The organism is Rhizobium sp. EC-SD404, assembly GCF_902498825.1.
In the GTDB taxonomy this organism is placed as follows: domain Bacteria; phylum Pseudomonadota; class Alphaproteobacteria; order Rhizobiales; family Rhizobiaceae; genus Georhizobium.
Window position 1 is genome coordinate 3,472,349 of the sequence record NZ_LR701459.1, and the last position, 115,343, is coordinate 3,587,691.

A 115,343-nucleotide genomic window follows, 5' to 3' on the forward strand; every position below is an offset into this window, starting at 1 on the left:
GATGTCATCGTGGGTGGCGGGACGTATCCGCAGAGCGGACATGGGAACACTTCCAAAAGGTGCGCCGTGTGGGGCACGGCTGCTTTGCATGGCCGGACCATATCACCGCCTGACCGACCGGCGAAATGGCCAAAGGCAGCTGCCAGATCAAAGATTTGCCGAGGTCACCGCATCATCTTCGACACGAGCTGGGCGGTATAATCGACCATCGGGACGATCCGGGCATAGTTCAGCCGCGTGGGCCCGATCACGCCGACGGCGCCGACGACGCGCGCTTCGCTGTCGCGATAGGGCGCGACGATGAGCGACGAGCCCGACAGCGAGAAAAGCTTGTTTTCCGAGCCAATGAAGATGCGGACCCCGGAGCCTTCCTCGGCCAGCGTCATCAGCTGGACGAGGCTGTCCTTCTTCTCGAGCTCATCGAACAGAAGCCGCAACCGCTCGATGTCCTCGCTGCCCGAAACGCTGTCGAGCAGATTGGCGCGGCCGCGCACGATAAGCTGGGCGGGCTGGTCCTTGCCGCTGCCCGACCAGACGGCGAGCCCCCTGGAGACGAGATCCTGACTGAGCTCGTCCAGCTCGCGGGAAACTTCCAGTTTCAGTTTTTCCAGCTCGCGGCGCACTTCCGGGATCGTGCGGCCGGCGAGATGGGCGTTGAGGAAGTTCGAGGCCTCGGTCAGCTGCGATGCCGTCGTGCCGACCGGCAGGTCCAGGATGCGGTTTTCGATATGGTCGTGCTCGCCGACCAGGACGGCGAGCGCCCGCGTCGGGTCCAGCCGGATGAATTCGATGTGCTTCAGCACCGTGTCGGATTTAGCTGCGATTACGAGACCTGCGCCGCGCGACAGACCAGACAGCATCTGGCTCGCATCGGTCAGAAGGTTCTCGACCGTCTGGTCGCGATCGCGGTGGGTCTGGCGGATCTGCGTCTCGATCTGCACCCGCTCGTCGTCGGACAGGGCGCCCGCCTGCATGAAGGCATCGACGAAGAAGCGCAGCCCCTGCTGGGTTGGCAGCCGTCCGGCCGAGATATGCGGCGCATAGATGAGGCCGAGATGCTCGAGATCGCTCATCACGTTGCGCACGGATGCGGGCGAAAGCGCCATGGGCAGGATGCGCGACAGATTCCGCGACCCGACAGGCTCGCCGGATTCCAGGTACGACTCGACGATGCGTCGGAAAATCTCGCCGGTCCGGTCGTCAAGCGCTCCCGACAGGGACCCTGATCCGGGCAGGGATGCAGAGCCTTGGCTGAGCTTTGGCGTCTTGGAGAAGCTGTTCACGTTGGTGGTCGACTCCGTGCCATTCGTCTTCAGATATAGTGTCTCCGTGCACCGGACGGAAGAGAGGCGCATCCTGTGCCATCAGGCTTTTCCTTTGCAAGCAGGCTTTGCCGACGATAGAAGGCAGCCAACTTGATCAGCAGGAGCTCCCAATGCGACCTTCAGGGCGGAAGCCAGACCAGATGCGCGCCGTTTCCTTCGAGCGGAACTTCTCAAAGCATGCCGAAGGCTCGTGTCTCGTGAAATTCGGCGATACGCATGTGCTGTGCACCGCATCGCTTGAAGAGCGGGTTCCGCCGTGGTTGCGCAATGCCGGTCGCGGCTGGGTCACGGCCGAATACGGCATGCTGCCCCGCGCCACCGGCGAACGCATGCGACGCGAGGCCGCTTCCGGCAAGCAGGGCGGGCGCACCGTCGAAATCCAGCGCCTCATCGGCCGCTCGCTGCGCGCCGTCGTCAATTTGGAAGCTTTGGGCGAGCGCCAGATCTCGATCGATTGCGACGTGATCCAGGCCGATGGCGGCACGCGCACCGCTTCTATCACCGGTGCCTGGGTTGCCCTCCACGATTGCCTCAAATGGATGGAAGCACGCAGCATGGTGAAGACCGATCGCGTGCTGAAGGACCATGTGGCGGCCGTTTCCTGCGGCATCTTCGCCAGCCAGCCGGTCATCGACCTCGACTATCTGGAAGATTCCGCAGCCGACACCGACGCCAATTTCGTCATGACCGCCTCGGGCGGCATCGTCGAGATTCAGGGCACGGCGGAAAAGGACCCGTTCTCGCAGGACGAGTTCCAGACGCTGATGAGCCTCGCGCGCGCCGGCATCGACGATCTTGTCGGCATGCAGAAGGCTGCGATCGGCGCATGACGAACGGGCCCGCCGCACCTTCGGCAATCCTGGAATCGGCGCTCTATGCCGACGATCTGGAACGCGCGGAGGCATTTTACGGCGGGATCCTCGGGCTTGAGAAGATCGTGGATGTCGCAGGACGCCACGTCTTCTTCCGCTGTGGTGCCGGCGTTCTGCTGATCTTCAATCCGGAAGCGACGCAGAAACCCTCTGATAATCCGAGCATGCCGGTCCCGCCCCACGGCACGACCGGCCAGGGCCATCTCTGTTTTTCGGCCAGTGCCGACGAAATCGAGGGCTGGGTGATGCATCTGAGTGCGAACGGCGTCGCCATCGAGGTCGATTTTCACTGGCCGAATGGCGGCCGATCCATCTATTTCCGCGATCCTGCCGGCAACAGCCTGGAATTTGCGGAACCCAAGATCTGGGGAATTGCATGAGACGTTTGACAGAAAAGAAGCTCGTCGTCGCATCGCACAACGACGGCAAGATCCGTGAAATCGCGGAGCTCATCGAGCCATACGGCTTCGAGATCGTGACCGCGAAATCGCTGGGCCTGCCCGAGCCGAAGGAAACCGGCACGACGTTCGAAGAGAATGCGGCGCTGAAGGCGCTTTCGGCGACGAAGGCGACCGGACTGCCGGCACTCTCCGACGACAGCGGCATCATGGTCGATGCACTCAACGGGGAGCCGGGCGTCTACACGGCCGACTGGGCCGAGAGGCCCGATGGCAGCCGCGACTTCATGATGGCGATGGAAAAGGTCGAGGGACTGCTTTCCGAAAAGGGCGCAACGACACCCAAGGAACGCCGCGCACGCTTCGTTTCGACGCTGTGCCTCAGCTGGCCGGATGGCCACGTGGAATTCTTCCGCGGCGATGTCGAAGGAACCCTCGTCTGGCCGCCGCGCGGCAACGATGGCTTCGGCTACGATCCTGTTTTCCTGCCCGATGGGCATTCGCGCACATTCGGTGAGATGACGGCTACGGAAAAGCATGGCTGGGTTCCCGGTCAGGCCGAAGCGCTCTCCCACCGGGCGCGCGCCTTCAAGCTCTTCGCCGAAACGGGTCTTGCCGAACAATCCGAGGCGTGAGACGCGTTGACCATCGCGCGGGTGCGTCGCGATTCGACGCAGATGGCCGCTGAACCGAAATCTTTACGAAGACCCTGGCCATGACCATCACGACCCGATTTACCGGCGACTTCCGCGCCTATCCCGACGCGGGCGATCCGGGCTTCGGCGTCTATCTGCATTGGCCGTTCTGCGCAGCCAAATGCCCCTATTGCGATTTCAACAGTCACGTCCGCCACAAGCCCGTCGATCAGAGCCGCTTCGTCGACGCATTTCGGCAGGAGATCGCCTACACGGCGGGGATGACCGGGCCGAAGACGGTCACCAGCATCTTCATTGGGGGCGGTACACCGTCTCTCATGGACCCGTCGACCGTCGGCGCCATCCTCGAAACGGTGGCGCGCAACTGGCATGTGCCGGACGGGATCGAGATCACGCTCGAGGCCAATCCCTCATCGGTCGAGGCGACGCGCTTTCGCGGCTATCGCGATGCCGGGGTGAACCGCGTTTCCATGGGCGTTCAGGCGCTCAACAACGCCGATCTCAAGGTGCTCGGACGGCTGCACGACGTCGAGGATGCGCTGAAGGCCATCCGGCTCGCACGCGAGACCTTTCCGCGACTCTCCTTCGACCTGATTTATGCGCGCCCGAACCAGACCGTTGCAGCCTGGGAAGCCGAGCTGAAGCAGGCGATCGGCTACGCGGTCGACCATCTGTCGCTTTACCAGCTGACCATCGAAGAGGGCACGCCCTTCTATGCCCTGCACAAGGCTGGGAAGCTGATCGTGCCCGATGGCGATCTTTCGGCCGAGCTCTACGAGGCGACGCAGGCGATCACGGGGGAGGCCGGCATGCCGGCTTACGAGGTTTCCAATCACGCCCGGCCTGGCGCGGAAAGCCGGCACAACCTCACCTACTGGCGCTATGGGGACTATGCGGGCATCGGCGCCGGCGCCCATGGGCGGTTGACGCTCAATGGGACCCGTATCGCCACGGCGACGGAGCGCATGCCGGAACGCTGGCTGGAGATGGTGGAATCCCGCGGCGCCGCGCATGTCGAAATCGAGGAACTGGAGCCCGAGGAGCAGGCCGACGAATTGCTGCTCATGGGTCTGCGGCTGACCGAAGGCATCGAAGTCTCGCGCTGGCAGGCTCTTTCGGGGCGCCCTTTCGATTCCGCGCGCGAGCGGGACCTGATCGCAAACGGCTTCCTGGAGCGGCTCGGCAACGACCGCATTCGCTGCACGCCGGCCGGCATGCTCATTCTCGATGCGGTGGTCGCTGATCTCGCGATCTAGGAACAATCAACTGCGCTGACCGGCTGTCTCTTCGAGAAACCGATCGACGATCGCCGCCACGGGCTGATCGATATCGATCACCGTTGCGCCCTCCTCCGGTCCCGGCACTTCCAGCGTCCCCAACTGGCTGGCCAGCAGACCGGCTTTTATGAAATGGCCTTGGCGGGTTTCCAGGCGCTGGCGCAGCATCTCCATGCTTCCCACGAGGCAAAGGATACGCATATCCGGCGCCGTCGCCCGCAGGCGGTTGCGGTAGGCGCGTTTCAAAGCGGAACAGGCAACCACGATCGGGGCGTCCGAAACCGCCTGCAGCGTCGCGATTTCCGCCGCGATCCGATCCAGCCACGGCGCCCGCATCGCATCGTCGAGCGATTGGCCGGCGGCCATGCGGGCGATGTTTTCCGGCGGGTGAAACGCGTCGCCCTCGATCAACCGGCCACCAAGGCTGGAAACGAGTTCGGCGGCAACGCTCGACTTGCCACAGCCGCTGACGCCCATGACGAGGATGACCTTGGCCTGATCCGGCGTCACCACGGCGTCAAAGTTTCGCGAGAAGCGCCTGGCGCGTCGGCTCGTCGACGAAAGCCGCCTCGATCGCAGTGCGCGTCACGTCCCGCAACTGGTCATCAGACAAGCCGAACGCTTCCGAACCCAGCGCATATTCCCTAGCGAGTGACGTATCGAAGAACGGCGGATCATCCGAGGCCAGCGTAACCTTCACGCCTGCATCCATCAGACGACGGAAGGGGTGAGCCGCGAAATCGGGAAAGACGTTTAGCGCAATGTTGGAACCGGGGCAGACTTCCAGCACGGTACCTTCATCGGCAAGCCGCTTCACGAGAGCGGGATCTTCGACGGCACGCACGCCGTGGCCGATGCGGCTCGGTCGAACCACGTCGAGTGCGTCGCGAACACTGTCGGCCCCGACGAGTTCGCCGGCATGAATGGTGATGCCTAGCCCCGCATCACGTGCGATCTCGAACGCGCGCGCATAGTCGGCAACGCGGCCGAACCGCTCTTCGCCCGCCATGCCGAAGCCTGTGATCAATGGATGCGGCCTGGCTGCCGCAAAGCGTGCAGCACCTTCGACGGCGTCCGCGCCCAGATGGCGGACGCCGACCACGATCATCCGGCATTCGATGCCGGATTTCTCCCTGGCGCGCGCAATCCCTTCCGCCAAACCCCCGATATAGGCTTCGGAAGAGAGGCCGGCGGTGCGGGCGTGATCCGGTGAAACGAAAATTTCGCTGTAGACGGCGCCGGCCGTGTGCAGTTCGCCGAGATAGGTTTCCGCAAGAAGCGCGTAGTCCTCCGGCGTCCTGAAGAGCGCCGCCGCTCCGTCATAGGCCGCCATGAAGGTCGTGAAGTCGTGCCAGACATAGCGATCGCCGCTGATGAAGCTGGCGGTATCGACGCCGTAGCGTTGTGCCTGCGCCCGCGCGAGCACAGGCGGGATCGCGCCTTCGATGTGGCAATGGAGTTCCGCCTTGACCACCTGACCCGTCACAGGAAAGACCGCCCGTGCTTGCCGCGCGGCAGCTTCAGATGCGTGGCGATGCTTTCACCGATATCAGCAAACGTCGTGCGCACGCCGATCGACCGCGCAATGACATCCGGTCCGAAGGCCAGGATCGGCACCCGTTCGCGCGTGTGATCGCTGCCGCGCCAGGTGGGATCACAGCCATGATCCGCGGTGATGATCACCACGTCGCCCTTCTTCAGCTTGGCCTCGATTTCGGGTAGGCGTCGATCGAATGCTTCGAGAGCGGCCGCATAACCCGGAACGTCGCGGCGGTGGCCGAAGAGCATGTCGAAATCGACGAAGTTGGTGAAGACGAGATCGCCGTCTTCGGCATCGTCCATCGCTTCCAGTGTCCGCTGGAAGAGCGCCACGTTACCGTTGGCCTTGCGCAGGTCCGTCACGCCCTGGTGAGCGAAGATATCGCCGATCTTCCCAACCGCGATGACGTTGCGGCCGGCTTCCTTGGCACGATCCAACACGGTCGGCTCCGGCGGCGGCACGGAATAGTCGCGACGGTTTCCCGTACGCTCGAAGGTGGCGGCGCTTTCGCCGACGAAGGGCCGTGCGATGACACGCCCGATATTGAGCGGCGCGACCAGTTCGTGCACGCGTTCGCAAAGCTTCAGCAGCCGGTCGAGACCGAAATGCGTTTCGTGCGCTGCGATCTGGAAGACGCTGTCGGCGGAGGTGTAGCAGATCGGCTTGCCAGTACGGATGTGCTCCTCGCCGAGGCGCGCGATGATCTCCGTGCCCGATGCGTGGCAATTGCCGAGGATGCCGGGGATTTCGCCCTTCTCGACGATCTCCGCGACAAGCTCGGGCGAGAATGCGTCGCCTTCGGTCGGAAAATACCCCCAGTCGAATTCGACGGGAACGCCGGCGATTTCCCAGTGGCCGGAGGGCGTGTCCTTGCCGCGCGATGTTTCGCTTGCTGCGCCATAAATCGCGCGCGGGCGGTCATTGGTCGCGAGCGCAGCCGGCGTCGCGCCCGCGGCTAGGCGCATGGCGCGGCCGAGGCCGAGCGACGTCAGATTGGGGAGATCGAGCGGCCCTTCACGCAGACCCTGCCGGTCGCCAGCGCCCATTGCGCAGAACTCGGCGATGTGGCCGAGCGTGTCGGCGCCCTCATCGCCGAAAGCCTGGGCATCGGGAGCCCCGCCGATACCGACGGAATCGAGCACGAACAGAAATGCGCGCGACATGGGACACCCTCTTCACAACCAGGCTTCGAAGAGGTTCCATCGCCAGAATGGTGCAATCATGTCAAGCGCGGGTGCGCTCAACCATCAGCAGCTGCAGGTGACGCGTTCGCCGATGCGGGGGCGCAGATGGTAGGTCTTGCCCATGTCGATGTCGGTCATCGTCTGGCCGGTGATCGGGAACGACGTGATCATATCGTGCCGGTAGTCGATCTCGCTGCGCAGCAGAAACGTGTTCGCAATCTTCAGGTTCTCAGGGATATCGGCGACCGAGCCCACTTGATAGGCCGCCTCGCCATTGCCTGCGTTCGGCTTCCAGGACCATTCGACCTTCGGCACCAGATCCGCCCCAACCCAGATGCCCGTTACCTTCATCGCCACCGGCGTTGGGTCATAGGGCGACATGATGCTCTGAGCGACGGTGTTCATGCTCTTGAGATCGTCGCGCGTGACCGATTGCTTCTGGGTGATCAGGTCGGCGACGGTGCTCGACGCGCGCGCAAGCTTCTTGTTGACGGACATGGCGACGGAGACCTCGACCGCGCCGATATAGAGCACGATCATGACCGGCGCGATAAAGGCGAACTCGATGGCGCCAACGCCCGAGCGATCGCCACGCAAACGGCGCAGCAGGCCGCGAAATGTCTGTTTCGGCGCTGCGCTCATATCAGTACGCCTCGTTCTGGAATGCGGACGTTCCGACGATCAGATAGTCGGTCGGCATCGACCCGTCCGCGGGACGGATATTCGTGATGTGCGGGCGAATGAGGTCGGTGATGATCGGCCAGCGATAGAAGGCGCGCACCATGTTGACCGTGCCGGCGCCGCCCGGCGCATAACCGAAGTTCTCGGTGTCCAGATCGCCATAGGCGCGATTGTCCTGGCGCGGAATACCAACCGGGATGTTGGCGAAATTCGAAAAGGAACGGATGTCGAGATAGAGCTTGTCCGTCTCGCAGGAGAGCATGACCTCGATGCGCTCGCAAAAGGCATCGCGGAACTCTTCCTCGTCCATGTCCGTCGGCAGATTGGCGCCGGCAGTGATCTGTCCCGTGCGCAGCTGACGGCCGATATCGTCGACGGCATTGTCAAGCACTTGCTCCGCTGCGTAGGCAATGCAGGATTCGATGATCGCGAAGAGCAACATGAAAAACGGGATTGCGAGAATGGCGAACTCGATCGCGGCCGCCCCGTCTTCGGAACGGCGGAACGAGCGGCCTGCTCGGCCAAGACGTCTGAATACGCCTTTGCGACCTGTCGAAGCTGTCATCATGGTCCCCGCAACTGCCCTTTCAATGCTGAAAGGATTAGCGCAAAGGCCTTTACAATCCGTAATGCCAAACGCTCGAATCCGGTGCAACTGCCCCGGATGCAGGCGTTGGTAATCCTGGGGATCAGTTGACCGCAGCGGCCGTGTCGGACGGGGTCTCGCAGGTAGGCGAACAGATGAGGGTCGATGGTTCGGTGTTGCGGTAGACACGCAACTGGTCCGTGCCGTCGCGCGCGACGACGATCCGCTCGTCGACAAGGGTCGTGCCCTCGGTGTCGATGATGACGAGGTTCGTCACGCCAAACGATCTGCCCGTAACGACAATGGTCTGCGGATCGCTGACGGTGACGTCGGCGATGTTGGGATTTCCGATGATGACCTTGCTGACAGCGCGGTCGAGCTTCAGCACGCGAGCGTAGTCCATAAAGACGCGGATGTTTTCGGCTGCAGCCGGCAGGGTCGATACGGCGCTGAGCCCGACAAGGCTGCAGAGTGCAATGAGACCCGATCTGGCGGCACGCTTCGTCATCTTGGTCGACCCTTCAAGGCTGATCAGGAAAGCGTCATCGTTTCGCCTTCCCATGGAACGCGCGTCAGCGCCCACGTGACAGAGACTGAACGAGAATGGTGAATGAAGGCTTAAAGAGCTTCGCTCTACATCGTTGAACTTTAACGATCACCGTCCGTACTTGTTAACCATCGGGGCCGGATGATGGCCGCAAGCTTTCGGTAACCCTGTTTCTTAAGTGGATCGCAATGGGCCACACGTAGATTAGCGTCATCCGATCAACACGGCAGAACACGTTGACGGCAAATGCTGAATTTCACGGTGGAGCAAGGAGTAGCAAGATGAAAAACCTTATCGCACGTTTCATGAAAGACGAGTCGGGTGCAACGGCCATCGAATACGGTCTGATCGCAGCTCTGATCTCCGTCGGCATCATCGGCGCTGTTGGCCTGGTGGGCAATGAGTTGGAAGACACCTTCGGAGAAATTGAGAACGGCTTGGCAGGCCGGTAACAATCAGCCTCGCCGCCAGTTCTTTGAAGCCGCCCGCCCCAAAGGCGGGCGGCTTCTTAATTGGTTAACGCTATCGGTGCAAAAGTTTCGCTATTCAATTCACGCTCGGTTGGGGCATTGATGCTTACAGCAGCCATTCTCGTCATCTTTCCGCTTTGCATGGCCTATGCGGCCTTCTCAGATCTGTTGACGATGACGATCGCGAACCGCGTTTCGTTACTCTTGGTGGCTTCCTTTTTCCTTATCGCGCCATTTGCGGGCCTTCAGTTTTATGACGTCGGCAATCACGTCGCAGCAATGCTCATCGTCTTCGTCGTCTGCTTTGGCCTTTTCGCCGTAAACACTATGGGTGGCGGAGATGCCAAGCTTCTATCCGCCAGCGCACTTTGGTTCGGCCTCGGCACGGAGCTTCTGACTTTCCTTATTCTGGTTACCGCGATTGGTGGCCTTCTGTGCCTGTTCATCCTCAAGGCGCGTAGCCCAGCCGGCTTCTACATCATGTCGCGCATACCGCTGACCCATAATCTGACCACTGCGCAAGGCGTGCCTTATGGTATCGCCATCGGTGCTGCCGGTCTCATCACCTATCCGGACACCGCTATAATGCAGCAGGTCATGGCGCAGCTCGCGGCCGGCTGAGACCGGGTTAGCAAGGTTCGGTTAACTACGCTTGTAAGCATCGCGTTAACCTTAATTACACCAATAGCCAGCACTCTCCGACGAACAGACAGTCGTGTTCCGGGGAATCACCATGAAGCCTGCCCGCCTCGTCATACTTACCGTGGCCGTCGCCGCGGCCGGCCTGGCCGGCTATTTGGCGATGACGCTGAGCGCGCCGCAGCCCGTTACCGAGCCCTCCATCCAGCAGGTCACCGAACGCATCGACGTGACGGATGTCCTTGTCGCCAATACGAGCCTGCCGATCGGGACGCGTATCACGGCAGAAGTCATCGAGTGGCGTGAATGGCCGACGAGTGGTCTCACGGAAGGTTTCATCACCCGCAACGAACGGCCGGACGCATCGACCGAACTCGAGGGCGCCGTCGTCCGGCTGCCCGTTTTCGACGGCGAACCCATGCGCGCCGAAAAGATCGTCGATAGCTCATCGCGCATCATGTCGTCGCTGCTGCCTTCGGGCAAACGCGCGGTCGCAACCGATATCTCGGTTTCAACAAGCGCCGGCGGCTTCATTCTGCCGAACGACCGCGTCGATGTCGTCATGGTGCGGCGCGGGGAAACCGACAACTATCTGACCGAAGTCGTGCTCAGCAACATCCGCGTTCTGGCGATCGACCAGACGATCCAGGAAAACGATGACGGCAGCCGCACGGCAATCGGCTCGACCGCAACGCTCGAGCTGACGCCCGAGCAGACGCAGGTCATCGCGGTCGCCCAGCAGATGGCCGACCGGCTGACGCTCGCGCTGCGCAGCGTCGCCGACGTCCAGCAATCCGACACGACATTCGCAGAACATCTCTTGAGCGGTGAAAGCGGCGCGGATTCGATCCAGCTCATCCGCTCCGGCGCCATCACGAGCGTTGGCCAGTAAGACTTAAACGGGGGCAGACCACAGTGCTGACAACCAAGACATTCCGCCCGATCGCCCGCCCGACCCGTTTGTCGACGGCTCTCGCGCTGATCCTCCTCGCTGGTGCGGCAACGCTCAGTGATCCATTCTCCGGTTTCCAGATTGCCGCCGCACAGGCGCAGGAAGCCAACATCATTCGCATCGCGCAGGGCGGTTCAGGTGTTTCCAAGCGCGTTGGGCTCGGCCTCAACAAGGCGGTGGTGATCGATCTTCCGAGCCAGGCCGGCGACATCCTGGTTGCCGACCCATCGATCGCCGATGCCGTGACGCGCACTTCCACGCGGCTTTACCTCTTCGGCAAATCTGTCGGCCAGACCAACATCTTCGTGTTTGGACCGAACGGCGAAGAAGTCGTCACGCTGGAATTGCAGATCGAGCGCGACATCACCGGGCTGCAGCAGCAGCTGGCACGCTTCATTCCCGACAGCGACATCTCCGTCGAGATCATCAACGACAACATCGTGCTGAACGGCTCGGTGCAGACGCCGCAGGATGCCCAGCGCGCAAGTCAGCTCGCGCAGATATTCCTGACAGGCGGTGAAGCGACGACCCGCAACCTGACCGCTGTCGGCGACGGCGGCGATGCCGCGATCTTCGCCGAAGACCGCCAGACGTCGCAGATCGTCAACCTCCTGACGATCCAGGGCGAAGACCAGGTTACGCTGAAGGTCACGGTCGCCGAAGTCAGTCGCCAGGTGCTCAAGCAGCTCGGCTTCAACACGTCGAGCTCGATCAGCGGCTCGGCCGTGGCCGGCCGATTCCTCACCGACATGCCCGCCAATCTCGGCAAGCCGGCACTCGAAGCGACGAGCGGGAGCATATTCGGCAATTTCGGCGATTTCGATTTCGCCGGCTACATGAATGCCATGGAGCGCGCCGGCGTGATGCGCACGCTGGCCGAACCCTCGCTCACCGCGATCTCCGGCGAACCCGCATCCTTCTATGTGGGCGGTGAATTCCGCCTTGTCGATGGCCAGAGCGTCGGCGAAGACGACAATGGCAACCGCACGCTGACCTACGATATCGCGCAGGTCGAATACGGCATCCGCCTGAACTTCACGCCGGTCGTGCTTGCTCCGGGCCGGATCAGCATGCGTATCCGGACCGAAGTCTCAGAGCCCACCTTCGAGGACTCGGTCGCTCTGTCCGCCGGCACGAACGTGCAGGGCGCCAACCTGATGTCCATCCGGAGGCGCGAAGCTGAAACTTCGGTCGAGCTGCCGTCGGGCGGGTCGATCGTGATTGCCGGCCTCGTGCGCGATGACATCCGTCAGGCCATGTCCGGCTATCCAGGCCTTTCGAAGGTTCCGATCCTCGGCACGCTCTTCCGCAGCCGCGATTTCCAGCGCAACGAGACCGAGCTGGTCATCATCGCGACGCCTTATCTGGTGCGCCCGGTGGCTCGCAACGAACTCGCCCGTCCGGACGACAATTTCAACGCTGCAAGCGACGGCGCCGGCTTCTTCCTCGGCCGCGTGAACCGTGTCTATGGCCGCGCCGACACCAATCTGCCCGATGGCCGTTATCACGGCGCCGTCGGCTTCATCTACAAGTAAGCGCGGGGGCTTCCACCATGACCTTGAAGGCACGATCACCATTTAGCCGCCCCGCCGCACTGCGCAGCGTGCTTCTCGCAGGTATCGCGATGACGCTCGCGGCCTGCGCCAACGTGCATCACATCGAAGTCGGGGCAGTGCCGGACGATTACCGCACGAACCACCCGATCATCGTCGGCGAGCAGGAACGCACGATCGACATCCCTGTCGGCTCCGGCGACCAACGCATGACGCTCGGTGCACGGGGCGCCATTCGCGGCTACGCCAATCGCTATCGCGACACGGCTTCCGGCGCGATCACGATCCTGACGCCGCACGGTTCCGTCAATTCCAACGCCGCTTCGATCGTCGCCAACGACATTCGCTCGGAACTGGTTGCCCAGGGCATCCCCGGCGGCAACATCATCGTCACCGCCTATCAGGCGAACGCAACGGGCGATGCGGCACCGATCCGGCTTTCCTACTACGCGATCGCAGCCTCTACCGGGGAATGCGGACGCTGGCCCGAAGACATTCTCGCCAATGGCAACGAGAACAAGCATTACGCCAATTTCGGTTGCGCCTCGCAAAGCAACCTCGCCGCCCAGATCGCGGATCCGATGGATCTGATTGCGCCGCGCGGCTCATCGCCGATCGACGCGGAGCGCCGCGGCAACGCGATCGGCGACTATCAGGCGGACGGCGCTGCGCTTTAAGCGGCCACGCCGGACAACGGACTTTAGCCTCGGGGGCAGAACGACGATGAACGACAGCGACATTGAAGGGCGGGGCGAGATGAGCGAGAGCGACGTCGTGCGCGGGCAGATCGACCGGCTGAGGCCGCTTCCGCGGATCTCCATTCAGGCATTCTTCGAAACAGAGGGCCTGTTGCGGACGATCGAGCGCTGTGGCGAAGACCGCCGAATGGCCAAGGTCAATCTGAGGGTGAACAAGGGCGGTCTGCCGGCTGCGATCAACATGTTCGCCTCCCACCCAACGCCCAATCTGATCATCCTGGAATCGGACGGCGACCGGGCAACGCTGCTTGGCGAACTCGAACAACTTGCCGAAGTCTGCGACGCCTCGACCAAGGTCGTCATCGTCGGTCATCAGAACGATGTCGGCCTCTATCGCGAACTCATCCGTAACGGCATTTCAGAATATATCGTCGCTCCGGTGTCGCTTGCAGACCTGATCGGCGTCATCACCACGATCTTCGTGGATCCCGAGGCCGAACCGATCGGACGCACCATCGCCTTCGTCGGTGCCAAGGGTGGCGTGGGCTCGTCCACCATGGCCCACAACTGCGCCTTCGCGATTTCCAACCTCTTCTCCGAGGAAGTCATCCTCGCCGATCTCGACATGGCCTTCGGTACTGCCAACATCAATTTCGACCAGGACCCACCGCAGGGCATGTCCGAAGCAGTCTATTCGCCCGAACGGCTAGACGATGTGTTTCTCGATCGCCTGCTGGCCAAATGCTCTGAGCGGCTCTCGATGCTTGCCGCGCCGTCCATGCTCGACCGCACCTATGATTTCGAACAGTCGACCTTCACGCCGATGATCGAAGTGGTACAGCGCAGCGCACCGGTGGCCGTGCTCGACGTACCCCACGTCTGGACCGACTGGGCGCGCAACGTTCTCTCCACCGTCGACCAGGTCGTCATCACGGCGGTCCCGGATCTGGCGAACCTGCGCAACACCAAGAACATGCTCGACGTGCTGAAGAAGATGCGGCCGAACGACCAGCTTCCGCATCTGGTGCTGAACCAGGTCGGTCTGCCAAAACGCCCCGAGATCACACCTGCAGATTTCTGCGATCCGCTCGGCATCGAGCCCATCGCAATCCTGCAGTTCGAAGCGGCGCTCTTCGGATCGGCGGCGAACAGCGGCCGTATGATCAGCGAGATCGACGCCAAATCCTCAACCGCGGAAACGATCTCACAGATCGCCCATGTGGTCACGGGACGCGCGGAAGCGAAGAAGCGCAAGAAGTCCGGATTGCCGGACCTCATGTCCCTCATCGGCAGGAAGAAGGCAGCACGCTAGCCGGTCCTTTGACCGTCCAAACGTGCGGCATGCGAATTGAAGAACGGGAAGATCGATGTTCGGCAAAAGAGGCAAGGACGGATTTCAGCGCCCCCAGGTGCCTGCAGAGCAGATGCCGCCATTGGCTCCGGAAAGCCTGCGGCCCATCGCCGACGAGCTTGAGCTGACGGGAGCCGAGCCTGCGATCCAGGCTTCGGAAGCACTTCAGGCCAAGGCGCCCCCGCCCCCGCCGGTGCTCGAAACCCGTACCAAGTCCGCACCACCACCGCCGGCGCCGGAGCGTAAGCGCCCGCGCAAGACGGAAACCTATTACGACACCAAGAGTCAGGTCTTCGCGGCGCTGATCGACACGATCGATCTGTCGCAGCTTGCCAAGCTCGATGCCGAGAGCGCGCGCGAAGAAATCCGCGACATCGTCAACGACATCATCACGATCAAGAATTTCGCGATGTCGATCTCCGAGCAGGAAGAGCTGCTCGAGGATATCTGCAACGACGTTTTGGGCTACGGTCCGCTCGAGCCGCTGCTTGCCCGCGACGACATCGCCGACATCATGGTGAACGGCGCCGGACAGACCTTCATCGAAGTGGCGGGAAAGGTCGAGGAATCGGAGATCCGGTTCCGCGACAACTCGCAGCTTCTGTCGATCTGCCAGCGCATCGTCAGCCAGGTCGGCCGACGCGTCGACGAAAGCTCACCGATCTGCGATGCGCGTCTTCCCGACGGCAGCCGCGTCAACGTCATCGCACCGCCGCTTGCCATCGACGGCACCGCGCTTACCATCCGTAAGTTCAAGAAGGACAAGCTGACGCTCGATCAGCTGGTCAAATACGGGACGATCACGCCGGAAGGCGCGACGATCCTGCAGATCATCGGCCGCGTTCGCTGCAACATCGTCATCTCCGGCGGTACCGGCTCGGGCAAGACGACGCTTCTGAATTGCCTGACGCGCTATATCGACAAGACCGAGCGCATCATCACCTGCGAAGACTCCGCCGAATTGCAGCTGCAGCAGCCGCATGTGGTGCGCCTCGAGACCCGCCCGCCGAATATCGAAGGCGAAGGCGAGGTCACGATGCGCGACCTCGTCAAGAACTGTCTGCGTATGCGCCCCGAGCGGATCATCGTCGGCGAAGTCCGCGGCCCGGAAGTGTTCGACCTTCTGCAGGCGATGAATACCGGCCATGACGGCTCCATGGGTACGATCCACGCCAACACGCCGCGCGAATGCTTGGCACGTATGGAATCGATGATTGCCATGGGCGGCTATACGCTTCCCGCAAAGACGGTGCGCGAGATGATCGTCGGCTCGGTCGACGTCATCATCCAGGCCTCGCGCCTTCGCGATGGAACGCGTCGCATCACCCACATCACCGAAGTTATCGGCATGGAAGGCGATGTCGTCATCACTCAGGACCTGGTGAAGTTCTCCATGGATGGGGAAGACGCCAACGGCCGCATCATCGGCGCGCACAAGTCGACCGGCATCGGCCGTCCGCACTTTTGGGATCGCGCCCGTTATTACAACGAGGAAAAGCGCCTCGCCGCCGCCCTGGATGCGATGGAACGGGAATAGAGGAAGGCGACGCTCGTGTTCGGTTTAGACCCGCAAGTTGTTCTCATCGTCCTGCTCGTCGCAGTGGCCGCAGCGGGGCTCGCCTATGGCGCGCTTTACTCGCGCTTCGAGAACGAGAAGAAGGCGCAGGTCCGGCTGAAGCGCGTGCGCGCGGCTGAAACGGACCTGAACGCCGTGCGTGTCGCGCGTGACCGCGTCAACGAAGCTTCGCGCCGCCGCAAGACGATCGAGAATTCGCTGAAGGATCTCGAAGACAAGCAGAAAGAGAACCAGAAGACTTCCAAGTCTCCGCCTCTCAAGGTGCTTCTGATTCAGGCGGGTCTCTCCATCACCCCGCGCCAGTTCTACTTGATGAGCGCCGGGCTCGGAGCCCTGCTCGGGTTCATCACGTTTGTGGTCGGAATGCCGCTTCTTGTAGTCGCAGGAGTGGCGTTCGCTGCTGGTTTCGGCGTGCCACGGTGGATCGTCGGCTACATTCGCTCAAAGCGCATGAAGGCCTTTCTCAACGAATTTCCCAATGCGCTCGACGTCATGGTGCGCTCGATCAAGTCCGGTCTGCCGCTCAACGACGCGATCCGCTTGATCGCGGCGGAAGGCCAGGAGCCGGTCAAGAGCGAGTTCCGCCGGATTGTCGAAGCCCAGCAGCTCGGCATGTCTGTACCGGACGCCGTCGCACGGCTCTACAACAGCGTACCGCTGCCCGAGGCGAGCTTCTTCGCCATCGTCATTTCGATCCAGGCCCAGGCCGGCGGCAACCTCTCCGAAGCGCTCGGCAATCTTTCGAAGGTGCTTCGCGACCGCCGCAAGATGAAGGCGAAGGTCCAGGCGCTTTCGATGGAAGCGAAGGCGTCGGCGGCCATCATCGGCGCCCTGCCCTTCATCGTCGCATTTCTCGTCTACCTGACGTCGCCGGACTACATGATCGTCTTGTTCACCGATGCGCGCGGTCAGTTCATCATCGGTGTATCGGCCGTATGGATGAGCATCGGCATTCTCGTCATGCACAACATGATCAATTTCGAAGTCTGAGCCGGGGCGGGCAACACGATGTTCACGACCATCATCAACACGGCGACCCAACCGAGCTTCGTGCTCGCAGTGCTGGTCTCGATCTCGGTGTTCGCGACGCTCATCACGTTCGTGATGCCCTATTTCGAGCGCGGCGACCTCAACCAGCGCATGAAGGCAGTGGCCGTCGAGCGCGATGAAATTCGTGCGCGGGAACGCGCCCGGCTCAATGCGGAGCAGAACCGTCGCGGGTCGCTACGCCAGGAAAACAACTCGTCGCTCCGCCAGATCGTCGAAAAGCTGAACCTGCGCAAGGCGCTCGTCGATGACAACACGGTCGCGAAACTTCGCTCCGCCGGCTACCGCAGTCCCAATGCGCTCAACCGGTTCCTCTTCGCGCGCTTCGCTCTGCCCTTCTTCTTTCTGGCCGGCGCCGTCTTCTATGTGATGTTCATGGGCGGGCTTGCCGAACAGCCCTTCACGATCAAGCTCCTGTTCTGCATGGTCGTCGCCTATGCCGGCTTCTATGCGCCGAACATCTACGTCACCAACAATGCAAACAAGCGGCAGAAATCCATTCGCCTCGCCTGGCCCGATGCGCTCGATCTGACGCTGATCTGCGTGGAATCCGGCGTCTCGATCGAAGCGGCGCTCCGCCGCGTAGCCGATGAGATCGCATCCCAATCGACGGCTCTGGCCGAGGAACTCGTTCTCACGACGGCCGAGCTTTCCTATCTGCAAGAGCGCCGTCAGGCGTATGAGAACCTCGGCAACCGGACCGGCCTCGAAAGCGTCAGATCCGTCAGCCAGGCACTGATCCAGGCCGAGCGTTACGGCACGCCGATCGCCCAGGCGCTGCGCGTTCTTGCTCAGGAAAGCCGGGACCACCGCATGATGGAAGCCGAGAAGAAGGCCGCAGCCTTGCCGCCGAAGCTCACCGTACCGATGATCCTGTTCTTCCTGCCGGTTCTCTTCGGCGTCATCCTCGGCCCCGCCATCATCGGCGTCATGGACACGTTCTAAGAACGCTAGCCCGACGTCCGGTCGGAATGGCCGAGATCGCGCTCGGGAAACGCCGCATCCCGCACACGCTGCTTCAGCACCTTGGCTTCGGGAAAGCCGCCGTCGCGCTTGCGCTCCCAGACGAGTTCATCGCCGACCCTGATCTCGAAGACGCCGCCAGTCCCGGGCTCGAGCGCTACCGCCTCCAGTTCCTGACCGAATGTCTGCAGCAGTTCCTGAGCCAACCATGCCGAGCGCAGAAGCCAGTTGCACTGCGTGCAATAGCGGATGGAGATCGTCGGTTTGGATGTGTGCTCGCCGCTCACATCGACCTCGCACCGGCGATCTCGCCGAGCCTGTCTTCGAACTCATAGATCGCGCAGGCGATGTGATAGAAGCTGCTCGCCGGCGCCGGCTCGTCGACGAACGAGCCATCGGCCCGCATCTTGTCAAACCATAGGCCGCTGACCGGGGTCTCCAGGAACCGCCTGAGCGCAGATGCGGCCCGCGCTGCCGAGGCAAGATAGCGTTCGCGCTCGCGACCCGAGCACATGGCGGCCAGCAGGCTCGCAGCCTTCAGCCATTCCGTCTGCGCCCAAAGACGTGCGATGGGGTCGACCACGCCGAACGCGTCGTCCAACGCCATGAAGGCAACGCCGCGCGTGTCCACGCCGTGCGTTTCTCCGATGTCGAAAAGCCGGGCCGCATAGGCGACATGGCGATCCTCTGCGACACCGCCGCGGGCGTGGCGGGCAAGCAACCAGGCCCACTCGAACTGATGGCCCGGCTCGACGATCCGGCCCGTCTCATCCGGCATCGGCAACCAGTCTCTGCCGAAGAATTCCCGCAGCGCGCCGGTCTCGGCATTAATGAAACGGCGGGTCGCGAGTGATGCGATCTCATCCGCGAGCGCGGCGAATGCGCCTGTGTCCACATCGGGCACTGCCGTCCAGACCTGCGCGGCCTCGAAGAGATGCATGTGCGGATTGGACTTGAGCGGCGCCGTCGGCGGCTCGCTTTCCTCAAACCCGGCAATCGGATGGGAAAACCGCGCCTTCAAACGCGACAGGAGCGCCACCGCCTCATGATGCAGTGCGCCACGCTTTTCCAGGAACACCTTAGCCGCCGAAGCCAGCGCAAGGAGAACGAAGGCATGGTTATAGAGATCGAACCGATCGTCGATCAGACCGTCGGGTCCGGCAACATTTCCGTAAAGGCCATCGCCGCGCCGATAGACGGTTGTCAGCCGATCGAGCGCCTGTTCCACCGGCGAGCGCCAATCGCCGTTCCAGTGATGCAGCCCTGCTTCGGCATAGACGTAAATCTGCCGTGGCACCACGCGTGCGCGCACCGGTTCGCTCACCGCATTGCCGGAATGGTCCATCCGTTCAACGAAGCCCCAATCGGGGTCGACGCCGCGATCCGCCCAAAGCGGCAGGGCGTCCTCGTCCAGCCACCGCCGCAGGGCACGCGCGTGGGCTTGTGCATTGCCAAGTTCGCCGCTCATGCGAAAGCGAGCTCCTCGACGCTTTTGCCGATAAGCGCTGCCAGTGCCACAACAACCATGGCGTGATCGTCGCGCTGCGGCAGGCCCGAAACGGTAACGGTCCCGATCATACCAGCACCTTGAATGCGGATCGGGAAGCTGCCGCCATGGGCCGCATAGTCCGCATCGGCAAGCGCATATTTCCCGTCGAGCGTCGCCTCCGCCCGCTTCAGCCCGAGACCGACGGCATAGCTCGCCCGCTGAAAATGAAGGGCCACGTTGCGCTTGCGCCGGATCCAGTTGGCGTTATCGAGCGTCGCCCCGCCAACGACGGTGTGGAACAGGCACTGGCCGGCGATCGTGATGTCGATCGCAACCGAGACGTCCGCCTGCTTTGCGGCATCGCGCAGAAGCGTGCCCAGCTTGAAGGCCTGATCCGCATCGAAGGTCGCAAAAACGAGCGCGTCTTCCTGCTCGGCGATCTTTCTCAGATCGGCTTCGATATCCTGCATGGTGGGTCCTTCGCGATTCAGGCGCTTGTCGCGCTATCCTTCCACAGCCAGGCGGCGCCGCGAACCCCCGAACTGTCGCCATGCACCGCCTTGCGGATCGGAGTCTCGAAGCCGTCGCCGAAGATGTAGGTCTCGATCAGCGGCGGCAGGTCGGCATAGAGTTCGTCGACATTGGACATGCCGCCGCCAAGCACGAAGACATCGGGATCGACGACGTTGACCAGCAGCGCAAGACTACGGGCGAGACGATCCGCAAAACGGCGGTAGACACCATCCGCCACCGCATCGCCGGCACGCTTGTCGGCGAGAATGTCGCGGCCGCGTTTTGCCCGGCCGGTCGTCAGGCGGTAGTCGAGTTCGAGCCCGGTGCCGGACGCATACATTTCCTGGCAGCCGGTCTTGCCGCACCAGCAGGTGTGGCCCGGATATTCGTCCGGCCGCATCCACGGCAGCGGATAGTGGCCGATTTCGCCGGCGAAACCCTGAAACCCCGCATGGACGCGCCCGTCGATGACGAGACCGCCACCGTGGCCGGTGCCGATGATGATGCCGAAGACCACATGGGCGCCCTCGCCTGCCCCATCCACCGCCTCCGATACGGCAAAGCAATTGCCGTCATTGGTGATGCGCACCGGGCGGTCGAGCGCGGTTTGGAGGTCCGCGCCGAGCGGCTTGCCGTTCAGGAAGGTCGTGTTGGCGTTGCGGATGAGGCCGGTGCGCGGCGACGGACTGCCTGGAATGCCGAGACCGACGGTGCCGCGCTCGCCCGTCTCTGCTTCAACATGCGCGACGAGATCGCGCACCGCAGTCACGCAGGCATCGTAGCCGGCGCGCGGCGTGTCGATGCGATGACGTGCGCGCGTCTCGCCATGGGGCGAGAGCGCGATCACTTCCATCTTGGTGCCGCCCCAATCGATACCGATCAGCATTGTCTCACCGGTCAGGCGAGGCGCTGGGTCGTCTTGGGATCGAACACGACAGCCTTGTCCAGATTGAAGGCGAACTGGAATGTCTCGCCGGCGCGCGCATCGACATCGGAGCGCACGCGGGCGGTGATCTCCTTGCCGGCGATCTTGGTCACGACGAAGGTGTCGGAGCCGGTCGGCTCGACGAGATCGACAAGCGCATCGACGAAGCTCACGGAATTCGCTTCGGGATCCGTCAGGCCGCGATCGGTGATCGCCTCGGGGCGGATGCCCAGAATGACGCCCTGGCCGTCGACGAACTTGGTTTCGCGGACCGAGCTCGGCATCGCGAGACGGATCGGACCGTCGCTGCCGCTCCCGGCGAATTCGATCGCCTGCTCGGTGCCATTGGTGACGACCTTGCCTTCCAGCAGGTTCATCGCGGGCGAACCCATGAAGTCGGCGACGAACAAATTGGCCGGGCGGCGGTAGATTTCCTCAGGCGAACCCACCTGCTGGACGATGCCTTCCTTGAGCACGGCGATCTTGGTCGCCATGGTCATCGCCTCGATCTGGTCGTGAGTCACATAGACGATCGTGGCACCGGTATCGCGGTGCAGGCGCTTGATCTCGGCCCGCATTTCCACGCGCAGCTTCGCGTCGAGGTTCGACAACGGTTCGTCGAACAGAAATACGCGCGGCTTGCGCACGAGCGCGCGGCCCATGGCAACGCGCTGGCGCTGGCCACCGGAGAGCTGGCTCGGACGTCGCTTCAGGAGATGCTCGATCTGCAGCGTCTTCGCCGCCGCCTTCACCGCTTCCTCGCGTTCGGGTTTCGGCACGCCGCGCATTTCGAGCGCGAAGGCGATGTTTCCCTCCACCGTCATGTTCGGGTAGAGCGCGTAGGATTGGAACACCATCGCGATATCGCGCTTGGACGGGTGCAGGTCGTTGACGATCTCGCCGTCGATGACGATGTCGCCCTTGGTCACGTCGGTCAGGCCGGCCACTGTGTTCAGCAAGGTGGACTTGCCGCAGCCGGATGGGCCGACGAGGACGAGGAACCCGCCCTTGTCGAGCGTGATGTCGATGCCCTTGAGGATATCGGCACCGGCGATCGTCTTGTAGAGATCGCGAATTTCAAGAAAGGCCATGGGCTTATCCCTTCACCGCGCCGGCCATCAGACCGCGCACGAAATAGCGCCCCGCGACGACATAGACGATCAGCGTCGGCAGAGCGGCGAACATGGCGGCTGCCATGTCCACATTGTATTCCTTCACGCCCGTCGACGACGAGACGAGGTTGTTCAAGGCGACCGTCATCGGCGCTCCACCGCCCGAGGCAAAGGAGACCCCGAACAGGAAGTCGTTCCAGATATTGGTGAACTGGTAGATTACCGTCACGACGATGATCGGCCCGGAGCTCGGAAGCAGGATGCGCCAGAAGATCTTGAAGAAGCCGGCACCGTCCATCTGGGCCGCCTTGATCAGTTCATCCGGAAACGCCTCATAATAGTTGCGGAAAAACAGCGTCGTGAAGCCGAGACCGTAGACGACGTGGACCAGCACGAGCCCCGTCGTGGAATTCGACAGGCCGATCAGCCCGAGCACGCGCGCCATCGGGATCAGGACCGCCTGGAACGGGATGAAGCATGCGAAGAGCATCATGCCGAAGACGAGCTTGTGGCCGGGAAAGCGCCATTTCGTCAACACGTAGCCATTGAGCGCGCCGAGGATCGTGGAGATCGCCACGGCCGGAATGACCATCTTGATGGAATTCCAGAAATAGCCGCTGATCCCCGTACAATTGACGCCGACGCACGCGGTGCCCCAGGCCTTGGCCCAGGCTTCGAATGACGGCTCTTGGGGTAGCGACAGCATGTTGCCCGAACGAATCTCGGCCAGCGGCTTCAGCGACGTGATGATCATCACGAAGAGCGGCAGCAGGTAGATCAGCGCAAACAGGATCAGGACCGCGTAGATGAAATACCGGGCAAAGCGCGCCGAGCCCGGCGAGACGGACGTGGCAGCCGCGCTCATCGCTCACGCTCCCTCAGTTCCGAATAGAGATAGGGGATGATGATGGCGGAGATGCCCATCAGCATCATGACGGCACTTGCCGAGCCAACGGCCATCTGGCTGCGCGTGAAGGTGTAGGCATACATGAAGGTCGACGGCAGTTCCGTCGCGTTCCCAGGTCCGCCGCCGGTCAATGCAATCACAAGGTCGTAGGACTTGATCGCCATGTGGGCGAGCACGATGACGGCCGACAGGAAGGCCGGCCGCAACAGTGGAATGATGATCCGGCGATAAATCGCATAGGTGGAAGCGCCATCGATTTCGGCGGCCTTGATGATTTCGCTGTCGATGCCGCGCAGACCGGCGAGAAACATGGCCATGACGAAGCCGGAGGCCTGCCAGACGCCCGCGATCACGACCGTATAGATCGCCATGTCGGTGCTCGTCAGCCAGTCGAACTCGAAACTTTCCCAGCCCCACTGCTTCATGGTGCGCTCGAGCCCGAGGCCCGGATTGAGGAACCACTTCCACGCCGTACCGGTGACGACAAAGGAAAGCGCCATCGGGTAGAGGAAGATCGGCCTCAGAACGCCTTCACCGCGGATGCGCTGGTCGAGCAGGATGGCGAGCGTCAGGCCGATCGCGATGCAGAAGAAGATGTAGAGCGAGCCGAAGATCGCCAGGTTCTGCAGCGCCACATACCAATTGGGCTGCGACCACAAATTCACATAGGCGCCAAACCCTACCAGTTCATAGACCGGCAGGATGCGCGAATTGGTGAAGGAGAGGTAGAGCGTCCACAGGATGAACCCGTAGACGAAGAACAGGATCAGCGCGAAGGAGGGTGCGAGCACCACTTTCGGCAGGATATCGCGGGCCTTGTCGAGGACCCCGGCCCTGTGGCGCACTGGCTCGACCGCGTCCACTGTGACGGTCATCTCCGCCCTTTCCCAATTTGTATCGAATTGTTCGGACCCATGGCCCGCATCATCTGCAGGCCATGCGCCTTAGGGTCGTTCGGCGCCGAAGCGCCGATAGCCAAGCCTTATGGCTTACTGGGCAGAAGCCACTGCCTGCGGCAGGCGCTCGAGCGCTTCGTCGGTCGTGATCTGGCCGTTCAGGTGCTGCGTGATCACGTCGTACATGGCTTCCTTGACGGCAGCCGGCTGTGCGTGGCCATGGGCCATCGAGCCTGCGAGATTACCGCTTTCAGCAGCTTCGGCGAGATCCGCCATGCCCTTCTTGCCGCAATCGTCGAACTCGGTGTCTTCAACGTCGGTGCGGGCGGGAACCGAGCCCTTGACCGTATTGAAGGCGACCTGGAAGGCGGGATCCATGACGGCGGATGCCATCAGGGTCTGTGCTTCGCGCTGATCGTCACCGACTTCGAACATGACGAACTGGTCGGAGTTGAACAGAACGCTGCCCTGGGTGCCCGGGAAGCGCATGCAGACGAAGTCTTCGCCCGGTGTCAGGTCGGCGCGCAGGAACTCGCCCTTCGCCCAGTCGCCCATCTGCTGTGCGCCGGCTTCACCTTCGATGACCATGGCCGATGCCAGGTTCCAGTCGCGGCCCGAGAAGTTGTCGTCGAAGTAGGTTGCGAGCTGAGTCATGTGGTCGAAGACTTCGCGCATCGTGTCGCCGGTCAGCGCTTCCTCGTTCAGGTCGATGACGGCTTCGCGATAGAAGTCCATGCCGCCGACGGAAAGAACGACGTTTTCCCAAAGGGTCGCGTCCTGCCAAGGCTGGCCGCCGTGCGCGAGCGGGGTGATGCCCTGCTCCTGGAAGGCGTCGAGCATTGCAATGAGGCCTGCGAAGTCGGTCGGCTCTTCGCCGCCGGCTGCATCGAAGGCTTCCTTGTTCACCCAGAGCCAGTTGGTCGAGTGCACGTTGACCGGAGCAGCGATCCAGTTACCGTCGTACTTGGAGAATTCCTGAAGAGCGGCAGGTACGACGTCATCCCAGCCTTCTTCGGCTGCAAGATCGTTCAGGTTGGCAACGACACCGAGTTCAGCCCAATCCTTGATGTCGAAACCGAGCATCTGGACGGCCGTCGGGGCATCGCCGGACGTGACGCGGGCGCGCAGCGCGGTCATGGCCTGAGTACCGCCACCGCCGGCAACCGGCATGTCGGTCCAGCTGACGCCTTCGCCTTCCAGGTTTTCTTTCAGAACGTTGACAGCTGCGGCCTCGCCACCGGCAGTCCACCAATGCAGAACTTCAACGCTCTTGTCCTGGGCGCTGGCACTGCCGGCGGAAAGCGCCAGAAGTGCGGTACCAGCAGCCAGCTTTGCAATCGTGCGAATAGTCATGGAAACCTCCCATCGTGTCCGGTTCCTTCCGGACGTGGGGATTTATAACGATACAAGCTTGGAGATTGTCAAGCGGGGAAGATCAAATCGATTTAAAATTGTGCAATGCACCCGATCTGATCGTTTTTTGGACGGTTGATCTGTGCGATTACCGCTTCCGATCCCTCATCATTCATGTTTATAACGTTGTAAATGCGTGGGGAGACGCAAGAATGGGGAGGGTCGCAGATGAGAGGACGGGATGACCTCCCGCGCAGGGACGTGGACGATGCCGGCGGCAAGCCGACATTGCGGACCATCGCCGAGATCACCGGGCTTGCTGTGACGACCGTGTCTCGGGCGCTGAGCGGAGCGCCGCAGATCGCGCTCGAAACGCGTCAGCGCGTGCGTCAGGTGGCCGACCATATCGGCTACATGCCCGATCGCGCGGCCCAGCGTCTGCGCACCGGACGCACCAATGTCATCAGCCTCATCCTCGACCCCCACGAGGAAATCATCAATTTCGGCACGTCGCTCATTCGCGGTATCAGCACGGCTCTGCGGCAGACGTCCTTTCACCTGGTGATCACACCCTCCTTCGAAGATGCACCCAACCTCGACCCCGTGCGCTACATTATGCGCAACCGGATGGCAGACGGCGTCATCTTCTCCCGCACGCAGCCTTTCGACGAGCGTGTGCGGCTGTTGCTGGAGAACGACTTCCCCTTCGTCTCCCATGGGCGCACGGAACTGTCCGTGCCGCACCCTTACGTCGACTACGACAATGAGGAGTTCGCCTTCCAGGCGACTATGAAGCTGATCGCAGCCGGGCGGACCAAGCCGGCGATCATCCTGCCGCCGGAGCGCTTCACCTTTCATCATCACCTGCGCTACGGCTTCATGAAGGCGGTGCGCATGCAGGGCGTGGACTACGAAGTCCTGTCCGGCGTCAGCCTCGACAGCTCCGCCGAGGCGATCCATGCGCGCATTCTCGCCCGTCTCGACGAGGCGTCACCGCCCGACGGTTACGTATGCGGCGGCGAGGTTTCGGCGCTAGCGGTGATGGCCGCCTATACGGATCGCGCGATGGTGCCCGGCCATGACGTCGGGATCGTGGCAAAGAAGACTTCGACGCTCTTCACGCCGGTTCGGCCGCGGATCGATACGATCGAGGAAGATCTGGCCGCCGCCGGCGAGGCCATGGGTCGGCTGCTGCTCAGACGCATCGGGGGCGCAGCACCTGAGGATCTTCAGGAACTGCATCGCCCGCAGATCGAAAAAGCCGACGCCACGGCTGCCTGACCCTGCAGAAAGCAGTCGCCGCCCTACCGGTCGGTCGACCTGCATTTCCGGTCAGTAATCCCGCTCGAAGAAAATGCCGAGGCTCGTATCGCCATCGGCACCCGCGGCGCCGCGTGCCTTCAGGTTCTCGGTGATGTCGAGATCGATGGTGACTTCGCTGGAATCGCCCGAACCTGCCTGGATGCCCAGATAGACGTTGTCGCGGAGATAACGACCGGCCCTGAGAGCGGCATTGCCTTCATCATCGGTGACGACGTCGAGGTCGTCGAGCCCGGTCGATTGGCGCAACTGACCCAACAGCGACGTGTTCTGCCCACCCGAAAGTTCGGCAACGGCGGCGGCGAGCTGTGCGATCTGGAATGCTGACAGTTCCGAAATGCCTCGATCGAAGATCAGGCGTGAGATTACCTCATCTTCCGGCAGCTCCGGCTGCGATGAGAAGTCGATCTGGATATCGGATGCCCGGCCCGAAACGGTGATGATGACCGTCGTATCGCCGGACTGCGACGAGGCCGTCAGGTTCACGAACGGGTCGAGATCGCCGATGAGCGTGACATTGCCTTCATCGAACACGATGCGCCGCCCGAGGATCGACAGGCGACCGCGGATCAGTTCGAACGCGCCGACCGGTTCCACATTGGTTGCCGGGCCGGTGATGCGCAGGCTGCCGCCGAGTTCCGCGTCGAGACCACGTCCGCGCACGAAAATCTGGTTATTGGCGTTCACCTGGATGTCAAACTGCACAACGCTCGGCCGTGATGTCGGCACGGGCATTTCGCCGTCCTGGCGCAGCCGGGCGCGATCGAGCGTTGCCGCAACGGCCGGCGGTGGATCTATGTGTCGAACATCCGTCAGGCCATTGGCACCGCCGCCGCCTTCCGGAATGCCAATCTCGGCATTGTCGATGTTGACGGTGCCGGACACCAGCGGATCGCGGATGAGACCGCCGGTGACGGCAAGATTGCCCGAGGCAGTCACGATCAGGAAATCGCCGTCGGCATAGCGCGTCTGGTCGAGCACGATGTTGATGTTGGCCGGGAAACCAGCCCCGGCATCGAGCGAAATGGTACCGCCGACGGTAATGGTGCCGCCGGTGGAAAGGCCTGCCTGGAACGTGTTGATTGTGACCTGCTGCCCCTGGATCGACGCCATGACGTTGATGCCGCGCAACTGCACGTTCGTATCGGGATCGAGCACGGCGGCGTTCGAGGTGGACACCATGCCGTCGAAGCGCGGATCGGCAATTGAGCCGCTTGCCCGCACCGACAATTCGACTGTCCCGTCAACACGCGTGCCGCGCTCGGCCAGCGCCACATTGGCGATGGAGAGCGGAGCACTGCCCTGCACGTTTACATTGAGGCCGCTGCCGCTCAGCGGAACCGTGCCCGACGCGGAGATGTCGATGCCCTGACCATTGGTGACGGTTGCCGACGAGAGTGCAACAGCCTGGCCGGCGAAGCGGCCGTTTGCGGCGATGCCGAGCGGCGTGATGCCGTTGCTGGCCAGAACGCTCGCCGAAACGCCCGAGCCGGTGACATCGAATGCGACGACCGGAGCTGCGATCGTTCCGGTGACCTGCGCATCGGCGGAAACGCGGCCCTGGAGCCCCTGATTGCCGGCCAGCACGTCGATGGTTGCCAGCGGCAGTTCGTTGACGGTCACGTCGAGCGCAAGCTGGCCTTCGCCGATCGGCGCGGAGCCGGATACGTCGACGTTGATGCCACCCGCTGCCGCAAGCTGCGAATCGATATTCACCCGATTGCCCGACGACCGGCCCGAAGCGTCGACCGAAATGGTGCCGAGCCCGAGTTCGCGCACCGGCGCGGCGGTGATGCCCCGGCCCTCGACGTCGAACGTGATGTCCGGTGCGTCCCGCGTGCCGCGGATCTGCGCCGTGCCGTTCACCGTGCCGGCCGCCTGGAGGTCGGGCATGACGGTGTTGGCGATCGCGAGCGGAAGGGCCCGGATTGCGACATCGAGGTTGATTTCTTCTGCGACCGTGCCGCTTGCACGGATCTCGCCACCGGCGACATCGAGCACGATGTCGCCCAGTGTATAGCGTTCGCCTTCGACCAGGATTTCAGCGGGTTGCAGAAGCCGTGCGGCCGTCTGGCCTTGCGTCAAAGCCAGTTCGGCCAAGGCCACGCGGAAGCCCGTTTCGATGTCTTCGAGCGCACCGGAAAGCGCAATCGTCGTGCCGCCCGCCAAATTGGCGTTCGCCGTGAAGTCCGTCAGCGCGCCCTGGCGGTTGGCGGTCGCGTTGAGCCGCTCGACGACGGTGCCACCCGCTTCGAGGCCTGCGGCTTCCACCGCGCCGTCGATCTTCGGAACTTCGAAAAGGTCTTCGATGGTCGCATCGATCCGCGCGGAGGACAGCGTGACGGCCTCCGCGGCGATGTTGGAAAGATCGGCGGAAACGACCGCGTCCTGACGCCCATCGACGATGATGAATTCGATATCTGCGTTGGCCGTGCCGGTCGCGTCCTGAAGCGCGAGCGCCGCCAGGGTCTCGATGTCAGGCGCATCGAGCGTGATCGTGCCGCTCAGGAGGCCATCGGCATTCTGCGCCACCGAGCCGGCAATCGTTGCCCCGCCTGCACGGAAATCGAGATTGTCGAGGGCACGGCGCTCCGGAGAAGCAAACAGATCGGCGTTGAGACCGATGCGCTGCCCATCGAGGAAGGCATCCACCAGCAACTCGCCTTCGACGCCGTTGCCATAGGGCGAACCCGTCGTCGCATCGACGCCGATCACGTTGCCCTGGAAGCCGAAAGTCGCCTCGCGCAGCGGTCGGTCAACGAGTGTGCCGCTCGGAATGCCGCCCTGAAGATCGAGCGCGACGGGACCGCCGTCGCCGGTCGCGGTGCCCGTCAAGGTCAGCCGGCCAGATGCGTCTTCGCTCACGAGGGCGAGATCGGCAAGCATAATGTCGAGCGCGATATCGGCGCGTTCGGTCGAATAAACCCCATCGGCAACCAGGCTGAACTGATCATTCTCGATGCGGAAATCACCGGCCTCGAAACCTGCTTCGCCACGGGCAAGCCTGCCCGACAGCTGCACGGTGCTCTCGATCAAAGCGTCGAGCGCCGGCGTGCCGACCTGCAGGCCGGTGCCGCTGCCGTCGAGCGTCAGATCGAATGCTCCCGAAATCGGCGCCAGCGTTCCATCGGCGGACAGATCGATGCTGCCGGCAAGCGGCCGCCCGGCGAGATCTGCGAAGGGCGCGATGCTCTCGGCCACGATGCCGATGGTGCCCGTATAGACGAATTCTTCGATGGCGCCGGCAAGTCGGAGCGCCAGCGCCTCGCCGCTCAGTTCGGCGCGCGTCAGATCGACGGCGCTGCCCGAGGACCATGCGCCATCGATTGCCAGATCGAGCCTCTGCCCAATGGCGTTGGCCACGGCCTCGTCTTCGGTCTCGATCCCCGTCATCGCGCCTTCGACGTTGAAGGTCACACGCCGATTTTCCGGATCGTCCAGGGCGGCAGCGATACCGCCGAAGGTGAGGTCAACGCCGTCTGCCGCAAGCGTTGCGGTTTCCAGCCCGTCGACCGTCAAGGCACCCGACCAGTTCTCCGAAGCGTCGGCTCCATAATCGACCGTCAGCCGCGCTTGCCGCACGCTCGAATCGCCGCCGGCCACAGGCAGGATGACGGCGTCGCCCGCTGGATCGGCCAGAGTGGCTTCAAGCCGCAGGCGCCGGAGGAAATTGTCCGCGCTGGTCTCTGCCGCGGCATTCACGGAAAGAGAGGCGGTGTCGATGGTCAGTGCCTCGACAGCCAGTCCGCCTTCGTCGCGCACGAGAGCGTCCACGCTCAGGCTGGCACTCTCACCAAAAAAGTCGCGGAATGCCGGCGCCACGAGACGGGCAATCGCGCCTTCGACATCGGCGTCGACCGCCAAGCCCGCTGCGGTTCGCTCCAGACGCGATGTACCGGACACGACTCGCGTCCCGTCGGCATCCAGCGTCAACGCAACCGTCAGATCGCCGAGGGGTCCAGAGCCCGCGAGGCTGAGGTCAACCGCGGGGCGATCTTCGATCGAGAGCAGATTGGCCAGAATGCCGTCTTGCGGCTCCGAGACGGCAAGATCGAGATTGAGCTCTTCGGTGGCATTGGCATAGGCGAGCGCAAGTGTGAGCGAACCGCCCGGGCCATCGAGCCTCTCGATGGCGAGGTTCGTTTCCAAAGCGCCGTCCGCGAGCGTGATGCCGCCATTGACTGACAGCACCGACTCCAGACCGAAGACAGTCTGACCAAAGAACACTTCCGGCACGGTAAGCTGTTCCAATCGAACCGCGACGGGCAATTCGGGAAGCGCAAAACCACCGGCTTCCGGTGCGGGAGCACCCTCAGCCGGTACAGGCTGACGGCTGACCTCGATGCGGTCGGCCGTCAGGCTTTCAATGTCGAGCCGCCCGCGCAGAAGGGCCGAGCGGGTCCAGTCGATGCGCGCATTGACGATCCGCAGCCATACGCCTTCGCGGTCGGCGACGGTAATCTCGCCAATCACGGCCTCGGATGACAGGGCGCCCTGGATGCCGCGCAGACGGATCTGCCGGTTTTCAGCCGACAGCTGATTTTCGACGAAGCGCGTGAAGGCCGAGCGCGTCTCCGCTTCCTCTTCCTGCGCAAAGGCAGGACCGGCGAACAGAATGGCAAGGATGAGGAGGAGAAAACGGGTCAAAATGCCTGTCCTATCCCGACATAGAGGGCAAAGTCCGGATCATCCGGCCCCGGATCGAGCGGCATAGCGGCATCGAGACGGATGGGCCCGAGGCCCGTCTGATAGCGAAGGCCGATGCCGACGCCGATCTTCAGGTCTTCGGAGAAATCCGGGAAAGATTCCGCGCCGACATAGCCAACATCGGCAAAGCCGACGAGGCCAATCGATTCCGTTACCTTGGTGCGAATTTCGCCCGAAGCCTCGATCAGCGAACGGCCGCCGGTGACTTCACCACCCGGTCCGACGACACCGATGCCGCGATAAGCATAGCCGCGCGTGGAGCCGCCGCCGCCCGAGAGAAACAGTTTGTCCGGCGGAAGCTCAAACAGGTCGGCGCCGACGATGGATCCGATCTTGAGCTTACCTGCCAGCACGAAACGATCTTCGGCATCGAGGCCGTAATAGGCCCGACCCTCGACCGTCGCCCGTCCGGCAATGTTGCCGAACTCGAATTCGTAGAACGGCTCGGCGGTCACTTCGAGGAAGTAGCCTTCAGTCGCGTCAGCGGAATTGTCGCGGGTGTCGTAGGTCAGCTTAGCCGGCAAACCAAACGTGGTGAAACTGCGCTCGCCGAGATCGTCTTCGAAATCGGCGTATTTCGCTTCAGCGAAGATCTCGCCACTCAGGTAGTCAGAGAAGATGTGTGTGAAGCCCATCCTGGCCGCGACGGAGGTCTCGGTGTAGACATCGAGCACTTCGCGCTTGCCGAGGAGGCTGGCGACGAAATTGGTATCGGGCGTGAAAACGCCCGGCCGCGTGAAGGTCGCGCCGAGCGAATAGTCGAATTCCTCAACATCGATCGTGTCACCGATGCCGCCGACGCGCGCGTCGAGCCTGAGGCGCTCGGCCTTGCCAAAGAGGTTGCGGTGCAGCCAGAACGTCTCGACGCCCAAGCCGTCCACCGTCGAAAAGGTGCCGCCGACCCCGAGACGACGGAGCGGGCGCTCCTGCACGTTCACCGTCATCGGCAAAAGGCCGTTGCGGGCGATCTCGTCGGCTTCGCGAACGGTCAGCGCCTGGAACACATCGAGCCGCGCCAGCCGCTGGCGTGCCCGCTCGATGTCATCGGGATCATATTCCTGCCCCTCGGGCAGATCGGTCATGTAGCGGATATAGTCCGAATCCATGCGCTGGGCGCCTTCGACCCGCGTCTGGCCGTAGGCGGCGCGCTGGCCGGGATCGACGGTGATCGCCACATCCACGGTCTGCGAGTTATGGTTGGCCGTCACGGTCCGATCGGCGATCTCGGCCTTGGCGAAGCCCTGCTGCCGCCAAGCCTCCGTGGCCAATCGCTCGCCGCGAATGACAACGCCGGAGCGGGCGATTTCGCCGGGCGCAAGGCCCTCGTCGGACGGCAGAGCCACTTCATCGCCGCGCTCGGTCGGAGGGGGCGCCTGATTGCCGACCGCCGTTTGGCCGAATGCAAATTGAGGGCCGACATCGACCGTGATGGTCACGACGGCCGGATCGGACAACTGGGTGTCGACGGGAAGATCGGCAGCCTCGCGGCCATCAACCAAGATGCTCACCGAACCACCGTAATGGCCTTCGGTGTAAAGTGCTGCCACCATACGGGCATAATCGGACTTGGCGCGGCCGATCAGACCTGCGGAGCCTGAGGCAGGCTCGTCGCGATCACCCCAGAGCCTGGAGGCGCCGCGCACTGCGTCAAGCACGCGGCCTTCAGCTGATCCGGCTTCGAACGTCGCGTCATAGTTCTGAGGATCCCCGATCACGTCGGCTTCGGCCGGCTCGCTGCTTCCGAAAATCCGAATGCCGAACAATTCGAAGGCAGCCGCCTGCCCCGTCGTTCCGGCCATCAGCACCGCCAACGCGATGGCTGATGCGCTCTCTCCCAGTCTTCGACGCAACGCGAACCCACTTCCTCGACAGCCGTTCGTCCTGACGCAACGCTGCGTCTTAGTACGGTGACCTTACGTAAACGCGCCGGCAATCGGCAAGGCAAGCAACCCTGATTTCACGTAACTGGCAGCAACGAGGCGTGTTGGTGCAGCAAGATTGCACCACTTGACGTTGGTCGAAAGAGGTTACCGCTCTGTTAAACTCGTCGACAACGATGCGTGAGAACGGGAATGACGCGCCCAAAACGGGCTATGCCATGGTTCGAGCAAAGAATGCTTTTGCTGAATTGCTTCCGGGCGGGCGATTTTGGTTTTCGCCTCATAAGTCCAGACGTTGAACATCTCCAGCCGGTGGGGACCAAACGTATGGAACAGCGGGATATCGGCCGCATCCCGTCCCTTCGCCACGGCGATTCGCCCAATACGGCGCTGGTTGTGACGCGCGTCGAACGTGTACCAGCGATCTCCCAAATAGACCTCGAACCAGGCGTTGAAATCCATCGGCGCCGGATCGATCGGAACGCCGATGTCGCCCATAAAGCCGTTGACGTAGCGCGCGGGGATATTCAGGCACCGGCATAAAACGACAGCCAGATGGGCGAAGTCACGGCACACGCCGACGCGTTCATCGTTGGCCTGGCAGGCCGTGCGGGTTGCGCGAGCGTAGCCATAAGAGAACGTCAGGCGCTCATGCACATAGTCGCAGACCGCCTGGACCCGCGCCCAACCGGGTTCGATCGAGCCGAAACGGCGCCATGCAAAGTCTGATAGATGCTCTGTTTCACAGTACCGGCTGGGCAGCAGGAAGGCCAATGCCTCGGCGGGCAGACGGTCGACCGGCACCTGCTGAGCAGATGGCTCGTAGGCGTCCGGCTCGCCGCTGTCTTCCACAACGGCGTCATAGCGTATCTCGATGCCGCCCTCAGGAACGAGACAGCGGCGGCAATCATTGCCGTAAATGTCGCGATAGGATGAAAAACGCACGTCCTTCGACGCGGTCAGCCCCGTCTCGCCAACAATATCGCGACGACGCTCGGGATGGATCGCGAGATGCATCGTCATCGGCGTCGGCTGGCTGCAGGAAATTCCGATCTCAAAACCAACACGTACCAGCATGATCAACCTCCCTGCGTTTTCTCCGGCTACAACCGACACGAGGGACGCAAGTTCCGCGAGGTTCACGGTTTATCTCGCTCTGATTGCAGGCAGTCACGAAAGTGATCGAAGGGTCCAGTCCAGTCCAATAAGTCTCAGTGAGCGATGAACATCGGCAAGTCGGTGTGAGCGAGCAGGTGGCTCGTCGCGCCACCGAAAATCATCTGCCGCAGGCGGCTTTGCGTGTAGGCGCCCTTGATGATGAGGTCGGCACCAAGATCGTGCGCCTGCTTCATGATCGATTCTCCCGGCCCTGAAACGAGCGGACGCGAGGCAAGCTCCGCATTCACGCCGTGCCGCTTCAGAAACTCGACCTGGTCAGAAGCGCGAGGACCGTCGACTTCCCAGCCTTCGAGTTGCAAGACGATAGTGCTTTCCGCCTGCATCAGGATCGGCATGGCAAAAGCAATGGCGCGGGCGGTTTCAAGGCTGCCATTCCAGGCGATCACCACCCTGCGGCCTATGTCCTTGGGGATTGCTGGGGGAACAAGCAGCACGGGCCTGCCGCTTTCGAACAGGATCGTCTCCACTGTGGCGATGCGGCTACCATCACGGCGCTGCTCGGGGCGAGCCAGCACCACGAGGTCGAACAGGCGCGCATAGCTTGCCACGCGCCCGTCCTCGCCGAGCTCGTCCATCGCCCAGCGATAGCAGGGCCCGACCGTCTTATCGGCGCAGCGCGGCAGCTGGGCATCTTGCATATGTTGCTCGAACCGGCGCCTTGCCGTCGTCACCATGTCCCGTCGGTTGTCCGGATCGATGTAGTGAGGATCGATGGGAAACTCCGCCGCGATCGTGCGTGACAGATCTGGCGCCAGCGCCATGCCTTCCACAAGGCTGCCGAACACATGCGCGAAAGAGACAGCGCATTCGAAGACGGACGCGCTTGGCTGTTCGGGAACCGGAACCAACAGCGTCTTCATGCGCATTCTCCAGTATCAATCAATGCTTGCGTATAACCATGCCCGCTTCGCTTGCATCGGGCAATGTCTGCATGCGCATCAGTGCGGATGCGCAGAACCCGTCGTAGACGTTCGCCAGTTCCCGCTCGGACACGTCAAGGTGTCGGGCCTTCAGATCGGCCGCCAGCCGCTGCAGAAGAAGGCCGGATCCATCGCGCATGAGAACGGCATGCGCATGCGTCGAGACATAGGCTTCGGCATCGGCGCCGATCATGCCCAACCGGTCGGCTGCCCACCGCGCCATGTCGCGCATGGCGATGACGCGCATGCGGAATGCCGCTTCGAGATCGTGGACGTATTTCAATTCGAAGGCCCGTTCGCGGTCGTCGAAAAGGGACATGCTGCATACCCCTGAACCAGTGAACATTCGCCGATTATAGCAGATCGCCGAACCGCCCAAAAGCGGGTCGGTCGCACGATCGGCCAAGCCATGCGTACCGCTCAAACGAAATGCCCCGAGCTCGCTGAGGTCGGGGCATTCATAATGTCTGTTCTGCATGCCGAAGACGTCGGCGATGCAATGTCGATTACTGGACGGTCGGAGCCTGAGTCGGGCCCGTCTCGCCCGTTGCATCCTGTTCGGTCGTTGTTTCCCCTACGGGATTCTCGGGGTCCGTTGCTTCGCCGAACATCCCGGATACCGCCCAGGCAATCATGGCCAGAACCAGGGCGACGATCAGGATCTTCAGAACGGGCATGCCGCGTTCGCCCTGACGGGCCTCGCGCGGCGTCAATTTCTCGGTCATGCATCTCTCCGAATGGCCGTTGCGCACCACGCCGGCGCGCTATTTCAGCTTCAGATGATGAACGACCTTGCGCGGCGAATGTTCCCTCGCCGCGACAGGCACATAAGGTCAAATGTCGAGATTGGCGACGGTCAGCGCGTTGTCCTGGATGAACTCCCGGCGGGGCTCGACTTCATCTCCCATCAGCCTCGTGAACAGGCTGTCGGCGTCGGTCGCGTCGTTGATCCTGACCTGCAACAGGGAGCGCACATTCGGATCGAGCGTCGTTTCCCAGAGCTGCTCGGCGTTCATCTCGCCAAGGCCCTTGTAACGCTGGATCGAAAGACCCTTCCGGCCGATGGCGAAAATCGTGTCCAGCAGCAGCCGAGGACCGGTCATCGGCGTCCGGTCATCCTTGCGCAGAAGCAACGGGGTCTCGCCATAAACCTCGCGCATGCGCGGTGCCATCTGATCGATATGGCGTGCGTCGGCCGAACCGATGAGCGCATTGTCGAGAAGGTGCGATTCCTTGACGCCGCGCACCGTTCTCTCGAGCCGGATCCCGCCTTCGGTGGTGACAGTGCCTTCCCAGCCACGCTCGGTGTCTTCGGAAATCATGTCCAGGCGCCGGGCAATTTCGTCCGCGGTCTCCTGCGCACGCTCGCGATTGGCCGTTAGGTCGGGGTTGAGAGCGCCGGCGACAGCGGCCTGCTCGATCACCGAACGATCATAGCGTGAATGGATGCCGTCGATCAGCGCGCGGATGCGCAACGCATCGTTGATGACGGCTCGGAAATCGTTGCCGAGCCGCACTTCGCCGCTGCCGAGTTCCAGCGAAGCCTCTTCGAGCCCCATGGAGATCAGATAGTCTTCCATGGCCTTCTCGTCCTTCAGGTACTGCGAGGACTTGCCGCGCGTGACCTTATAGAGCGGAGGCTGGGCGATGTAGATGTGACCGCGCTCGATCAGTTCCGGCATCTGGCGGAAGAAGAAGGTGAGCAGCAGCGTGCGAATGTGGGCGCCGTCGACGTCGGCGTCCGTCATGATGATGATCTTGTGGTAGCGCAGCTTGTCCGGATTGAACTCGTCCTTGCCGATGCCTGCACCAAGCGCCGTGATCAGCGTGCCGACCTGGTCGGAGGAGATCATGCGGTCGAAGCGCGCGCGCTCGACGTTCAGTATCTTGCCGCGAAGGGGCAGGATGGCCTGGTTCTGGCGCGAACGGCCGCTTTTGGCGGACCCACCTGCGGAATCACCCTCGACGATGAAGACTTCGGACTTGGCGGGGTCGCGTTCCTGGCAGTCGGCGAGTTTGCCCGGAAGCGAGGTGATGTCGAGCGCGCCCTTGCGCCGCGTCAGTTCGCGCGCCTTGCGCGCCGCTTCGCGTGCCGAAGCCGCCTCGATGACCTTGCCGACGAGGATCTTCGCTTCGCTCGGATGTTCTTCCAGCCACTGGTTCAGCCCCTCGTTGACGAGGCTTTCGACCACGGGCCGGACCTCGGAGGAGACGAGCTTGTCCTTCGTCTGCGAAGAGAACTTCGGATCTGGGACCTTGACGGAAAGCACAGCCGTCAGGCCTTCGCGGCAATCGTCACCGGTCAGCGAAACCTTTTCCTTCTTCGTCAGGCCCGACGTTTCGCCGTAGGACACGATCTGGCGCGTCAGCGCGCCACGGAAGCCGGCCATATGCGTGCCGCCGTCGCGCTGGGGAATGTTGTTGGTGAAGGCCAGCACGTTCTCGTGGTAGCTGTCGTTCCACCACATCGCCACCTCGACCGTGATGCCGTCCTTTTCGCCGATCATCGTGATCGGAGCAGGGACGAGCGCCTTTTTGGAACGGTCGAGATATTTGACGAAGGCCTCGAGACCGCCCTCATAGAGCATCTCGACTTCCTTGACGTCCGCATGCCGCTTGTCGGTCAGCTTGATATGAACACCCGAGTTCAGGAAGGCGAGTTCGCGCAGCCGGTGTTCCAGCGTGCCGAAATCGAATTCCGTCATCGTGAACGTCTCGCCGGAGGGCAAGAAGGTGATTTCCGTGCCGGTGTGGTTCCCGGCCTCGCCCGTGACCGCGAGCGGTGCATCCGCAACGCCGTGGGTGAAGCTCATCTCGTGCCAGCGGCCGTTGCGCGCGATGCGCATCTGCAATTTCACCGACAGCGCATTGACCACAGAGACGCCGACGCCGTGGAGACCGCCCGAGACCTTGTAGGAGTTCTGATCGAACTTACCGCCGGCATGGAGCTGGGTCATGATGACCTCGGCAGCTGAAACGCCCTCGCCGGTATGAATATCGACCGGAATGCCGCGGCCGTTGTCGGTAACGGTGACCGAGCCGTCCGCATTGAGCGTGACCGTGACGATGTCGGCATGGCCGGCAAGCGCCTCGTCGATCGCATTGTCCACGACTTCGTAGACCATGTGGTGCAGGCCCGAGCCGTCATCGGTATCACCGATATACATGCCTGGCCGCTTGCGCACGGCATCCAGCCCCTTGAGCACCTTGATCGACTCGGCACCGTATTCGCTGTTTGCGGAAGCCTGCGGCGTTGGCTCGTTCGAAGGGGTATCGCTCATCGTCGGGGATGCTTTCGAAAGGAGGTGGATGACGGTCGGTTGTCGTGCCTAGCGCGACCCGTGGCGGAGACGGTTCCGACCGCATCGAATCGATGTCATTTCACTGTGCAAGATAATCATTCCGCACGGTCACTTCAAACTTTGACGCCGCGAGAGCTGGGGATTGCTATCCGAGCAGCCCACTTCTCAGGGCGACGGCGACCGCCTGCACGCGGTTGGTGGATTTCAGCTTACCGGAAGCGGTGTTGAGATAATAGTTCACGGTATGCTCGGAGATGCCGATGATCTTGCCGATCTCGAAGCTCGTCTTGCCTTCGGCCGTCCAGCGCAGGCATTCGCGCTCGCGCTCGGTCAGCCGCGGCTTTTCCTCGTCCCGCGTCCCACGCAATTTCGCGAGTTGGTCGAATATGCCGGTGGAGACGAGCTGCAATTCGCCCATTTCCTGCATGTCGAGTTCGTCGCGCAGGCCCGAATAGCCGATCGCGCCGGTCCCATAGGCCGGGCAATGCACCGGAAAATACGCCCAGCGGACCATGTCGAACTTGCGGAAAAGATCGACGACCGATGGCCGTTTTCCGTTGTCCACGACAGGAAGCTCATCGAGCGTATACTGAAAACAAAGTGCCGATTGCGCCAACCGCTTCAGGATCGGACTCGAAGCGCCGACCTTCCGTTCGTCGTAGGTTCGCGTGAGTTCGGCCGGCCAGTTGGAAAGTTCCGACAAGGCACCGATCTTTGCTTCGCCGATCGCAGGCAGCTTCAACACCGTGAAATAGGCAAAGCCATAGGCCTGCGTCTTGGAACGCAGCAACCGCAAGAGATCATAGGGCGTCTGCATGTCGCCCATGACGGCCGGCATATCCGATGAGCTGGAAATGCCTAAACTCATGCCGCCGCTACCCGCTCCGTCCCGATCGAGCCGTCCAATACCGTTTCCTGCACGCTCCACGATTGTCGAGCCCAGACAATGGGGCAGGCGGCCCCGACGAGCAAGCGGGAATGCGCGAGAACGCACGCTGTCCTCATCAAATGCGCCCGATCAAATGCACCTGCGGACTTGCGCGGCATGCCGCACTTGCTAGATGACGGGTCAGCATCCATCCAGGGGTTGCATTTTCCGGGGCCAGGCTTTGAGCGACCCAGTATTTCTCGGCATCGATACCGGCGGCACCTATACGGACGCCGTGCTGTTCAGCGAAACGCGCGGCGTCGTCGCGAAGGCGAAGGCGCTGACCAGCCACGACGACCTCGCGACCGGCATCGCGGCCGCCGCCGATGCCGTCATCGCCCAGTCCGGAATCGATGCAGCATCGATCGCCCTCGTCTCCCTGTCGACGACGCTCGCGACGAACGCATTGGTCGAGGGACGCGGCGGACGGGTGGCGTTGGTGGCGATCGGTTTCGAGCCTGCCGATCTCGAACGCGCCGGCTTGCTGGAAGCGCTTTCCGGTGCGCCCGTCTACCGGCTGCCCGGCGGCCACGACGTTCACGGCAAGCCGCGCTCGCTCGATCTTTCGGCGCTGCATTCGGCGCTGCCGACGCTTGCCGAAGAGGTGGAGGCGATCGCGGTTGCCGGCTATTTCGCCGTGCGCAATCCGGAGCATGAAATCGCGGTGCGCTCGCTGATCCGCGAGGCGACCAACCTCCCGGTCACCTGCAGCCACGAGCTCTCGTCGAAACTCGGCGGGCCGAAGCGGGCTTTGACGACGCTTCTGAATGCGCGGCTGATCGGCATGATCGACAGGCTGATTTCCGCCAGCACGACATTCCTTGCCGCGCGCGGCATCACGGCTCCGCTGATGGTCGTGCGTGGCGATGGCGCCCTCATTTCTGCGTCGGAGGCACGGCTTCGGCCGATCGAGACGATCCTGTCGGGCCCGGCCGCAAGCCTTGTCGGAGCGCGCCATCTGACCGGGCTTTCGCGCGCCATCGTTGCCGACATCGGCGGCACGACGACGGATATCGCCATCCTGGAAGATGGACGGCCAAGGCTCGATCCTGAAGGCGCGCTTGTCGGTGGTTTTCGCACCATGGTGGAAGCCGTGGCGATGCAGACGCATGGGCTTGGCGGCGACAGCGATGTCGCGATCCTGCGAGACGGCATTGCGGCCGGCATCCTGCTCGGGCCACGCCGCGTGGTGCCGCTGTCGCTCGCAGCGCTCGGTGACGGCAACGATCTCGTCACGTCACTCAAGCGGCAACTGGCCAACGATCGGCCCGGGCGGCTCGACGGGCGCTTTGCGGCGCGAACCGCCATGACGCCGCCGCGCCATTTGCCTGAGCGCGACCGCGCGCTGCTTTCGCGGCTCGGCGGCGATTTCCGCGCTCTCGACGCCGTGCTCGTCAGCGCATCCGAGCGGTCCGCGCTCGACAGGCTTGCCGGGCAGGGCCTCGTGCGCATCAGCGCCTTCACCCCGACGGACGCGATGCATGTGCTCGGACGTCTGTCACTGTGGAACGGCGAAGCGGCCCGCATCGGCGCGGCGCTGCTCGCCCGTCAGCGAGACGGCAGAGGCGAAATGCTCGCGGTCGATGAAACGCAGCTTGCCGAGCGCGTCATCGCAACGTTGACGGAAATATCCGCCCACAAGGTTCTGGAAGCCGGGCTCAGCGAAGATGCCGCCCGCGGATCGGGCCCTGCTTTCGATCCGGCACGCTCGGAGGCGGTGCGACGCACGCTGGCTCGTCCGCTATCGATCGTCGGCTTCCGGCTTTCGCTCGATCGGCCGCTCGTCGGGCTGGGCGCCTCGGCGGCAACGTATTACCCGGGGATCGGCGCACTACTTGGGGCGGAAATCACGGTGCCGGACCATGCGGATGTCGCCAACGCGATCGGCGCCGTGGTCGGGCAGATCACCGAGACGGCCGAGGTGCTCGTCACCGCGCCGGAACCGAGCCTCTTTCTCGTCAGTGGTGGAGCGCATGTGGAACGGTTCGACGCCGAAGCGCCTGCCCTCACCCACGCCCGCGAGACGGCAAGCGCGATCGCCCGCGCCAAGGCCGGGCGCGCCGGTGCCGGGGATCCGTCGCTGACTTTGGACGAGTATATTTCTGCTCCGGTCATCGACGGGCAGCGCCAATTCGTCGAGGCCCGTATCCGGGCAATTTGCTCGGGAAGGCCGCGACTTGCTGTCGACCCAACCTGATTGTTTCCAAAACGGAACAAATCTTTGGAATTGATGATCGATTGACAGGGAATGCGCCGGGCTTATCTGTGGCTCAACGGAAAGTGCGACCAGCCGGTTGCCGCGCCAAGGGAGATTAACGCATGACCACGACCGAGCAGCATGGGCTGACGATCGACACGACGCTCTACGACTTCATCGTCTCGGAAGCGTTGCCGGGGACCGACGTCGACGCGGACGCATTCTTCAAGGCGCTGTCGGATGCGATCCACGAGCTTGGACCGAAGAACCGGGCATTGCTTGCCAAGCGCGACGATCTGCAGGCGAAGATCGATGCCTGGCACCGCGAGAACGGCGCACCGTCCGACCTAGAGCGCTACAAGGCGTTCCTCTCTGAGATCGGGTACCTCGTACCTGAAGGCGGCGCTTTCTCCGTCTCGACCGACAATGTCGACCCAGAAATTGCGACAACGGCTGGCCCGCAGCTGGTCGTGCCGGTCATGAACGCACGCTATGCGCTGAACGCAGCCAATGCGCGGTGGGGTTCGCTTTATGACGCGCTCTACGGAACCGACGCGATCTCCGAAGATGATGGTGCCGAAAAGGGCAAGGGTTACAATCCGAAACGTGGCGCGAAGGTCATCGCCTGGGGCCGCAACTTCCTCAACCAGAGCGCACCGATCCAAGCCGCCTCGGGCGACACGACCTGGGAAAATGTCAGCGGTTTCTCGATCGAAGACGGCCAGCTCGTCATCGCGCTGACCGATGGCGCGCTCGGCAAGCTGAAGGACGGCGCACAGCTTGCCGGCTATCTCGGCGAAGCCTTCGCCCCGACATCGATACTCCTGAAGAAGAACGGCATGCATGTGGAGATCGTCATCGATCGCCGCAGCCCGATCGGCGAAGGCGACAGCGCCGGCATTTCCGATATCCTTCTGGAGTCTGCGCTGACGACCATCCAGGACTGCGAGGATTCCATCGCGGCAGTCGACGCCGAGGACAAGGTCGCGGCCTACCGCAACTGGCTCGGCCTGATGAAGGGCGATCTGGAAGACACCTTCGACAAGGGTGGCAAGTCGGTCACGCGCGCGCTCAACGACGACCGCGAATACACCGCGCCGGATGGCTCGACGCTGACCCTGCCCGGCCGTTCGCTGATGCTTATCCGCAATGTCGGCCACCTCATGACCAACCCTGCAATCCTTGACCGGGACGGCAACGAGGTTCCGGAAGGCATGATGGACGGCTTCGTCACCGGCCTGATCGCGCTGCACGATGTCGGCGCCAATGGCAGGCGCAAGAATTCCCGTGCAGGCTCCATGTATGTGGTCAAGCCGAAGATGCATGGGCCGGAGGAAGTCGCCTTCGCGGCGGAGATCTTCACCCGCGTCGAGCAGGCGCTTGGCATGAAGCCCAACACGATCAAGATGGGCATCATGGACGAGGAACGCCGCACCACGGTCAACCTGAAAGAGGCGATCCGGGCTGCGAAGGAGCGCGTCGTCTTCATCAACACCGGTTTCCTCGATCGCACCGGCGACGAAATCCATACCTCGATGGAAGCTGGCCCGATGATCCGCAAGGGCGACATGAAGGCATCGACCTGGATCCAGGCGTACGAGAACTGGAACGTCGATATCGGCCTGGAATGCGGCCTTTCCGGCCACGCCCAGATCGGTAAGGGCATGTGGGCCATGCCGGACATGATGGCGGCGATGCTGGAACAGAAGATCGGCCACCCGAAAGCCGGTGCGAACACCGCATGGGTGCCCTCGCCGACGGCAGCGACGCTGCACGCGACGCATTATCACCAGGTCAATGTCGCCGACGTCCAGTCGGGCCTGAAGTCGCGCGGCCGCGCCAAGCTCGACGATATTCTGTCGGTGCCGGTTGCCGAACGTCCCAACTGGACGCCCGAAGACATCCAGCGTGAGCTCGACAACAATGCGCAGGGCATCCTCGGCTATGTCGTGCGCTGGGTCGATCAGGGCGTCGGCTGCTCCAAGGTTCCGGACATCAACAATGTCGGCCTGATGGAAGACCGCGCGACGCTGCGCATTTCCGCACAGCACATGGCCAACTGGCTGCACCACGGCGTCGTGACCGAAGCGCAGATCGTCGAAACCATGAAGAAGATGGCGAAAATCGTCGATCAGCAGAACGCAGGGGACAGCGCCTACAGGCCGATGGCTGCCGATTACGACGGCTCGATCGCGTTTCAGGCCGCTCTCGATCTTGTCCTCAAGGGCCGTGAGCAGCCCTCCGGATATACCGAGCCGGTGCTTCACCGCCGTCGCCTGGAGCTGAAGGCCGCAACGCGCGGCTAAGGCTCAGCCGCCTTTTGGACCACGCGAATCCATGCGCCTCGCCGTGAAAACGGCGGGGCGCATTTGCCTTAAGGAAACGTTAAGGCCGCATTTCTGACCAACCGAGGCCATAATCGCCCTTCATGGATGCCGCAGCGTGGGTACCGGCGGGTGAACCAAGACTGCCATAAGAGCAGCGCGCATCCCGCCGATCCGTTCGACCCAAGGGACATGACCACCGCGTTTCGGAGAGGCGTCGGAATGATCAAGAAGTACCAGTTCGAAAGCGAGCCGGCAGAAGGCATGACGCTGCGGCAGATCGCGCTGTGGGCGGCCTTTCCAGCCTGTGCCGCACTCGTGCTCGCAGGCGGCATTGCCCTCAACATGGATCGTGCACCGCAGGCAGAGCCCCTCGTCGAAGTTGCATCGGCCGCCGAAGCGCCCGCCGCTGCCATTGTGCCGGCGCCCGCGGTAGCGAAAGCCGATCGTCCGGTGGAAAGCGCGCCTTCTGCGACGGCCGAGGCCACACCGCAGCCGCTCGACGAAGCCGACCCTCGCTGGGGTGGCGACGTGACCGCTGCGGCAGGGTCTTCCCAAGAGGAGACCGCATTCGGTGCACAGGGCGACGCCGGTCCTTTGCCGACAGACGCAACCGACGACCTTGATGTAGCGCTGGCCGAAGCCGCCATCGACGAGGACACGACCTCAGCGATCGGCACCCCCCAATCGAACCAGGGCTCGGAAGTCATCGTTGCCGAAAGCGAGCAGGAAGTGGCGGCACTCGAGCAGGCCGTGGCCGTTCGCCAAGACCAGCTTCCGGATGCGGCCTTCGTGGCCGAGACGGACGATGCCCTGGCCGCGATCGATGCCCAGGCGGGTGCGACGACCGGGCAGGTGGGCGGCACGGCGGACACGTCGAGCTACGTTGCCGGGCAGACCACGGAATACGTCAATTTCCGCACTGGACCGAGCAACGACGCCGAAACGATCAGCATCGTCCCGGGTGGCACGCCGCTTCAGGGTCAGCCGATGACAGAGTGCCCGCATTTCTGCGCCGTCGAAATCGATGGTCGGCAAGGATACATCTACAAGGCATTCATCGACTATGCGGCGCCGGAGGCCGACACAGACACCGCGCGCGTCGAATAGCGTGACAGCGGCGGACCGTCTGTCCGTCGCTCTTCAAGCCTCCTGAAGCACCACGACCTTCGTGCTGCGGCCAGGCGTCACCCGCTCATACAGATCCATGATGTCCTGATTGATCAGGCGAATGCAGCCGGATGAGGCTGCCGTGCCGATGGTATCCCACTGCGGCGTTCCATGCAGCCGGTACAGCGTGTCGTTGCCGTCCTGGTCAAACAGGTAGAGCGCGCGTGCACCGAGCGGATTGGTCAGGCCCGGATCCATGCCGCCATCGGCGAATTCTTCCAGATGCGGTTCGCGCTCGATCATCTCGACGGGCGGGTGCCAGCGCGGCCAGGCCTGCTTCCAGGCAACATAGGCTTCGCCCTGCCACGCAAAGCCCGCACGGCCGACGCCGATACCGTAGCGCACGGCTTCGCCGTTCGGCAGCACGTAATAGAGGAACTTTTCCGGCGTATCGACGACGATCGTGCCTGGCGCATGCTCGGTCGGATAGCGCACGATCTGGCGCGAGAACCGCGCTTCGAGACGCTGCATCGGCACCGCCGGGATCGTGTAGCCAGCATCGACGATCACGCCGTAATCCGGCATCAACTGCGGTGTAGCGGGGATTGGGGATACTGTGGTGCAGCCTGCCAGCGCCAGCGAGGCGGCGGCAGCGGAAGAGAGCAGAAACGCGCGGCGATTCATGGTGGAGTGTGCCTTCGGCAATGGCGGCCTGCCCTCGGCATCCGCACTTCGGCCGAACCATATTTTCGCCACCGGTGCGCCACAAGCGGTACGCATGCCGCTGCAAGCGATTTTGTGGCGGGATTGTTTTTCAGCAACAAGGCATAAACTGACGGCGGCGCAACTACTGCGTTCCGTTATTGTTCCGAATCGTCGGCCATGGCAAACTGGCCCCATGCCGATCATTGCTCCCTACGCCCAAAACCCGCTAATCGACGGCCGCCAGTCCGATCGCGCCATGATGGTGCGGCGTGGCGTCCAGCGGCTTCTCACAGATCTTCGCTACGCGTCGCTTCCCGAACTCGCGCTTGCCAGCGGCAGGCGTGCAGACATCGTCGCGCTGACCGGCGGCGGTGAATTCTGGATCGTGGAGATCAAAACGTCGGTGCAGGATTTTCGCGTCGACCGCAAATGGCCGGACTACCGACTGCATTGCGACCGGCTCTTCTTCGCCACGCATCCCGGCGTGCCGATCGACATTTTTCCGGAAGACTGCGGCCTGATCCTTTCCGACGGCTTCGGCGCGCATCTGTTGCGCGAGGCGCCGGAGCACAAGCTTGCCGGCGCGACGCGCAAGGCGATGACGCTGAAATTCGCACGCGCCGCCGCCGGTCGGCTGCTCATGGCCGAATGGGCGACGGGGAACAGCTTTCCGGCGGAAGACGCCGAATAAGCGGGTTCGAGAGCCGCGCTTCCGATCCGGAACCCGGCTTAGCGCGGGGCGCGCTTTGCAAGGATGCGCTGCAGTGTGCGGCGATGCATGTTCAGCCGACGGGCGGTTTCAGACACGTTGCGTTCGCACATTTCGTAGACGCGCTGAATGTGCTCCCAGCGGACACGGTCGGCCGACATCGGATTTTCCGGCGGCTCGGCTTTTTCGCCGGGCTTGCGGGTGAGCGCCGCAGCGACCTCGTCGGCATCGGCGGGTTTTGCAAGATAATCGATCGCACCGAGCTTTACGGCGTTCACAGCCGTCGCGATGTTGCCATAGCCGGTCAGGACGATCATCCTTGTGTCGGTCCGGCGCTGACGGATCGCATCGATGATGTCGAGACCGTTGCCGTCGCCGAGCCGCATGTCGACCACCGCATATTTCGGAGGAGCGGCTTTCGCCTTGGCGAGGCCTTCCGCCACGGATTCAGCCGTTTCCACCACGAAGCCGCGGGTTTCCATGGCGCGCGCGAGCCGTTTCAGGAACGGCGCGTCGTCATCCACGAGCAGCAATGAGGGATCCGGGCCGATATCGCCGTCGGCAACATCCTCGTTGATCATTCTTCAGGCTCCATTGCGGTACCGGCCGTCCCGCCGGCTTCTATCCACTCGTTACATATGGGAGTTTCGCAGCCTGGGGCAATCTCTGGGCTGAACCGGCGGCATCCATGGCAGCGCGCGGCCAGCTCAGGCGGATGACCGCCCCCTGCTGTTCACTCGATCCGTTTTCGAAGACGACCGTCGCGCCGGTGCGCTCCAAAAGCGTCTTGGCGATGAAGAGCCCCAGTCCCAAACCGCCGGCGCGCTTGTCCTTGCCAGCAGTTCGCCTGGTCACGAAAGGTTCGCCGATCTTGACGAGAATCTCGGGCGAGAAGCCCGGGCCGTCGTCGGAGATGACGATATCCACGCGGTCCCGGTCGTAGCGCGCATCCACCCGAACCTTCTCCTGGGCGAAATCGACCGCGTTTTCGACCAGATTGCCAAGACCGTAGAGAATGCCGGCATTGCGCAGGCCAACCGGTTCCTCGTCGGTGACGGCCTCGATCGTGACCTCGATCTCGACGCCGAATTCGCGGTGTGGGTCGACGACTTCTTCCAGCATCGAGGAGAGCGGCAACTTGCGCATATGCTCCTCGTCATCGGTCGACAGCGTCGTCAGGCGCCGCAGAATGTCTCGGCATCGCTCGGTCTGTGAGCGCAACAGCTGCAGGTCTTCGCGGTAGCGTTCGTCGGAGCCGAGCGCACGCTCCATTTCCTTCACCACGACCGAAATGGTGGCGAGCGGCGTGCCCAGCTCATGGGCGGCGGCAGCAGCCAGACCATCGAGAGCGAAGAGATGCTGTTCGCGCTGCAGCGTCAATTCGGTCGCCGTCAGCGCGTCGGCAAGTTCGTTGGCTTCGGACGACACGCGATGGACGTAAAAGGCGGCAAAAAGCGTGGTCGAGACGATCGCGATCCAGATGCCGGTCACCAGCACCAGATGTGCCTCGTAGATGATGCCCGGATACCAGGGCAACGGCAGGTGAAAAGCCGCCAGAAGCGTGACGGCCGCGATCGTCAGTGCACCGAGAATGAGCGTCTGGCGAATAGGCTGCGAAGCCGTGGAGATGATGACCGGCACGCTCATCAGGACCGAGAACGGATTGACGAGCCCGCCCGTCATGAACAGCAGACCGGACAGCTGCAGCACGTCGAAGCCGAGAACGCCGAGCGCTGCCGGCGGGCTCAGGCGGTGCGTGGCCGGATAGCGAAACGTCAGGAAGATGTTCAGCCAGGCCGAGGATGCGATGAGCGCGAAACAGAGGAGAACCGGGAAAGGGAATTCCAGGATGAAAGCGACGATCAGCACCGTCAGCGACTGGCCCACGACGGCAAGCCACCGCAGCCGCGTCAATGTCTGGAGGCGCAGCCGGTAGCGCGAAAATCGATCGCGCCCGCTCAAGGAATTGTCGGCAACCGCCATGGTCGAAACCCGTCCTTCTCGATGTCGCTCTGACATGGCAAAGGCGGCGGGCGGAGTCCAGCGAAGCTCACGAACCGCGCGGTTTTGCCCTGCGCGTCGGTTCGGCCCGCGCCGGATCTTCCGGCCATGGGTGCTTGGGGTAGCGTCCGCGCATATCGGCACGCACATCGGCCCATGAGCCGGCCCAGAAGCCCGGTAGATCGCGGGTCGTCTGGATCGGCCGATGGGCCGGCGACAACAGCTCCAGCAGCAGCGGCAGGCGCCCCTTCGCGATCGTCGGATGGGACGCGAGGCCGAAGAGCTCCTGCACCCGCACCGCCAGCACCGGCACGTCGCCATCGTAGCGGATCGGGATGCGCGAGCCGGTCGGCACGACGAAATGGGTCGGCGCCTCTGCCTCGAGTATGCGGTGCAGATCATAGGGTGCGAGGGCCATCAGGCCTTCGGTCAGGCTTCCCGGTGCGATCCGATCGAAGGCGCGCACGCCCGACTGGTACGGCGTGAACCAAACGGCCAGCTTGGTTACAAGTCCATCGTCGTCCATCGCAGGCCAAGGGTCCCCGATCGATCGGTTGAGGAAGCCGAGACGCGCGCGCAATTGCCGGCCATTGTCGCTCCAAGGCAGCGCGTCGACGCCGAGCCGGCGCACGCCGTCGGCCAGCGCTTCCGTCGTCCGCTCATCAGTCGGCACCGGTATCGCGCGCTCTTCCAGGACGATGGCGCCCAGGCGGCGGACATGGCGGGCGCGCACCGATCGGCTTTCGGTATCGAACATGCATTCGTCGCCGTCGACGCCGCGCGTTTCGACAAGTGTCTCCACTTCACCCGGATCGATAGCGGCCGCGGCCTGGATGCGCTGGGCACCGGCGCGGCCGGTGAGATCGGCAATCACCAGCCATTCCTCACCGGCAAGCGGATCGTGCGGATCGAGTTCGGCGCCGCGGCCATTGGCCATGAGATAGCGGCCCCTGCCGCCGCGGTTGCGGGCAACGCGATCGGGATAGGCAAGCGCCAGAAGTCCCCCAATCGACAGCTTCTGCACGGCCTCGCCAGCATCGTCCAGGTTTTTGACGATACGGCGGGACAGCTCGCGCGCTGCGGATGCCCGGTCACCCTTTTCGCTGCGCCAACGACGAAGCCGTTCGGCCACATCGATGGACGGTCCGCCCAGTCCTTGCTCCGTCAAAAGCACGGCGATGTCCGCCGCATCGGGGCGGCTTGCACGCGGCGCCGACGCAACCATTGCCGCGAGGCGGGCGGGAAGCCCGAGCCCGCGGATCGCGCGTCCTATAGCGGTCAGTCCGCCAGCGGGATCGAGGGCGCCGAGTTCGACCAGCAAAGCCCGCGCTTCCTTGAGAGCAGGCGCCGGCGGTGGATCGATGAAGGCAAGCACCGTCGGATCGGGCACGCCCCACGCAGCGCTGTCGAGGATCAATCCGGAAAGATCGCTCGACAGTATTTCCGGCGGCGTGAAGGCCGGCAGTGCCGCGGTCTGCTCGGCGCGCCAAAGCCTGATCGCGACGCCGGGCTCGGTACGTCCGGCGCGTCCAGCGCGCTGATCGGCGGACGCACGCGACACCCGCACCGTCTCCAGCCGCGTGATCCCCGTTGCCGGTTCGAAATGCGGCAGACGCTGCAGGCCGCTGTCGATGACGACGCGTACGCCGTCGATCGTCAGCGACGTTTCCGCGATCGAGGTCGCGAGCACGATCTTGCGCGATCCCGGCGCCGCCGGCCGTATCGCACGATCCTGCGCTGCGCCGTCCATCATGCCGAACAACGGTGCCAACACCGTGCCTGGAGACAGGCGGCCTTCGAGCCGCTCGGCCGTGCGGCGGATTTCGGCCTGGCCGGGCAGGAACGCCAGGATCGATCCCGTCTCTTCGGCGAGCGCCGAACGGATCGCTTCGGCCATGGCATCCTCGATGCGGTCACCTGCCCTGCGTTCGCGGTAACGCATCTCGACCGGAAAGGCCCGGCCCGCGCTTTCGATAACAGGCGCCTCGATCAAGGCTGAGACGCGGGCGGTGTCGAGCGTCGCCGACATGACGAGCAGACGAAGATCGGCACGCAGCGCCGCGCGCACATCCAGAACGAGGGCGAGGGCGAAATCGGCATCGAGCGCGCGCTCATGGAATTCGTCGAAGATGACCGCCGCGATGCCGGAGAGCTCGGGATCATCCAGGATCATCCGCACGAAGACGCCTTCGGTCACGACCTCGATGCGCGTTCGCTTCGATATCCTCGTGTCGAGCCGCATGCGGTAGCCGACCGTATCGCCGACCTCTTCACCGAGAAGATCGGCCATACGGCGCGCGGCGGCGCGGGCAGCCAGCCGGCGCGGTTCCAGGAGGATGATCCGGCCGTCACCGCGCCAGGGTGCGTCGAGCAGCTTGAGCGGGACGAGCGTGGTCTTGCCGGCACCGGGAGGAGCGGCCAGCACGGCCGCGCCTTGCGCATCCAACGCAGCGGCAAGGTCATCGAGAACGGCGCCGACCGGCAGAGCCCGCGCCGCAGCTTCAAACATTTCCCGGCTCATGGCGCGCCGTTCATCTCGAAGACCGCACCGCCGGCGGCCTCAGCATCGGCCGTATCGTGCGTGACAAGGATGACAGGCAGTTTCGCCGCCCGCGCCTGATCGAAGACCAACCGTCGCGTCTGCGCCCGCAGGCTCATGTCGAGCTTGGCGAAAGGCTCGTCCAGCAAAAGCAGGCGGGGGCGTGACAGGAGCACGCGCTGCAGGGCCACACGCGCTTTCTGCCCGCCCGAGAGCGTATCGGGATCGCGCGGACCGAAGCCGGCGAGATCCACGTCCGCCAGCGCCTTCTCGGCGATCGCGCGGCGGTTTGCCCGTCCCTTCACGTCCGACGGAAGGGCAAAGGCGATGTTGGAAGCAACCGACATATGCGGAAAGAGGAGCGGATCCTGAAACAGGATGCCGGCATGGCGCGCGTCGGCCGGCAGGGCCGTCAGGTCGACGCCATCGACGCGCACCTGCCCCTCGGCCTGGAAAATCGGATCGAGAAATCCGCCGATATAAGCGAGCAGCGTCGATTTGCCGGAGCCGGACGGGCCCATCACGGTCAGCGTCTCGCCCGGCGCCACATGGGCGTCGAGTGCGATCAGCAGGCGGCCGTCGAGACGGATCGCGATGTCGCGGAGACTAAGTCCCGCTCTTTCAGGCTGTGTCATTTCGCTCAGACGCGCATGGATCGACGACCGCGAAATAGCAGCGCAGGCACGAGCGAGGCAATCGCGAAGGCGAGAAACGGGAGAAGCGTCTGCAGAAAGGCATAGACGCCGATGACCCGCCGATTGCCACCGGATGCAAGCGCCACCGCTTCGGTGGTGATCGTCGTCAGCCGCCCCTCACCGATCAGCACCGTCGGCAGGTACTGACCGACGGAAACGGCAAAGCCGACCGCCGCAGCCGTCGCAATGGCACGCGCCAGCATCGGCAGGCGAATGCTGAAGAGGGTCACGAGCCGCGATCGTCCCAGGCCCGCCGCGACACGGTCATAACGGCGGTCGAGCGCGCGCCAGGGATCGGACAGCGACAGGAACACGTAAGGGAGCACGAAGATCAGGTGTACGAAAACGAGTGCGGCGAAGCGCTGGTCGGTGCCGCTCGCAACGAACAGCACCTGCAGGCCGAAGACGAAAGCGATCTGGGGCACCATCAGCGGCATGTAGATTGCCAGAAGCGCCCGGCTGCCAGCCGTCTTGCCGGTCTCGATCTCACGCTCGAGACACCCGATCGTGAGCAGAAGCGCGATCAGCGTCGAAGCGAGCCCGGCGAGCAGCGTCGTCGCCAGCGGATCGAGAATGCGCGGCAATGCGCTTCGCCATGTGGAGAGCGACAGTGCCTGCGGCCAGAGGTCCGGAAACTGCCAAAAGGCCGAGACGGACCACAGGCCGAGCAGCACCACGCCGGCGAAGACGATCAGCCCCGCAATCGCGGTGGCCATCAGCGATAGAATCCTCAAGGCCCTGTCGCGGCGAAAACGAATGCCGCCCTCACAGGCTGTCGTGATCGCAAACGCGACGCACCGCTCGAAGAGCCACCACAGCGCAAGCGCCGCGACGGTGACCGACAATTGCAGGACTGCTCCGGCAGATGCCAGGAACCGCACCGAGAGATCCGGATCGTTCATCCAGCGCAGCAGCCACACCGGCAACGTGGGCGGCAGATTGGGACCGAGGATGATCGCTACATCCACGACCGAGGTCGCATAGGCGATCACCGCATAGACGGCGAAACGGATCTGCCGGTAGACGCGCGGCGCAAGTGCATAGGTGAAGCCGGCGACCCGGCCATAGCCCATCGCCGATGTCAGCTGCATCGTCTGGCGGTGCGGCAGCTGTGGCAGGGCCGCGAGCGTCACCAGAAAGAGGAACGGGATCTCTTTGACGATCAGGCCGGCCATCATCGAAAGGCCGAGCGGGTCGTTGATGATCAAAAGATCGGGCGGCCGCTCGATCCCGAAGACGGGTGCTGCGAGCCGGATCAGATATCCGGACGGCGCGATGAGGAAAGCGAGCCCGAACGCGGCGGCCGCATGGGGGATCGCCAACAGCGGCGATAGCAGATGCTGGACGCGCTGGAACATTCGCGTCTGAGACCAGCCCGCCACGAACAGCATGACGATCCCGAGCGAGACCGCCGTCGTCGCCAGACCGACGAACAGGCTGAGCCATGCAGAGCGCCAGATCGCCGGCATGGCGAAGAGTTCGGCGAAATGGGATGTCGTAATGCTCGTTCCGCCGAGTGCCGGCAGATAGCCGAAAGCCGGCAGGACCGTGCCAACGAGGCCGAAGACGAGCGGCAGGATCAGGATGCCGATCGTCAGCGGAGGAGCGAAACGAGCGAGGGTCATCGCCGACCGACCGCCAAATCGTGAAACACGCGCTCGTCAGGCCGGGCGGGCCCTTGCAATCTGGCGAGGCGCGTTTCTGTCACTCAATTGCCGGCGATATAACGGCGGCGCCACTCATCTTCGATCCGCTCCATCCAGGATGCGTGGGGCTCGTCGATGATCGGTCCGAGTTCGTCCGGGGCAAGCGTCGCAACACCGAGTTCGAGTCCATCGAAGGCTGCGCGATCGGCGTCGTCCAGCTTGGCCATGGAAAGCACGGTCGGATCGCCCCAATAGGCCGGATCCTGCTTGCGCAGCTGCGCCTCGGGCGAGATCAGGAAATCCGCGACGACAAGCGCACCGGCGGCAGCGGACGAATTGTACGGCACGGCGACGAAATGCGTGTTGCCGAGCGTGCCTCCCGGGAAGGTGAAGGAGCGCACCGTATCCGGCAATTCACCGGCGGCAATCCCCGCCGACGCTTCGGCCGGATTGAACGCAAAGATGATGTCCAGCTCGCCGTCAGCCAGCTTCTGCTTCATGTCCGGATAGTTCTGCGGAAAGGCTGCAGCCGAGCGCCAGGCAACGCTGTGAAGTTCGTCGAGATAGGCAAAGAGCGGTGCGACGTCCGCCTCGAAGGTTTCGGGATCGACCGGCTGTTGCAGCTTTTGGCGATCGTCGATCACTTCGCTCAGCACCTGCTTGAGGAAGGACGAACCGATGAAATCAGGCGGGGCAGGATAGGAGAAGCGGCCGGGATTTTCCTTCGCCCAGGCGAGAAGTCCGTCGGCATCCTGCGGAAGATCGGCCGCATCGGTGCGGGCTTCGTCATAAAAGAAGACGAGCTTGGCGCCGCCCCATGGGCTCTGCAGGCCCTCCGTCGGCACGGTGAAATCCGTCAGGATCGAGGGCTGGTTCTCGAAATCCACATATTGCCAATTCGGCAAATCCTGCGCCCAGCCCGGCGAGAGAAGCAGATCCTGCTCCTTCATCGCGACGAAGTTCTCGCCATTGATCCAGATGAGGTCGACCGAACCGCCTTCATCGCGACCGGCGGTGCGCTCGGCGACGACGCGGGCGACGGCATTGGCCGTGTCGTCCAGCTTCACATGCACGATTTCGACGCCGAAGCGCGCGCTCGCCTCGCTGGACACCCATTCGAGATAGGCGTTGATGTTCTCGGACCCGCCCCAGGCGTTGAAATAAACCGTCTGGCCACGGGCTTCTTCCAGCACGGCATCCCAGTTTTTCGGGTCGATGTCAGCGGCGTGGAGGGAAGAAGACAGCGATAGACCGATCGCCGCGGCAAAGAGAATCCGTGTGAGCCCCATCAGCATGTCCCTTCCGGTTTGATGACGGACGAACTTAAGGCGAGGGCAGTCGGCGTCAATGCACGACGCGACACGCCCCAACACGACTTCGTGTGGATATGTTCGGACGAAGGGCGCTCGCGCCCTAATCCCGTGCGGCGCGCAGCATGGCGGCCCGCAACTCCTCGATGCCGCCGCTCTTTTCGGAGGAGGTCGCCAAAACTTCCGGAAAGGCTGCGGGGTGCTTGGCGATCTTGGCGAGCGTTTCGGAGATCAGCCGCGGCACGCCAGCGGCCTTGATCTTGTCGGTCTTGGTCAGGACCAGCTGGTAGGAAACGGCCGCCTTGTCGAGCAGATCCAGCACTTCCTCGTCGTTCGGCTTGATGCCATGGCGCGCATCGATGAGCACGTAGACGCGTTTCAGCGTCGCGCGGCCCCGGAGATAGTCGAAGACGAGCTTCGTCCACTGGTCGACCTGTTCCTTCGGCGCCTGAGCATAGCCGTAGCCCGGCATGTCGACCAGTGCCAGCGGTGGCAGGTCGTCTGCGGCGCCCGAATAGCCGTCCGGGACGAAATAGTTGAGCTCCTGGGTGCGACCCGGCGTGTTGGACGTGCGCGCAAGGCCCTTCTGGATCAGGAGCGCGTTGATCAGCGACGACTTGCCCACATTGGACCGACCGGCGAAGGCGATTTCCGGCGGACCCTCGGGCGGCAGGAACTTCATGGAAGGCACGCCGCGGATGAAGATCCACGGCTTCAGGAAGAGATTGGTATCGGCGAGCGTGCTTTCGGCAGTCACAGGTTTTTCCTTTCGCGCGCCGCGTCGAAAAAGGAGAACCCCGGATTTCCGGGGTTCTCGATGATCGAAAATTTATTCGGCGGGCTTCGGCTTGCGGCGGAAGAGCCCGCGCAGATTGTCCCACAGTTCGATCCGGACGCCCTGTCGCTTCATGATGAAGCCCTGCTGGAGGATCGAGAGCGTGTTGTTCCAGGCCCAGTAGATGACGAGGCCGGCCGGGAAGGTCGCGAGCATGAAGGTGAAGACGACCGGCATCCAGTTGAAGATCATCTGCTGCGTCGGATCCGGCGGCGTCGGGTTCATGCGCATCTGCAGGAACATGGTGACACCCATGATCAGCGGCCATACGCCGACCAGCAGGAACGCCGGGACATCGTAGGGCAGCAGGCCGAACAGGTTGAACAACGACGTCGGATCGGGTGCCGACAGATCCTGGATCCAGCCGAAGAACGGCGCATGGCGCATTTCGATCGTGACGTAGATGACCTTGTAGAGCGCGAAGAAGACCGGGATCTGCAGCAGCACCGGCCAGCAACCGGCGATAGGATTGATCTTTTCGGTCTTGTAGAGCTCCATCATGGCCTGTTGCATGGCCATGCGATCGTCGCCGTGCTTCTTCTTGATCTCCTCCATCTTCGGCTGAACTTTCTTCATGTTCGCCATGGAGACGTAGCTCTTGTTGGCGAGCGGGAAGAAGACGAGCTTGATCAGGACAGTGGTGATCAGGATCGAGACGCCGAAATTGCCGAGGAGGCGGTAGAAGAAGTCGAGAACGTAGAACAGCGGCTTGGTGATGAAATAGAACCAGCCCCAGTCGATCATCAGATCGAAGCTCGGGATCTGGAACTGATCCTGGTAGCCGTCGATGATCGGTACCTGCTTGGCACCGGCAAACACCTTGTTGCCGACTTCCACCGTGCCGTCGGCCGGGATCGTCAGAGCGTCGGACCGGAAATCCGTCTGATAGCGGGCACGGCCTTCGCCGAAATAGGCGAAACGCGAGACGAAAGGCGTGGCCTGATCAGGGACAAGCGCAGTCGCCCAGTATTTGTCGGTGATGCCCATCCAGCCGGCAGAGGCCTGGTCGACGGCGATGACACCGTCTTCCTCGACATCGGCATAGTCGACTTCCTGAAGTCCGGCTTCACCGAAATATCCGAGAAGGCCTTCGTGCAGGACGAAAATCGATGGCGTGGTCGGCTTGGAGAAGCGCGTCGAACGTCCGTAGGAGGCAAGCGATACGGCTTCTCCGCTCGAATTGGTCACGGCGTCGTCGACCTGGAACATGAAGTCGTCGTCGACGGAGATCGTGCGGGTAAAGACGAGGCCCTGCCCATTGTCGAAGGTCAGCGTCACAGGCGTTTGCGGCGTCAACTCGGCGCCGTCTTCGACTTCCCAGACGGTATCGGCGCCCGGCACCGGCCCAGCCGCTTCGCTGCCGACATAGCCCAGTTCCACGAAGTAGCCGGTTTCGATCGCGGCCGGAGACAGGAGCGTGATGATCGGACTGTCGTCGTCGACGGTCTCGCGATAGCCCTTCAGGCGCAGATCGTCGAAACGCGCGCCGGTCAGGTTGATCGAGCCGGTCAATGACGGCGTGTCGATGGCGACACGTTCACTCTGCGCAATGGCCGCATCGCGGCTGACCGCGGTGACTTCGGTACCAACGGTGCCGCCCGGCAGAGCCGCATCAGGCGTCGAACCCGGTTCAGGTGCGGGTACACCTTCGACACCTGGGCTCGGATCGCGCGTCACGGCTTCCTGCTGCTGATCAGCGGTCTCGCGTTCTGCTTCGATGCGCGGGTTGATGTAGAAGAACTGCCAAACGATCAGCACAAGCACGGAAAGCGCTATCGCGACGAAGTAATTGCGGTTGTTTTGCATCCTGCTTTCCTGGATTTCCGCCGTAGGCGCGGCTCGCTCGAGCCGCTGCCGTTACGCCGTCGAAGCGGCGCTTGCGCGGACCCTACTTGTCCTTGACCGAACCTGTTTTCGGCCGGCTCTGGGAGCGCGGCCCTTCGATGCGTTCTTTGATGGCCGCCGTCAAGCGACAAAAGGGCGCAGAGAGCATGTCGCGGCGACCGACAAGAACATAGTCGATCCCAGGCTTCATGGCTGCGGCTCCGGAAAGCCTCACTGCTTCGCGCAAACGGCGCTTCATGCGGTTGCGCTCAACCGCGTTGCCCTGGCGCTTCGTCAGTGTGAAGCCCACGCGCGGCGGCTCATCATCCCCCCGAGATCGTGTCTCGAGAAGGAAGAACGGGCCCTTGTGTCTTTGCCCGCCCTTCATGGCGACGAAATCGGCACGGCGTTTCAACCGTTGCGGATTTCCTTTCGGCTTGTCGTCCAGCATGTGCCAGCCTTCTCAATCAAAAGCGGGCAACAGGCCGATCAAGCCGACAGACGCTTGCGGCCGCGTGCGCGACGGGCTGCGAGTACCTTGCGGCCGCCTGCGGTGGCCATGCGTGCGCGAAAGCCATGACGGCGCTTGCGCACGAGTTTGGAAGGCTGAAATGTACGCTTTGGCATTTATTTAGATACCGCGGGGTGCGGCCCTTCTTGTCTGTCGAAACAGAAGCGTTGCGATGGATCATCCGTCTCGCGGCACGTTCAGCTCCCGGAGGAGCGGCCCGACCGAGCACGAATGTGGCCGGCTTATAGGCAATAAGACCCGTGAAAGTCAATGTCGCCCGGCTTTTCCCTCAGTGACAGCACACGGCCCCATCACGCAGACGTTTGGCAATGCGAGCGCATGTCATTGGCCACTCCTCACTTTTGGCTGTAGCCCGATGGTGGTCTTACCCATTAAAGGATCGCCTCACGTGAAGCAGCACAGCCCCTATTCGACCGCAGCCGCTCCGGTCTTCGTCACCGAAGGCCAGGACGCTCAAAGTCGTGAAGGACATGGATCGGAGCGGCGAATGACCGGACGGGCACTCAGCCGCTTTCTGCCAGCGTTGGCCATCGTCGCCTGTCTCGCGCTCGGCTACGCCTTCGGGCTGCAGGACTATCTGTCGCTGAATGCTCTGGCCGATCATCGCGACCAGTTGCAGGGCTTCGTCGAGCAGAATTTCATTTTTGCCGCAGCGATCTATCTCGGCGTCTACGCGCTTGCCGTGGCCGTCGCGTTTCCGGCGGCATCGGTCCTCACGGTCTTTGGAGGCTTTCTCTTCGGCTGGCTGATCGGCGGCGCACTGACGGCAGTTGCTGCAACGACCGGCGCGACGCTGCTGTTCCTCGCCGCCCGCAGCACGCTCGGGCCAGCCTTGCGCGATCGCGCAGGCGGCAGCCTCTCGCGCTTTGCGGACGGCTTTCGCGAGGATGCCTTTTCCTACCTGCTGATTTTGAGGCTCGCGCCGATCTTTCCCTTCTTCCTGGTCAATATCGCCCCGGCCTTCTTCGGTGTCGGCACCCGCATCTTCGTGATGGCGACTTTGATCGGCATTCTGCCGGGCACCTTCGCCTATTCCTATCTCGGCTCCGGCCTGGACAGCGTACTCCTCGCGGCGAGGGAAGCAGGACAGACGCTTTCTCTCGGCGATCTGGTGACGCCGCAGATCACGCTGGCCTTCGCAGCCCTGGCGGTCGTCGCCGCCATCCCCCTGATCGTCAAACGCCTGACCCGCCACACCAAGACCTGAACCCCCGCACGCGTTTCCGGCCCTTCGCGCAAAGCCCCGGATGATCTAGAGATGCGCAGCCGGATAAGGGAACAACGATGACGTCCAAGACTGCAGAGAGCGCCGTTCTGAAACACGACATATGCGTCATCGGGGGCGGCTCGGGCGGCCTGACGGTCGCTGCAGCGGCCGCATCCTTCGGGGTTTCGGTCGTCCTCATTGAAAAGGGCAAGATGGGTGGCGACTGCCTGAACTACGGCTGCGTCCCCTCGAAGGCGCTGATCGCGGCGGCCAAGCATGCCGAGGCCATCCGCGAGGCGCCGCATTTCGGCATTTTCGCCGGCGAGCCCGAGATCGACTTCGCCAAGGTCAACGCCCATGTTCACGAGGTGATCGGGGCGATCGCACCGAATGATTCCGTTGAGCGCTTTCGGGCTCTGGGCGTCAGCGTGATCCAGGCGGAAGCACGCTTTACAGATGCACGCACCGTGGTTGCCGGCGATCAGACGATCCGCGCGCGGCGCTTCGTGCTCGCGACGGGTTCCAAGCCACGCGTCCCGGACATTCCCGGGCTCGCGGACGTCGATTATCTGACCAATGAGACGCTGTTTTCGCTGACGACCCGGCCCGAGCATCTGATCGTCATCGGCGGTGGCCCGATCGGCGTCGAAATGGCGCAGGCCCATCGCCGCCTGGGCTGCGCCGTCACCATTCTCGAAATGGGTACCCTGCTCGGCAAGGAAGATCCCGAACTCGCCCGCATCGTCGTGCGCCGTCTCGAAGCCGATGGCATCGCGGTGCATGAAAACATCGAGATTCTTCGGGCGAGCCAAGGCGGTGACGGGACGGTGTCAATCGCCTATCGGCTCGACGACGAAGAGAGCACAATCACGGCAAGTCACCTGCTCGTCGCGGTGGGACGCGCCGCTCAGGTCGACAATCTAGGCCTGAAGGAAGCCGGCATCACATTTGATCAACGCGGCATCAAGGTCGGCAGCGGGCTCAAGACTAGCAACAGCCGGGTCTTCGCGATCGGCGACGCGGTGGCGGGCGGCCTGCAATTTACCCATGTCGCCAACTACCATGCGGGCCTGGTCCTTCAGCAGATCCTTTTCCGCGTGCCGGCCAAGGAGAACCGCTCGGTGATCCCGCGCGTAACCTTCACGGACCCGGAACTGGCCCAGATCGGCCTGACCGAGGACGAGGCGCGCAAGGCGGGGCACACCATCACCATCCAACGGTGGCCCTATGCGCAGAACGATCGCGCCGAAGCGGAGCGCCGCACCGGCGGCGAGATCAAGATCGTTGCCGGTCGCCGCGGGCTTATCCTCGGCGTCGGCATCGTCGGCCACGGCGCCGGCGAGATGATCAATCTCTACGCGCTCGCTTTGTCGAAGAAGATGACACTCAATGACCTGCGCGGTTTCATTGCGCCCTATCCGACCATGAGCGAGATAGGAAAACGCGCGGCGATCTCCTATTATGCACCGATGACGCGCAAGCCGTTTGTGCGCAAGCTCCTGGCCTTCCTGCGTCGCTTCGGCTGATGGTTCGGCCAACGCGGCGCAGAGAACCGGCGCATATGGATAGGATATGAGCGAAGCGGATACCCCGCCCCCTGACGTCATGCCGCCCGGCGGACGCGTCGCAGCGACGGAAGAGGCGCGCACCGCCGGGGGGGATGATGGCATCCGGCTCGGCCGCGGGCTCTCCAGCAAACTCCTCTTGCTGACGATCCTGTTCGTGATGATCGCGGAAGTGCTGATCTTCGTCCCTTCCGTATCGAACATGCGGCTGCGCTGGCTGTCCGACAAGCTCGCGACCGCTGCATCGGCCAGCATCGTCGTCGAAGGCTTCGACGAGATGGACCTCCCTCAGCCGGTCCAGACCGACACGCTGATGAGCACCGGCACCAAGGCCATCGCGCTCCGGCGTGCCGGCTCGTCGCGCCTGATCGCCAGCACCGAAGTGCCGCCGACGGTCGACATGCAATACGATCTCTCCGATGTCGGGCCGCTGACGGCGATCGGCGACGCGATAGGAACGCTGGTCTATGGCAGCGACCGGATCATCCGGGTGTTCGGACCCGTCGCCGGCGATCCGGGCACCATGATCGAGATCGTGATGGAGGAGCGCCCGCTGAAGACGGCGATGCTTCTCTACGCGCGCAACGTCCTCATCCTGTCGCTCGTCATCTCGCTCATCACCGCCGGCCTGGTCTTCCTGGCCATCAATGCGCTCCTGATCCGCCCGATCCGCCGCATGACGGCCAACATGCAGGCCTTTGCCGAAGCGCCCGACGAGCGCGCTCGGGTGATCCGCCCCAGCATGCGCGACGACGAACTCGGCCAGGCCGAGCGCCACCTCGCCTCCATGCAGGAAGAATTGCAGCACACGCTGAAGGAACAGAAGAACCTCGCCGATCTCGGCCTCGCCGTCTCCAAGATCAACCACGACATGCGCAACATCCTCGCATCCGCTCAGCTCATCTCCGACCGCCTCGCCGGCGTCGACGATCCGATCGTGCAGCGTTTCGCGCCGAAGCTTCTGCGCACCATCGACCGCGCCGTTGCCTATTCGAACGAGGTGCTCGCCTATGGCCGTGCGCGCGAAGCGACGCCGAAACGGCGCTGGCTGGATCTCAAGCGGCTGATCGAGGACGTGCGCGACATCACCGCGGTCGATCCCTCCTTCGAGATCGATTTCGTGATCGACATGCCCGACGGGCTCGAGGTGGAGGCCGACAGCGAGCAACTCTTCCGCGTCATCCACAATCTTTCCCGCAACTCGGTCGAAGCGCTGAAAAGCCTGGAGGGCGATGCGGCGCTCGTGAAGCGCATCCGCGTCGCTGCAAAGCGCGAAGGCAGCGTGGTGACCATCATGGTCGAAGACACGGGCCCCGGCATGCCTGCAGGCGCACGCGCCAATCTCTTCAAGGCGTTTCGCGGGTCGACCCGGCCCGGCGGCACCGGGCTCGGCCTGACCATAGCGCGCGAGCTGGTGCTCGCCCATGGCGGCGACCTGAAGCTCGTCGAAAGCAGCGGCCCCGGCACGATTTTCGCCATCGTGCTGCCCGACCAACCCCTGCCGATCGCCGCCTTCCGCAACCGCCCGAAGCACCGGCTCGACCAGGAACGCCAGCAAATTCCCTAATCCTCGCTCGCCCCCTCGGCTGACGGGCCCGTCGAAGCCGAAGACCTGCGCAACGCTTGGCCAACTTTTTCCAGAACCGCGCTTGCATTCCCCACGGCTACGTTTTAGGTAAGCGCCGTCGCGGTCGATCCACCGGATCCACCGCCAACGCGCCCGTAGCTCAGCTGGATAGAGCACCAGACTACGAATCTGGGGGTCAGAGGTTCGAATCCTTTCGGGCGCGCCATTTTTTGCTGAAAATTCAACAATTTAGCTGGAAGTAGCGAGTGGTTTGTCTGCGAACACAGCGACGAGTCGCCACCGAGTCGCCACCGTGTTCGAAACTCGCAAGGTCTCCATAATACTCTTCGAACGACCGGGAGGTTGATAAGACGGCGGTGTCAGTCTGGCGTGCTTGATCCCTCGCCCCTGGTATTAAAGCGCTAGCTCATCAAGCCACTTTTGAGCTCGTACCGATTTGGTGACGCCCATGGCGGGTAGGTCGATTTGGAGAACCCGTGCCGCGTTGTGTTCAGCATCGGGGCCGAAACCGGACCGTCTGCTTCCCAGCACGAACTCAGGAAAGCGGACCTTTCGTAGACAACGTTGCAGGCGTATGGGCCCTCGCACAAGAACCGGCATCGACAGTCGCCTCTACACAGGATCTGTATCGTCAAGGTAGAAGATTTACGTGAACACGAAAGCGATTTTCTGCGTATACGACATCGGCCCTCCTGTAGTAGACGTGCAATTGAACGCTCAAAGCCACTAAGGGACAAATGCAGGCGATCGATCTTTATTCCGGTTGCGGCGGTATGTCCGCCGGCGCCCTAATGGTTATGCCTGGTCTCCAGATCAAGTGGGCGCTCGACATCGACCGCTATGCGACGGCAACATTTGCGAACCGGCACCCTACGGCGATTGTTGAGACATGCAATGTCGCCGAGGTATCAGCCGCCAGCATTATCGAAACCGCCAAGCTGACCGCGATAGATTGGTTCTTTGCCGGACCGACCTGTCAAGCCGTTAGCACCATGGGAATCTTCCATGAGGGTGATCCGCGCAACGCGCTGTTCGTCCATTTCGCCCGACTCCTTGACGGATTCATTGAGCGGGACATGAAGCCGAAGAACATTCTGCTCGAGAACGTTCCCGGCATCGTCTACGGGAATAATCTCGCGATTGTGCGTGAACTCTTCCACTTCCTCTCGACGCGCGGCTACAACGTCGCTGCCGACGTCGTCTGCTTCGCCGACTACGGACTGCCCCAACTGCGCAATCGCTTCATCCTGATCGCGACCGTGACCGACGATCCGATCACGTTCCCGGCCCCGACCTTTTCGAACGACGAGAGTTCCGGCCTTCCGCCCTACAGGACGGTGAAGGACGCGCTCTCGGACCTCTACGGCCGGGCTCCGACCAACGATCTTCGCGAATGCTTGACCTATTTGTCGCCGGCCGCCAACGATTACCAATCGGAGTTGCGCGGCAAGAAGGGGAAGCTACGGAACCACATCTGTTCGCAGATTACTCCGTTGAACGTCTCACGGATCGCCACGGTGCCGCAGGGCGGTAGCTGGAAGGACATTCCGGCGGACCTTCTGCCCGAACGTTTCCACAGGGTCCGGATGACGGACTACGCGACCCTGTACGGTCGCCTGCACGAAGAGGCTCCGGCCTATACGATCTCCGCCGGCTTCGCGAACATCACCTCCGGCTGCTTTACGCACCCGCTCCGCGACGGCTCTCTCAGCGTCCGGGAGGGTGCAAGACTCCAGGGCTTTCCGGACGATTTTGTCTTCCAGGGGCCCCGGACCGCCCAGTACCGACAGGTCGGGAATGCCGTCCCTCCATATGGCTTCGCGGCCATCGTCCGGCATCTGGTCGAGGGATCCGAGGGCAGAACGCCGAGGCTGACGATCGACACGATCAACGAGAACCGGCGGTTCCCGAAAGCCGTCCGTCGGTTCACCGGACGCAGGACCGAATCCGAACTCGGCAAGAACGGATATGGCGGGGGCACCTACTGGCCGAAGGGGTGGGGCCCCGAGATCGAAAGGGAGGTCGTTCTGAAGAACGGCTACCGTCGCGACGCGACGATCCCATTGCGCTACGCGCGTTCGGAGCGGAGAACGGCTCGCGACAGCGTCGCACTCGAGCCCCTCGAAAGGCTTTTCCAGGATGATACTGACGACAACGCTTCGTTCGCGGACATTCTCTCCCAATCCGATGCCCGGACATCGTTTTCTGTTCCCATCGTCAAGAGCGCGACGAAGAAGATCGACCCTCTCGATATCGCGATCACCAAGCTGCTTTCGGCGATGTCCGAAGCCGGAGGGCGCTACCTTATTGACTTACCGTTCGGATATGTCCGAAATCGCGTGGTTCTGATCGCCAACCTGTTCGGAAAGAGATCGATTGCTGGTGCACCGGTATCGGTGTCGTCCAACGACGAAGACCAGACAATCGATGTGACGTTCGAGGTCCGTCCTCTGGTCGCCATGACCCTCGCCTTCGACGGACATGCCGGCGGCGAAGACTATTCATCCTGTCTGACCGTGACCGGCATCCGGATCATGTCCCCGACGGCTCAAAAGTCGTTCGAAGATCGACGCCGAAACGTTGGCTGAGCCGGTTGTCGATCCCTTTCGCAGCGAACTAATGCGTCGGGTCCGGCGGAAGGACACGACGCCTGAACTAGCGGTCCGACGTGCCCTCACCGCTCTCGGCATGCGCTATCGACTGCAGGCCAAGGACCTTCCAGGAAGGCCCGACATCGTGAACCGGAAGAGGAAGCTGGCGATCTTTGTCCATGGATGCTTCTGGCATCGACATCCCGGCTGCAGGCTCGCTTCGACGCCCAAGACACGAACCGAGTTCTGGAAAGAGAAATTCGCACGAAACGTCGAACGCGACCGGAAAGCGATCGAGCATCTGAAGGCGGATGGCTGGAAGGTCGTCGTCGTATGGGAATGTGCAACCAGAAGTCAGGATGGGCTCGAAAAGCTATTGAACGAATCAACCTGAGGTAGGAGCATATCGCTTTAGAGGATAGTAGATGCTCAACGAGTTCGAAAGCTGGTGTCTAGATCGCTTCTTCCTTAGTCCAGGAAGTCGTGGACCCATCGTGCGGATCGAGGTTTCAGACACCGATCTCGCCGAACGCTTTGGGCTCGAAGACGGAACCGCGATCTCTTCCGCTTTCCGTCGTCAATTGCCGAGCGTAGTAAAAGTGGCGAAGATTCTCTCCGGTATCCATCCAGCTCCTTATGATATCGAGCCTTCGAGCCAGCCAGGTGAGACACCTCTGCGTGTGCCACGCTTCGTCCCGCTGTTGGTTTATCTATGCTGGATTCAGGCGACAGGGTACCGAGAGCGGGGGGATCGCGACATCAGATTGTTGATCGAGAACCATTTCGGGCAGGCGATCACCGATCTGACGGAGTTGCCGAAACTCTGGAAATTGCTCGCCGACTACCTTTCCAGAAAGTTCGACATTGAGTTACGTCTTCCTGAAGGAGGGTTTCGCTACGTTGGCGCAACCGTCGCCCTGCCGTTCCCCACCTGGCGTCATCTGACGAAGCTGCGTAAGCTGCGCAATAGTATTGAGAAGAAATCGGCGAAAGACAGGTCGCAGAAGGAGCCGCTGCTTGAGCGGCATGCCGTGATGTCGGCGTTCTCAACGAATAGGGAAATGACCGACTTCTGTAGTTCGCAGTATGGACACGGCCTTCGGGACGCGTTTCATGAATGGCGAAGATCGGTATCGATCAACGGCCTCGACCTCCAGGATCTGGCGTTCGACCGCGCTTGGGTTCGCGTCGTTGGAGAGAAGCGACCGATCGCCAACTTGGAATTCACCATCGATGACTTCGGTCAGACACAATTCTTCGTGGTCCACTCAAATGAATCAAGAGAACGCATCTCCTCACCGATGGAGGGACGCGTCCATTTCGCGAAATGGCTGACCAGTGCGTTGGACAAGGGCGCCGTGTACCTTGCTCCGCTCGGCTTCGGTCGTTGGGCGACGTCCGAGACATGCCAGTCTCGCTACGCTCTATTCGATCGCCGGCAAGAGAAGCTGAGCCGGAAGCTGACGATCGAATCGAACCAGATCACCGAAGGCTGGTGGCTCGCAGAAACCGAACTCGAAGATCCGAGGCATGAAGGCAGCACCGAACCGAACTTTCGGATGAGAAATGCGATCCGCGTCGGCGGATCCTACCTCGGCATGTGGCCGATGGCTCCCAGCTTCGAATTCTCGGGTGCCGTGAAACCGACAGCGCTCCAAGACGGCAAAATTCACGAGATGTATTCACGCGGAAACGTGGCGTTTCTGCCTGAGACCGTCGAGCCCGGGAAGGTCTCGATCATACTCGGCGAAACTCGACGTTCGTTGAACCTGGTCCAGTTGGCGGAAGAGCACCAGTCCGATCAGATTAGGCATTTGTCCGAAGACGTCGCGATTCCGGAAGACGGTGACCTTCTAGATACCTGCCCAGCCATTTCGGAGGCGGCTCGGGAGCTAGGTGCGGCGTATAATCCGCATCGAAGGCTGATCGCACTCGGAGAGGCCCTCTACACACGCGGGCGCCGCGGCATGACGATGTCCGACTTCATCAATCTCTGCGACCGTGCCCGAGATGACGAAGTCGAGCCTTCTCCGTTTGACATCGCGCGAGCGTTTGTGGACGCCGGATGGTTCGAGCCGGCCTCGAACAGACGATATCCAGGACGCCTCTTTTTTCTGAGGCCGCTACGCCTCCGATCCGTGTCGATCGAAGGCACCCGATGGCACATGCTGGACGGCCCGACACCATTGCGGACCTACCAGCGCCTGACCACGTGCGCGAGGGAATGCGGGCTGCGCACGAAGGAGGTCGGCGGCGTTGGAAACTGGTCGCTTCCCAAAATTCTTATCGAAGTGGCGCCGCACAAGGACCAGCATCTGCGGGAATGTATTGCGATCAAGGATATCGAACTACCGAACGTCTCCCGGACTGCTGCGGCCGCCTGGAGCACGCCGTTGTCGATCGAGGATCGAGACGAACCGAGTACATGGAACCCTGGCAGCGGGTATTTCGATGCAAGGCTGTCGAGTGAACCGGTCAGGCTGGAGCGTCACGAATACTCGCAGGACGAGAGAGCACCCGTCTACGCGGTCCGGACGGCGTCTTCTGTCGAGACATTCCATTCGCCCACCTTGGCGTTGCTCCGCTATCGGGATCTTGGCGTTTCGAGGCCCTATGAAACGATGGATTCGCGAATCGTCCGTCGAGGAGAGCGCCTAGACTATCTTCCGGCCGCTTGGGGAAGATGGCTGGGAAACGTTCATCTCCGGAATGCCGGACCCGTCATGACTAAGAATGGATTCTCCTACGCGTATCCCGCGGACAGACAAAGCCTCGACCTCGTCAACACTCTCTGTCGCCTGGTGGAAGAGCCGGCCGGAGATATCGTGCCGGAATGGGCTCTCTCCCGCGCGTCATCGAGAATCCGTGGGCATCGACCGGTCTACGTAGATGGTCGCCTAATCACACGTAGGAACTCATACTGGACGGCTTCAAGCTGATGTCCGCGATCACGAAGCAGTCGCCCATCGTGAGGATCAGATCTCGAAGGGCCGATGGACAGATCTGGGTCGAGCCGATCAACAACGCAGCTCTCAGCATCGCCGATCGGAAGCCCTTCAACGTCGTCTCCAGCAAGATGATCCTTGCAGAACAAGGTTCTTTCTGGGCCCTTTCCGGGCTTTCCGAAAAGTCGGCGCTACCAGGTCTTTCGAAACTGGCTGGAAGTCCGATTCCATCGTTCGTCGGACCGAAGAAGAGCGACAGCGTGTATTTCTCATTCGAGAACGACAGCGAGCCTTCGCTCTTGCCGCCCGCTTGGAAGACGGAACTGGGCATTGCCGACGACTGGCGCAGAGCCGACGACGCTCACCGCCTCTGGGTCGTCTGGCGACCGGCGTCGCAGTCGCGTCGCGAGTTGCTCGAGTCCCTGAGGCGAGGTCACGTCAGATGCGGACCGGACATCGTCCCCGACGCGATCTTGATAGGCGGCGACACGTACTTCCTTCGGGAGAACTACACCGTACGCGACGGTCATATCGTACTCTCGAAATCGGTCAACGAAGCCAACGTCGAACTGGTCGAGATGGAACTTGGCGTCGCGCTGGCCAGGATTGAAAAGGAACGAGCCCTCGTCTTCGCCGAAAGGCCGAATATACTGGGACGCGCGGTCGAGGATATACGAGACGATGCTACGGTCATCGCGTCGACGGCCGCACTCTTCGAACGGATAAAATCTGCGCTCGAGGGAGCGCAGGCGCCTAGCGCTAGTCTCGAAGAAATGCGCGGCGTCGTCCTCAAGTATATCGAGTCGGTTGCAGGAAGTCACGACGAACGCGACCTTCAGCGTCTTCTCGACGCTCTGGCGAAACGCGACCGTCTGATCGACCTCTTTCCCGAGGTCGTCCGCAAAGTCCCGCGTTACTCAAGAGAGATAGACGACCTCGTTGAAACCGAAAAGAACAAAAGGGTCGCCGAGGTCCAAGCGACGATCGATGAACTTGCAGCCGAGCGGATGGCGGAAGTCGTAGCCGTCGAAGACGACCTTGCTGCGAAACGTAAGCTGATCGAGGAGGCGTCCGTTCGCCTGGAAGACCGAGTTCTAGCCGTGCGAGAACTCGAAGCTAGCCTCGATGAAAAGATCGAAAGCGCTCTGAACAGGCTGTACGACATATCCTCTTCGGAATTCCGATCCATGATCGGTCGCGTACGAACGAATACCGAACTGGTCGAGACGTTGGCGAGGTCGATCGATACGTCTGTCGCCGATCGCAGTGAGGTCGCTACGTTCGATCCCACCGACCTGTTGCGGAACACCGAGTTCATTCGCTCACTCGCTCTCCAGATCTCCGGTGAAATCCGGTCGGACGCTCGTCTGGACTGTCCGGTAGACGAGACTGCCGTCGCTCGCACAGCGTCTATCGACATGGTCTCGGCGAAGATCGGGATCGGACCTTCCGCCTTGGCTTCGATGTTCGGATTCGCGGTCTGCGGAAGGCTGCCCCTGTTCGTGGGACCGGAGGCGATGGAGGTCGCGGAAGCATTCTCGAACCTGGTCGGTGGGCCCAACTACTTCGTCCAGTTCTGTAATCCAACCCTCGTCTCGTTCGAGGACCTCTTCTCCGGATCGACCGTTAGAAAGACGCCGTTCGCATCGGCCGTAGAGGTGGCGATCGCGAATCCCGATCGGATCATTCCGGCCGTCCTGGCCAACCTGGATCTCGCACCATTCGGTTTCTGGATCGATGGCATCCAGGATCGACGCTCTTATCGCGCCCTTCCCCCAAATCTGGTCGTCTCGGCGACTGTGACCGGCGAGGATGGTCAGGCGTCACTGTCGGCACTGCGCGGCACTGTAAAGCACGAGGCAGCAGGCATCGCACGTCCGCTGTCGACCAAGGATCGGCGTGATCTGAAGGGTTGGACTTATCCCCGAGGAGAAAGCGCTGCAAAAATCGCTGAGATCCTTGCCGGCATCGATATGGAGAGCCTCACACCCGGCTTGCGACAGACCATCGGGCAAGTCGCGAAAGCAGCGTCCTGGGCCGGTGACGTCGATGCCGACGACATCGCCTTGTCGATCCAGGCGAGCATTCCGTGGCTTCTACAGGTCGCTGGTCAGACGCCACCGCAGGACAAATGGCTGATCAAGCTTACGGACGGAAGGAGATAGTTGATGTTCGACCCAATCGGCGGTTTCGAGAGATCGAAGCAGTTCTTCATCTCCTATCTCGACACGGCGTTCCGGATCGATGACAGGGAGATGGCGGAACGCAGACGATCGCTCCTTCTGAAGCACGGAAATCTGGCACTCGATCCGATCTTCGAGGTCGTCCGGCGATACCGTCAGTCGGATTTCGGTCTGGAGGAACTGGTGGGAGGCCAAGGCGAGTCGATCCTACCGGAGTTCACGCCCGAACAACGTCGAGCATTCGTTGAGCTTGCCCTCAGCGGTCTCTTCGACAGAGCCGAAGGCGCCGAACTGAAGGGACGTTATCACCCCTACACACATCAGATCGAGATGCTGTGCAAGGGCGTGCAGGACGGCATGCCTGGGATCGTCACCTCCGGCACGGGTTCCGGCAAGACCGAGTCCTTCATGCTTCCGATCATCGCTTCGATTGCGAGAGAAGCGACTCTCTGGCCTGCGCCGAAAGGCGAACTGTCTCCCGCCTGGTTCGAGAAGGGATCGAGGAGGCATTTCAAGTTCCAGCGCGCCAACGAGCATCCGGAACGACCGAAGGCGGTCAGGGCGCTGATCCTGTACCCGATGAACGCGTTGGTCGAAGACCAGATGACCCGCCTCCGCAAGACGCTCGACTCGGAAGAAGCACGGTCGGTGATGGACAAGAGATTCTCGGGCAACAGGATATTCTTCGGTCGCTACACCGGAAAGACCCCCGTGACGGGCTTCCATCGACATCCGCGCCTCGCGGAGGATAGCGGCTGGAAGAAGCAGAACAGGCGGCGTCGCGATCAGCTTCGGCAGGACATGCAGCTTCTCGACGACATCCGTCGTCAGGTCGGTGCTTCCGACGAGAGACGTCTGGCAGAAAATCCGAGAGCGGAAAGGCATCGCTTTCTCTTTGCCGATCCGCGAGGTTCGGAAACCGTTTCCCGATGGGACATGCAGGAAGCTCCGCCCGATATCCTCGTCACGAACCAGGCAATTCTGAATGCGATGCTGGTCCGCGAAGTGGACAGCCCCATCATCGACAAGACGCGGAGATGGATCATCGAGAACAGGGATGCGCGCTTCTTTCTCGTCATGGACGAACTCCATCTGGTTCGAGGAAGCGGAGGAGCGGAAGTAGCGGGGCTTCTGCGAATTCTTCTGCATCGCCTCGGCCTCGATCTTCCTGAGCATCGCCACAAACTTCGCGTTCTGGCGTCGAGCGCCTCCCTCCCGGTCGATGATGAAGAGGACGCAGCGGCAAGTCTCGACTACCTCTCCGACATGTTCGGTTCCGCCGGCACGTTCGGGGAGAACGAAGAAGCGGCTGTCGACATCGCCGCCCTCTGGAAAACTGCAGTGGTGCCGGGTGTGCAGGAGCCTCTGCAGGATCCGAAGCGGATCATCGACGTCAAGTCGTTGGAGGCGCTCGGAAGAAGCCTTGATCTGGGAACCACCATACCGGAACGCGTGGCTACCTTTCGGAACAGCCTCGGCGATGCCGTACTGGCGCTGACGGGAAAGACGAAGCCCTCGAAGGAGGCCTTCGAAGAGGCGGTCGGTATCGCGGCCTATGCGATCGCAGCAGGCCTCGGCAAATCCGATGGCAAGACCGGCCCCGGCCATTCGAGAACGCTTTCGACGCGGATCTTCGGCGAAGAGAACGAAATGGCCCTTAGGGGTCTCACGGTCGTTCGCGCAATTCCCGACCTACCCCCCGGTCTTTTGGACGAAAACTTCATACCGTCCAGAAAGGCGGTCGAAACGCTCCCGAGTTTTCGGATCCACTGCTTCTTTCGAAACATAGAAGGCCTCTTCGCGTCCATCACGCCGACGGGCGACGGGTACTCCTGGGGTCTTCCGAGCATCGAAAGAGGCGAAGCGTTCGACGCGACTGTCGAAGGCGAGAGACCTCGTCGACGCTTCGAGCTTCTATACTGCGAAGCGTGCGGCGATCTCGTCGTCGGCGGACGCAGAGGCGGAGGCACGAACGGTACGGCGACTTCATTGCTTCCTGCCCCGCAGGATCTGGAAAGACTACCCGAAAGCCCGACTACGGGCCGTTTCGAAGACGCGACATATAAGGAGTTCGCTCTCTTCTGGCCAGGTAGGAAGGTGCCGGTGGCAGGGGAGGACCCGCACTATTCTTGGATCGAAGGGCATCTGGACCCCGCTACGGGCATCGTCCGGAGCGGCTCGTCGGAGGGTAGCGTGTCCGGGCGGCTGCTTATGCGGAACGAGACCGAAGACAAGCACGGAAGAAAGGCCGACGGCGTCGCCAGCGCGGTCCCATACTGCTGCCCGCGCTGCGGCACCGACTACTATCAACGCTTCCGTGCGAAGAACAGCATCCGACGAGAGGGACGGCTGTCGCCCATTCGAAGCTTCCGAACCGGTTTCGGCAAGACCTCGCAGCTTCTGGCCACTGAACTCGTCGCGTACCTCAAGGCACAGGGAGGAGACGGAAAGCTCGTAGCTTTCTCCGATAGCCGACGAGACGCGGCTACCCTCGCGTTGGATGTCGAGGTCCAGCACCAACGCGACCTTCGTCGTGAGCTTCTGGTCGTCGCAGCGAACGACAAGAAGCTCGCGGAGGTCGCGACGTCGACCGAGGAAGCAGAATACGAGTCCGTCAAGGCGAGGATCGGCGAACTTCTGGAGGAGGACGAAACCGACACTCCTGAATGGACACAAGCGCAGAAGCGGCTGAAAACTCTCAAAGGTCTGATTTCGGGTCAGAAGCACTCTCCATCCTTCCCTCTCCAGCAGATCCTGGAGTTCTCGCGAGGCCATGACGAGAAGGAACTGACTGTTCGGCCCGTCTTGCGTGACATGATCGCGATCGGCGCAAACCCGAAGGAAGGAGCCGACACGCCGAAGAACAAGCTGGGCGGCAAGTCCTGGAACGAGCATTTCGTCGAGACGGAGAATGGATACGCGTGGATCGATCGCTACGATCTCGATGAACATGAGAAGACCGAACGGGCGAGAAAGGAACTGCACAAGGACCAAAGAGTCGAAGCAGCCGATCTCCTGTTCAGTCGCACCTATTTCGCACTCGAAGAGACAGGACTCGGGTATCCTAGCTTCGTCGGGCGCAAAGCCTACGGCGAAGAGGATGAGAAGCGCGACGCATGGCTACGTATGTTCGCGGACGCCTATCGCGTTATCCCGAACCGATACACGCGAGAAGAACAGGGAAGAGCTTCCTACACGCCGTGGAACGATGCTGCGGACGCCATGGGAAGGAGGCAGGAATCAAGGGTCTCTAAGATTCTGCGTCGGATATTCAAGGAAGACGCGGCCAAGGAACTCGACGGTTTCCTGTCGTGGTTGCGGGAGCATGACCAGCCGACGACGGAGGGGCGAATTGATGTCACGAGCCTGAGCTTTAGGATCGTGGAGCCCTCCGATCCATTCTGGCGTTGCACGAACTGCTCGCGCGTCCATCTACATCGAGGACTGAGTGCCTGTACGCGTTGTGGTGAGCCCATGGACGGAACTCCGTCGGGCGACGTGGGCTCTCTCCGCTCCGACAATTTCCTAGGCCGACGCGTCGTTCGAGCTTTGGAGGGCGATCGTCCGTTCAGGTTGAGATGCGAGGAACTGACCGGCCAGACCGGAGATCCGAGCGACCGGCTTCAGAGGTTCAAGGGGATATTTGTTCAGGAGGATGGCGAGAAGGACGGCGTTTTCCATCTGCGCACCAAATCCCGTGAGATCGATCTCATTTCCGTCACCACTACCATGGAAGTCGGTGTCGACATCGGCGCTCTTCAGGCGGTCTACCAGGCGAACATGCCGCCGCAGCGATTCAACTATCAGCAGCGCGTCGGTCGAGCCGGCCGGAGAGGTCAAGCGTTCTCTTCGGTCGTCACCATTTGCCGAAGCCGTAGCCACGATATCCATTACTTCCGCAATCCGATCGCGATCACCGGCGATGCACCGCCGCCGCCGTTCCTCACCAAAGGTCTAGCCGACATTCCGTCGCGACTGCTGCGCAAGTTCTGGCTCGTCGCAGCTTTCGAACTGCTACGCAAGGACAGTGGCGGATCGTGGGAAGGCGACAGGGCCGTTCCTCCCGATATCCATGGCGAGTTCGTCACCTGCCGCGAATGGTTCGCGGCGAAGTCGAACTGGCCGGAGCGGCTCGCGCATGCCCTGGAACGAACGGACGGCTATCGCCTCGCATATGCGGAGACGCTGGCCCGGGCTGCGAACATCGATCGCGATGAGCTTCTGGCGGGTGTGACTACGAAAAGGCTTTTGCAGGAAATCGAGGGGCTTCGCCAAGAATATTCCGGCCAACTCGCGACCGCGGAAAACGAGGATGCCGGAGAGGACGACACCGAAGTCGCCGCGAATACGACGAACGACGGCGGCGCTTCACTCGGTCTCGCGTCGGCACTAGCCGAGAGCGGCCTTCTACCTCTCTATGGAATGCCGACACGGACCCGGAATCTCTATACCGGCCATTCGATGAAGCACACGGCTTCCGGCAGAAAACCCGTGTGGGACACCATTGATCGTGATCAGGATATGGCGATCTTCGAGTTCGCACCCGGATCCGTGATTCCGAAAGACAAGGAGAGACATCTCTGTGTCGGCTTCACGGGGCCTCTCCCTCAGCCGAACGAACGCGAAATGACTCTAGAGCCGCATCAGCACTGGGCCCGAGACCATTTCTTCCTCTCTTTTTGTCCGGCTTGCGGAAACTGGGAAAAAAGCGTCGGGCCTGTACCGATCGAAGAATGCGGGACATGCGGATCCGAACTCGATCCGACCAGGTCCAGAGAGTGTTTCTCTCCGGGTGCCTACAGAACCGATTTCAATCCGCGCACAGAGGACCTGGTTTCCAAGGGTCGTCGTATGCTGACACTCGCCAACATCGGCAGACCTACGGAGACGACCAGGAACGGTAATATCGAGATCCGTTTCGCCGAGCACGCGAAGATCCATCTAGTGAATCCTGGGGAAGACACCGAAGACGGCGAACCCAAGGGGTTCGTCGTGCAGGAAACGACGGACAAGAAAGCCGCGAGATGGTATCAGAAGACCGACGCGGGCAATAAATTCTATAAGAACATCCTGACGGATCAGGCGATCCGTCCCGAGACACTGCTAGAAAGCGAACAGAAGGGCGAGGACGACAGGTGGGGTGTCCTCGATGACCACGAGCCATGGCACGGCTGGCTCTCGTCGTCGAAGGTCACGAACTCCTTGCAGATTTCGACATCCACCTTCTCGCCGAAGCTACGTATCGCCGACCTGGAGGCGTCCGACGTTTTCCGTCGTACGGATCAGAGCAAGACCAGCGTACGCGCTGCTGCCATCTCGGCCACGCAGATGCTGATACAGCGTGCCGCTCTCGAACTCGACGTGGCTCCCGAAGAATTCGAGAGTCTGGCGCCTCGTGTTGTCGAGGAAGACGACGGGAAGCGCACGATCTTCCTTCAGATCGCGGACACGTTGACGAACGGCTCGGGGTTCTGCCGCCATCTTCAGAAGGGCGGACGTCGCTCGATCGACAACATCATCGAAAGCATACTCACGGACGACACGAAGTGGCCGCTGAACGCCTTCACGGAGGCCGATCACGCCTCCAAATGTTCGATGTCGTGCTACCGATGTCTGCAGCGGTACAACAACCGGAACATGCACGGTCTTCTGGACTGGCGGTTAGGACTTTCGTATCTGCGCGCCCTGCAAGACCCTACTTTCCAGTGCGGATTGAAAAATGGCGAGTTTGATGCCTATTCCGAGTTGCGCGACTGGAGAGCGCATGCCAGCCAGCATGTGAGCGACGCGAAGAGTTTCATCCCGGAGTGCAGGGACGGCAAGCTTGGGCGTCTCGACCTGCCTGCGTTCACGATCGATGCCGAAAGGAAGAAGTGGGCTGTGATCATCCATCCCTTATGGAAGCACGAGGGCCTCAGAGATGATCTCGGCCTCGCCCCTGGTGTCGCGCTGATCGATACGTTCGAGCTTGCAAGACGACCGCTCTGGGCACTCAAGAATTCCACCGTTGGCTGAACGAACGAGATTGACCTCGTTCGGGCAGTCCACGCTGGAGATCACTCGCGCAGCTTACAAAGCGATTTGGGGTCGTGTTGCTGAACGTGATGTAATTGAGCGGTCATTGAAGGTTCGGCAATCTCGGAAACCGAGCTAGAAGAGACGTCCTCTGTACGGCAAAGGCTTCTTCGTACGTGTCATCTCTGCGAGTCGGCCTTGACACGCCGTTTTGCACGCATTCGAACGTCCGCTCTTCGACAAGGGGAAGAGTATGCTCCTACGACCGAATTAGGGGCGTTTACCAGACTTACCGATCGATCCGAACCCCTACCATCATACAAATTGCGGGGGGCTTATCTCTCTAGAATCTCGCACCTCGCCAGCCCCTTAGCGGCAACAAGTTCGAGCAGCTCGAGGAAGCGATTGTTGTCCTGGGCCATCTTCCAAAAATTTATAAAGCGGCAAACGAGCTGCATGTTGCCAATAGCGTAGTGACCGGAACTGTCTATTCGATCAGGGGAAACTAACATATCGGAATCACAGTCGTCTGATCCATGCAAATGCATGGGGAGACCTGTGATCTTGCAGCGCCCCTGCTGAGCCACGAACAGCTCATGCAGATGGGCTTTCATCTCCGGCTCCGAGCAGTGAATTTCCTTATTCTTCAGATGCTTGAAGACCTTTTGGCCGTTCGCATTTTTAACAGTCTCGGTGATCGAAAGCATCAAGTTCGAAAGTGTCAGCTCAAGCAGTGTTGCGCTGGTTGCAAGGGTCTTCTGCTCGCCCAACCGCGTCTTCCATTTTGCGCGTGAGTGCCAATGCGAAAGATCATCGCCATCAACAACCGCGCGCAGGTAGACCTTCATGTCCTCATTGGCGACGCTGAACATTGCAGCCATTGAGACGATGTAATCTTTGGCGACCGGATGGATGGTCCGCCAGGAGAGCGGTTTTCCATTTCGGTCGTGGCGCGACCATTTCGTGACGGGCTTTGCGAGCATCACCCTGTCTTCGTACGGATGAAAAACCGGGTCGGCGCCGGTCGTCTCGGCCCAATAGAGGCTATCTTTTCCTTTGTCGCGATGCAGCCACAGGTCGCCCATGCTACTCGTTAGATCGGTACCTCGGTTCATCCACAAGGTCGCCCGGCCTTTGATATCGCCTTCAGTGTCACCGGGTTTCGCGGTTGCTCGTTCCAGGTCGAGATAGGCGTTATAATCATTTGCAGACCATGCGTCGAAGTAGGGCTTGTCGAAGCCAAGAGCGACCAGATTCTCCTTTAGGCAACGAGGCCAGAGCTCGTTGTCGTTTCCAGTCATGATAACGTATATCTGTCCTGCCAAGTGCTTCCCTCCCAAAGAACACGGTAATGCGATCTGCATTCATGTCCCGTCGCGCTCTTCATTTGATTTGATGCTTGCTGCCTTCCCGCGCCCGCTATGTTCCAGTGGGGCGACGACACCCTCGCCGCTCGGCGCTCCCCTGCGCCGGGGGCCTGTAAATTCGCTAGCGAAATGCTGGACATCTTCTTTACCCTCCCCCTGCACCGAAAGAAGTTCCTCTCTAATCTGGCGCCACGGGGCGGAGAGGTCGACTGTGGACACACGCACAGGGAAGCCAAGTATCTCGTAGTCGAGATCGAGTGCGTGGTGAACTTGCGGGTACACTAGGAGCCCGCGGATGCGGCGCGCTGGCTCACGCCTTTGGGCATGAGCTAAGTACGTTGCCAGCTGATAGAGATGGGCGGACCGGAGCCTTGCGGAATATCGTCCTCCGCCTAGAACCTCTCTGTAAAATTTGGCGTCGACAATAGTGGTCTCCCTCGCGGATCTGATGGTGATATCTGTCTGCATTGCCGGCAGAAGGGCTAGGTGGTTGGAGTCAATAGCGGATGCCGACCAGGACATCATCTCCGAGCCTACATGGCAGTCTCTGAGCTCCGTTCGATAAAACCCCCGAAGGAACTCCTCGAAGATGGCCGACATGCGCATCTCATCGTCGAGGATGCTCTGAAATCGCGAGCTGCTACCATCTTGTTCCGGCATCAGTGCCCAAAACACGAACTCGCATATTTTCATCAGCAAGCCATACTGAGAGGTGTTACGGGAGAGCTGCACCCGGTAAAATAAGTTGGCGCTCAGTCGCAATTTCGACACTCCGGCCATGCGTGATGCCACGATGCGCAGATCGTGGCGTAGGTCCGGCTTCACGTCACTGCAGCTGGCTAGGCGCAGCAATGACGACAGAAGAATCCGATTGTTAAGAACATCGTTTGTGAGCTCGTCTATCTCGCAGACCGCAGCACCTCTGCGTAATGTTTGTCGCTTTAGTATATCTCCGATCAGCAGTCGCTCTCTTGGCGACCGAGTCTCCTCGCTCTCCGCACGATATCCACGATCCAAGCCGCGCCGCAGCAAGACGCGCGTGCGGTCGATCAGGATCTTTGCAAATAGGTTGGGCAGGTCCGGACTGGCATCGGCGCCGACATCAGTAGCTGTACCAGGCTGAAAGTGACCCCATGCATACAGCAGTAGGTAGTATAGATTCCGGACCGGAATTTTCACGTCACAGGCGCTCTTAGGCGATCTCGCCATTCGTCTGCACGATCTGGATTGTCAAACCAGTACTCATCCAAGAGCGGAACAATTTCGGTATCCACGACCGATTCGTACCAGAGATCAGGATCTTCAACGTCGTCTCTCGGCGTGAAAAAACTATGTCCGATACGGAAGCCAGGGCCTAGGTTTGTCCGATCTGTTGCAATGGATTCATTTAAAACACCCATATGGGCTCGGATGCGATGGATCAGGTCGTCGGGCACGCTTTTGTCGCGCAGATACTGAGTGAACCCGGGAGCTTCAAACTGCGGTTCCGCCGTCACGAAGGCGAAGCGGCGGCGCAACGCGTAATCTACCAGCGATAGCGATCGATCTGCTGTGTTCATCATGCCAATGACGTAAACATTGTCGGGAATGAAAAAACGGCCTTCTTCCTGCCGCGGGTAGGCCAGGCGAGTGCCCCATTCTGGGCTGCGCTTATCGGCTTCGATGAGCAGCATGAGCTCCCCAAAGATCTTCGACATATTTCCCCTGTTGATCTCATCTACGATCAGGACAAATGGCGTGCTCTGATGTAGACGCGCTGTTTCAACAAAACGCAGAAAGATGCCGTCTTGGAGTTCGAAGCCGCCCGATCCATCGGGGCGGAACCCACGCACGAAATCTTCGTAGGAATAGGACTGGTGGAACTGCACTGCCTCAATAGCCGTTTCGGCGCGCGCGCCGATAAGAGCGTAGGCTAGGCGCTTTGCGAGATAAGACTTTCCCACCCCCGGAGCGCCTTGCAAGATGAGGTTCATCTTGCTGCGCCAAATGTTGAGAATACGCTCAAATTCGGTGCGCTCGATGAAGAGCTCTGACAGCGCGTCGTCGATCGTATAGGGAGCGGCGGCGATTAAAGGCCATGCATCTTCGCTTTCAGATAACTCCACCTTGGAATCAGCGTCGACCGCAATTTTTTCATACGCACCCAGAAGCGACTCTAGGCGTTCCACAATTTCCCCGTCGTCGGGAATGGCTGACGTTAGAATGTCGAAGTGAGCGATCGTACCGAGTTCGTAGTTCTTCGCGCTGCCCCGAGAACGCAAATCGATCTCGTTGTCGAGCTTAAAGCCTTCAACTGACAGCGTACGTATTTGCTCTCGGCCCGCATCTCCAACACGAACCATTTCTGCGGCGGCTCCCTTCTGACCAAAGGCTTGTACTAAGGCCGTCATGCCCTGGATCAGTGTGAGATAAGTGACCTGCAAGTCTTCCGAAATCAGAAAGACGACATAAATGCCCTCTTGCGTTGTCGTGGTCACTCGGCGATCGAGCAACGCGATCCAGGGGGTGTTGGTCCAATTTCCTTTGCCTACGCTGAGATTGACACGAATATTCGGGCGGCTCCGCACAGGGGTCGCTTCTTCGAGCCAGCTCTCAAGCGACTGGATTGCTTGGCGCAAGTCGGGCTCAATTCCGAACTTGTCTTTTCGCTTCTGACCAAAAACGCTCAGGAACTTCTCCAATCGCTCTGCGAACTCTCGGACGGGAGTGGTAGATTTGGGCGCTACTGGTGAGCGGGTCAAAAGTGGTGCCTCTTCATGCTCCCCATGCCAATCTCGCATGAGCAATCCCTGGAACAGCGCCGGCATCTCCCGGACTGTTTTCACCAAGTCCGTGCTGTCTAGTTCGGAACCGGAGATGTATCGGCATATGCCACCCGCTGCGTTCTGTTTGCCCGACGGTGAATGAAGGAAAGCGAGCCAGTCGCTGAGCGTCGCAAACTCTGATTGATCCGGACCTAGCCGATGCTTGCGCCGAAAGGACCAGCCACCGGACTGCTCTATGCGCTTTCCAAGCTCGTCGGCTTCCACTGAGTTGGGCTTGGGCAACCGTTCAAAAACCAGCGGTGCGATCTCCCGCACCTTGTCTTTCAGGCTTTGAGTGGAAAAATCGTTTGGATGGACGGCTACGCCAAATCCATATTCGAGGCCGCGCTCCGACACGATCATAAATAACTGCGGATTGCCGGCGAGGGACGCAGCATTCTCCGTCGGAAACACTGCGAACCACAGGTCTTTCGGAACATAGCCGCGAACGCCCGCCCGCGGGTGAAAGCCAGAAGTTAGTTTGACCGATACATCGTCCGCGTCACCAAGGTCAGCCGCAACGATGTCCCCGAGTATCTCGAGGGCGGCGTGTACGCGGCCGTAGGCATCTCGCTCGTCTTGGTCGAGATCGGCATATTTAATGCCCCGTGCCGCTTTTTCGCGTGCGCTGGCTATGAGCGCAATGTCGCGAGCAGTAATCGCAGCATCTTCATCGTCGTAGGCATCGATCGCGGAGAAGCCGAGTTCGTGAAGCTTGTCAGCAACGGCCTCTGGTGCCGCACGAAACTCGCTCGCTCGTAGTGCTCCACGTTCGGAATGCTGGATACCAACTGCGGCTGCCAAAATCGCTTCGGCGTCATACTCGGAACCGTTGCTCGTCCTAATGTAAGTTTCACCACTGCCATATCCGTATTTCTCAAGAAACCGGGCACGACCGATCTTGTCGAACTCGGCTATTGCCACCTCGATTGCTTCTGGGCTTGTGAGTACCGCTAGCGACATCGTGTTCCCCCTCCATCCAGGTCACCGATGGTGCCGACGATTGTCAAGCGGGTCGCCCACCTATGGGTGCTGTCGCTAGGCAGGGGGGCCACGATTTCCCCACAGTTTTTCGTTTCGGTAGCGAAACGAGTTCCTAATTTACCGGATATACGCTTGTGGCCTAGCAACCACGCTTATGGACGCCGCCTGGCCATCAGCGGCGTTTGCCGGTCGGGTCCTCCAGGTGCCCCGTATGGTTGATCGTGCCTCAAAACGTCGCCTTCCGGGGAAACATGGTCGGCCGACGGTCGTAGGCCATGCGGTCCTGATTAACCCCGGCCGAAAGGAACTGCTTGGCGTCGTTGTAGTCAGACTTTGGAACGAGGTCATCTAGGGCAGTTCCATCCACCCACTTGCCGCCAATGAATTCCGCGATCTTCTGCGTGGCTTTCAGGTCGCAGGTCAGTGTCGATCGTCACGCGCAAGGCCAACCGAAAACAGGCCATCGCGTGTGACTCGGTGCCTACAAAAACCGCGACCGGGTCGTACGCAAATTCAATAAACTCACACAGTTCCGTCGCATCACCACCCGATACAACCAAACCTTGGTCTCGTAGACTGGCTTCCCTGGCTCTGGCCGCTGCAAACTATGGATGCCAACGGATGTCAACAGAGCCAAGGCTGTCTTATGAACGACGGTAAATGACAGACAGCGTGATCGTACGTGGCACGTCTAAATGCATCCAAACAGGGAGTCGCCAGATGCAGCTCCCTGTTAATTGAAGTTAGTTCAGCATGTCGGGATTTTTCGCCAAGACATCCTGATATAGCGGCTGGAAATGCAGCCAACCAATGTACTCGCTACCCACGTGTTCGCGGCTGTAGCGGGCCTTATCCTCTGGCACGAAAACCGGCTTGATACCCGCGGCTTCGACGGCCAGCTGCTGCTTGCAGCAACGTTCCAGCGCGATGAACCAAAAGGCAGCCGCGTCAATGCTGTGTCGGCTGGCCGTTAAAAGCCCGTGGTTCTTGTGAATGGCTGCGCGCGCGGTGCCGAATGCCTGCGAAACCTTGCCGCCTGCTTCGCTTTCGACCGCTACCTTGCCGGCTTCGTCATCGATGACGACGTGATCCTCAAAGAATGCGGCAGCATCCTGGCTGATCGGATCTAGCGGCCTGCCCGTAGCGGCCCATGCGGTGCCATAAACGGTGTGCGCGTGGCACATCGCGACGATATCGGGATGATCATGATGAACGGCCGAGTGCAGGACGAAGCCGGCACGGTTGATCGCATAGTCGCCTTCCACGACGCGGCCCTCGTGATCGGCCAGGATCAGGTTCGACATCGAGACCTGCGAAAACGGAACAGCCATCGGGTTGGTCCAGTAGAGATCCTTGTGTTCGGGGTCGCGCACGGTCAGGTGACCGGCAAAGCCATAGTCGAAATCATGAGCAGCAAAGGCGCGGCAAGCGCCGACCAGATGCTCCTTCATGTATTTCCGCTCGCTCTCAAAAGAATTGAAGGACGGGATTTCGGGGAAGATCAGGCCCTCTTGATCCGGCTGATAGATCGACACTTTTTCGGCTCTTGCCATGGACTTGGCTCCTCTTTTGATGATGCATGATCGCATTCACATGTCCCGGCATCGACTGCCGAACTGGAATTGCTGCTATTCCCGAGCTTCAGAAGATCGTTAGCAAGCCGGGGAAAACGATGAACAGGAACAGGATGGCGATATACATCGCGATGTAGGGAAGGCTCGCGACGACGACCCTCTCGAACGTCGTGTTCGTCAGGTTGGCCGCAATGAAGAGATTGAGCCCGACAGGCGGGGTGATCTGACCAACAGCGATTGCAGTCACCATAAACACCCCAAAGAACATGGGATCGATGTTCAGTGCTGCTAACACCGGCATCAGGGTGGGCGTCACCAGCACGACCGCCGCCACGTTGTCGAGGAAAGTGCCGAGCGCCAAAAGCGCAAACAGAATGAGCACGAGAATAAGCTGCGGGCTGTCGGAAAAACCCACCAGGGCAGCTGCGAGATTCTGCGGTACGTTCTGCGACGCCAAAACGTAAGTGAAGATGTTCGCGCTAGCGATGAGGAACAGGATAACTGCCGACATCTCCGCTGTTTGGCGGCTGATCCTAACGAGCGCCCGTATGCTCAGGTTGCGATAGACGAAGGCCCCGACAAGCAATCCATATCCGCATGCAACGGCGGCCGCTTCGGTTGGGGTGAACGCGCCGGTGTAGATCCCGCCCAGGATGATGAGCGGCATCAGCATTGGCACAACGGATTGCCGGATTGCAGTGAGCTGCTGGCGCGTGCTCATCGGTTCAGCAGCGGGATATCCGTTGCGGATCGCAATGACGTAATTGATGGCAAGGATGCAGGCCGCGATCAGCAGTCCTGGAACGATGCCGTTCAGAAACAGATCGCCGATGGAGACGTTAGCGCTGACGCCGTAAAGCACCATCGTGATGCTCGGCGGAATGATAAGTCCCAGAATGCCGGACGCGGCAACGACGGCCGCTGCATGGGCCTCGTCATATCCGCGCTTCGCCATGGTCGGGATCATGACCGAACCAATGGCTGCCGTCGTAGCATTGGCTGATCCCGAAATCGCACCGAATACCGCAGAAGAGCCAGTCGATATCAACGAGAGACCACCTCGAAAGCGCCCCAGAAAGATCGAGGCAAAGGCCACCAAACGCTCGGACAGTTTGACCTCGGTCATGAGGTAGCCAGCGAACAGGAAGAGCGGTATCGCCATGAGCGCAAAAACATCAAGACCGGCGAACATTCGCTGTACCGCAATCAGTATCGGCACATCGGTGAATATGATGATGGACAGCACTGACGACGCGGTCAGCGCAAACGCAATTGGTACACCGATGTACAGCATCGCGAAAAACGAAATGAACAGAAACCAGATCATGGACGCTCGCCGATATGCTTGCTGTTGCGCGTAAGGACGGTATGCAGCAAGGCCACGATGATGAAGAGGCCTCCGACAGGCAGCGCGGCTGCGATGTAGCCGCGGGAAATGCGCAGAGCGGGGCTCGTTTGCATCATTGTGCGCTGGGACAGCTCAAAGCCCTTAACCAGAAGCAGCAGAGCGACCGCCAGAATGATGACTTTGCAGACGATCTCCATCACGAGCTGGACGCTAGGGCGGTGCAGGGATGCGAAGTAGCCGACCGCCATGTGCGATCCGTTCTTCACAGCGGTGGATGCGCCGAGCATGACGATGACGATCAGGAGATAACGAGCGGCTTCTTCGGACCCAGTCGCCGATATATTGAGGACGTAGCGCGCGACTACCTGGCCGAGCACCACGACGATAACCGTAAGCAAAAGGACGACGTTGACTATTTCGACGCCGGTCAACACATGGCGAAGCGCTTTATCGAACATTCTCGCTCTCCCACGAACTAGCCGGTGAGTAGCCCCACCGGCCGAAAGTTTTAGCGGGTTTCGCGAATCTGCTGGATCAGCTCGGCGCCGAATACGTCACCATATTTTTCGATGACCGGCGCCGTTGCTTCTACAAATGCCTCCGGGTCGACATCGTTGACTGCCATCCCCGCAGCCTCGATTTCTTCCCACTGCGCCGCCTCTTCTTCGCGTACGAGATTGGTATGAAACGAAGCGAGCTCTTTGCCAGTTTCCAAGAGGATTTGCTGCTGATCTTCGGTTAGCCTTCCATAAGCGGATGAGGAGATCAGGACCGGCGAAGACAGATAGATGTGGCCAGTGCGCGAGGCATAGTCCTGCACTTCATAGAAGCGTTGCGTGAGAATGTGCGCCGGTGGATTTTCCTGCCCATCCACAACGCCGAGCTGAAGTGCGGAATAAAGCTCGGAGAACGCGACGGGTGTAGCGCTGGCGCCGAGTTGATTGAACGTGTCCACAAATACCGGGCCTTCCGGTACGCGGATTTTCATGCCGGCGAGGTCTTCGGGAGTTTCAACCGGTCCCCGCGAATTCGTCACATGCCGAAAGCCGTTCTCCCACCAGCCAACCAGGATAGCGCCCTGCCCCTCGACAGCTTCACCCAGCTGATCTCCAATCGGACCGTCCAGTACGGCGCGCACATGATCGTAGTCGCGGAAAAGAAAGGGCAGATTGATCACGCCGACATCAGGCACAAAGTTCGAGAGCACAGCATCGGACGTCAGCACCATGTCGTTGGTGCCAAGGAACGTGCCCTCGACGAGTTGCATCTGCCCGCCCAGCTGATCCGACGGATAGATCGTGACCTGAACTTCACCGCCCGTACGCTCATCCACAAGACGCGCAAATTCCTCCGACACTTGCTGAAAATGGTGAGATGCAGCGCCGGTGTGACCAAGTTGAAGGGTCGTCTGCGCAGAAGCCCCTGTGCCGATGGCGCAGAGTGATGCCGTGATCAGAGTCGTCGTAAGAAGTTGGATGTATCGTTCTTGCATGATTTCCTCCCAGAATGAGAGGACCCTGCTCGCTCGCATCCCGTGGCGCAACGCTGGCAATCGAATAAGATTTATGCTCAGCAGTAATAAGACTTCGCTGATTGTGAGGCGCTTTTTTGCTACCCCTTCAGCCATGAGCGAGAAGCGACAGATCATGCGTGACGATCGGCTCGTCGAGATGGTGACATTCCGGGCATTGGTTGATGCTGGCAGCTTTACCGCAGCCGCTCATATCCTGGGTACGAGCCAGTCCTTCGTCAGCAAGTCACTCAAGAGCCTTGAGCGGCGTCTCGGCGTATCACTTCTTCATCGAACGACACGCGGCCAAAGGCTAACTGCCGAAGGCGAAAGATACTTGGCGTCATGCCGTCATTTACTGGATTTGATCGAAGCCTCCGAAGACGCTATTATGTCGAACGGCGACAAAGCGGCAGGAAATCTGCATATCAGCGCTCCCCTGTCTTTCGGAAGCGATCGCATCGTTCCAATTCTTCCGCAATTCATGGATCGCCACCCCGAAATCTCAGTCGGCATTTCGCTGACCGACGCGATCGAGAATCTCATCGATGGTCGTGTGGATGTCGCAATTCGAATGGGCACTCTGGCCGATTCCAACTTGGTCGCGCGGAAACTCTGCGACCTTCAGCGGATCGTGGTCGCGGCGCCCAGCTATCTCGCAGATCGACCGCCCGTTCGACATCCCGACGATTTACGAGGGCACAACTGCCTCCTGTGGCAAGGCGCCAATGATCACTTGAACAGATGGCCTTTTCTCTTTCACGACGGCCAACGTGCACTTAAGGTCAAAGGCAATCTGAAAAGCAACAACGGTATGACCCTTGTCGCACTATGCCTGGAGGGTCGAGGGATCATGCGCATGGCCGAGCACATCGCATTGCCGCACATACGCGCTGGACGGCTGGTTCCGTTGCTGGAAGAGCAGCGTGCGCCTGACAATCAGCATATCAGCGTGGTTTTCCTTCCGGAGCGACAACACATCTCGCGCGTCCGATCCTTCGTCGACTTTTGCCTGGAGCAGTTCCGGAACCTGAAGTGGTGACTTTCCCGACACCACGTATCCTGGGTAGACGGGTGATGCCACAGATGCCGCCCTCTTTGTCTTTAAGTTAGATGGAATGCCTCGTGTTTAGCTATCGGTGGAGCAACCGGTGCGATAGCCGTGTTCGGTCATTGACTGTTCCCGAAACATCCATCGAAGACCAGAGGTCAGCTTGATCTAACCTGACAAACTGCATCCACGGGCGCGAGCGCGCCGTGGTGGGCGATGCAGATCGACGCGACGCGATGCGCATAGCAGACTGCGGCGGGAACGTCATTGCCGGCTGCCCGGGCCGCAAGGTACCCGGCGTTGAAACTGTCCCCGCGCCGGTAGCGTCAACGACCGTTGCGTCGCTGGACGGGACCATCTTCATTGTGCCTTCCGGAAGAGCGAGAATGCGGGCACGATGCCATTCCTCACGATCGTTTCGCGAACCGAATTCGGCGCGATGCGCAGCACCATTCGGATGCGACAAGGCCCTCGGCAGCCAGCGCCAACAGGTCGCGAACGTGTTTGCCAAACTCAAAGGTGCGGCTCATCGCCAATCGCTACGAACGACCTGCTTTGCAACTGCAACCCACCCAATGCCCTCACTTTTCGGCTCTGGTCAATGATGCCTGATTCTAAACGTCGGCCTTCATCAGGTTGACACCTACAGTATATTTGTCAGATTGGCGCGCATAGAGAGCGTTGCGATCGCAATGCGCACAATCGGAGAGTTCTTCATGGCTCGGAACCAGAAGCCGTTGAAATCGGAACTGGGGCGAAGCACCACGGACACAGTGATAGTCCGAGGCTTTGACTTACCCCGAGAGTTGATGGGCCATATTGATTTCGGTGACATGGCGTTCCTGCAGATCACGGGCCGCAGGCCCTCCTCTTCGGAGTCGATAGTTTTCAATGCCATGCTCGTCTCACTAGTCGAGCATGGCATGACGCCTTCTGCGATCGCCACGCGCATGGTCCTAGCTGGTGCCCCGGAAGCACTGCAAGCGGCCGTAGGTGCCGGATTGAATAGTCTCGGTAGCCGTTTTGCGGGAACCATGGAGGGGGCGGCTCGCGTACTCCAAGCTGCATTACCGGATGCACAAACCGGCGACATCAAAGCCATTGCAAAGGATGTCGTGGAGGACCACACCAAACGGCGTGACTTCTTGCCGGGCATCGGACATCCGCTACATACACCGGTTGATCCGCGGGCTGAGAGGTTACGCGCCATCGCGCAAGAACAGGACCTTGCTGGACCCTATGTGGCACTGATGTGGGAAATCAGCATACAAGCGAGCGAGACATCCGGCCGGATTCTTCCAGTCAACGTCACGGGCGCTATTGGCGCGCTTCTTTGCGAGCTCGGGCTGGATTGGCGCCTTGCGCGGGGCATGGCGGTAATGAGCCGCGCCGTCGGACTAGTCGGTCATGCCTGGGAGGAAATGAATACGCCTATGGCCGACGAAGTATATCAACGTATCGACGATGAGGTTTCGCGTTAGTGCCTTGCCAATCAGCCCGGCCCCGGTTCCAACATGTCACGCACATTTTGAACTTGGAGATGGTTCCAAACGCCGCTGATTTCCATAGCGGCCTGTCGTACCTCTGGTAGGAACTCAGCGACCACATCCAGCTCCCGGTCGAACGCCGACTGGGTTGTGAGATTAAGCGACGCCACCGTGGTGCCTTGCGCGGAGATGATCGGGACAGCGAGCACCCTGATGCCTGGGCCCAGTTCTCCCTCAACCACGCAGTAGCCTTGGGCGCGCACGGTCTCGATGATCTGGCGGAACTTCATCGGATCCGTGATTGTCAATTCGGTGAACGGTTCGAGCCGGACATTGCGCAACCACACATCGAAATCCTGGTCCGGAAGCGCTGCTAGCAGCACGCGCCCCATCGCGGTTGCGTACGCCGGCAGTCTTTGCCCGATATTTATATGAATGCGCAGCGGTCCCGATGCCGATGCGCGCGCAACGTAGATAATCTCTTCCCCATCGAGCACTGAGATGCTGGCGGAGCGCCCCGACATATCGCGCAGGCGTCGCAAGATCGGCTGCAGCGCGTCTCCAACACCGTGCGACGACAGATATGCCGTTCCCAGTGCCAGCGTCTTCGGTGTGAGGAAATACTGGTTGCCATCGGAGCGCGCAAGATAGCCGAGCGCCTCCAATGTCATGGCGATCCGGCGCGCCGAAGCTCGCGACGTGCCGGACAGCTTGGCTATCTCAGATATTGAAAGAGCAGGTTTGGCGCCACTGAACGCGTTGATGACATTGAGCCCGCGTTCGAGCGAGGAAATGAACCATCGCTCATTCCTTAGATCAATAAGCATTGACATCCAGCTCGGCCTCACCCTAACCTGACCACATAGCGTACAGATTGCACGCTATGCGCACAAGACCAATTGGCGAGACGTCGGGAGCGTCATCACGTCTTTCACAGACAGTCGCCGCGAACGCGCGGGCGGCGATGCGATCGGGAGGAACTGGGTGTTCGATAATCGGAACATGCTGGCGGGAATCCGTGTGGTTGAGATGGCGAATGTTATCAGCGGGCCTTTCGCGGGCATGCTTCTGGCTGATCTCGGCGCCGATGTCGTTAAGGTGGAAATGACGGGCTCTGGGGATCCTTTCCGCACCTGGGCTGGCGAAGGTGCGGCGATTTCACCCGCCTTTGCCGCCTATAATCGCGGCAAGCGCAGCATCGAACTGGACATCAAGACACCCAGAGGACGGGAAAATTACCTGCACCTTGCGGCTAATGCCGATGTCGTCATCGAGAATTTCCGTCCCGGCGCCCTCGATCGCGCCGGCGTTGGCTACGAGGCGCTGAAACAGTGCGCGCCGCGTCTGGTCTACTGCTCGATCTCGGGCATGGGTCAGAGCGGACCCTACCGCGACCTGCCCACCTTCGATGGCATAGCACAGGCGATGTCCGGCCTCTGGAGCCAGTTGGTCGACATCACGAAGCCCGATCCGGTCGGACCGCCGATCTCCGACCAGCTTACCGGGCTCTATGCGGCCTACGGCGTGCTCGGGGCGCTCGTCTCGCGCGGCATAACCGGCCTTGGTCGGCGCATCGACGTCAGCATGCTCGGGGCGACGATCGCTTTCCAGCCGCACGGCGTCGCAGAATATCTCCTGACCGGCGCAATAGCCGACAAGTCGTCCCGGGCCCGGGTCTCGCAATCCTTCGCCTTCGTATGCGCGGACGGGCTGCCGCTCGCTATCCATCTCTCCTCGCCGCCGAAATTCTGGCAGGCACTTCTTGTGGCTATCAATCGCGAGGATCTCGGCGAACACCCCGACTATGTCAGCAAATCCATGCGAGAGAACAATTATGAGCAGTTGCGTCAGGAACTGTCGGCAGTTTTCGGACTGAAGGACCGATCTCATTGGCTCGAGCGCCTGATGGCCAACGACGTGCCCTGCGGGCCCTTAAATACAGTAGCCGAAGCGATGACTAATCCGCAGGCGCAGACGCTGCGCATGACGCGCACTTTCGGAAAAGGTGAACGGGCGCTGCCACTCGTCGGCTACGCAATCGACGATCCTCAACGTCCCGATGACGACGCGGACCGGCCTGTCCCGCTCCTCGGCGAACACACGGCACAGATACTCGAGGAACTTGGTCTCTCGGACGCAGCTGTGTCCGCAGCTATTTCTTCAACCAGCTGATAAGGGCCCCGGTTCGACGCCGGGCATAGTCAGGAAAGACAAATGGCACGCTACCTGGACAGCCCACTCTCCGCAGATGACCTGCGCCAGATCCTGGAGCTGGTGGAGAATTCGAGTTTCGAGAGCATCGACCTGCAGGTCGGCGATCTACGCCTGTCGGCCAGCAAGATGGGACATGTAGCGTCTTTAGCACCGGATGTTGCTGTGCCTGCCTCTTCATCCGATTCAACGTCCTCCCACTCTCCTGCGGCGACGTCCTCGTCGGTTGTGGCTCCAGCTCCGGCCACCCCACTGCGCACCACAACGTCCAGCCCGGTTGACTCCGATCTGGTCGAGATCACCGCCCCGATCGTAGGCATTTTCTATACAGCGCCAGAGCCCGGAGTGCCGCCTTTCGTGGAAATCGGCACCGAAGTCGGCCCAGATACCAACGTCGGCCTAATCGAGGTGATGAAAGTTTTCAACGGCATCAAGTCGGGCGTTGCCGGTACGATCGTGGAGCGCTTAGTAGAGGACTCCGGATTCGTCGAATTCGGCCAGCCGCTCTTCCTTGTCCGTCCGAAGGCCTCGTGATGCCTCTCCGCCGGGTCTTCATCGCAAATCGCGGCGAAATCGCCGTTCGGATCATACGGGCCTGTCGCCAGCAGGGCATCGAGACCGTCGTCGGCGTCTCGGTGCCGGACCGCGAAAGCATGGCGGCATCGATGGCTGATCGCGCGGTATGTATCGGTCCCGGCTCGGCCTCTGCCAGCTATCTGAGCCAGGAGCGCCTGATATCGGCTGCGCTTGGAACAGGATGCGACGCGGTTCATCCCGGCTACGGCTTTCTGGCCGAGAACGCCGATTTCGCGCAGCTTTGCAGTGACAACGATCTCATTTTCGTCGGCCCGACTCCCGACAACATCCGCTCCATGGGCAACAAGCTCGAGGCACGCGCGCTGGCCAGGAAATTTGAGGTGCCTCTCGCCGAAGGGTCTGTGCGCATTACAGATTTCACCCATGCCGAGCAGATCGCAGGCGAGATCGGCATGCCACTCCTGTTCAAGGCCGCAGCCGGCGGTGGGGGCCGTGGTATCCGCATTGTCAACCAACCCGCAGATCTGCGCAGCGCCTTCGACCAGGCTGCCGCCGAGGCGCAGGCCGCTTTCGGCGACAAGGCGCTGTTCATGGAGCGCTACATAGAAAATGCCCGTCATGTCGAGGTCCAGATCTTGGCCGATACGCTGGGCGATGTCGTCCATCTGGGCGAACGCGATTGTTCATTGCAGCGCCGCTACCAGAAGATGGTCGAGGAAGCGCCGTCCGTCGGCCTAAAGGATAGTTTGCGCAGCGCCATCCACGAGGCGGCGGTCAGGCTCTCCCGCAATATCGGATATGTCGGCGCTGGCACGGTCGAATTCATCGTCGATCTCGACCGCGAGGATTTCTACTTTCTCGAAATGAACACGCGCGTTCAGGTCGAGCATCCGGTCACCGAGATGCTGACCGGAGTCGACATCGTTGGCGAGCAATTGCGCGTCGCCGCTGGCCTGCCGCTGTCGATCCGCCAGGAGGACGTCAGGCTTAACGGACATGTCATCGAATGCCGGATCAACGCTGAATCGCCGGCGAAGGGATTTCAGCCCTCGCCCGGCCGCATAACAGCATGGACGCCGCCGAAAGGTGCCCAGATCCGCCTCGACACCCACGCATATGTCGGTTGGACCGTCTCGCCTTATTACGACTCGCTGCTCGGCAAACTGATCGTCCGTGGCTCCGACAGAGCAGAGGCCTTGGACAACATGGCGGCGGCGCTCGCAGACTTCGAAGTGGAAGGGCCGGACACGACCCTGCCCTTCTTGCGCCATGTGCTCAGTGCGGAGGACTTTCGCGCCGGACGTTTCAATACACGCTGGCTCGAGGCGTTCGCGCCCAGCTTCCAGGCATTACCAGCATTACGGGCGAGGTAAGCGGAATGTCGAAATCCATCTCCATTATCGATACGACCCTGCGCGATGGCCAGCAGAGCCTCTGGGCCATGAACATGCGCACCGGCGCCATGCTAACGGCGCTTGAACATCTCGACCGCGCCGGCTTCGAAGCCATGGAGTTCTATGTACCAGTCGTCCAGATCAAGAAGATGATCCGCGATCTGGGGGAAGACCCCTTTCAATGGCTTCGACTGGGCGCCAAGAAGGCCAAGCACACGCCGCTGCGCCTTCATGCCGGCTATCGCAGCGGTCTCGGCAAGATCCCTGAATCGGTGGCCAAGCTCCTTGTCCAGGTGGTTATCGACAGTGGCATTTCGGTCGCCCGCATCTCCGATCCCTGGAACGATTTCGACCACTTGAAGGAGGAGCATGACGGGCTGCGTGCCATGGGCATGGAATCGGTCATCAACCTCATCTATTCCGTCTCGCCGCGTCATACCGACGACTACTTCATTGACCGCGTAAAAAAGGCCGCAGCGCTCAACCCCTACCGGCTCTGCTTCAAGGATGTCGGCGGCTTGCTGACGCCGGACAGGATCGACACAATCCTGCCGCGGATCAAGGAAGCCGCCGGCGGCATACCGATCGAATTTCATTGCCATTGCAATAACGGCCTTGCACCCTTTAACGTCGTGAAGGTGCTGCAGCATGGGTTAACGCATATCCACACCGCCGTGCCGCCACTCGCCAATGCGTCGTCGCAGCCTTCGGTCTTCAACGTCGCGGCAAACATCCGTGCGCTTGGATTCGATCCCGGCCTCGACGAGGCGCCGCTGAAGCAGGCCGAGAAGTTCCTGACCGGCGTCGCCGAGCGCGAAGGTCTCGCAATCGGCCAGCCCTTCGAATACGACGCGTCGCTTTATCGGCACCAGGTGCCCGGTGGAATGATTTCCAACCTGCGCTACCAGCTCACCAAGGTGAAGCAGGAACACCGTCTGCCGGAGGTGCTGGAGGAAGTCGTGCAGGTCCGGGCCGATTTCGGTTATCCGATCATGGTCACGCCGCTGTCGCAGTTCGTCGGGACGCAGGCGGCCGTCAACGTTATGGTCGGCGAGCGGTACCGTCAGGTCACAGACGAGACTATCCAGTATGCGCTTGGGCATTGGGGCAAGGAAGCGCTCCAGCACATGGACCCGGAGGTGCGCGATCGCATCCTGGACCGGCCACGAGCCCGGGAACTGGCGGCCGTCGAGTTTCCTCAGCCCAGCCTCGCGGACGTTCGTCGCCATTATGGCGAACGGCTAAGCGACGAGGAACTGCTCCTCAGGGTTTATGTTGGCGAGGACGCCATCAAGATCGCGCGCAATGCCCCGAAGCCGTCGGAAGATACGCTGTCGGGAACATCACTCGTGGCGCTGATTCGAAGTCTGACACGGGTCAGCGACAAGTCGCACGTATCGTTCGCTAAGAGCGACTTGCGCATCACACTCAGCCGCAGGGAGGGCTGAGCTTCCGCGCCAGCCACGCGGAAAGACCTGAGACTAGGGAACGTCAATCGATTTGAGGAGGAGAAAACAAATGCGTCATCTGCTTACAGGACTGCTCGTCACGACTGCGATTACCATCTCGGCGCCGCCCGCTTTTGCGGAGGATTTCAGGATGCTAACGGGGTGGGACCCCAGCTATGCTGCGGTGCCCGAGGTGCTCGACCCCTTCATGCTACGTCTGCAGGAAGAATCGGATGGAAATGTCAACATCACCCGCTCTGGTCCGGAAACGATCCCGCCCTTCGAGCAGCTCGACCCGGTCTCGCGCGGCCTGTTCGACATGCTCTTCACCAACGGCGCCTACCATTACAACGAGACTTCCATCGGCATGACGCTTGACGCCATTTCGGCAGATCCGACGCAGCTACATGATTCCGGTATCTGGGATTATGTCGATGAGCAGTATCAGACGCTCGGCCTCAAGTTGGTCGCCGTGCTTTACGACATGAACGGCTACAATATCATCTTGAAAGAGCCGCTCGGCGACAACGCGCTTGAAGGTCGCCGCGTCCGCGGAACGCCCATTTACCACCCGCTGATCGAAGAACTCGGCGGCGCTCCTGTTGTTCTCCCAGCCAGCGAAATCTATCCATCTCTTGAACGCGGGGTTGTGGAGGGGGCCGCGTGGCCGACGGTTGGAGCCGTCGGCTTCCGCTGGTTCGAGGTCGCAGACTATATGATGCGGCCTTCCTTCGGTCAGGTTGGACATGTCGTACTGATGAATTTGGATCGCTGGAACGCGCTCGAAGACGAGACCAGGGCATTGATCGAGCGCGTCGCTCGAGAATTCGAGTTGGAAGCTATCGAAATCTTTAACGAGGTCGTCGCGCGTGAAGAGGAAACGCTGGCCAGCGAGGGCATGGAAGTGACTGAACTGACAGGCGAGTTCCTGCCGCTGATCAGCGAGACCTGGTACGAGGGCGCCATGACGCTGGCGGCGGAACAGAACGCTGAGGCGATCGCCGAGGTCAGGCGGCTGGCGGAAGAAGCCGGCCTGACCGGTGCCGAAGGCGAGTAAATCCGGCCAAGCGACATCCCTTCGTATGCCTTGGCCTGCGACGGGAGGTCGTCTTCATGCAGCTGACCGACCGCTGATCCGGAACTAGGGGGAATACGGTGTCGAACCTCACAAAGGCGATGCAGCCACTGCTGCGCCTTCAGGATGCTATCTCGCTCGTCGGCCAATGGCTTGGCGGTCTGTCGCTCGCATTTATTGTCGTCATCTACGCCTATGAGGTCTTCGTCCGTTACCTGATGGGCGCGCCTACGTCATGGGCGAGCGACTTCGTCAGTTTTCTTCTGCTGATCTCCGTCTTCACGGTGCTGCCATGGTTGACGCGCGAGGGCGGCAACGTGGCCGTGACCCTGCTGCCCGACTACATGCCCGCACGCGGCGGCCAGCTGCTCCTGCGTTGTGGCTTCGTCGTCGCAGGCATCGCATGCTTGTGGGTGACCTATATCGGCGTGCAGGAAACACTGCTGCTGTTCCAGCGCAATACGATGACGCTGACGACGGTGCGTATTCCCAAATGGCCCCTCCTGGCGCTGATCACCTTTGGCCTCTTCAATTCGGGTCTCTATTTCTTTCGGCTTGCCGCGCGTCCAAACCAGGCAGCGCAAGGGGGTATCCATGCTTGAGGGAATTCCAGCCGTCGCCACCGGCATCGGCCTGCTGCTCGGGCTGATGATGCTCGGCCTGCCGGTCTTCATCGCCTTCCTCCTCGTCAATCTGATTGCCGTCGGCATCATGCTGGGCCCGGCCGGCTACGGCATGTTTATTAACTCGATCTATGAGACGACCACCACCGGGTCGCTGGTGACCATTCCGATGTTCATCTTGATGGGAGAGATTCTCTTCCGCTCAAACGCGGTCAACGTACTGTTCCATTCGATCGACACGATCGTCGGCAAGGTGCGCGGCCGGCAATACGTGTTGACCGTCCTACTGGCGACGATATTCAGCACGCTCTCGGGTGCGGCGATGGGCGTCGCGGCGATGCTCAGCCGCTCGTTGTTACCGGCAATGATCGCAAGGGGCTACGACCCAAAGCTTTCGATCGGCAACATCCTTGCGGGCGCGAGCCTGGCGCCCCTTATCCCGCCAAGTGTGCTCGCCATAATCGTCGGCACACTTGCCGGTGTCTCCATTTCCGGACTTCTGATCGCCGGTATCCTGCCTGGTCTCTTCTTCGCCTCCCTCTTTCTCGCCTACACCTTCATTCGCGTTTGGCTGAACCCCAAGCTCGCCCCGGCCGACGATGGCCTCGTGTCCACGCCATCGACCCGTGACGTCGTCATGGCGCTCGTCCGGCTGATACCGTTCTCGATCGTGATCTTGAGCGTCATGGGTCTCATCCTGATGGGAATCGCGACGCCGACCGAGGCCGGTGCTATGGGCGTTCTCGGCGCACTCATTACTGCCGCCATCTACCGGAAGTTCAGCCTCGGCCTGATCGTTGAATCGGTGCTCGCTTCGGCCAGCATCTCGGCGATGATCCTGATCATCATGGCGACGTCCAAGCTTTTCTCGCAACTGCTCGCCTTCACCGGCGGCGCCACCGCGCTGACGCAGATGGTCGCCGGTCTCGATCTGTCGCCCTGGCTCATGCTCCTTGTGCTGATGGGCCTGCCCTTCATCCTTTGCATGTTCATCGACCAGATCGCGCTGATGCTGATCATGGTGCCGATCTACATCCCGATCGTGTCGTCGCTTGGTTTCGACCCGCTCTGGTTCTGGCTTCTGTTCCTGGTGAACATCACGGTCGGCGGCATGACCCCGCCCTTCGGCTACACCCTCTTTGCGGTGAAGAGCGGCTGGAAGGAGGGGGCATTATCGACCGTATTCTCCGCAGCGTGGCCCTTCGTGCTGCTGTTCGTCTTTGGAATGGTGGTTCTTGCGATCTTCCCGGCGATGGTCACGTTCCTGCCAAGCCTTCTCTAGGAGAAACGACATGACGCAGACTTCTCGCAAGGGCGCGGTGATCGTCACCGGTGCCGCACAGGGATTGGGGCGCGCCTTTGCCCGCAGACTTGCCGAAGACGGCTATTCGGTCTGTCTGTCCGACATTGCCGGCGACCATGTCGCCGCGGCCGCTGACGAACTGGAAAAAGACGGCCACGCGGCGCTGGGACTTGCTGTCGACGTGACGGATGAGGCGTCGGTCGACGAGATGGTCGCGACGGTCGTCAATCGGTTCGGATCGGTCGATGGTCTTGTCAACAACGCGTCGATCTTCTCGACCCTGCAGATGCGTCCCTTCTTCGACATTCCGCTTGCCGAATGGCGCAAGGTCGTCGACGTTAACCTTACCGGCGTCTTCATCTGCAGCAAGGCCGTCGCCGCTCCGATGCGGGCGCAGGGCCACGGGCGCATCATCAATATCTCGTCGGCCGTCGTGCCCATGGGACGGCAGAACTACCTGCACTATGTCGGATCGAAAGCCGGTGTCGTCGGGATGACAAGGGCCATGGCCCGCGAACTGGGCGAATGGAACATCACGGTGAACGCCATCCTGCCCGGTGCCACGGACACGGGCATCGAGCGCGCGACCGTCACGAAGCTGCAGCGCGATACGCTGATTTCAATGCGGTCGATCAAGCGTACGCAGGTTCCCGAGGATCTTTGCGGCGTTGCGAGCTTCTTGATGTCGAAAGACAGCGCATTCATGTCAGGCCAGAGCCTGATCGTGGATGGCGGCGCCTTGTTCTCATAGGTGGAGGGATTGATGAACGCGGACATCAAACAGACAGAGGTGAGCGGCACTTTTGGCCGGCGTCTCGGCTTCGGAGCCCGACCGCTCCTGCTCGTCATCGATATCGCGCGTGCGTTCACGGAAGAAGGCCGACCGCTGGCGAGTGACTGCAGCGCGGTAATCGAAGAGACCAACACCCTTGTCCGTGCAGCGCGGCTTACCGGGGTGCCAATCATGCACACTGTGGTGGCCTACGACGACGCTAACCTTTCCGACGCTGGACTATGGGCGCTAAAGATTGGTGGCCAGGCGGATCTGCTGTCAGGAAGTTCCGGGGTCGAACTCGATCCGCGTCTCGATAGGCATCCATCCGAGCCTATTCTCGTGAAGAAGTACGCGTCCTGCTTCTTCGGGACCGACCTGTCGAGCCGGCTGACTGCGTCGGGGCGCGACACGGTGGTCATTGCGGGATTGACGACGAGCGGCTGCGTACGTGCGACTGCCGTCGATGCGATTCAGTCCGGCTTCCGGCCTATCATCGCCCGCCAGGCCGTTGGTGACCGCTGGCCGGATGCCCATGCGCAGTCACTGAGCGACCTGCAGGCGAAATATGCCGATGTCGTCGATGTGAGCGAGATAGTCCAGTATTTTGGTGGGATCTGCGGCTAGAGACTGTGATGAACGCCGGCTCGGCGTGCAACGCAATTGCGATAAATCATCGTCCAGCCGCTTTTTGCTAAAGAGGCAAAGCAGCAGTGCGGACACTGCAGTGGGTGGCCCGTCCTCGTCAAACGTGCCTGGGTGCGGCTTTTCAGAAGCGCATCATAGTTCTCGTTGCCTCGGACCTACTGCTTCGATTAAGCGGGCGATGAATTTGCATGCTATTGAGCAAGCCAACAGGATCATCGTAAGCTCTCAGGTGAAGACCAAATAGTAAACTCTGGACCGAGCCGCATTCAATGCCGTGTGTTGGGCTCTCACCCGAACCCTTAAGTGGGGTTACATCCTTCTGGGCGCATCAACCGGCGGATACCCCCCAGAGCTTTGACCTATCCGCGTAACTTCGAACTCCAGCCCCGAACGAGCACCTCAACAGGCACATTTAACGACAGCATGTGAGACGGTGACGCCATTCTCTTTGTAGAGCGCTGCGGGTCGGTATCTTAACGTGCTCGTTGACGATTAGAGCGCGATCGCAGTCATGGCACCATCAGCAGGCATTCCCGTTGGCTGGCCGCGTCGGTTCGAAGCGTTCAGACTGCCTCCCTGCCAATTGACGCGGCGCCAGCATCAGCGTTAAGGTTAGTTACCAAACTAATTGATAGAAGGGCCTCGGAGGAGCGAGGGCCGATTAAGGGTGTTTGGGTGGGAGAACTTCATGAGCTATGTGCGAAAGATCGCGTCCGTCGTTGCAATGGCAGGCCTGTTAGGAACTCAGGTGCCCGCCTCTGCGCAGTCCCTCAATCTTACGCTTGCTGGTGCTAGCCCGGGCGGGCTTTGGACGTTGATGGGCGCCGGTCTCGACGCCGCATTGAAGAAGGGAGCGCCAGGATCTTCCGTCACCTATCAAACAACGGGTGGGGGCTTTGCCAATGCAGCCATGGTCAGCCAAGGGCGCGCCGAAATCGGCCTCATTCACGACGCTGAGCTGGCCATAGCGGTTGCCGGCGGCGAGCCGTTCCAGCAGCCGATCGAGAACTTGCGAACCATTGGCTACCTGTACGATTGGGCGCCAATGCAGTTCGTCGTGAACAAGAGCTTCAGCGACGAATACGGCATCACGTCACTCGCTGATCTGGTCGAGAAGGAAGCGCCAGTTCGGATCACTATCAACCGCGCTGGCAACATCACGGGGCAGGTTGCGTCTGCCATGATGGCGGCGGCCGGTGCCGACGACGAAGCGATCGCCGCCTGGGGCGGAAGTGTTGTCCAGGCGGGCTCCTCAGAACAAAGCGGTCTGCTCCTGAACGGACGCGTGGACGTCTACACCAACGGTGTTTTTGTCGGTCACAGCTCGATCCGAGAAATTGAAAACAGCCTGGACATCAAGATTCTTGATATCCCGGAAGATGTCCGCAAAAGCGTAGCGGAAGAGTTTTCGATCGGCGAGTTCACAATTCCTGCGGAAACCTACGAGAATCAGCCTGAAGCTATCGAAACTGTGGCACTCGGCGCTGTGCTCGTTGCAAGCGAAAACATGTCAGAGGAAGACGCCTACACGCTGACCAAGGCCATTCTCGAAAATGTCGCGGAAATCCAGACCGTCCATCCCGCCATGGCCGATCTCACCACGGAACTCCTGGTGCGTGAGACCGCGGTTCCGTTTCACGACGGAGCTCTGCGCGCATACCGTGAAGCAGGCCTGATGCAATGATCGGCCGACTGTTCGACACCGGGAGGCGTCGCCAATTCGACGGCGCCTTCCGGTTCTGGCTGTTTGCGACCTCGGCGGTGTTTGCCGCTGGGGTCGTGTACGCAAACATTTTTGCGCTGCCCGATGCGCTCCTTATCGGGATCCTGTTCGTCTGTGGGATCTATGCGCTGCTTTTCCTGGCGGTCGGCGCGTCGCGGCACTCGCCTGCTATGCCAAGCGTCTTCGACTGGATTCTGTCGGCCGCGAGCGTCGCCTGCGGCATCTATTTTTTTATGATCCGCGGTTACCTCGCCAATCACATTACGCTGCTGAACCCGCTTGGCGCGGATCAACTGTTCTTCGGTGCCGTACTGCTCGGTCTGACGCTAGAAGCAACCCGCCGGACGACCGGACCCGGGCTGACCATTGTCGTTCTCGTCTTCCTCGCCTACAATCTCTACGGGCACGTTCTGCCGCCGCCTTTCGGGCACGGCTATATCGATTTCGGCTCGTTCATCGATACGCTGATGTACACGACCGACGGCGTTTTCGGCGTCCCGATCCAGGTTGCGGCGAGCTATGTCTTCCTCTTCGTTATGTTCGGCGCGTTGCTCTCCAAGGCCGGTGGCGCCGATTTCATGTTCCAACTCGCGGCTGCGCTCACGGGCAAATCTCCCGGCGGCCCTGCCAAGATTGCGGTCGTTTCATCCGGAATGTACGGCATGATCTCGGGAAGCCCGACGTCGGATGTCGCGACGACCGGAGCGGTGACGATTCCGATCATGAAGCGCTTAGGTTATTCGGCGCGGTTCGCGGGTGCCGTCGAAGTTGCTGCTTCCACCGGCGGCTCCGCCATGCCGCCCGTGATGGGCTCGGCGGCCTTCATCCTTGCTGAGTATACGGGTATCGACTACCGAGACGTGGTTATCGCCGCATTGATCCCGGCGCTGCTTTACTATCTCGCCGTCTATCTCCAGGTGCATTTTCGCGCCGTTCGCCAGGGACTGCGCGGCATCGACCAAGCCGATCCCATCCTGGAAACGCTTAAGTCGGGCTGGGTCTTCGTTCTGCCGCTCGCCGTGATCGTTTGGGCTCTGCTAGTCGGTTATACGCCGACCTATGTCGCGGTTTACGCGACGGTCGCTTTGGTCGTTGCTTCGTTCTTTACGAAGCGGACGCGTATGACACCGCGTGACGTCATGGAGGGTTTGGGCGAGACAACGTTGCGGATGCTACCGGTGGCTGGCGCCTGTGCGGCTGCGGGTCTCGTCATTGGCGGGCTCACAATGACCGGCTTGGCGATGAAGGCGTCAAACATTGTCATGCTGGTCGCTGGTTCGGGGACCCTTCCACTCCTCTTGTTCGGCGCGGCGATTGCCATTTTGCTCGGCATGGGCATGCCCACACCGAGCGCCTACATCCTCGGTGCAGTGTTGGTGGGGCCGGCGTTTGTCGCAGCGGATATCCCAGTGCTGCCGGCCAACATGTTCCTGCTCTACTACGCCGTACTTTCTGCATTGACCCCACCGATCGCGGTTGCCGCCTTCGCTGCCGCGGCGATCGCCGACGAGGATGCGATGAAAATCGCGGTCACGTCCGTAAAGCTTGCGGCATTCGGTTTCCTAGTTCCGTTCTTCTTCGTCTGGAACGAGGCACTGCTGTGGCAGGGGCCGGGCCTCAATATCGCGATCGCCGCATTGGGAGGTATCGTTGCTGTTGTGACCCTAGCTTTGGCACTGGAAAGCGAAATGCCGCGCTGGCTGCGTCTGATGTGCTTTGTCGCTTCCGGTGCAGCCATGGCGCCATATCTTGAATTGTCGGTCCCCATCATTGTCAGCGCAGGTGTTCTCGGCATCATTTGGTGGCGAAGAGGCACCTTGCCGCTTGTCCGCACCCCGCGAGAAATCGCGGTCCGGTCCGACAGTTGACCATCACCACTCCCGCCGTCGAAACACGACGGCGGGAACGGATCGACGAAATTCGACTGCTCTCCGCCGGGACGAGCGGCACTAGAAACAGAGCGCCTTGATGATCGGTCCGCTCTTCGCTCTTTTCGGCGCATTGGCCTTCGCACTGGCCAATGTCGCGATCGCCAAGGGCGCGCATGAGGGAGAGAGCAACAACGGCGCCTTCATCTCCATTCTCATGACCGCCTGTCTGTCCGGCAGCCTCTGGTTGCTGCTGGGTCCGCCTTTGCCGGTGCTAACCTCCGAATTCGTCGCCGGCGTCGGTTTCTTCGCGGTGAGCGGTATCCTAGCGACGGTTATCGGACGATTGACGCTTTTCCGTTCCGTCATCCTCGCCGGAGCGATCAATGCCGGGCTGTTTCGGCGGCTGATTCCTATCTTCGCAACGCTCTTCGCCTTTATCATCCTCGGCGAGACGATCGGCTGGGTGGCAGGCGCCGGCATGGCAATCATTCTCGCCAGCCTTATGGGGGTCATGTCCGTGCGAGATGATCTGCGTGGGAGAGGGGAGGAAGCCGAACAGAGGTTCCGTTCGCTTGGCCGCGGCCGGATGTTCGGCGCTTTGTCGGCTGCGTCGTATGGCGCCTCCTATAGTGCGCGCAAGCTCGGCATGTCGGCAATCCCGGATCCGATGTTGGGCACCCTCATCGGCGCCTTGACGGGCATCTTCTGGTACGCAGGCGGTAGCCTGGTCAGCCGCAACTACAGAAACGTTGTGGCCATGTCGCTCAAAGGGATGGAGAAGTGGCAGTTCGTTGCTGCATTGTCGATGTCGTTCGGGCAGATGGCGCAGTTCTTCGCGCTTCTCCATGCCGACGTCGCCGTCGTCGCGATCATCGGATCGCTCGAGGTCTTCCTGGGCATTTATCTGGCGGCCTACGTCTTTCGGACGGAGGCGCCGCCAGAACGCAAAATTGTCGTCGCTTCGTTCGTCGCCACGATCGGCGTCGTTCTCGTCGCTCTGCCGTGAACCCTCGACTTACCGTTCGATTTTCGCCGAAAGATTCAGTTGCACCTTCGCGAGCAGTCCGAGCATGGCATCCTTGTCGCTGCGGGTGAGCGTGGAGGCGGCATCCTCAACGACTTCGCGAGCGAGAGGCAACAGCTTCTCTTGCAGCGCACGGCCTTCCTTCGTCAGAAAGACATTGATCTTGCGTCCGTCGTCGGCGTTTCGCTCTCGGCAAATAAAGCCACTGCGCTCCATTGATCGTAAAGCCGTCAACGTCGTCGGCTCCATCGTTCCGACGCGCTGTGAAAGCTCGCGCTGGGTCAATCCGTCCTCTTCCCAGAGCACACGCAGGAAATACCACATGCCGAGAGAGACGCCGAATGGTTCAATCTTGCCTTGCAGATAGCGTTGGAAAAGTCGGTGGGTTGCCCGGATCTGATAACCAAGGCTCGTTTCCAACGGCAGCACGGTTTCAGTCGATCGGCTTTTGGTCATGCTGCTAATCCTCGATCTTCGCTGGCACCTGCACACGCGCAGCAATACCCGCTGGCCGACGAATATCAAGTCGCGGGTCAGCGTGTCGCTGACCTTCGTGCCGCTGGTCGCGTGACGAGTGCAATTCCCATAAAAATCAGTAGCATGCCGACGAGGTGATAAGACCGGAATGTTTCATCGAGCACGAGTACTGCGAGGACAGTGGAAAAGATCGGCATCAGGTACATGAAAAGACCTGTCCTGCCCGGACCGAGCGCAGCGACGGCACGGTTCCAGAAATTGTAGGCAAGAAGCGATGGAAAGATCGCGAGATAAATGAGGGCCGAGATGTTTGCCCCGTTGGCAACGAACGTGCCGCGTTGGCTGATTTCCCAGATCACGAACGGTAGATGGATGATCACGCCAAAGGCAATGGTCACTGTCAGGAACACGCTCGTCGGTAGCGCCGTTCTGCGCCAGCGGATCAGAACCGTATAGAGTGCCCAGAAGGTCAGACCTCCGAGGACCAGAATGTCGCCGACATTGATGACTAGGTCCGCGAGATTTGACATCTGCCCGCGCAGTACGATGAAGAGAGCTCCGAAAGCACAGCCCGCTACGCCGACTATTTGACGTGGTGTCAGCCGGTCGCCAATGAAGATCAACGCCAGCAAGAACGTCACCACCGGCATCAGCGAATTGATCAGCGCGGCATTGACGACGGTGGTGTATTGGAGTGCCACGTAAATGAAGCAGTTGAACGCTGCGATTCCTATGCCGCCAAGGAGAAAGAGGAAGCCAAGTTCCTGTCTGATCATCGGGCGCGATTGGACCACCGCGCGCAGCGAGAACGGAAGAATGATCGCGAGGGCGAGCAGCCAGCGCCAGAATGACATCTGAAAGGGAGGGATTTCTTCGTGAAAGAGACGTGCAACAAGAAAATTTCCCGCCCAGAAGAGCGGTGGAAGGACGGCGAAGACATAAATTGCGGTTCGTGGTTGGTCCGAGGGCGCGACCGCCATGCGCATCACCGTCACTTTCGAAGGGTATCAGCCTCTCGGCGTGAGAAGAAGATGAATGATCCCCGCTTAAGAGGGGATCATTCATCCCAATTATTGGTTGGTTTGCTATTCAGCCGCTTCGCGGTTTTCCGAGGTGTCAACCAGCGTCCGCCAATCGACAGTTTTCGGGTAAACCCCTTCGCGTGATGCGATGCGGGCATGCGGCGTACGCGGCTGTTGGGTGCCGATCGCTTCGCCGCCCTCCGCGACCTTGCGGGCCGCGTCCACCATGAGGCGTCGGAACTCAACGATCGCGAGATCGGAAGCGCCGAGAATGTCATCGGTCCGATTGACGATCTTGCCCATCGACACCCACATGATGATGTCCTGATTGGGGATGCCCGGTACACCGGTAAAGCTACCTTGCTTCATCGCTTCACGGTCCTGCAGGAAATTGTTTTCCAGGGTCCGCCGCGATCTCCACTTGTCGTCCAGGTCGATGCCAGGTTGAGCGTGGTTGAACCGTCGCCATTCCTCCGTCGACGGACACTTTTGACCGCCCCAAGCGACAAAGTGAAACGCTGTCGTTTCGTCGTCGATCGGAACGATGACGCTTGCGACATTGTAGTTGTTGTTCGGCGGAATCAGCGACATGTAAGGCGCGATGAATTCGGTGATGCGCAGGTAGTTGTGTGTGGCTGCATTTTTGATCGGCTTGCGGATCGCGGCATAGTGAAAGCCATAGCTCGTCGTCTGTGTCTGCATGCGCGGTGACTTGTCGGTGGAAGGGCGATACCAAGCCTGCTCATCGGCGGAAGCGCCTTCGACGCGCGCCGGCTTCATGTCGGATGAATGCAATGACGACGAATGCGCGCTGTCGATCTGGCCTTCATGGATTTGCGCCCAGTTGCAGGGGATGCGTATCTTGACGATCGCGACCGGCGTGTCTTCCGTAGGCGCGAAGGCCGGCGGATCGAACTCCGGCACGTTGTCCTCTTCGCCGAGCCAGGCCCAGACAAAGCCGCCCCATTCCTTCACCGGATAGGCGCGATGCTTGACCTTGTTCAGCAGCGGACTTCCTTCAGGTTCGGAAGACATGGCGACCACATTGCCGTCCACGTCCATTTTCCATCCGTGATAAAGACAACGCAGCCCGCACTCCTCGTTGCGGCCGAATACCAGCGAGGCCCTTCGATGCGGGCACAGCTCGTCGAGCAGGCCAAGGCGTCCGTCGGTGTCGCGGAATGCCACATAGCGCTCGCCGAGGACCTCGACGAGCAGCGGTGTGCCGTCGCGCTCCGTCACCTCTTCAATCAGGCAGACCGGAGTCCAATGCTGGCGCATCAGCCTGCCCATCGGCGCACCGCCGGTTACCCGCGTCAGCAGTTCGTTTTCCTCATGCGTAAGCATCCACATGGCTCCATCAATTAGTTTGCTAACTGAACATACCGTGCGCTACCCGCAGCGTCCAGACGTTGACATAATATAATTAGGTTACTAAGTAAATTGTCACTCTCGCGGGGAGACCGCGCCTTGTGACAAGCTGGAGAAAGCGACCGCACCATGGGACCGAGCGAACAAAAACTGGTTGTGAAGGTTGTTGATCGACGGGATTTGACCGCTGCGATCACCGAATTCACGCTCGAACCGGTAGACGGTGGAGCGCTCCCCTCGTTTGGAGCCGGGGCTCACGTAACCATCGAAACGCCGGCGGGTGCGATGCGGCGTTACTCGCTCCTAGGTTCAGGGCAGTCGCCAACCCGTTACAGGATCGCAGTGAAGAGGGAGGCGCAATCACGTGGCGGATCTCACTCGATGCATGAAGATGCCCAGATAGGCACCACCCTGACCATCGGATCGCCCGAGAACGATTTCCCGCTCAAAGAAGCGCCGCGCTATCTGCTGATTGCGGGAGGCATAGGCGTCACCCCGATCTATGCGATGGCGACGGAGCTTGCGGAGAAGGGCAAGGACTTCCAGATCATCTATTGCACGCGAAGTGCCGACGAGACCGCCTATCTCGAAGAGATGCGCTCAGCTTTCGGCAATCGCCTCCAAATCCATCATGACGACGGCGATCCGGAGAAGATTTACGATTTCTGGGATCATTTCGAGGAGGCCCGCAACATGCATGTCTATTGCTGCGGGCCCCAGCCCCTCATGGAAGAGATCAAGGCCATCTCCGGCCACTGGCCTGAAGGGCGGGTGAACTTCGAGGACTTTAAGCCGGTCGAGATTGTACGCGCCGACGATCTGCCATTTGAGGTCGAACTGGCCAAAAGCGGCAAGACGGTCACGGTTCCTGCGGATCGGTCGATCCTTGAAGCCGTGCGCGACGCCGGCATTCCTACCGTCAGCTCCTGCGAAAGTGGAACGTGCGGCACCTGCAAATGCGGGTTGGTCGCAGGCGATCCCGATCATCGCGACATGGTTCTGATGGACGACGAAAAGGACGACTACATCATGATCTGCGTGTCGCGGGCAAAAGACGGGAACCTCGTTCTTGACCTCTGAACCGATCCGCCTTGGTGTCGTCGGGCTCGGCCGTGCCTTCATGCTCATGCTGCCGACGTTTCGTGCCGATCAGCGCATTGCTCTTGTTGCAGCAGCTGCACCGCGCGAGGCATCGAGGCAAGCTTTCGAGAACGAGTTCGGCGGCCGCGCCTATGAAACGATCGAAGAGCTGTGCGCCGATCCCGTTGTAGAAGCGATCTACGTGGCGACGCCGCATCAGATACATCGTGATCATGTCATCGCCGCCGCTCGCGCCGGCAAACATGTTCTGGTCGACAAGCCGCTCGCCATCTCGCTGGAAGACGGCGCGGCGATGGTGAAGGCCTGCCGCCACGCCGGTGTTCATCTGATCGTTGGACCAAGCCACAGTTTCGATGGCCCCGTCGTCCAGGCCAGGCGCCTGATCGACGAAGGCGCGATCGGTGGGGTGCGCATGATCAACGCATGGAACTTCACCGACTTTCTCTACCGTCCGCGACGTCCGGAAGAACTCGATACCAGCCAAGGCGGTGGCGTCGTGTTCTCGCAGGGCGTTCATCAGATCGATATCGTTCGGCTTCTGGCCGGGGGACGCGGGAGAAGGGTCACGGCCATGACCGGAAAATGGGATGCCCGGCGGCCGACCGAAGGCGCCTATTCGGCGCTGATGACTTTCGAAGGCGGCGCCTTCGCCGCGTTCACCTATTCCGGATATGCGCATTTCGACAGCGATGAATGGATGGATTGGACCGGCGAGTTGGGTCACCGCAAAGACCCCGCCCAATATGGTGGCGCCAGACACGCGCTTGCGACGGTTGCTTCCGCGCAGGAAGAGGCAGCGCTCAAGACGGCCAGGACATTCGGCGCCGGTTCTGAGCCGCCCAGTCCTGACCATCACGAGCATTTCGGCCCCATCGTCATATGTGGCGATCGGGCGGATTTGCGTCTGACGCCACAGGGCGTTCATGTCTATGGCGACGAGGAACGCACGTTCCACTCGGCAGCGCCGGTCGCCGTACCGCGCGCCGAGGTCGCCGATGCATTGTTCGACGCAGTTCGCGGCGACCGTCCGCCGGCTCAAACCGGCGCCTGGGGGCTCGCCAGCCTGGAAGTCTGCCACGCGATCTTGCAATCGGCGGAGACTGGACTGCCGGTCGACCTGCGCCACCAAGTTTCAGTTACAGGGGAAGAGGGACGAGATGACCGACCTTAAATTATCGCTCGCCATGGGCGACTACGACCGCACGCGACCGATCGCCGATGGGCGCGTGAAGATCGACGGCGTCGATCCCACCTGCATGCTGCTCTCGCCTGAGGAAATGTTCTTCCGCGCTTTCCGCCACCAAGCGTTCGATGTCAGCGAGTTGTCGCTGTCTTCCTATTCCATATCGGTCGCTCGTGGCGATCCGCACTACGTCGCGATCCCGGTCTTCCTCTCACGCGCATTTCGGCACACTTCAGTGTACATCCGCACCGACAAGGGCATCGAGAAACCGGCAGACTTAAAGGGCAAGAGGATCGGCATCGCCGAATACCAGCTTTCCGCGAATGTCTGGGTGCGTGGCATCCTGGAAGATGCTTATGGCGTCAAGCCGTCCGACATCTGCTGGGTGCGCGGCGGTATGAACACGCCGGGCAGACCCGAAAAGATCAAAGTCGATCTGCCGGTCGACATCCGGATCGAGGCTGCGCCCGAAGGCGCCACCCTCAACCAGATGCTGATCGATGGCACCATCGACGGCTTTATCGGTCCGCGTGCGCCGATGTGCTTCGACGAGGGTTTCGACAAGGTCGACAGGCTGTTTCCCGACACTCGCGCGGCTGAAGAATGGTACCGCGAAACTAGCCTTTTTCCGATCATGCATGTTCTGGGCATGCGTCGTTCTCTCGCAGAAGCCCAACCGTTTCTTCCAGGCGCATTGCTCAAGGCATTTTCGGAAGCCAAGGCCATGGCTCAGAAAGCGCTGTCCGATACGTCGGCGACCAAGGTGACGATGCCCTTCGTGGAGGACAATCTGCGTCGCGCTGGTACGCTTATGGGGTCCGATATTTGGACCTATGGCCTAAACGGCAACCGCGAAACGCTCGCAACCTTTCTCGACTATCATTACCGCCAGGGTCTGTCCCCGCGGAAGGTCGAGGTAAAGGAGCTGTTCCACCCAGCCACGTTGGAAGCCTACAGCCTTTGAGCGCTAACATGGAGCGGACCGAAATGGGATTGAGCCCCGGCGACATCGTCGAAATCAGAACTGACAAGGGCCTCGCCTATTTGCAGGTGACGCACGACCACCGGTCTTATCCGCAAGTCGTGCGCGCCCTAGAAGGCCTTCACCCGGAGCGGCCATCAAACATCGAGGAAATCGCCGCCACAGCCACGCTTTTCAGCGCGCTCCTTCCCCTGGGGAGCATGCTTGATCGCGGTGCAGTGGCCGGCGAACGGATCGGCTGTGCCGCAATTCCGGAAAGCGACAGGAACTTTCCGACCTTTAAGACGCCGATCCGGGATAAGACTGGTGCCATCGCCTATTGGTGGTACTGGGACGGGGAGGGCCTGCGCTACGATGTGGAGCCGCGGGAGGCGACTGACAGCATGCCAATGCGTGAGGTCATGACCGCGCGAACGTTGCTGGAGCGGCTCGCTGAGGCCTGAGCGTGTAAACGATCGGAAAGAAAATGGCCCGTCGCTTACCGGCGGGCCATTTTCGTTCGTTAGGTCAGCCTGCGCGGGCTTCTGCCGGCTCCGCTTGCGCGACGGGTCGTATCATCGCCCATAGGATCCCGAAGCCGATCACTCCAACGACATCCGTCCAGATGAAGCCCGGCAGGATGCTCGCCGGCAGCAGCGCAAGAATGCCCGCCACAACCAGCATCCCCCGTTCGGCCAGGTTCACCGACCGTCGGAAGAAGCCGACGATCCCCGCGGTCACCATATAGATGCCGAGGATGGCGGTGGCCAAGGTCCAGATCACTTCGAGCCAAGTGCCGTCGAATATCAGCGCCGGTGTGAAAATGAACAGGAACGGCACGATGTAGGCCGGCCAGGCAAGCTTCATGGATTCGATGCTCGTTGCCCAGGATGATGCGCCTGCGATGTTTGCCGCCGCGAAGGAGGCGAGCGCCACCGGCGGCGTCACCATCGACAGCAGACCGAAATAGAAGACGAAGAGATGCGCCGCGATGACCGGCACGCCGACTTCGACCAGAGCAGGCGCAACGAGCGTCGCCAACAGAATGTAGACGCCGACTGTCGGCATGCCCATGCCGAGCACCACGCTGATCAGCGCCGTGATGATGGCGAGTACGATGACATTGCTGCCGGCGGCTGCGACGATGTTCATTGTCAGATTGAAGGCGAGGCCGGAAATGTTGAGCACGCCGATGATGATCCCGGCCGCCGCGCAGACGATGATCAGGTCGAGTGCCGATCGTCCGGTGTCGGCAATCAGGGGCAGGATTTCGCGGACCCGCATGCGCTGGCCTTTGTAGCCCATCACGAAGCTGACCACGAGAAGAACGACGGTCGCCAGCACTGCCGCTCGTTCAGGCCGCATGTTGAGAGCGAAGAGCGCGTAGAACAGCACCGCGAAGGGGATGATGAAATGCCAGCCGGCCTTCAGTGCGCCCCAGCCGCTCGGGATCGAATCTGCGGGCACGGCCAGGAGATTGCGCTTGCCCGCCCTCAGGTCCACGTTGATGAAGATCGCGACGTAGTAGAGGATCGCGGCAGGCAGCGCGGCCAGCATGATCTCGACATAGTCGACCTGGATCATGTCGGCCATGATGAAGGCGGCTGCGCCCATGACAGGCGGCACCAATTGTCCGCCGGTGGATGCCGTCGCTTCTACCGCACCGGCATAAGCGGGCGAAAAGCCGGCGCGCTTCATCATCGGAATGGTCACGACCCCGGTTCCGACAACGTTCCCTACCGCATTCCCGGAGATCGAGCCGAACAACGAAGAGGCGGTGACCGCTACTTTCGCTGGCCCACCACGGAAGCGGCCCATCAGCGCTAGCGCGCCGTCATTGAAAAAGTTGGCAGCGCCGCACGCCGAGAGCAGCTTGCCGAACAGGAGATACGGCACGACGATGACGACGGCGACTTTGAGCGCTTGGCCAAGCATGCCGTTTGCGTCGGTCGCCAGGTAGATCGCAAGCTCAGAAAACATCGTCTCCCGGCTGCGAAACTCGCCCGGCATGAGATGTCCGAATAGGCCGTATGCCATGAAGAGAAGTACGACGACGAAGATGCCCATGCCGACCGATGGCACGACGTTGAGCATGAGTGCCGCCAACACGATACCAGAGAGCGCTACCAGCCAAAAAGGTAGGTAAGGCGCCTCCATAGTGATGTTGATGTAGTCGATGGCGAGATAAAGGCCGACGCCGAGCGTAACGGCGGCGGCCAGTAAGCTTGCGGCTTTCAACAAGCTGCCCACCGACGTCCTGGCAATTGCCAGAAAGCCGGTGGTCAGTGCCAATGTCAGACCTGCCGCCAGAAGCTGCGCATCGTATACGGAAACGCCGAGATATCGGTGTAGATCTCCGGCATAGCCGATCGACAGCAGCACGATCAGTGTGCCGCTAAACCGTTCCAGCCAAAGAAGCGGTCCACGATGCGGCTCTTCCACGTTGGTCTCTTCAAGCGACATTAGCCTAAGCCTCAGTCCATCAAGCCAATCTCTTGGTAATAGGCAGACGCCGCCGGGTGATATTCGATGCCCTCGAATTGAGGTGCCATATCAGTTGGTTCGAACTCGGCGAACGTGTTGAGGATCCCGCGAACCTTGTCAGGGTTGTCATGGAGGAGTTCAACAATCTGGCGCACGACCTCATCATCGAGATGCGCACCCCCAGTCAGCACATAATCGTAACCCATCATGGGCGTGTCTTCTTCGACACCCGGGGCAGACCCTCCAGGGACGACCTTGATGTATGAGGTCGGCACGAACTCCTGCATCGCATCTTCAGCTTCGGGCGTGTTTTCGACAGCAAGCCAACGAATGCCGATCGCTGCGTCTGCTTCGCGCGTTTTGCCGCCTTGGAGCGCAAAGAAGGCAACATCTACATTGCCAGAGATCAGGTCGTCGACGCCGTTAGGCACCGAGGGGACGTTACTTTCGCTCATATCGTCGATCGAGAGACCACCGGCGGCGAGAATGCCGTCGACCTGCAGCCGAAGCGTGGGCTGAGCAGCGAAGCCATAGGTGATCGTCAGTCCATCAATGTCGGACACGGTCCGGTAGTCCGAGTCGGCGCGAACCATGAAACCGTAGGCTGAGGAACTGAGCGAACCGATCGCCCGGATGTTCTCCAATGGACGGCCGTCAAACGGCTCGTCACCGAACGCGGCAGCGGCGAAGTCGGGGCTGGGAACCAGTTGAAGATCCAGTCGGCCGGCATCGATGAGCGGCATGGACTGGCCTGAGCCACCATACGCCTGGACACGCACGTCCAGACCCAGTTCCTCTGACAGGAACTCGGCAAAGCCAGCATTTACCGCGTAATTTTGCGAGCCCTGGGTACCCGCTCCGATGCCGAGTGACTGTGCGTTCGCCATTCCGGTCAACGTAAGGCCTGCCGCGAAGCAAACGCCCGAAAGAATGTGATAGTTCATGTTGGTCTCCTCCATGTTTCCAAGATCGGCCGGCGGATCTCCCATCCAGCGGCCTTCATTCTCTAAAGGCCGCTAAAACCGGCGCGGCCGACCCAGTAGTCCCAGGCGCGTGCCAGGGGCATTTCGCTGAGCAGCATCTTGCTGGCCATGTCGATCTCGCCATCGGTCAGGTACGTCACCTCTCCCAGTTGCCTCGTCTGCTGGATGAGTGCGGCGTTATCCTTCAGCGCGATCGAAATCATGATGACCGAGCGAATGTCGGCGGCGGCACAGATGCAGCCGTGGCCACGCAAGAGCGCAACGCGGCTGTTCGCGAGCGTTCGCGCCAGCGAGTGGCCCATTTCCATGCTGTCGACGAGCATGTTGGTGTCGCCGAATTCGTCCTGGCTGTCCCAGGTGTGGATATCCTTGCCGATGACCGATGCCATGTGAAACATCGGCCGGAGCGAGATGTCGACCATCGTGAACGGCAGAACCGACCGGGCATGGTGGTGCGTGACCGAGTTGACGTCCAGGCGATCCTTGTAGATTGCGCCATGGATGTGACGCTCGGCATATGGCCGGCGGTGATCGTCGCCGACGAGTTCGCCGTCCAGCGTAAATTCCATGATATCGCTGCGGGTCACGACGGCAGGGCTGCGCGACCGCGATAGAAAATAGGTATTCGGATTGAGCGGATTGCGGACGCTGATATGCCCAAAATCGTCAATGACGTCTTCCCGCGCGAGAATTCGGTTTGCGATGACCAAGCCGGTCAATGTCGCGTCCAAAACTGCTGCGTCGCCCTGAGGCGTGATGTGCTGGTTCATGCTGGGTGGCCCTCCATCTGCTGAAGGGAGCCTAACTTGCCGCCTGCCCGGTATCGAATATATAGTTGCTAACCGACTATAGCCCGGAAGCTATTATGCGCTCTTTGATCTCGCAGATTTCGATTCATAAATTAGAGGTCTTTTGCCTTGTCGTGGAACTCGGCAGTTTTTCGCGCACCGCAGAGCGTATGGGCATAGCTCAGCCGGTTGTGTCGGCGCATGTGAAAGCGCTCGCCGAGAAGTTCGGTGCGCCTTTGACGGGACGGACCGGGCGCAAGGTCACCCTCACAGAGGAGGGGCAACGCGTTTACAACTGGGCGCGTGAAATCGTGAGCCGGACCCGCGAAATGGAACGGGAAATGGCGGACTTCCAGCGCGGCTTCGTGGGCAAAGCGACGGTCGGGGCATCCATGACGCTCGGTTCCTATGTGCTGCCGGGTCTGATCTCGAAGTTCCACGAAGTCTATTCGAAAGGAGAGATTTCGGTCCGTGTTGCGACGCCAGTTTCCGTCACGGACGCCGTCCATATCGGCGACTGTGATTTCGCCTACACCATTCTGGATCCGCGCCACGAGACTGCGGGTCTCGAGGTCGACAAGATCATGGATGAGGAATTAATCCTCGTGGCATCCAGAAAATCCAAGATCGGTGGCAGCAATCTCAGTTCGTCCCAGCTGACCAAGCTGCCTTTTATCACCGCGCAATCCGGCACGCCGCGGCGCGAGATCGAAGAGAATTGTCTCGCGCGTCATGGCGTAAAACGTGAGCACATTGCCATGGAATTCGGGCACGCCGAATCGATCAAGCAGGCTGTTCGCGCTGGCGCTGGCGCTGCCTTTTTGTTTCGCTCGTCTGTATCCGACGAGTTGGATGCGGGAACGTTGCGCGTGATCATGACACCCGGGATGGAACTGCGCGTCCCGGTCTATCTCGTCAGGCGAAGGGGCAAGCAGCTCTCCCATTTCCAGGTATCGCTGATGGAAGAGCTGACCCGCGGATTGAAGGGTCAGGAGCCGCTTCGCAGAGCCCCGACCATGGAAGGCGCATAGTCTTTCGCCGTATCGATCTCGATGACCGCGGTTCCGCCGTTTTTAAGGCAAAGGCAGAAGCCATCAAGCTCTGCCCAAGCCTGCTAAACAGGTCCGGCCTGCTGAGCCCGGCCCCTCGCTGACCACGCATGGCGGAGATCGACTGGCAGTCAACCGTCTCAGCGCCCGGCCTTACCTGTGCCCGGCCTTACCCGTCGACGACATCGACCAATGTGCGGCCTCACCTGTGCCCGTCATACCCGTACCGATATAACAAAACGTTCCCCGCTAGGGTCCTTCCCCGTGTGAAGGGTCGGCCGGGGGGTGCGTTGAGCCGTGGTTCGCGACATTTTTCGGGCTACTCACAGCCGTAAACGACCCCCCCCTGCTATGTTATACCGTTACGTCAAGACCTCAGACTGACAAAGCGCCGAGATCCGGCCCCATGGTGCCGCTTATGCTCACTTCCAGCAAATCCCCTCCTATAGTAAAGCCGAAGTAAAGCTCTCGGGCGCTTGATGTCCTTTTGCTCGGATTGAGCATAAGTCCGCTCGACCGTCAGAGGCCCATGATCGAGAGCCGGTCTATCAGAGACCTGGTGCGCGGTTTTTCACACAATTACCCGTGTGGGTAATACCCGCAGTCGTGGAACCCTCAGGAACCCTCAGGAACCCTCGAAAAACGGCTTGAGGGTTCCACTTTTTTTCTATAAGAATCAGTTCGTTATAGCGTTTTGGAACCCTCAGGAACCCTCTTTATTCAGTAGAGACAGTTAGAGAGAAAAGTAGAGAGAAAATAGCAAATGCTGCGCATCTACGGTCAGAAAAACAGAAAAAATACGCATAGAGCCCGGCCGCTTAAACGGATGGTCGAAAAAGGGTTCCAGAAGGTGTAAATTTCGCGTAAACCGTTGATATCGAATAGAAAAACATGGAACCTTCT

94 protein-coding genes, 1 tRNA gene and 1 pseudogene (1 of these 96 cut by a window edge) are annotated in these 115,343 nt (G+C 61.1%); 46 read left to right on the top strand and 50 right to left on the bottom strand.

The genetic code is table 11. The features are described 5' to 3' along the window. Together GC125_RS17595 and hrcA are read right to left on the bottom strand one after the other, a co-directional pair. A protein-coding gene (locus GC125_RS17595) for a GNAT family N-acetyltransferase/peptidase C39 family protein (protein WP_151986841.1) crosses the window boundary here: on the bottom strand, positions 1-42 show its beginning. Its footprint begins 1,068 nt before the window's first position; 42 of the gene's 1,110 nt are visible here — the first part of the coding sequence; it begins with the start codon at positions 40-42; its stop codon lies beyond the left edge, outside the window. A gap of 122 nt (positions 43-164) precedes the next feature. Continuing rightward, entirely contained in the window at positions 165-1,235 is a 1,071-nt protein-coding gene (gene hrcA, locus GC125_RS17600) for a heat-inducible transcriptional repressor HrcA (protein WP_286165685.1), read from the bottom strand. A gap of 200 nt (positions 1,236-1,435) precedes the next feature. On the opposite strand from hrcA, the gene rph reads away from it, so the two are divergent. The 4 genes from rph (at position 1,436) to hemW (ending at position 4,507) form a co-directional block, all read left to right on the top strand. Then, on the top strand, positions 1,436-2,155 hold the full coding sequence (gene rph / locus GC125_RS17605; protein WP_151986843.1) for a ribonuclease PH: 720 nt from the start codon (positions 1,436-1,438) through the stop codon (positions 2,153-2,155). Next, on the top strand, positions 2,152-2,577 hold the full coding sequence (locus tag GC125_RS17610) for a VOC family protein (RefSeq protein ID WP_151986844.1): 426 nt from the start codon (positions 2,152-2,154) through the stop codon (positions 2,575-2,577). The genes rph and GC125_RS17610 overlap by 4 nt, the downstream gene beginning before the upstream one ends. Beyond that, positions 2,574-3,230: an RdgB/HAM1 family non-canonical purine NTP pyrophosphatase gene (rdgB, locus tag GC125_RS17615; RefSeq protein ID WP_151986845.1), complete on the top strand. Its 657-nt coding sequence runs from the start codon at positions 2,574-2,576 to the stop codon at positions 3,228-3,230. The genes GC125_RS17610 and rdgB overlap by 4 nt, the downstream gene beginning before the upstream one ends. Before the next feature lie 80 nt (positions 3,231-3,310). Further along, positions 3,311-4,507: a radical SAM family heme chaperone HemW gene (gene hemW / locus GC125_RS17620; RefSeq protein WP_151986846.1), complete on the top strand. Its 1,197-nt coding sequence runs from the start codon at positions 3,311-3,313 to the stop codon at positions 4,505-4,507. 6 nt (positions 4,508-4,513) lie between these two features. Here the strand turns inward: hemW and GC125_RS17625 are convergent, their stop codons facing one another. The 6 genes from GC125_RS17625 to GC125_RS17650 form a co-directional block, all read right to left on the bottom strand. Then, a complete protein-coding gene (locus tag GC125_RS17625; protein WP_286165561.1) occupies positions 4,514-5,038 on the bottom strand; it encodes a gluconokinase in 525 nt (174 codons plus the stop codon). A 7-nt stretch (positions 5,039-5,045) separates the two neighbouring features. Further along, on the bottom strand, positions 5,046-6,014 hold the full coding sequence (locus GC125_RS17630) for an adenosine deaminase (RefSeq protein WP_151986847.1): 969 nt from the start codon (positions 6,012-6,014) through the stop codon (positions 5,046-5,048). Next, positions 6,011-7,231, bottom strand: a complete 1,221-nt coding sequence (locus tag GC125_RS17635; RefSeq protein WP_151986848.1) for a phosphopentomutase — start codon at positions 7,229-7,231, stop codon at positions 6,011-6,013. The genes GC125_RS17630 and GC125_RS17635 overlap by 4 nt, the downstream gene beginning before the upstream one ends. 84 nt (positions 7,232-7,315) lie before the next feature. Beyond that, a complete protein-coding gene (locus GC125_RS17640; RefSeq protein WP_151986849.1) occupies positions 7,316-7,894 on the bottom strand; it encodes a TadE/TadG family type IV pilus assembly protein in 579 nt (192 codons plus the stop codon). Position 7,895: 1 nt separating this feature from the next. Next, positions 7,896-8,498, bottom strand: coding sequence for a TadE/TadG family type IV pilus assembly protein (locus GC125_RS17645; protein ID WP_286165562.1), 603 nt, complete (start codon positions 8,496-8,498; stop codon positions 7,896-7,898). Positions 8,499-8,622: 124 nt separating this feature from the next. Further along, positions 8,623-9,027 carry a pilus assembly protein N-terminal domain-containing protein gene (locus GC125_RS17650; protein WP_151986851.1) on the bottom strand — a complete coding sequence of 135 codons (405 nt, stop codon included), beginning with the start codon at positions 9,025-9,027 and terminating at the stop codon, positions 8,623-8,625. Positions 9,028-9,347: 320 nt separating this feature from the next. On the opposite strand from GC125_RS17650, the gene GC125_RS17655 reads away from it, so the two are divergent. The 9 genes from GC125_RS17655 to GC125_RS17695 all read left to right on the top strand — a co-directional run bounded on the left by GC125_RS17655 (position 9,348) and on the right by GC125_RS17695 (position 18,297). Further along, the gene (locus GC125_RS17655; RefSeq protein WP_151986852.1) at positions 9,348-9,518 is read left to right on the top strand and encodes a Flp family type IVb pilin; all 171 of its coding nucleotides are present in this window, start codon (positions 9,348-9,350) and stop codon (positions 9,516-9,518) included. 120 nt (positions 9,519-9,638) lie between these two features. Next, positions 9,639-10,157, top strand: coding sequence for an A24 family peptidase (locus GC125_RS17660; RefSeq protein ID WP_151986853.1), 519 nt, complete (start codon positions 9,639-9,641; stop codon positions 10,155-10,157). A 112-nt stretch (positions 10,158-10,269) separates the two neighbouring features. Beyond that, positions 10,270-11,067: a Flp pilus assembly protein CpaB gene (gene cpaB, locus GC125_RS17665; protein WP_151986854.1), complete on the top strand. Its 798-nt coding sequence runs from the start codon at positions 10,270-10,272 to the stop codon at positions 11,065-11,067. A 68-nt stretch (positions 11,068-11,135) separates the two neighbouring features. Beyond that, the gene (locus GC125_RS17670; RefSeq protein ID WP_151988051.1) at positions 11,136-12,662 is read left to right on the top strand and encodes a type II and III secretion system protein family protein; all 1,527 of its coding nucleotides are present in this window, start codon (positions 11,136-11,138) and stop codon (positions 12,660-12,662) included. 17 nt (positions 12,663-12,679) lie between these two features. After that, entirely contained in the window at positions 12,680-13,357 is a 678-nt protein-coding gene (locus tag GC125_RS17675; RefSeq protein WP_151986855.1) for a CpaD family pilus assembly protein, read from the top strand. 46 nt (positions 13,358-13,403) lie between these two features. After that, positions 13,404-14,690, top strand: a complete 1,287-nt coding sequence (locus GC125_RS17680; protein ID WP_151986856.1) for a CpaE/TadZ family protein — start codon at positions 13,404-13,406, stop codon at positions 14,688-14,690. 55 nt (positions 14,691-14,745) lie between these two features. Further along, the gene (locus GC125_RS17685; protein ID WP_151986857.1) at positions 14,746-16,266 is read left to right on the top strand and encodes a TadA family conjugal transfer-associated ATPase; all 1,521 of its coding nucleotides are present in this window, start codon (positions 14,746-14,748) and stop codon (positions 16,264-16,266) included. Positions 16,267-16,281: 15 nt separating this feature from the next. Then, positions 16,282-17,295: a type II secretion system F family protein gene (locus GC125_RS17690; protein ID WP_151986858.1), complete on the top strand. Its 1,014-nt coding sequence runs from the start codon at positions 16,282-16,284 to the stop codon at positions 17,293-17,295. A gap of 18 nt (positions 17,296-17,313) precedes the next feature. Beyond that, positions 17,314-18,297, top strand: a complete 984-nt coding sequence (locus tag GC125_RS17695) for a type II secretion system F family protein (RefSeq protein WP_151986859.1) — start codon at positions 17,314-17,316, stop codon at positions 18,295-18,297. A gap of 5 nt (positions 18,298-18,302) precedes the next feature. Here GC125_RS17695 and GC125_RS17700 read toward each other — a convergent pair whose 3' ends face one another. The 8 genes from GC125_RS17700 to GC125_RS17735 all read right to left on the bottom strand — a co-directional run bounded on the left by GC125_RS17700 (position 18,303) and on the right by GC125_RS17735 (position 25,504). After that, positions 18,303-18,602 (bottom strand): Rdx family protein, encoded by a 300-nt coding sequence (locus GC125_RS17700; RefSeq protein ID WP_151986860.1) that lies wholly within the window; start codon positions 18,600-18,602, stop codon positions 18,303-18,305. Then, a complete protein-coding gene (locus GC125_RS17705; protein ID WP_151986861.1) occupies positions 18,599-19,783 on the bottom strand; it encodes an AGE family epimerase/isomerase in 1,185 nt (394 codons plus the stop codon). The genes GC125_RS17700 and GC125_RS17705 overlap by 4 nt, the downstream gene beginning before the upstream one ends. Continuing rightward, positions 19,780-20,274, bottom strand: a complete 495-nt coding sequence (locus GC125_RS17710) for a heme-degrading domain-containing protein (RefSeq protein ID WP_151986862.1) — start codon at positions 20,272-20,274, stop codon at positions 19,780-19,782. Before GC125_RS17710 ends, GC125_RS17705 begins: the two co-directional genes overlap by 4 nt. Before the next feature lie 17 nt (positions 20,275-20,291). Next, on the bottom strand, positions 20,292-21,203 hold the full coding sequence (locus GC125_RS17715; protein ID WP_151986863.1) for an ROK family protein: 912 nt from the start codon (positions 21,201-21,203) through the stop codon (positions 20,292-20,294). 11 nt (positions 21,204-21,214) lie between these two features. Further along, positions 21,215-22,333, bottom strand: coding sequence for an ABC transporter ATP-binding protein (locus GC125_RS17720; protein ID WP_151986864.1), 1,119 nt, complete (start codon positions 22,331-22,333; stop codon positions 21,215-21,217). Between the two features lie 4 nt (positions 22,334-22,337). Beyond that, on the bottom strand, positions 22,338-23,219 hold the full coding sequence (locus GC125_RS17725; RefSeq protein WP_151986865.1) for a carbohydrate ABC transporter permease: 882 nt from the start codon (positions 23,217-23,219) through the stop codon (positions 22,338-22,340). Further along, positions 23,216-24,136 carry a carbohydrate ABC transporter permease gene (locus GC125_RS17730; RefSeq protein WP_126006643.1) on the bottom strand — a complete coding sequence of 307 codons (921 nt, stop codon included), beginning with the start codon at positions 24,134-24,136 and terminating at the stop codon, positions 23,216-23,218. Before GC125_RS17730 ends, GC125_RS17725 begins: the two co-directional genes overlap by 4 nt. A gap of 114 nt (positions 24,137-24,250) precedes the next feature. Beyond that, on the bottom strand, positions 24,251-25,504 hold the full coding sequence (locus tag GC125_RS17735) for an ABC transporter substrate-binding protein (RefSeq protein WP_199864730.1): 1,254 nt from the start codon (positions 25,502-25,504) through the stop codon (positions 24,251-24,253). A 234-nt stretch (positions 25,505-25,738) separates the two neighbouring features. Between GC125_RS17735 and GC125_RS17740 the strand changes: the two genes are divergently transcribed. After that, on the top strand, positions 25,739-26,791 hold the full coding sequence (locus GC125_RS17740; protein WP_151986867.1) for a LacI family transcriptional regulator: 1,053 nt from the start codon (positions 25,739-25,741) through the stop codon (positions 26,789-26,791). A 51-nt stretch (positions 26,792-26,842) separates the two neighbouring features. Here GC125_RS17740 and GC125_RS17745 read toward each other — a convergent pair whose 3' ends face one another. The 8 genes from GC125_RS17745 to GC125_RS17780 all read right to left on the bottom strand — a co-directional run bounded on the left by GC125_RS17745 (position 26,843) and on the right by GC125_RS17780 (position 39,686). After that, on the bottom strand, positions 26,843-31,477 hold the full coding sequence (locus tag GC125_RS17745; protein WP_151986868.1) for a translocation/assembly module TamB domain-containing protein: 4,635 nt from the start codon (positions 31,475-31,477) through the stop codon (positions 26,843-26,845). After that, positions 31,474-33,387 (bottom strand): autotransporter assembly complex protein TamA, encoded by a 1,914-nt coding sequence (locus tag GC125_RS17750; protein WP_353617093.1) that lies wholly within the window; start codon positions 33,385-33,387, stop codon positions 31,474-31,476. Before GC125_RS17750 ends, GC125_RS17745 begins: the two co-directional genes overlap by 4 nt. Positions 33,388-33,564: 177 nt before the next feature. Continuing rightward, on the bottom strand, positions 33,565-34,494 hold the full coding sequence (locus tag GC125_RS17755; protein WP_151986869.1) for a transglutaminase-like domain-containing protein: 930 nt from the start codon (positions 34,492-34,494) through the stop codon (positions 33,565-33,567). A gap of 134 nt (positions 34,495-34,628) precedes the next feature. Continuing rightward, the gene (locus GC125_RS17760) at positions 34,629-35,456 is read right to left on the bottom strand and encodes a universal stress protein (protein WP_199864630.1); all 828 of its coding nucleotides are present in this window, start codon (positions 35,454-35,456) and stop codon (positions 34,629-34,631) included. A gap of 19 nt (positions 35,457-35,475) precedes the next feature. Beyond that, the gene (locus tag GC125_RS20095; RefSeq protein ID WP_199864631.1) at positions 35,476-35,835 is read right to left on the bottom strand and encodes an ATPase inhibitor subunit zeta; all 360 of its coding nucleotides are present in this window, start codon (positions 35,833-35,835) and stop codon (positions 35,476-35,478) included. A 187-nt stretch (positions 35,836-36,022) separates the two neighbouring features. After that, complete coding sequence (locus GC125_RS17770; protein WP_151986872.1) at positions 36,023-36,241, bottom strand: hypothetical protein; 219 nt, start codon at positions 36,239-36,241, stop codon at positions 36,023-36,025. Between the two features lie 108 nt (positions 36,242-36,349). After that, the gene (gyrB, locus tag GC125_RS17775) at positions 36,350-38,797 is read right to left on the bottom strand and encodes a DNA topoisomerase (ATP-hydrolyzing) subunit B (RefSeq protein WP_151986873.1); all 2,448 of its coding nucleotides are present in this window, start codon (positions 38,795-38,797) and stop codon (positions 36,350-36,352) included. 166 nt (positions 38,798-38,963) lie between these two features. Then, the gene (locus tag GC125_RS17780) at positions 38,964-39,686 is read right to left on the bottom strand and encodes a helix-turn-helix transcriptional regulator (RefSeq protein WP_151986874.1); all 723 of its coding nucleotides are present in this window, start codon (positions 39,684-39,686) and stop codon (positions 38,964-38,966) included. 241 nt (positions 39,687-39,927) lie between these two features. Between GC125_RS17780 and GC125_RS17785 the strand changes: the two genes are divergently transcribed. From GC125_RS17785 to GC125_RS17795, 3 genes are all read left to right on the top strand, one after another. After that, positions 39,928-41,943 carry a hydantoinase/oxoprolinase N-terminal domain-containing protein gene (locus GC125_RS17785; protein ID WP_151986875.1) on the top strand — a complete coding sequence of 672 codons (2,016 nt, stop codon included), beginning with the start codon at positions 39,928-39,930 and terminating at the stop codon, positions 41,941-41,943. Positions 41,944-42,065: 122 nt separating this feature from the next. Beyond that, positions 42,066-44,249 (top strand): malate synthase G, encoded by a 2,184-nt coding sequence (locus tag GC125_RS17790; RefSeq protein WP_151986876.1) that lies wholly within the window; start codon positions 42,066-42,068, stop codon positions 44,247-44,249. Between the two features lie 240 nt (positions 44,250-44,489). After that, entirely contained in the window at positions 44,490-45,377 is an 888-nt protein-coding gene (locus tag GC125_RS17795; protein WP_151986877.1) for an SH3 domain-containing protein, read from the top strand. 33 nt (positions 45,378-45,410) lie between these two features. Here the strand turns inward: GC125_RS17795 and GC125_RS17800 are convergent, their stop codons facing one another. After that, on the bottom strand, positions 45,411-46,061 hold the full coding sequence (locus tag GC125_RS17800) for a L,D-transpeptidase (RefSeq protein WP_151986878.1): 651 nt from the start codon (positions 46,059-46,061) through the stop codon (positions 45,411-45,413). Positions 46,062-46,275: 214 nt separating this feature from the next. Here GC125_RS17800 and GC125_RS17805 point away from each other — a divergent pair, with 214 nt between their 5' ends. Then, complete coding sequence (locus GC125_RS17805) at positions 46,276-46,773, top strand: MmcB family DNA repair protein (protein WP_151986879.1); 498 nt, start codon at positions 46,276-46,278, stop codon at positions 46,771-46,773. Positions 46,774-46,811: 38 nt separating this feature from the next. On the opposite strand, the gene GC125_RS17810 is transcribed toward GC125_RS17805, so the two are convergent. From GC125_RS17810 to rpmH, 10 genes are all read right to left on the bottom strand, one after another. Continuing rightward, the gene (locus tag GC125_RS17810) at positions 46,812-47,372 is read right to left on the bottom strand and encodes an ActR/PrrA/RegA family redox response regulator transcription factor (RefSeq protein ID WP_126006674.1); all 561 of its coding nucleotides are present in this window, start codon (positions 47,370-47,372) and stop codon (positions 46,812-46,814) included. Between the two features lie 40 nt (positions 47,373-47,412). Beyond that, positions 47,413-48,774: an ActS/PrrB/RegB family redox-sensitive histidine kinase gene (locus GC125_RS17815; RefSeq protein WP_286165564.1), complete on the bottom strand. Its 1,362-nt coding sequence runs from the start codon at positions 48,772-48,774 to the stop codon at positions 47,413-47,415. A gap of 67 nt (positions 48,775-48,841) precedes the next feature. Further along, positions 48,842-51,301: an ATP-dependent helicase HrpB gene (gene hrpB, locus GC125_RS17820; RefSeq protein WP_151986881.1), complete on the bottom strand. Its 2,460-nt coding sequence runs from the start codon at positions 51,299-51,301 to the stop codon at positions 48,842-48,844. 8 nt (positions 51,302-51,309) lie between these two features. Next, positions 51,310-51,966, bottom strand: a complete 657-nt coding sequence (locus GC125_RS17825) for an ATP-binding cassette domain-containing protein (RefSeq protein WP_151986882.1) — start codon at positions 51,964-51,966, stop codon at positions 51,310-51,312. A gap of 5 nt (positions 51,967-51,971) precedes the next feature. Beyond that, positions 51,972-53,651: an ABC transporter permease gene (locus GC125_RS17830; RefSeq protein WP_151986883.1), complete on the bottom strand. Its 1,680-nt coding sequence runs from the start codon at positions 53,649-53,651 to the stop codon at positions 51,972-51,974. A gap of 83 nt (positions 53,652-53,734) precedes the next feature. Then, a complete protein-coding gene (locus tag GC125_RS17835) occupies positions 53,735-54,961 on the bottom strand; it encodes an ABC transporter substrate-binding protein (protein ID WP_502706072.1) in 1,227 nt (408 codons plus the stop codon). A 124-nt stretch (positions 54,962-55,085) separates the two neighbouring features. After that, positions 55,086-55,739, bottom strand: a complete 654-nt coding sequence (gene yihA, locus GC125_RS17840) for a ribosome biogenesis GTP-binding protein YihA/YsxC (RefSeq protein ID WP_151986885.1) — start codon at positions 55,737-55,739, stop codon at positions 55,086-55,088. 72 nt (positions 55,740-55,811) lie between these two features. After that, a complete protein-coding gene (gene yidC, locus GC125_RS17845) occupies positions 55,812-57,623 on the bottom strand; it encodes a membrane protein insertase YidC (protein WP_151986886.1) in 1,812 nt (603 codons plus the stop codon). 82 nt (positions 57,624-57,705) lie between these two features. Then, a complete protein-coding gene (gene rnpA / locus GC125_RS17850) occupies positions 57,706-58,092 on the bottom strand; it encodes a ribonuclease P protein component (protein ID WP_151986887.1) in 387 nt (128 codons plus the stop codon). 38 nt (positions 58,093-58,130) lie between these two features. Next, on the bottom strand, positions 58,131-58,268 hold the full coding sequence (gene rpmH / locus GC125_RS17855) for a 50S ribosomal protein L34 (RefSeq protein ID WP_151986888.1): 138 nt from the start codon (positions 58,266-58,268) through the stop codon (positions 58,131-58,133). A gap of 392 nt (positions 58,269-58,660) precedes the next feature. On the opposite strand from rpmH, the gene GC125_RS17860 reads away from it, so the two are divergent. The 9 genes from GC125_RS17860 (at position 58,661) to GC125_RS17900 (ending at position 76,267) form a co-directional block, all read left to right on the top strand. Further along, complete coding sequence (locus tag GC125_RS17860; protein ID WP_151988055.1) at positions 58,661-59,380, top strand: VTT domain-containing protein; 720 nt, start codon at positions 58,661-58,663, stop codon at positions 59,378-59,380. A gap of 77 nt (positions 59,381-59,457) precedes the next feature. Further along, positions 59,458-60,906 carry a dihydrolipoyl dehydrogenase family protein gene (locus GC125_RS17865; RefSeq protein ID WP_151986889.1) on the top strand — a complete coding sequence of 483 codons (1,449 nt, stop codon included), beginning with the start codon at positions 59,458-59,460 and terminating at the stop codon, positions 60,904-60,906. A gap of 79 nt (positions 60,907-60,985) precedes the next feature. After that, positions 60,986-62,512 carry a sensor histidine kinase gene (locus GC125_RS17870; RefSeq protein WP_151988057.1) on the top strand — a complete coding sequence of 509 codons (1,527 nt, stop codon included), beginning with the start codon at positions 60,986-60,988 and terminating at the stop codon, positions 62,510-62,512. A gap of 149 nt (positions 62,513-62,661) precedes the next feature. Next, a tRNA-Arg gene (locus GC125_RS17875) sits at positions 62,662-62,738 on the top strand. A gap of 586 nt (positions 62,739-63,324) precedes the next feature. Next, on the top strand, positions 63,325-65,121 hold the full coding sequence (locus GC125_RS17880; RefSeq protein WP_502706073.1) for a DNA cytosine methyltransferase: 1,797 nt from the start codon (positions 63,325-63,327) through the stop codon (positions 65,119-65,121). Beyond that, positions 65,114-65,518, top strand: coding sequence for a very short patch repair endonuclease (locus tag GC125_RS17885; RefSeq protein ID WP_286165567.1), 405 nt, complete (start codon positions 65,114-65,116; stop codon positions 65,516-65,518). Before GC125_RS17880 ends, GC125_RS17885 begins: the two co-directional genes overlap by 8 nt. A gap of 31 nt (positions 65,519-65,549) precedes the next feature. Beyond that, positions 65,550-68,063, top strand: coding sequence for a hypothetical protein (locus GC125_RS17890; RefSeq protein ID WP_151986891.1), 2,514 nt, complete (start codon positions 65,550-65,552; stop codon positions 68,061-68,063). Beyond that, positions 68,063-70,234 (top strand): coiled-coil domain-containing protein, encoded by a 2,172-nt coding sequence (locus tag GC125_RS17895; protein WP_151986892.1) that lies wholly within the window; start codon positions 68,063-68,065, stop codon positions 70,232-70,234. Before GC125_RS17890 ends, GC125_RS17895 begins: the two co-directional genes overlap by 1 nt. 3 nt (positions 70,235-70,237) lie before the next feature. Next, the gene (locus tag GC125_RS17900) at positions 70,238-76,267 is read left to right on the top strand and encodes a DEAD/DEAH box helicase (RefSeq protein ID WP_151986893.1); all 6,030 of its coding nucleotides are present in this window, start codon (positions 70,238-70,240) and stop codon (positions 76,265-76,267) included. A gap of 335 nt (positions 76,268-76,602) precedes the next feature. Here GC125_RS17900 and GC125_RS17905 read toward each other — a convergent pair whose 3' ends face one another. From GC125_RS17905 to GC125_RS17935, 7 genes are all read right to left on the bottom strand, one after another. Further along, positions 76,603-77,568 carry a hypothetical protein gene (locus GC125_RS17905; RefSeq protein ID WP_151986894.1) on the bottom strand — a complete coding sequence of 322 codons (966 nt, stop codon included), beginning with the start codon at positions 77,566-77,568 and terminating at the stop codon, positions 76,603-76,605. Between the two features lie 63 nt (positions 77,569-77,631). Continuing rightward, positions 77,632-78,813 (bottom strand): 5-methylcytosine restriction system specificity protein McrC, encoded by a 1,182-nt coding sequence (locus tag GC125_RS17910; RefSeq protein ID WP_199864632.1) that lies wholly within the window; start codon positions 78,811-78,813, stop codon positions 77,632-77,634. Beyond that, positions 78,810-81,401, bottom strand: coding sequence for an MrcB family domain-containing protein (locus tag GC125_RS17915; RefSeq protein ID WP_151986896.1), 2,592 nt, complete (start codon positions 81,399-81,401; stop codon positions 78,810-78,812). Before GC125_RS17915 ends, GC125_RS17910 begins: the two co-directional genes overlap by 4 nt. 764 nt (positions 81,402-82,165) lie before the next feature. Then, complete coding sequence (locus GC125_RS17920) at positions 82,166-82,975, bottom strand: class II aldolase/adducin family protein (protein WP_286165568.1); 810 nt, start codon at positions 82,973-82,975, stop codon at positions 82,166-82,168. A gap of 88 nt (positions 82,976-83,063) precedes the next feature. Next, positions 83,064-84,323: a TRAP transporter large permease gene (locus GC125_RS17925; protein ID WP_151986898.1), complete on the bottom strand. Its 1,260-nt coding sequence runs from the start codon at positions 84,321-84,323 to the stop codon at positions 83,064-83,066. Further along, complete coding sequence (locus GC125_RS17930; RefSeq protein ID WP_151986899.1) at positions 84,320-84,802, bottom strand: TRAP transporter small permease; 483 nt, start codon at positions 84,800-84,802, stop codon at positions 84,320-84,322. The genes GC125_RS17925 and GC125_RS17930 overlap by 4 nt, the downstream gene beginning before the upstream one ends. A gap of 50 nt (positions 84,803-84,852) precedes the next feature. Next, positions 84,853-85,992, bottom strand: a complete 1,140-nt coding sequence (locus tag GC125_RS17935) for a TRAP transporter substrate-binding protein (RefSeq protein WP_151986900.1) — start codon at positions 85,990-85,992, stop codon at positions 84,853-84,855. Between GC125_RS17935 and GC125_RS17940 the strand changes: the two genes are divergently transcribed. Beyond that, the gene (locus GC125_RS17940) at positions 85,991-86,896 is read left to right on the top strand and encodes a LysR family transcriptional regulator (RefSeq protein WP_151986901.1); all 906 of its coding nucleotides are present in this window, start codon (positions 85,991-85,993) and stop codon (positions 86,894-86,896) included. The genes GC125_RS17935 and GC125_RS17940 overlap by 2 nt on opposite strands. A gap of 167 nt (positions 86,897-87,063) precedes the next feature. Here GC125_RS17940 and GC125_RS20400 read toward each other — a convergent pair. Beyond that, positions 87,064-87,207 (bottom strand): annotated as a pseudogene (locus GC125_RS20400) (hypothetical protein); the annotation flags it as partial. 414 nt (positions 87,208-87,621) lie between these two features. Here GC125_RS20400 and GC125_RS17950 point away from each other — a divergent pair. Then, the gene (locus tag GC125_RS17950; RefSeq protein WP_151986902.1) at positions 87,622-88,386 is read left to right on the top strand and encodes a citryl-CoA lyase; all 765 of its coding nucleotides are present in this window, start codon (positions 87,622-87,624) and stop codon (positions 88,384-88,386) included. A gap of 11 nt (positions 88,387-88,397) precedes the next feature. Here GC125_RS17950 and GC125_RS17955 read toward each other — a convergent pair whose 3' ends face one another. Continuing rightward, positions 88,398-89,225: an IclR family transcriptional regulator domain-containing protein gene (locus GC125_RS17955; protein ID WP_151986903.1), complete on the bottom strand. Its 828-nt coding sequence runs from the start codon at positions 89,223-89,225 to the stop codon at positions 88,398-88,400. A 151-nt stretch (positions 89,226-89,376) separates the two neighbouring features. Here GC125_RS17955 and GC125_RS17960 point away from each other — a divergent pair, with 151 nt between their 5' ends. The 12 genes from GC125_RS17960 to GC125_RS18015 all read left to right on the top strand — a co-directional run bounded on the left by GC125_RS17960 (position 89,377) and on the right by GC125_RS18015 (position 103,003). Continuing rightward, complete coding sequence (locus GC125_RS17960) at positions 89,377-90,564, top strand: CaiB/BaiF CoA transferase family protein (RefSeq protein WP_151986904.1); 1,188 nt, start codon at positions 89,377-89,379, stop codon at positions 90,562-90,564. Between the two features lie 42 nt (positions 90,565-90,606). Next, positions 90,607-91,137: an acetyl-CoA carboxylase biotin carboxyl carrier protein gene (locus GC125_RS17965; RefSeq protein ID WP_151986905.1), complete on the top strand. Its 531-nt coding sequence runs from the start codon at positions 90,607-90,609 to the stop codon at positions 91,135-91,137. Then, complete coding sequence (locus GC125_RS17970; RefSeq protein ID WP_151986906.1) at positions 91,137-92,513, top strand: acetyl-CoA carboxylase biotin carboxylase subunit; 1,377 nt, start codon at positions 91,137-91,139, stop codon at positions 92,511-92,513. The genes GC125_RS17965 and GC125_RS17970 overlap by 1 nt, the downstream gene beginning before the upstream one ends. A 5-nt stretch (positions 92,514-92,518) precedes the next feature. After that, the gene (locus GC125_RS17975; RefSeq protein WP_151986907.1) at positions 92,519-93,982 is read left to right on the top strand and encodes a hydroxymethylglutaryl-CoA lyase-like TIM-barrel protein; all 1,464 of its coding nucleotides are present in this window, start codon (positions 92,519-92,521) and stop codon (positions 93,980-93,982) included. A gap of 70 nt (positions 93,983-94,052) precedes the next feature. Continuing rightward, positions 94,053-95,039 carry a TRAP transporter substrate-binding protein DctP gene (gene dctP / locus GC125_RS17980; protein WP_151986908.1) on the top strand — a complete coding sequence of 329 codons (987 nt, stop codon included), beginning with the start codon at positions 94,053-94,055 and terminating at the stop codon, positions 95,037-95,039. A gap of 98 nt (positions 95,040-95,137) precedes the next feature. Further along, complete coding sequence (locus GC125_RS17985) at positions 95,138-95,659, top strand: TRAP transporter small permease (RefSeq protein ID WP_151986909.1); 522 nt, start codon at positions 95,138-95,140, stop codon at positions 95,657-95,659. After that, complete coding sequence (locus tag GC125_RS17990) at positions 95,652-96,962, top strand: TRAP transporter large permease (RefSeq protein WP_151986910.1); 1,311 nt, start codon at positions 95,652-95,654, stop codon at positions 96,960-96,962. Before GC125_RS17985 ends, GC125_RS17990 begins: the two co-directional genes overlap by 8 nt. Positions 96,963-96,972: 10 nt before the next feature. Then, a complete protein-coding gene (locus tag GC125_RS17995; protein WP_151986911.1) occupies positions 96,973-97,734 on the top strand; it encodes an SDR family NAD(P)-dependent oxidoreductase in 762 nt (253 codons plus the stop codon). Positions 97,735-97,746: 12 nt separating this feature from the next. Then, entirely contained in the window at positions 97,747-98,382 is a 636-nt protein-coding gene (locus GC125_RS18000) for an isochorismatase family protein (protein WP_151986912.1), read from the top strand. Positions 98,383-99,127: 745 nt separating this feature from the next. Beyond that, positions 99,128-100,087: a TAXI family TRAP transporter solute-binding subunit gene (locus GC125_RS18005; RefSeq protein ID WP_286165689.1), complete on the top strand. Its 960-nt coding sequence runs from the start codon at positions 99,128-99,130 to the stop codon at positions 100,085-100,087. After that, positions 100,084-101,994 carry a TRAP transporter permease gene (locus GC125_RS18010; protein ID WP_151986914.1) on the top strand — a complete coding sequence of 637 codons (1,911 nt, stop codon included), beginning with the start codon at positions 100,084-100,086 and terminating at the stop codon, positions 101,992-101,994. Before GC125_RS18005 ends, GC125_RS18010 begins: the two co-directional genes overlap by 4 nt. Before the next feature lie 100 nt (positions 101,995-102,094). After that, the gene (locus GC125_RS18015; RefSeq protein WP_151986915.1) at positions 102,095-103,003 is read left to right on the top strand and encodes a DMT family transporter; all 909 of its coding nucleotides are present in this window, start codon (positions 102,095-102,097) and stop codon (positions 103,001-103,003) included. Positions 103,004-103,012: 9 nt separating this feature from the next. On the opposite strand, the gene GC125_RS18020 is transcribed toward GC125_RS18015, so the two are convergent. The 3 genes from GC125_RS18020 to GC125_RS18030 all read right to left on the bottom strand — a co-directional run bounded on the left by GC125_RS18020 (position 103,013) and on the right by GC125_RS18030 (position 105,867). Next, positions 103,013-103,450, bottom strand: coding sequence for a MarR family winged helix-turn-helix transcriptional regulator (locus GC125_RS18020; RefSeq protein ID WP_199864633.1), 438 nt, complete (start codon positions 103,448-103,450; stop codon positions 103,013-103,015). Positions 103,451-103,554: 104 nt separating this feature from the next. Beyond that, positions 103,555-104,484, bottom strand: coding sequence for a DMT family transporter (locus tag GC125_RS18025; protein WP_151986916.1), 930 nt, complete (start codon positions 104,482-104,484; stop codon positions 103,555-103,557). 99 nt (positions 104,485-104,583) lie between these two features. Further along, a complete protein-coding gene (locus tag GC125_RS18030) occupies positions 104,584-105,867 on the bottom strand; it encodes a Rieske 2Fe-2S domain-containing protein (RefSeq protein ID WP_151986917.1) in 1,284 nt (427 codons plus the stop codon). 405 nt (positions 105,868-106,272) lie between these two features. Here GC125_RS18030 and GC125_RS18035 point away from each other — a divergent pair, with 405 nt between their 5' ends. Genes GC125_RS18035 through GC125_RS18050 form a run of 4 tightly spaced genes read left to right on the top strand, consistent with a single transcriptional unit; the run spans position 106,273 to position 109,600 of the window. Then, a complete protein-coding gene (locus GC125_RS18035; RefSeq protein ID WP_286165569.1) occupies positions 106,273-106,971 on the top strand; it encodes a PDR/VanB family oxidoreductase in 699 nt (232 codons plus the stop codon). After that, entirely contained in the window at positions 106,961-108,163 is a 1,203-nt protein-coding gene (locus GC125_RS18040; protein WP_151986919.1) for a Gfo/Idh/MocA family protein, read from the top strand. Before GC125_RS18035 ends, GC125_RS18040 begins: the two co-directional genes overlap by 11 nt. Further along, the gene (locus GC125_RS18045; protein WP_199864635.1) at positions 108,150-109,139 is read left to right on the top strand and encodes an ABC transporter substrate-binding protein; all 990 of its coding nucleotides are present in this window, start codon (positions 108,150-108,152) and stop codon (positions 109,137-109,139) included. The genes GC125_RS18040 and GC125_RS18045 overlap by 14 nt, the downstream gene beginning before the upstream one ends. 23 nt (positions 109,140-109,162) lie before the next feature. Beyond that, the gene (locus GC125_RS18050; RefSeq protein WP_151986920.1) at positions 109,163-109,600 is read left to right on the top strand and encodes a hypothetical protein; all 438 of its coding nucleotides are present in this window, start codon (positions 109,163-109,165) and stop codon (positions 109,598-109,600) included. Between the two features lie 64 nt (positions 109,601-109,664). Here the strand turns inward: GC125_RS18050 and GC125_RS18055 are convergent, their stop codons facing one another. Genes GC125_RS18055 through GC125_RS18065 form a run of 3 tightly spaced genes read right to left on the bottom strand, consistent with a single transcriptional unit; the run spans position 109,665 to position 113,373 of the window. Next, positions 109,665-111,599 carry a TRAP transporter permease gene (locus GC125_RS18055; RefSeq protein WP_151986921.1) on the bottom strand — a complete coding sequence of 645 codons (1,935 nt, stop codon included), beginning with the start codon at positions 111,597-111,599 and terminating at the stop codon, positions 109,665-109,667. Positions 111,600-111,610: 11 nt separating this feature from the next. After that, the gene (locus tag GC125_RS18060; RefSeq protein ID WP_199864636.1) at positions 111,611-112,579 is read right to left on the bottom strand and encodes a TAXI family TRAP transporter solute-binding subunit; all 969 of its coding nucleotides are present in this window, start codon (positions 112,577-112,579) and stop codon (positions 111,611-111,613) included. A gap of 47 nt (positions 112,580-112,626) precedes the next feature. Beyond that, positions 112,627-113,373, bottom strand: coding sequence for a class II aldolase/adducin family protein (locus GC125_RS18065; RefSeq protein ID WP_151986923.1), 747 nt, complete (start codon positions 113,371-113,373; stop codon positions 112,627-112,629). Between the two features lie 95 nt (positions 113,374-113,468). Between GC125_RS18065 and GC125_RS18070 the strand changes: the two genes are divergently transcribed. Further along, positions 113,469-114,422, top strand: coding sequence for a LysR family transcriptional regulator (locus GC125_RS18070; protein WP_151986924.1), 954 nt, complete (start codon positions 113,469-113,471; stop codon positions 114,420-114,422). Positions 114,423-115,343 lie beyond the last annotated feature (921 nt).

What these genes read in the sequence shown, in the direction of transcription:
- GC125_RS17795 (WP_151986877.1), top strand. Translation starts at nt 44,490, where the DNA reads ATGATCAAGAAGTACCAGTTCGAAAGCGAGCCGGCAGAAGGCATGACG.
- GC125_RS20095 (WP_199864631.1), bottom strand. Translation starts at nt 35,835, where the DNA reads ATGTCCCTTTTCGACGACCGCGAACGGGCCTTCGAATTGAAATACGTC.
- GC125_RS17780 (WP_151986874.1), bottom strand. Translation starts at nt 39,686, where the DNA reads ATGAGTTTAGGCATTTCCAGCTCATCGGATATGCCGGCCGTCATGGGC.
- dctP (WP_151986908.1), top strand. Translation starts at nt 94,053, where the DNA reads ATGCGTCATCTGCTTACAGGACTGCTCGTCACGACTGCGATTACCATC.
- GC125_RS17970 (WP_151986906.1), top strand. Translation starts at nt 91,137, where the DNA reads ATGCCTCTCCGCCGGGTCTTCATCGCAAATCGCGGCGAAATCGCCGTT.
- GC125_RS17835 (WP_502706072.1), bottom strand. Translation starts at nt 54,961, where the DNA reads ATGGGGCTCACACGGATTCTCTTTGCCGCGGCGATCGGTCTATCGCTG.
- GC125_RS17990 (WP_151986910.1), top strand. Translation starts at nt 95,652, where the DNA reads ATGCTTGAGGGAATTCCAGCCGTCGCCACCGGCATCGGCCTGCTGCTC.
- GC125_RS18065 (WP_151986923.1), bottom strand. Translation starts at nt 113,373, where the DNA reads ATGAACCAGCACATCACGCCTCAGGGCGACGCAGCAGTTTTGGACGCG.
- GC125_RS18050 (WP_151986920.1), top strand. Translation starts at nt 109,163, where the DNA reads ATGGGATTGAGCCCCGGCGACATCGTCGAAATCAGAACTGACAAGGGC.
- GC125_RS18000 (WP_151986912.1), top strand. Translation starts at nt 97,747, where the DNA reads ATGAACGCGGACATCAAACAGACAGAGGTGAGCGGCACTTTTGGCCGG.
- GC125_RS17975 (WP_151986907.1), top strand. Translation starts at nt 92,519, where the DNA reads ATGTCGAAATCCATCTCCATTATCGATACGACCCTGCGCGATGGCCAG.
- GC125_RS17725 (WP_151986865.1), bottom strand. Translation starts at nt 23,219, where the DNA reads ATGAGCGCGGCTGCCACGTCCGTCTCGCCGGGCTCGGCGCGCTTTGCC.
- GC125_RS17610 (WP_151986844.1), top strand. Translation starts at nt 2,152, where the DNA reads ATGACGAACGGGCCCGCCGCACCTTCGGCAATCCTGGAATCGGCGCTC.
- hemW (WP_151986846.1), top strand. Translation starts at nt 3,311, where the DNA reads ATGACCATCACGACCCGATTTACCGGCGACTTCCGCGCCTATCCCGAC.
- GC125_RS17940 (WP_151986901.1), top strand. Translation starts at nt 85,991, where the DNA reads ATGCGTGACGATCGGCTCGTCGAGATGGTGACATTCCGGGCATTGGTT.
- GC125_RS17865 (WP_151986889.1), top strand. Translation starts at nt 59,458, where the DNA reads ATGACGTCCAAGACTGCAGAGAGCGCCGTTCTGAAACACGACATATGC.
- GC125_RS17860 (WP_151988055.1), top strand. Translation starts at nt 58,661, where the DNA reads ATGACCGGACGGGCACTCAGCCGCTTTCTGCCAGCGTTGGCCATCGTC.
- GC125_RS17640 (WP_151986849.1), bottom strand. Translation starts at nt 7,894, where the DNA reads ATGAGCGCAGCGCCGAAACAGACATTTCGCGGCCTGCTGCGCCGTTTG.
- GC125_RS18060 (WP_199864636.1), bottom strand. Translation starts at nt 112,579, where the DNA reads ATGGAGGAGACCAACATGAACTATCACATTCTTTCGGGCGTTTGCTTC.
- GC125_RS17685 (WP_151986857.1), top strand. Translation starts at nt 14,746, where the DNA reads ATGTTCGGCAAAAGAGGCAAGGACGGATTTCAGCGCCCCCAGGTGCCT.
- GC125_RS17905 (WP_151986894.1), bottom strand. Translation starts at nt 77,568, where the DNA reads ATGACTGGAAACGACAACGAGCTCTGGCCTCGTTGCCTAAAGGAGAAT.
- GC125_RS17805 (WP_151986879.1), top strand. Translation starts at nt 46,276, where the DNA reads ATGCCGATCATTGCTCCCTACGCCCAAAACCCGCTAATCGACGGCCGC.
- GC125_RS17935 (WP_151986900.1), bottom strand. Translation starts at nt 85,992, where the DNA reads ATGATCTGTCGCTTCTCGCTCATGGCTGAAGGGGTAGCAAAAAAGCGC.
- GC125_RS17880 (WP_502706073.1), top strand. Translation starts at nt 63,325, where the DNA reads ATGGTTATGCCTGGTCTCCAGATCAAGTGGGCGCTCGACATCGACCGC.
- GC125_RS17895 (WP_151986892.1), top strand. Translation starts at nt 68,063, where the DNA reads ATGTCCGCGATCACGAAGCAGTCGCCCATCGTGAGGATCAGATCTCGA.
- GC125_RS17930 (WP_151986899.1), bottom strand. Translation starts at nt 84,802, where the DNA reads ATGTTCGATAAAGCGCTTCGCCATGTGTTGACCGGCGTCGAAATAGTC.
- GC125_RS17900 (WP_151986893.1), top strand. Translation starts at nt 70,238, where the DNA reads ATGTTCGACCCAATCGGCGGTTTCGAGAGATCGAAGCAGTTCTTCATC.
- rph (WP_151986843.1), top strand. Translation starts at nt 1,436, where the DNA reads ATGCGACCTTCAGGGCGGAAGCCAGACCAGATGCGCGCCGTTTCCTTC.
- GC125_RS18015 (WP_151986915.1), top strand. Translation starts at nt 102,095, where the DNA reads ATGATCGGTCCGCTCTTCGCTCTTTTCGGCGCATTGGCCTTCGCACTG.
- GC125_RS18045 (WP_199864635.1), top strand. Translation starts at nt 108,150, where the DNA reads ATGACCGACCTTAAATTATCGCTCGCCATGGGCGACTACGACCGCACG.
- GC125_RS17655 (WP_151986852.1), top strand. Translation starts at nt 9,348, where the DNA reads ATGAAAAACCTTATCGCACGTTTCATGAAAGACGAGTCGGGTGCAACG.
- GC125_RS17675 (WP_151986855.1), top strand. Translation starts at nt 12,680, where the DNA reads ATGACCTTGAAGGCACGATCACCATTTAGCCGCCCCGCCGCACTGCGC.
- GC125_RS17950 (WP_151986902.1), top strand. Translation starts at nt 87,622, where the DNA reads ATGGCTCGGAACCAGAAGCCGTTGAAATCGGAACTGGGGCGAAGCACC.
- GC125_RS18025 (WP_151986916.1), bottom strand. Translation starts at nt 104,484, where the DNA reads ATGCGCATGGCGGTCGCGCCCTCGGACCAACCACGAACCGCAATTTAT.
- GC125_RS17645 (WP_286165562.1), bottom strand. Translation starts at nt 8,498, where the DNA reads ATGACAGCTTCGACAGGTCGCAAAGGCGTATTCAGACGTCTTGGCCGA.
- GC125_RS17635 (WP_151986848.1), bottom strand. Translation starts at nt 7,231, where the DNA reads ATGTCGCGCGCATTTCTGTTCGTGCTCGATTCCGTCGGTATCGGCGGG.
- cpaB (WP_151986854.1), top strand. Translation starts at nt 10,270, where the DNA reads ATGAAGCCTGCCCGCCTCGTCATACTTACCGTGGCCGTCGCCGCGGCC.
- GC125_RS17800 (WP_151986878.1), bottom strand. Translation starts at nt 46,061, where the DNA reads ATGAATCGCCGCGCGTTTCTGCTCTCTTCCGCTGCCGCCGCCTCGCTG.
- rnpA (WP_151986887.1), bottom strand. Translation starts at nt 58,092, where the DNA reads ATGCTGGACGACAAGCCGAAAGGAAATCCGCAACGGTTGAAACGCCGT.
- rdgB (WP_151986845.1), top strand. Translation starts at nt 2,574, where the DNA reads ATGAGACGTTTGACAGAAAAGAAGCTCGTCGTCGCATCGCACAACGAC.
- GC125_RS17755 (WP_151986869.1), bottom strand. Translation starts at nt 34,494, where the DNA reads ATGCTGGTACGTGTTGGTTTTGAGATCGGAATTTCCTGCAGCCAGCCG.
- GC125_RS17695 (WP_151986859.1), top strand. Translation starts at nt 17,314, where the DNA reads ATGTTCACGACCATCATCAACACGGCGACCCAACCGAGCTTCGTGCTC.
- GC125_RS18055 (WP_151986921.1), bottom strand. Translation starts at nt 111,599, where the DNA reads ATGTCGCTTGAAGAGACCAACGTGGAAGAGCCGCATCGTGGACCGCTT.
- GC125_RS17890 (WP_151986891.1), top strand. Translation starts at nt 65,550, where the DNA reads ATGCTCAACGAGTTCGAAAGCTGGTGTCTAGATCGCTTCTTCCTTAGT.
- gyrB (WP_151986873.1), bottom strand. Translation starts at nt 38,797, where the DNA reads ATGAGCGATACCCCTTCGAACGAGCCAACGCCGCAGGCTTCCGCAAAC.
- GC125_RS17710 (WP_151986862.1), bottom strand. Translation starts at nt 20,274, where the DNA reads ATGCAGGATATCGAAGCCGATCTGAGAAAGATCGCCGAGCAGGAAGAC.
- rpmH (WP_151986888.1), bottom strand. Translation starts at nt 58,268, where the DNA reads ATGCCAAAGCGTACATTTCAGCCTTCCAAACTCGTGCGCAAGCGCCGT.
- GC125_RS18070 (WP_151986924.1), top strand. Translation starts at nt 113,469, where the DNA reads ATGCGCTCTTTGATCTCGCAGATTTCGATTCATAAATTAGAGGTCTTT.
- GC125_RS17730 (WP_126006643.1), bottom strand. Translation starts at nt 24,136, where the DNA reads ATGACCGTCACAGTGGACGCGGTCGAGCCAGTGCGCCACAGGGCCGGG.
- GC125_RS17825 (WP_151986882.1), bottom strand. Translation starts at nt 51,966, where the DNA reads ATGACACAGCCTGAAAGAGCGGGACTTAGTCTCCGCGACATCGCGATC.
- GC125_RS18030 (WP_151986917.1), bottom strand. Translation starts at nt 105,867, where the DNA reads ATGCTTACGCATGAGGAAAACGAACTGCTGACGCGGGTAACCGGCGGT.
- GC125_RS17705 (WP_151986861.1), bottom strand. Translation starts at nt 19,783, where the DNA reads ATGAGCGGCGAACTTGGCAATGCACAAGCCCACGCGCGTGCCCTGCGG.
- GC125_RS18010 (WP_151986914.1), top strand. Translation starts at nt 100,084, where the DNA reads ATGATCGGCCGACTGTTCGACACCGGGAGGCGTCGCCAATTCGACGGC.
- GC125_RS17915 (WP_151986896.1), bottom strand. Translation starts at nt 81,401, where the DNA reads ATGTCGCTAGCGGTACTCACAAGCCCAGAAGCAATCGAGGTGGCAATA.
- GC125_RS17965 (WP_151986905.1), top strand. Translation starts at nt 90,607, where the DNA reads ATGGCACGCTACCTGGACAGCCCACTCTCCGCAGATGACCTGCGCCAG.
- GC125_RS17770 (WP_151986872.1), bottom strand. Translation starts at nt 36,241, where the DNA reads ATGACCGAGAAATTGACGCCGCGCGAGGCCCGTCAGGGCGAACGCGGC.
- GC125_RS17955 (WP_151986903.1), bottom strand. Translation starts at nt 89,225, where the DNA reads ATGTCAATGCTTATTGATCTAAGGAATGAGCGATGGTTCATTTCCTCG.
- GC125_RS17995 (WP_151986911.1), top strand. Translation starts at nt 96,973, where the DNA reads ATGACGCAGACTTCTCGCAAGGGCGCGGTGATCGTCACCGGTGCCGCA.
- GC125_RS17680 (WP_151986856.1), top strand. Translation starts at nt 13,404, where the DNA reads ATGAACGACAGCGACATTGAAGGGCGGGGCGAGATGAGCGAGAGCGAC.
- GC125_RS17830 (WP_151986883.1), bottom strand. Translation starts at nt 53,651, where the DNA reads ATGACCCTCGCTCGTTTCGCTCCTCCGCTGACGATCGGCATCCTGATC.
- GC125_RS17920 (WP_286165568.1), bottom strand. Translation starts at nt 82,975, where the DNA reads ATGGCAAGAGCCGAAAAAGTGTCGATCTATCAGCCGGATCAAGAGGGC.
- GC125_RS17790 (WP_151986876.1), top strand. Translation starts at nt 42,066, where the DNA reads ATGACCACGACCGAGCAGCATGGGCTGACGATCGACACGACGCTCTAC.
- GC125_RS17925 (WP_151986898.1), bottom strand. Translation starts at nt 84,323, where the DNA reads ATGATCTGGTTTCTGTTCATTTCGTTTTTCGCGATGCTGTACATCGGT.
- GC125_RS17815 (WP_286165564.1), bottom strand. Translation starts at nt 48,774, where the DNA reads ATGGCGGTTGCCGACAATTCCTTGAGCGGGCGCGATCGATTTTCGCGC.
- GC125_RS17650 (WP_151986851.1), bottom strand. Translation starts at nt 9,027, where the DNA reads ATGACGAAGCGTGCCGCCAGATCGGGTCTCATTGCACTCTGCAGCCTT.
- GC125_RS17740 (WP_151986867.1), top strand. Translation starts at nt 25,739, where the DNA reads ATGAGAGGACGGGATGACCTCCCGCGCAGGGACGTGGACGATGCCGGC.
- yidC (WP_151986886.1), bottom strand. Translation starts at nt 57,623, where the DNA reads ATGCAAAACAACCGCAATTACTTCGTCGCGATAGCGCTTTCCGTGCTT.
- GC125_RS17720 (WP_151986864.1), bottom strand. Translation starts at nt 22,333, where the DNA reads ATGGCCTTTCTTGAAATTCGCGATCTCTACAAGACGATCGCCGGTGCC.
- hrpB (WP_151986881.1), bottom strand. Translation starts at nt 51,301, where the DNA reads ATGTTTGAAGCTGCGGCGCGGGCTCTGCCGGTCGGCGCCGTTCTCGAT.
- GC125_RS17810 (WP_126006674.1), bottom strand. Translation starts at nt 47,372, where the DNA reads ATGATCAACGAGGATGTTGCCGACGGCGATATCGGCCCGGATCCCTCA.
- GC125_RS17760 (WP_199864630.1), bottom strand. Translation starts at nt 35,456, where the DNA reads ATGAAGACGCTGTTGGTTCCGGTTCCCGAACAGCCAAGCGCGTCCGTC.
- GC125_RS17870 (WP_151988057.1), top strand. Translation starts at nt 60,986, where the DNA reads ATGCCGCCCGGCGGACGCGTCGCAGCGACGGAAGAGGCGCGCACCGCC.
- GC125_RS17715 (WP_151986863.1), bottom strand. Translation starts at nt 21,203, where the DNA reads ATGCTGATCGGTATCGATTGGGGCGGCACCAAGATGGAAGTGATCGCG.
- GC125_RS18005 (WP_286165689.1), top strand. Translation starts at nt 99,128, where the DNA reads ATGGCAGGCCTGTTAGGAACTCAGGTGCCCGCCTCTGCGCAGTCCCTC.
- GC125_RS18035 (WP_286165569.1), top strand. Translation starts at nt 106,273, where the DNA reads ATGCATGAAGATGCCCAGATAGGCACCACCCTGACCATCGGATCGCCC.
- GC125_RS17660 (WP_151986853.1), top strand. Translation starts at nt 9,639, where the DNA reads ATGCTTACAGCAGCCATTCTCGTCATCTTTCCGCTTTGCATGGCCTAT.